This is a genomic window from Streptomyces sp. NPDC006314 (assembly GCF_040613075.1).
In the GTDB taxonomy this organism is placed as follows: Bacteria; Actinomycetota; Actinomycetes; order Streptomycetales; family Streptomycetaceae; genus Streptomyces.
The window spans coordinates 1-95,559 of the sequence record NZ_JBEXRL010000026.1 but is presented as its reverse complement, the minus strand read 5'-3'; the positions used below and the strand labels follow the sequence as shown (position 1 = coordinate 95,559).

Annotated in this window: 87 protein-coding genes, 3 pseudogenes and 1 riboswitch; of the genes and pseudogenes, 48 read left to right on the top strand and 42 right to left on the bottom strand. The window is 72.0% G+C overall.

Features of this window, described 5'->3' with window-relative positions:
* Positions 1 to 361 precede the first annotated feature (361 nt).
* Entirely contained in the window at positions 362 to 1,012 is a 651-nt protein-coding gene (locus ABZ079_RS32870) for a DNA-3-methyladenine glycosylase (protein ID WP_356943108.1), read from the bottom strand.
* A gap of 100 nt (positions 1,013 to 1,112) precedes the next feature.
* On the opposite strand from ABZ079_RS32870, the gene ABZ079_RS32865 reads away from it, so the two are divergent.
* The 3 genes from ABZ079_RS32865 (at position 1,113) to ABZ079_RS32855 (ending at position 3,154) form a co-directional block, all read left to right on the top strand.
* Positions 1,113 to 1,895 (top strand): sporulation protein, encoded by a 783-nt coding sequence (locus tag ABZ079_RS32865; protein ID WP_356943107.1) that lies wholly within the window; start codon positions 1,113 to 1,115, stop codon positions 1,893 to 1,895.
* 44 nt (positions 1,896 to 1,939) lie between these two features.
* On the top strand, positions 1,940 to 2,479 hold the full coding sequence (locus ABZ079_RS32860; protein WP_356943106.1) for a YbhB/YbcL family Raf kinase inhibitor-like protein: 540 nt from the start codon (positions 1,940 to 1,942) through the stop codon (positions 2,477 to 2,479).
* 168 nt (positions 2,480 to 2,647) lie between these two features.
* On the top strand, positions 2,648 to 3,154 hold the full coding sequence (locus tag ABZ079_RS32855) for an HNH endonuclease (RefSeq protein ID WP_356943105.1): 507 nt from the start codon (positions 2,648 to 2,650) through the stop codon (positions 3,152 to 3,154).
* A 136-nt stretch (positions 3,155 to 3,290) separates the two neighbouring features.
* Here the strand turns inward: ABZ079_RS32855 and ABZ079_RS32850 are convergent, their stop codons facing one another.
* The 3 genes from ABZ079_RS32850 to ABZ079_RS32840 all read right to left on the bottom strand — a co-directional run bounded on the left by ABZ079_RS32850 (position 3,291) and on the right by ABZ079_RS32840 (position 5,660).
* On the bottom strand, positions 3,291 to 4,250 hold the full coding sequence (locus ABZ079_RS32850) for an SPFH domain-containing protein (RefSeq protein WP_356943104.1): 960 nt from the start codon (positions 4,248 to 4,250) through the stop codon (positions 3,291 to 3,293).
* Positions 4,251 to 4,359: 109 nt separating this feature from the next.
* Positions 4,360 to 4,791 (bottom strand): NfeD family protein, encoded by a 432-nt coding sequence (locus tag ABZ079_RS32845; protein ID WP_356943103.1) that lies wholly within the window; start codon positions 4,789 to 4,791, stop codon positions 4,360 to 4,362.
* 71 nt (positions 4,792 to 4,862) lie between these two features.
* Positions 4,863 to 5,660, bottom strand: coding sequence for an ABC transporter ATP-binding protein (locus ABZ079_RS32840; RefSeq protein ID WP_356943102.1), 798 nt, complete (start codon positions 5,658 to 5,660; stop codon positions 4,863 to 4,865).
* A 150-nt stretch (positions 5,661 to 5,810) separates the two neighbouring features.
* Between ABZ079_RS32840 and ABZ079_RS32835 the strand changes: the two genes are divergently transcribed.
* Positions 5,811 to 6,599, top strand: a complete 789-nt coding sequence (locus tag ABZ079_RS32835) for a hypothetical protein (RefSeq protein WP_356943101.1) — start codon at positions 5,811 to 5,813, stop codon at positions 6,597 to 6,599.
* A 141-nt stretch (positions 6,600 to 6,740) separates the two neighbouring features.
* Here ABZ079_RS32835 and ABZ079_RS32830 read toward each other — a convergent pair whose 3' ends face one another.
* The 3 genes from ABZ079_RS32830 to ABZ079_RS32820 all read right to left on the bottom strand — a co-directional run bounded on the left by ABZ079_RS32830 (position 6,741) and on the right by ABZ079_RS32820 (position 8,964).
* Positions 6,741 to 6,986, bottom strand: a complete 246-nt coding sequence (locus ABZ079_RS32830; RefSeq protein ID WP_356943100.1) for a chaplin — start codon at positions 6,984 to 6,986, stop codon at positions 6,741 to 6,743.
* A gap of 174 nt (positions 6,987 to 7,160) precedes the next feature.
* Positions 7,161 to 7,802 carry a response regulator transcription factor gene (locus tag ABZ079_RS32825; RefSeq protein ID WP_356943099.1) on the bottom strand — a complete coding sequence of 214 codons (642 nt, stop codon included), beginning with the start codon at positions 7,800 to 7,802 and terminating at the stop codon, positions 7,161 to 7,163.
* Positions 7,795 to 8,964, bottom strand: coding sequence for a GAF domain-containing sensor histidine kinase (locus ABZ079_RS32820; protein WP_356943098.1), 1,170 nt, complete (start codon positions 8,962 to 8,964; stop codon positions 7,795 to 7,797). The genes ABZ079_RS32825 and ABZ079_RS32820 overlap by 8 nt, the downstream gene beginning before the upstream one ends.
* 229 nt (positions 8,965 to 9,193) lie before the next feature.
* Between ABZ079_RS32820 and ABZ079_RS32815 the strand changes: the two genes are divergently transcribed.
* From ABZ079_RS32815 to ABZ079_RS32805, 3 genes are all read left to right on the top strand, one after another.
* Positions 9,194 to 9,892 (top strand): SDR family oxidoreductase, encoded by a 699-nt coding sequence (locus ABZ079_RS32815; protein WP_356943097.1) that lies wholly within the window; start codon positions 9,194 to 9,196, stop codon positions 9,890 to 9,892.
* Entirely contained in the window at positions 9,889 to 10,977 is a 1,089-nt protein-coding gene (locus tag ABZ079_RS32810; protein WP_356943096.1) for an S-adenosylmethionine:tRNA ribosyltransferase-isomerase, read from the top strand. Before ABZ079_RS32815 ends, ABZ079_RS32810 begins: the two co-directional genes overlap by 4 nt.
* 299 nt (positions 10,978 to 11,276) lie before the next feature.
* Positions 11,277 to 12,041 carry a transglycosylase SLT domain-containing protein gene (locus tag ABZ079_RS32805; protein ID WP_356943095.1) on the top strand — a complete coding sequence of 255 codons (765 nt, stop codon included), beginning with the start codon at positions 11,277 to 11,279 and terminating at the stop codon, positions 12,039 to 12,041.
* Between the two features lie 74 nt (positions 12,042 to 12,115).
* Here ABZ079_RS32805 and ABZ079_RS32800 read toward each other — a convergent pair whose 3' ends face one another.
* Positions 12,116 to 14,716: an FHA domain-containing protein gene (locus tag ABZ079_RS32800; protein WP_356943111.1), complete on the bottom strand. Its 2,601-nt coding sequence runs from the start codon at positions 14,714 to 14,716 to the stop codon at positions 12,116 to 12,118.
* A 242-nt stretch (positions 14,717 to 14,958) separates the two neighbouring features.
* On the opposite strand from ABZ079_RS32800, the gene ABZ079_RS32795 reads away from it, so the two are divergent.
* The 3 genes from ABZ079_RS32795 to serB all read left to right on the top strand — a co-directional run bounded on the left by ABZ079_RS32795 (position 14,959) and on the right by serB (position 18,618).
* Positions 14,959 to 16,749: a streptophobe family protein gene (locus ABZ079_RS32795; RefSeq protein ID WP_356943094.1), complete on the top strand. Its 1,791-nt coding sequence runs from the start codon at positions 14,959 to 14,961 to the stop codon at positions 16,747 to 16,749.
* A gap of 125 nt (positions 16,750 to 16,874) precedes the next feature.
* Entirely contained in the window at positions 16,875 to 17,087 is a 213-nt protein-coding gene (locus ABZ079_RS32790) for a hypothetical protein (RefSeq protein WP_356943093.1), read from the top strand.
* 307 nt (positions 17,088 to 17,394) lie between these two features.
* Entirely contained in the window at positions 17,395 to 18,618 is a 1,224-nt protein-coding gene (gene serB, locus ABZ079_RS32785; RefSeq protein ID WP_356943092.1) for a phosphoserine phosphatase SerB, read from the top strand.
* A 133-nt stretch (positions 18,619 to 18,751) separates the two neighbouring features.
* Here serB and ABZ079_RS32780 read toward each other — a convergent pair whose 3' ends face one another.
* The 4 genes from ABZ079_RS32780 to ABZ079_RS32765 all read right to left on the bottom strand — a co-directional run bounded on the left by ABZ079_RS32780 (position 18,752) and on the right by ABZ079_RS32765 (position 21,227).
* Positions 18,752 to 19,270, bottom strand: a complete 519-nt coding sequence (locus tag ABZ079_RS32780; RefSeq protein WP_356943091.1) for a histidine phosphatase family protein — start codon at positions 19,268 to 19,270, stop codon at positions 18,752 to 18,754.
* A 79-nt stretch (positions 19,271 to 19,349) separates the two neighbouring features.
* The gene (locus ABZ079_RS32775; RefSeq protein WP_356943090.1) at positions 19,350 to 19,556 is read right to left on the bottom strand and encodes a hypothetical protein; all 207 of its coding nucleotides are present in this window, start codon (positions 19,554 to 19,556) and stop codon (positions 19,350 to 19,352) included.
* A 169-nt stretch (positions 19,557 to 19,725) separates the two neighbouring features.
* A complete protein-coding gene (locus tag ABZ079_RS32770) occupies positions 19,726 to 19,845 on the bottom strand; it encodes an SGM_5486 family transporter-associated protein (protein ID WP_356943089.1) in 120 nt (39 codons plus the stop codon).
* 50 nt (positions 19,846 to 19,895) lie between these two features.
* Positions 19,896 to 21,227, bottom strand: a complete 1,332-nt coding sequence (locus ABZ079_RS32765; protein WP_356943088.1) for a CynX/NimT family MFS transporter — start codon at positions 21,225 to 21,227, stop codon at positions 19,896 to 19,898.
* Between the two features lie 82 nt (positions 21,228 to 21,309).
* Here ABZ079_RS32765 and ABZ079_RS32760 point away from each other — a divergent pair, with 82 nt between their 5' ends.
* On the top strand, positions 21,310 to 22,002 hold the full coding sequence (locus tag ABZ079_RS32760; RefSeq protein WP_356943087.1) for an FCD domain-containing protein: 693 nt from the start codon (positions 21,310 to 21,312) through the stop codon (positions 22,000 to 22,002).
* On the opposite strand, the gene ABZ079_RS32755 is transcribed toward ABZ079_RS32760, so the two are convergent.
* From ABZ079_RS32755 to fabG, 3 genes are all read right to left on the bottom strand, one after another.
* Entirely contained in the window at positions 21,980 to 22,324 is a 345-nt protein-coding gene (locus tag ABZ079_RS32755) for a hypothetical protein (RefSeq protein WP_356943086.1), read from the bottom strand. The genes ABZ079_RS32760 and ABZ079_RS32755 overlap by 23 nt on opposite strands.
* A 224-nt stretch (positions 22,325 to 22,548) precedes the next feature.
* Positions 22,549 to 23,316 carry an enoyl-ACP reductase FabI gene (fabI, locus tag ABZ079_RS32750; RefSeq protein WP_356943085.1) on the bottom strand — a complete coding sequence of 256 codons (768 nt, stop codon included), beginning with the start codon at positions 23,314 to 23,316 and terminating at the stop codon, positions 22,549 to 22,551.
* A 5-nt stretch (positions 23,317 to 23,321) separates the two neighbouring features.
* Entirely contained in the window at positions 23,322 to 24,041 is a 720-nt protein-coding gene (gene fabG, locus ABZ079_RS32745; RefSeq protein ID WP_356943084.1) for a 3-oxoacyl-[acyl-carrier-protein] reductase, read from the bottom strand.
* 250 nt (positions 24,042 to 24,291) lie between these two features.
* Here fabG and ABZ079_RS32740 point away from each other — a divergent pair, with 250 nt between their 5' ends.
* The 3 genes from ABZ079_RS32740 to tyrS are packed head-to-tail and all read left to right on the top strand — an operon-like array spanning position 24,292 to position 28,531.
* A complete protein-coding gene (locus tag ABZ079_RS32740; protein WP_356943083.1) occupies positions 24,292 to 25,815 on the top strand; it encodes a TldD/PmbA family protein in 1,524 nt (507 codons plus the stop codon).
* Positions 25,812 to 27,206, top strand: a complete 1,395-nt coding sequence (locus ABZ079_RS32735; protein WP_356943082.1) for a metallopeptidase TldD-related protein — start codon at positions 25,812 to 25,814, stop codon at positions 27,204 to 27,206. The genes ABZ079_RS32740 and ABZ079_RS32735 overlap by 4 nt, the downstream gene beginning before the upstream one ends.
* A gap of 56 nt (positions 27,207 to 27,262) precedes the next feature.
* The gene (gene tyrS / locus ABZ079_RS32730; RefSeq protein WP_356943081.1) at positions 27,263 to 28,531 is read left to right on the top strand and encodes a tyrosine--tRNA ligase; all 1,269 of its coding nucleotides are present in this window, start codon (positions 27,263 to 27,265) and stop codon (positions 28,529 to 28,531) included.
* A gap of 59 nt (positions 28,532 to 28,590) precedes the next feature.
* Here tyrS and ABZ079_RS32725 read toward each other — a convergent pair whose 3' ends face one another.
* Positions 28,591 to 28,878 carry a GlsB/YeaQ/YmgE family stress response membrane protein gene (locus tag ABZ079_RS32725; protein ID WP_356943080.1) on the bottom strand — a complete coding sequence of 96 codons (288 nt, stop codon included), beginning with the start codon at positions 28,876 to 28,878 and terminating at the stop codon, positions 28,591 to 28,593.
* Between the two features lie 244 nt (positions 28,879 to 29,122).
* Between ABZ079_RS32725 and ABZ079_RS32720 the strand changes: the two genes are divergently transcribed.
* Entirely contained in the window at positions 29,123 to 29,518 is a 396-nt protein-coding gene (locus ABZ079_RS32720) for a DUF3099 domain-containing protein (RefSeq protein ID WP_356943079.1), read from the top strand.
* A 219-nt stretch (positions 29,519 to 29,737) separates the two neighbouring features.
* Complete coding sequence (locus tag ABZ079_RS32715; protein ID WP_356943078.1) at positions 29,738 to 29,956, top strand: hypothetical protein; 219 nt, start codon at positions 29,738 to 29,740, stop codon at positions 29,954 to 29,956.
* Here the strand turns inward: ABZ079_RS32715 and moaA are convergent.
* From moaA to ABZ079_RS32700, 3 genes are all read right to left on the bottom strand, one after another.
* On the bottom strand, positions 29,953 to 30,942 hold the full coding sequence (moaA, locus tag ABZ079_RS32710) for a GTP 3',8-cyclase MoaA (RefSeq protein WP_356943077.1): 990 nt from the start codon (positions 30,940 to 30,942) through the stop codon (positions 29,953 to 29,955). The two genes, ABZ079_RS32715 and moaA, sit on opposite strands and share 4 nt — an antisense overlap.
* A gap of 170 nt (positions 30,943 to 31,112) precedes the next feature.
* The gene (locus tag ABZ079_RS32705) at positions 31,113 to 32,738 is read right to left on the bottom strand and encodes a cation acetate symporter (RefSeq protein ID WP_356943076.1); all 1,626 of its coding nucleotides are present in this window, start codon (positions 32,736 to 32,738) and stop codon (positions 31,113 to 31,115) included.
* A complete protein-coding gene (locus ABZ079_RS32700) occupies positions 32,735 to 33,091 on the bottom strand; it encodes a DUF485 domain-containing protein (protein WP_356943075.1) in 357 nt (118 codons plus the stop codon). The genes ABZ079_RS32705 and ABZ079_RS32700 overlap by 4 nt, the downstream gene beginning before the upstream one ends.
* A gap of 282 nt (positions 33,092 to 33,373) precedes the next feature.
* Here ABZ079_RS32700 and ABZ079_RS32695 point away from each other — a divergent pair, with 282 nt between their 5' ends.
* The 4 genes from ABZ079_RS32695 to ABZ079_RS32680 all read left to right on the top strand — a co-directional run bounded on the left by ABZ079_RS32695 (position 33,374) and on the right by ABZ079_RS32680 (position 39,054).
* Positions 33,374 to 34,900, top strand: a complete 1,527-nt coding sequence (locus tag ABZ079_RS32695) for a S8 family serine peptidase (protein WP_356943074.1) — start codon at positions 33,374 to 33,376, stop codon at positions 34,898 to 34,900.
* Between the two features lie 78 nt (positions 34,901 to 34,978).
* Positions 34,979 to 36,496 carry a S8 family serine peptidase gene (locus tag ABZ079_RS32690; protein ID WP_356943073.1) on the top strand — a complete coding sequence of 506 codons (1,518 nt, stop codon included), beginning with the start codon at positions 34,979 to 34,981 and terminating at the stop codon, positions 36,494 to 36,496.
* A 58-nt stretch (positions 36,497 to 36,554) separates the two neighbouring features.
* On the top strand, positions 36,555 to 37,931 hold the full coding sequence (locus ABZ079_RS32685) for a CoA transferase (protein WP_356943072.1): 1,377 nt from the start codon (positions 36,555 to 36,557) through the stop codon (positions 37,929 to 37,931).
* A gap of 100 nt (positions 37,932 to 38,031) precedes the next feature.
* Positions 38,032 to 39,054, top strand: coding sequence for a CopD family protein (locus ABZ079_RS32680; RefSeq protein WP_356943071.1), 1,023 nt, complete (start codon positions 38,032 to 38,034; stop codon positions 39,052 to 39,054).
* A 4-nt stretch (positions 39,055 to 39,058) separates the two neighbouring features.
* Here ABZ079_RS32680 and ABZ079_RS32675 read toward each other — a convergent pair whose 3' ends face one another.
* The 3 genes and pseudogenes from ABZ079_RS32675 to ABZ079_RS32665 all read right to left on the bottom strand — a co-directional run.
* Entirely contained in the window at positions 39,059 to 40,108 is a 1,050-nt protein-coding gene (locus tag ABZ079_RS32675) for a zinc-dependent alcohol dehydrogenase family protein (protein ID WP_356943070.1), read from the bottom strand.
* 126 nt (positions 40,109 to 40,234) lie between these two features.
* Positions 40,235 to 40,945, bottom strand: coding sequence for a VIT family protein (locus ABZ079_RS32670; protein ID WP_356943110.1), 711 nt, complete (start codon positions 40,943 to 40,945; stop codon positions 40,235 to 40,237).
* 84 nt (positions 40,946 to 41,029) lie between these two features.
* Positions 41,030 to 41,309, bottom strand: a pseudogene (locus tag ABZ079_RS32665) (amidohydrolase); the annotation flags it as partial.
* Positions 41,310 to 41,561: 252 nt separating this feature from the next.
* On the opposite strand from ABZ079_RS32665, the gene ABZ079_RS32660 reads away from it, so the two are divergent.
* From ABZ079_RS32660 to ABZ079_RS32635, 6 genes and pseudogenes are all read left to right on the top strand, one after another.
* A complete protein-coding gene (locus tag ABZ079_RS32660) occupies positions 41,562 to 42,545 on the top strand; it encodes a DEDDh family exonuclease (protein ID WP_356943069.1) in 984 nt (327 codons plus the stop codon).
* Positions 42,546 to 42,692: 147 nt separating this feature from the next.
* Positions 42,693 to 42,926, top strand: a complete 234-nt coding sequence (locus tag ABZ079_RS32655) for a hypothetical protein (protein WP_356943068.1) — start codon at positions 42,693 to 42,695, stop codon at positions 42,924 to 42,926.
* A 49-nt stretch (positions 42,927 to 42,975) separates the two neighbouring features.
* Complete coding sequence (locus ABZ079_RS32650) at positions 42,976 to 43,773, top strand: SURF1 family protein (protein ID WP_356943067.1); 798 nt, start codon at positions 42,976 to 42,978, stop codon at positions 43,771 to 43,773.
* Between the two features lie 91 nt (positions 43,774 to 43,864).
* Positions 43,865 to 45,648: pseudogene (locus ABZ079_RS32645) on the top strand (glycoside hydrolase family 15 protein).
* 4 nt (positions 45,649 to 45,652) lie between these two features.
* Positions 45,653 to 46,408 (top strand): SDR family oxidoreductase, encoded by a 756-nt coding sequence (locus tag ABZ079_RS32640; RefSeq protein ID WP_356943066.1) that lies wholly within the window; start codon positions 45,653 to 45,655, stop codon positions 46,406 to 46,408.
* Positions 46,409 to 47,053: 645 nt separating this feature from the next.
* Positions 47,054 to 47,779 (top strand): nucleopolyhedrovirus P10 family protein, encoded by a 726-nt coding sequence (locus ABZ079_RS32635; RefSeq protein WP_356943065.1) that lies wholly within the window; start codon positions 47,054 to 47,056, stop codon positions 47,777 to 47,779.
* A gap of 105 nt (positions 47,780 to 47,884) precedes the next feature.
* Here ABZ079_RS32635 and ABZ079_RS32630 read toward each other — a convergent pair whose 3' ends face one another.
* From ABZ079_RS32630 to ABZ079_RS32615, 4 genes are all read right to left on the bottom strand, one after another.
* A complete protein-coding gene (locus tag ABZ079_RS32630; RefSeq protein ID WP_356943064.1) occupies positions 47,885 to 48,688 on the bottom strand; it encodes an enoyl-CoA hydratase/isomerase family protein in 804 nt (267 codons plus the stop codon).
* Positions 48,689 to 48,834: 146 nt separating this feature from the next.
* Positions 48,835 to 49,056, bottom strand: coding sequence for a helix-turn-helix domain-containing protein (locus ABZ079_RS32625; protein WP_004002281.1), 222 nt, complete (start codon positions 49,054 to 49,056; stop codon positions 48,835 to 48,837).
* Positions 49,057 to 49,392: 336 nt separating this feature from the next.
* The gene (locus ABZ079_RS32620; RefSeq protein ID WP_356943063.1) at positions 49,393 to 50,991 is read right to left on the bottom strand and encodes an ABC-F family ATP-binding cassette domain-containing protein; all 1,599 of its coding nucleotides are present in this window, start codon (positions 50,989 to 50,991) and stop codon (positions 49,393 to 49,395) included.
* Positions 50,992 to 51,083: 92 nt separating this feature from the next.
* Positions 51,084 to 51,716, bottom strand: coding sequence for a hypothetical protein (locus ABZ079_RS32615; protein ID WP_356943062.1), 633 nt, complete (start codon positions 51,714 to 51,716; stop codon positions 51,084 to 51,086).
* 444 nt (positions 51,717 to 52,160) lie between these two features.
* Between ABZ079_RS32615 and ABZ079_RS32610 the strand changes: the two genes are divergently transcribed.
* Positions 52,161 to 53,048, top strand: a complete 888-nt coding sequence (locus ABZ079_RS32610; RefSeq protein WP_356943061.1) for a neutral zinc metallopeptidase — start codon at positions 52,161 to 52,163, stop codon at positions 53,046 to 53,048.
* Between the two features lie 69 nt (positions 53,049 to 53,117).
* Positions 53,118 to 53,531 (top strand): VOC family protein, encoded by a 414-nt coding sequence (locus ABZ079_RS32605; protein ID WP_356943060.1) that lies wholly within the window; start codon positions 53,118 to 53,120, stop codon positions 53,529 to 53,531.
* Positions 53,532 to 53,571: 40 nt separating this feature from the next.
* On the opposite strand, the gene ABZ079_RS32600 is transcribed toward ABZ079_RS32605, so the two are convergent.
* The 3 genes from ABZ079_RS32600 to ABZ079_RS32590 form a co-directional block, all read right to left on the bottom strand.
* Positions 53,572 to 54,990 (bottom strand): hypothetical protein, encoded by a 1,419-nt coding sequence (locus tag ABZ079_RS32600; protein ID WP_356943059.1) that lies wholly within the window; start codon positions 54,988 to 54,990, stop codon positions 53,572 to 53,574.
* A gap of 168 nt (positions 54,991 to 55,158) precedes the next feature.
* A complete protein-coding gene (locus tag ABZ079_RS32595) occupies positions 55,159 to 56,286 on the bottom strand; it encodes an alpha/beta fold hydrolase (protein ID WP_356943058.1) in 1,128 nt (375 codons plus the stop codon).
* Between the two features lie 217 nt (positions 56,287 to 56,503).
* Positions 56,504 to 57,268, bottom strand: a complete 765-nt coding sequence (locus ABZ079_RS32590; protein ID WP_356943057.1) for a class II aldolase/adducin family protein — start codon at positions 57,266 to 57,268, stop codon at positions 56,504 to 56,506.
* Positions 57,269 to 58,214: 946 nt separating this feature from the next.
* Here ABZ079_RS32590 and ABZ079_RS32585 point away from each other — a divergent pair.
* The 9 genes from ABZ079_RS32585 (at position 58,215) to cobI (ending at position 71,072) form a co-directional block, all read left to right on the top strand.
* Positions 58,215 to 59,477 carry an inorganic phosphate transporter gene (locus ABZ079_RS32585; protein WP_356943056.1) on the top strand — a complete coding sequence of 421 codons (1,263 nt, stop codon included), beginning with the start codon at positions 58,215 to 58,217 and terminating at the stop codon, positions 59,475 to 59,477.
* A 34-nt stretch (positions 59,478 to 59,511) separates the two neighbouring features.
* Positions 59,512 to 59,739, top strand: coding sequence for a hypothetical protein (locus ABZ079_RS32580; protein WP_356943055.1), 228 nt, complete (start codon positions 59,512 to 59,514; stop codon positions 59,737 to 59,739).
* Between the two features lie 177 nt (positions 59,740 to 59,916).
* A riboswitch (cobalamin riboswitch) is annotated at positions 59,917 to 60,055 on the top strand.
* Positions 60,056 to 60,152: 97 nt separating this feature from the next.
* Positions 60,153 to 61,097: a cobalamin biosynthesis protein gene (locus ABZ079_RS32575; RefSeq protein WP_356943054.1), complete on the top strand. Its 945-nt coding sequence runs from the start codon at positions 60,153 to 60,155 to the stop codon at positions 61,095 to 61,097.
* Complete coding sequence (locus ABZ079_RS32570; RefSeq protein ID WP_356943053.1) at positions 61,094 to 62,599, top strand: cobyric acid synthase; 1,506 nt, start codon at positions 61,094 to 61,096, stop codon at positions 62,597 to 62,599. Before ABZ079_RS32575 ends, ABZ079_RS32570 begins: the two co-directional genes overlap by 4 nt.
* Positions 62,596 to 66,255, top strand: a complete 3,660-nt coding sequence (gene cobN / locus ABZ079_RS32565) for a cobaltochelatase subunit CobN (protein ID WP_356943052.1) — start codon at positions 62,596 to 62,598, stop codon at positions 66,253 to 66,255. The genes ABZ079_RS32570 and cobN overlap by 4 nt, the downstream gene beginning before the upstream one ends.
* Positions 66,252 to 68,258, top strand: a complete 2,007-nt coding sequence (locus ABZ079_RS32560) for a putative cobaltochelatase (protein WP_356943051.1) — start codon at positions 66,252 to 66,254, stop codon at positions 68,256 to 68,258. The genes cobN and ABZ079_RS32560 overlap by 4 nt, the downstream gene beginning before the upstream one ends.
* Positions 68,258 to 68,866 (top strand): cob(I)yrinic acid a,c-diamide adenosyltransferase, encoded by a 609-nt coding sequence (cobO, locus tag ABZ079_RS32555; RefSeq protein ID WP_356943050.1) that lies wholly within the window; start codon positions 68,258 to 68,260, stop codon positions 68,864 to 68,866. Before ABZ079_RS32560 ends, cobO begins: the two co-directional genes overlap by 1 nt.
* A complete protein-coding gene (locus ABZ079_RS32550) occupies positions 68,860 to 70,326 on the top strand; it encodes a cobyrinate a,c-diamide synthase (protein ID WP_356943049.1) in 1,467 nt (488 codons plus the stop codon). The genes cobO and ABZ079_RS32550 overlap by 7 nt, the downstream gene beginning before the upstream one ends.
* The gene (cobI, locus tag ABZ079_RS32545; RefSeq protein WP_356943048.1) at positions 70,323 to 71,072 is read left to right on the top strand and encodes a precorrin-2 C(20)-methyltransferase; all 750 of its coding nucleotides are present in this window, start codon (positions 70,323 to 70,325) and stop codon (positions 71,070 to 71,072) included. Before ABZ079_RS32550 ends, cobI begins: the two co-directional genes overlap by 4 nt.
* Positions 71,073 to 71,086: 14 nt before the next feature.
* Here the strand turns inward: cobI and ABZ079_RS32540 are convergent, their stop codons facing one another.
* Positions 71,087 to 71,854, bottom strand: coding sequence for a ZIP family metal transporter (locus ABZ079_RS32540; RefSeq protein ID WP_356943047.1), 768 nt, complete (start codon positions 71,852 to 71,854; stop codon positions 71,087 to 71,089).
* A gap of 117 nt (positions 71,855 to 71,971) precedes the next feature.
* On the opposite strand from ABZ079_RS32540, the gene cobM reads away from it, so the two are divergent.
* From cobM to cobC, 6 genes are read left to right on the top strand one after another with little or no spacing between them, the layout of a single operon-like run.
* Positions 71,972 to 72,790, top strand: coding sequence for a precorrin-4 C(11)-methyltransferase (gene cobM / locus ABZ079_RS32535; protein WP_356943046.1), 819 nt, complete (start codon positions 71,972 to 71,974; stop codon positions 72,788 to 72,790).
* Positions 72,787 to 74,019: a precorrin-6y C5,15-methyltransferase (decarboxylating) subunit CbiE gene (cbiE, locus tag ABZ079_RS32530; RefSeq protein ID WP_356943045.1), complete on the top strand. Its 1,233-nt coding sequence runs from the start codon at positions 72,787 to 72,789 to the stop codon at positions 74,017 to 74,019. The genes cobM and cbiE overlap by 4 nt, the downstream gene beginning before the upstream one ends.
* The gene (gene cobJ, locus ABZ079_RS32525) at positions 74,016 to 75,743 is read left to right on the top strand and encodes a precorrin-3B C(17)-methyltransferase (protein ID WP_356943044.1); all 1,728 of its coding nucleotides are present in this window, start codon (positions 74,016 to 74,018) and stop codon (positions 75,741 to 75,743) included. Before cbiE ends, cobJ begins: the two co-directional genes overlap by 4 nt.
* Before the next feature lie 5 nt (positions 75,744 to 75,748).
* Entirely contained in the window at positions 75,749 to 76,336 is a 588-nt protein-coding gene (locus ABZ079_RS32520; protein ID WP_356943109.1) for a precorrin-8X methylmutase, read from the top strand.
* Positions 76,333 to 77,265, top strand: a complete 933-nt coding sequence (locus ABZ079_RS32515) for a sirohydrochlorin chelatase (RefSeq protein ID WP_356943043.1) — start codon at positions 76,333 to 76,335, stop codon at positions 77,263 to 77,265. Before ABZ079_RS32520 ends, ABZ079_RS32515 begins: the two co-directional genes overlap by 4 nt.
* On the top strand, positions 77,255 to 78,319 hold the full coding sequence (cobC, locus tag ABZ079_RS32510; RefSeq protein WP_356943042.1) for an Rv2231c family pyridoxal phosphate-dependent protein CobC: 1,065 nt from the start codon (positions 77,255 to 77,257) through the stop codon (positions 78,317 to 78,319). The genes ABZ079_RS32515 and cobC overlap by 11 nt, the downstream gene beginning before the upstream one ends.
* A 176-nt stretch (positions 78,320 to 78,495) precedes the next feature.
* Here the strand turns inward: cobC and ABZ079_RS32505 are convergent, their stop codons facing one another.
* From ABZ079_RS32505 to ABZ079_RS32485, 5 genes are all read right to left on the bottom strand, one after another.
* Positions 78,496 to 79,404, bottom strand: coding sequence for an SCO1860 family LAETG-anchored protein (locus ABZ079_RS32505; RefSeq protein WP_356943041.1), 909 nt, complete (start codon positions 79,402 to 79,404; stop codon positions 78,496 to 78,498).
* A gap of 143 nt (positions 79,405 to 79,547) precedes the next feature.
* Positions 79,548 to 80,639, bottom strand: coding sequence for an amidohydrolase family protein (locus ABZ079_RS32500; RefSeq protein ID WP_356943040.1), 1,092 nt, complete (start codon positions 80,637 to 80,639; stop codon positions 79,548 to 79,550).
* An 18-nt stretch (positions 80,640 to 80,657) separates the two neighbouring features.
* Entirely contained in the window at positions 80,658 to 81,452 is a 795-nt protein-coding gene (locus tag ABZ079_RS32495) for an amino acid ABC transporter ATP-binding protein (RefSeq protein WP_356943039.1), read from the bottom strand.
* Positions 81,449 to 82,282 carry an amino acid ABC transporter permease gene (locus ABZ079_RS32490; protein ID WP_356943038.1) on the bottom strand — a complete coding sequence of 278 codons (834 nt, stop codon included), beginning with the start codon at positions 82,280 to 82,282 and terminating at the stop codon, positions 81,449 to 81,451. Before ABZ079_RS32490 ends, ABZ079_RS32495 begins: the two co-directional genes overlap by 4 nt.
* The gene (locus tag ABZ079_RS32485; protein ID WP_356943037.1) at positions 82,279 to 83,130 is read right to left on the bottom strand and encodes a transporter substrate-binding domain-containing protein; all 852 of its coding nucleotides are present in this window, start codon (positions 83,128 to 83,130) and stop codon (positions 82,279 to 82,281) included. The genes ABZ079_RS32490 and ABZ079_RS32485 overlap by 4 nt, the downstream gene beginning before the upstream one ends.
* 126 nt (positions 83,131 to 83,256) lie before the next feature.
* Here ABZ079_RS32485 and ABZ079_RS32480 point away from each other — a divergent pair, with 126 nt between their 5' ends.
* Positions 83,257 to 84,192 carry an aminotransferase class V-fold PLP-dependent enzyme gene (locus tag ABZ079_RS32480; RefSeq protein ID WP_356943036.1) on the top strand — a complete coding sequence of 312 codons (936 nt, stop codon included), beginning with the start codon at positions 83,257 to 83,259 and terminating at the stop codon, positions 84,190 to 84,192.
* Positions 84,193 to 84,195: 3 nt separating this feature from the next.
* Here the strand turns inward: ABZ079_RS32480 and ABZ079_RS32475 are convergent, their stop codons facing one another.
* Together ABZ079_RS32475 and ABZ079_RS32470 are read right to left on the bottom strand one after the other, a co-directional pair.
* Positions 84,196 to 87,213, bottom strand: coding sequence for a tetratricopeptide repeat protein (locus ABZ079_RS32475; protein ID WP_356943035.1), 3,018 nt, complete (start codon positions 87,211 to 87,213; stop codon positions 84,196 to 84,198).
* A gap of 110 nt (positions 87,214 to 87,323) precedes the next feature.
* The gene (locus ABZ079_RS32470; protein WP_356943034.1) at positions 87,324 to 87,800 is read right to left on the bottom strand and encodes a hypothetical protein; all 477 of its coding nucleotides are present in this window, start codon (positions 87,798 to 87,800) and stop codon (positions 87,324 to 87,326) included.
* Between the two features lie 738 nt (positions 87,801 to 88,538).
* Here ABZ079_RS32470 and ectA point away from each other — a divergent pair.
* The 4 genes from ectA to thpD all read left to right on the top strand — a co-directional run bounded on the left by ectA (position 88,539) and on the right by thpD (position 91,736).
* The gene (ectA, locus tag ABZ079_RS32465) at positions 88,539 to 89,054 is read left to right on the top strand and encodes a diaminobutyrate acetyltransferase (protein WP_356943033.1); all 516 of its coding nucleotides are present in this window, start codon (positions 88,539 to 88,541) and stop codon (positions 89,052 to 89,054) included.
* Positions 89,055 to 89,122: 68 nt separating this feature from the next.
* Complete coding sequence (ectB, locus tag ABZ079_RS32460; RefSeq protein ID WP_356943032.1) at positions 89,123 to 90,394, top strand: diaminobutyrate--2-oxoglutarate transaminase; 1,272 nt, start codon at positions 89,123 to 89,125, stop codon at positions 90,392 to 90,394.
* Positions 90,395 to 90,428: 34 nt separating this feature from the next.
* A complete protein-coding gene (locus ABZ079_RS32455; protein WP_356943031.1) occupies positions 90,429 to 90,833 on the top strand; it encodes an ectoine synthase in 405 nt (134 codons plus the stop codon).
* A 6-nt stretch (positions 90,834 to 90,839) separates the two neighbouring features.
* Positions 90,840 to 91,736 carry an ectoine hydroxylase gene (gene thpD, locus ABZ079_RS32450; RefSeq protein WP_356943030.1) on the top strand — a complete coding sequence of 299 codons (897 nt, stop codon included), beginning with the start codon at positions 90,840 to 90,842 and terminating at the stop codon, positions 91,734 to 91,736.
* Positions 91,737 to 91,799: 63 nt separating this feature from the next.
* Here the strand turns inward: thpD and ABZ079_RS32445 are convergent, their stop codons facing one another.
* The 5 genes and pseudogenes from ABZ079_RS32445 to ABZ079_RS32425 form a co-directional block, all read right to left on the bottom strand.
* On the bottom strand, positions 91,800 to 92,861 hold the full coding sequence (locus ABZ079_RS32445) for an aminotransferase class V-fold PLP-dependent enzyme (RefSeq protein ID WP_356943029.1): 1,062 nt from the start codon (positions 92,859 to 92,861) through the stop codon (positions 91,800 to 91,802).
* Between the two features lie 96 nt (positions 92,862 to 92,957).
* Positions 92,958 to 93,677 carry a DsbA family oxidoreductase gene (locus ABZ079_RS32440; protein ID WP_356943028.1) on the bottom strand — a complete coding sequence of 240 codons (720 nt, stop codon included), beginning with the start codon at positions 93,675 to 93,677 and terminating at the stop codon, positions 92,958 to 92,960.
* A 137-nt stretch (positions 93,678 to 93,814) separates the two neighbouring features.
* Complete coding sequence (locus tag ABZ079_RS32435) at positions 93,815 to 94,423, bottom strand: DUF1349 domain-containing protein (RefSeq protein WP_356943027.1); 609 nt, start codon at positions 94,421 to 94,423, stop codon at positions 93,815 to 93,817.
* A gap of 404 nt (positions 94,424 to 94,827) precedes the next feature.
* Positions 94,828 to 95,274 (bottom strand): hypothetical protein, encoded by a 447-nt coding sequence (locus tag ABZ079_RS32430; protein WP_356943026.1) that lies wholly within the window; start codon positions 95,272 to 95,274, stop codon positions 94,828 to 94,830.
* A gap of 97 nt (positions 95,275 to 95,371) precedes the next feature.
* Positions 95,372 to 95,559, bottom strand: a pseudogene (locus ABZ079_RS32425) (IS110 family transposase); the annotation flags it as partial.

The window sequence follows — 95,559 nt, the reverse complement described above, 5'->3', positions numbered from 1 at the left end:
AGTTCTCAAGGAACGGTCGCTTCCTTTGTACTCACCCTCTCGGGCTTTCCTCCGGGCGCTTCCCTTCGGTCTTGCGTTTCCGACTCTATCAGATCCTTTCGGTGTCTGATTCCCGGTCGGCGGGATTTGTCTGAGGTCTTTGGGCTCTCGCCCGCCGGCCTTTCGACATTCACTACGTTAGCCGATTTCCTCGGCGGACTCATAATCGAGCCTCGTGAGTTCGAATTCGGGCACACGAGCGCGCCAGAACCGACCCCGCCGAGGGGGTGTAGCTAGGTAGTGGGTTGGCCGCTCCGGCTGCAGGCGATCGCCGTACCCGGTTCAGCGGCTCCCGATACATTACGCACCTTCCGGGACCGCGTCAACTTCGTCGGCGCCTCGGCACATGCGCCCGGTAGGGGCTCACCGTCGGGTCGTCGGCCACCCAGAAGCGCCAGGGATGGAGGTCGCCGCTCCCGCCCTCGCCGGCGACCCCGGTGCGTGGGCCGCTGCGTACCTGGCCGGTGGGGACGGGGGTGCCGGTCAGCATCCTCAGCGGTGTGTCCCCGGAGGTGCACGCGTCCGTGCCGTCCAGCGCCCGGTCGACCTCCAGGGCCGTGGCCAGGCGGGCCGGCCCCTTGGCCAGTTCCTTGTCGTTGCGAGCTGAAAGCCGACGTCTGCGGGCCAGCTCGGCGCCCTCCACGACCTCCCCGGCGCGGAGCAGGACCGCGCTGGCCCTGCCCTCCGGACCGCAGACCAGGTTCATGCAGTGCCACATGCCGTAGGTGAAGTAGACGTACACATGTCCGGGCGGGCCGAACATCACCGCGTTGCGGGCCGTGCGGCCTCGGTAGGCATGTGAGCCGGGATCGTTCGGGCCGTCGTACGCCTCGACCTCCGTGAGGCGCAGTGCGATCGGGCCGTCGGGTGTCGTGCGGACCAGGATGCGCCCGAGGAGGTCGGGGGCGACCTCGAGGACCGGGCGGTCGAAGAAGTCTCGGGGCAGTGGCGTACGGTCCGGGGGCGCGATCATGCCGTCCGAGGGTAGTCCAGACGGGTCACCGTCCCGGCGGAACCGGCCGGGGGCGGATCGCGTTTGTACGGGTCGAGGGTCCATTCGTAAAGGGAGAGTCATGGCGTTCAAGAAGCTGCTCGCGAGCCTCGGGGCCGGTGGGGCCTCTGTCGAGACGGTGCTGACCGAGGTCAACGTCGTACCCGGTGGAGTCGTCCAGGGTGAGGTGCGGATCCAGGGCGGGTCCGTGAACCAGCACATCGAGGGTCTGTCCGTGGGTCTGCAGGCCAAGGTCGAGGTGGAGAGCGGCGACCAGGAGTACAAGCAGGACATCGAGTTCACCAAGGTGCGGCTCGGTGGTGCCTTCGAGCTGCAGGCCGGAGCGGTGCACGCGGTGCCGTTCGGGCTGGAGATCCCCTGGGAGACGCCGGTCACGATGATCGACGGGCAGGCGCTGCGCGGGATGAACATCGGTGTGACCACCGAGCTGGAGATCGCGCGGGCCGTGGACTCCGGCGACCTGGACCCGATCAACGTGCACCCGCTGCCGGCGCAGAAGGCGATCCTGGACGCCTTCATCCAGCTGGGCTTCCGCTTCAAGAACGCGGACATGGAGCGCGGCCACATCCGGGGGACGCGGCAGCGGCTGCCCTTCTACCAGGAGATCGAGTTCCTCCCGCCGTCGCAGTACCGGGGACTGAACCAAGTGGAGCTGAGCTTCGTCGCCGACGAGCACGCCATGGACGTCGTGCTGGAGATGGACAAGAAGCCGGGTCTGTTCAGCGAGGGTTCGGACACCTACCGGTCCTTCCAGGTGGGTCTGAACGACTGGCAGGGGACCGACTGGGCGGCTTACCTCAACCAGTGGTTGTCCGAGGTCGGCAGCAAGCGCAACTGGTTCTAGGCTCGGAAACCGCTGATTCCAGGCATCGATCAGGAGGTACCGAGGTGACCGACCTCAAGCGGCGGCCGCTCCCCCACGATTTCCATCCGCCCGTGCCGTCGTTCACGGTGACGAGCGAGGACGTCGAGGAGGGCGCGACGCTCAAGAGCGACCAGGTCCAGGCGGAAGGCGACACCTCGCCGCAGCTGCGGTGGGAGGGGTTCCCCGCGGAGACCAAGAGCTTCGCCGTGACCTGCTACGACCCCGACGCGCCGACCGGCAGCGGGTTCTGGCACTGGGTCCTGTTCGATATCCCGGCCTCGGTGACGGAGCTGCCGGCGGGCGCGGGCGGCGGAAAGTTCGAGGGGCTGCCCGAGGGTGCCGTGCACGCGCGGAACGACTACGGGACGAAGGACTTCGGCGGTGCCGCTCCGCCGCCCGGGGACGGCCCGCACCGGTACGTCTTCACGGTGTACGCGGTGGACCGGGAGAAGCTCGGTCCGGACGCGGACGCCTCGCCGGCCGTCGTCGGCTTCAACCTGCGGTTCCACACGATCGCGCGCGCCCAGCTCATCGGTGAGTACGAGAACCCCGCGAAGGGCTGACCGCGGCGCGCGGATTCAGCCGAGCGTTCATTGAACGTTTGTCCGCCTCTGGTCTTGGAAGTGATCAGAGGCGGGCATTTTTTATTGCGTTGTCCATCTCGGCGCGCCCGTCCAGAGTTGATCCAAGCCCGCCGGGGGGTGGGCAGGTGCACACGGGAGGTGGGCTGGATGCGTGACACGCTGGTGCTGAACGCGAGCTTCGAGCCGCTGTCGACGGTGACTCTGAACCGAGCCGTGGTCCTGGTGCTGCAGGACAAGGCCGTCGTCGAGCAGGCCCATCCCGAACTGCGTATGCGGGGTGCCGATCTGGACATACCGGCACCCCGGGTGATCAGGCTGTGCCGGTACGTACGGGTGCCGTTCCGAAGACAGGCTCCGTGGTCGAGGCGGGGGGTGCTGGTCCGGGACCGGCACCGGTGCGCGTACTGCGGGCGCAGGGCCACGACCGTGGACCATGTGCTGCCACGGTCGCAGGGTGGGCAGGACACGTGGCTGAATACGGTCGCCGCGTGCGCGGAGGACAATCACCGGAAGGCGAACCGGACTCCGGAGGAGGCCGGTATGGCGTTGCTGCGGGAGCCGTTCGAGCCGACGCCTGCCGATGCGATGCTCTTGGCCCTGGGCCAGGAGGACTTCGCCGCGCTTCCTGAGTGGCTCGCCCGGGATGCGGCCTAGGCATCCGCCCTCGGCTGTCCGTCTGCGGCTGCGGATTGTTCGTGGTGGATGGTGCCCACGCGGCGCAGCCGCACATCAATACAGCCCCGCGCCCCTTGAGGGGCGCGGCAGGGACCCGGCGTTCATGCGGGAACCCTCAGTCGATGCTCGGCTTCTCCCGGCGCTCCGAACCTCCGCCGCCCCCGTTGCCCGAGGAGCCGTTGCTGCCTGAACCGCCGCCCATCGAGCCGAAGTTGCCCATCGCTCCGGAGAGGCCCTTGAGGGCGTCGCCGATTTCGCTTGGGACGATCCAGAGCTTGTTGGCGTCGCCTTCGGCGATCTTCGGCAGCATCTGGAGGTACTGGTAGGACAGCAGCTTCTGGTCCGGGTCGCCGGCGTGGATGGCCTCGAAGACCGTGCGGACCGCCTGCGCCTCACCCTCGGCGCGCAGGGCGGCCGCCTTGGCCTCGCCCTCGGCGCGCAGGATCTGGGACTGCTTCTCGCCCTCGGCGGTGAGGATGGCCGCCTGGCGCGTGCCTTCGGCGGTGAGGATCGCGGCGCGCTTGTCACGGTCGGCGCGCATCTGCTTCTCCATCGAGTCCTGGATGGAGGTGGGCGGTTCGATGGCCTTGAGTTCGACGCGGTTGACGCGGATTCCCCACTTGCCGGTGGCCTCGTCCAGGACGCCGCGCAGGGCCGCGTTGATCTCCTCGCGGGAGGTCAGAGTGCGCTCGAGGTCCATGCCGCCGATGATGTTGCGCAGGGTGGTGACGGTGAGCTGCTCGATGGCCTGGATGTAGCTGGCGACCTCGTAGGTGGCGGCCCGCGCGTCGGTCACCTGGTAGTAGATGACGGTGTCGATGTTCACGACCAGGTTGTCCTGGGTGATCACGGGCTGGGGCGGGAACGGTACGACCTGCTCGCGCAGGTCGATGCGGTTGCGGATGGTGTCGATGAACGGGACCACGATGTTCAGGCCCGCGTTCAGCGTCCGCGTGTAGCGGCCGAAGCGCTCGACGATGGCGGCGCTGGCCTGTGGGATGACCTGGATGGTCTTGATCAGGGCGATGAAGACCAACACCACCAGAATGATCAGGACGATGATGACCGGTTCCATCGCGTTCCCCGTACCTCTCCGCCTCGGCGCCTTCGGCAGATCTCGTGGTTGTCGTAGATCTTGCTGGTCGAGTCTGACAGACCGTCGCCCAACTCGTGGGCCGGATGCCTCAGATGATGATCGCGGTGGCTCCTTCGATGTCCACGACGTCCACCTCCTGGCCCACTTCGTAGGCGCGGCCGGTGTCGAGGGCGCGGGCCGACCAGACTTCTCCGGCGAGCTTGATACGGCCGCCGGAGCCGTCGACCCGCTCCAGCACGACGGCCTGCTTGCCCTTCAACGCGTCCACACCGGTGGCCAGTTGGGGCCGGTTGTGGCCGTGCCGGGCCGCGATGGGCCGCACGACGGCGATGAGGGCGACGGAGACGACGACGAACACGAGGACCTGGACCACGGCGTCGAAGCCGAGGCCGGCGGCGACCGCCGCCGCGACGGCTCCCACCGCGAGCATGCCGAACTCCGGCATCGCGGTGACCACGAGCGGGATTCCGAGCGCCGCCGCGCCGACGAGCCACCACACCCATGCGTCGATGTCGTTCACATGGGCATGGTAGGACCGCGGCCGGGCGGCGGACAGGGCGCAAAGGGGGACGGGGCGGGCTCGTGCCTGAGTCAGGACAGGGGCAGGCCCTGCGCGGTCCAGCGGTCGCCGATCTGCTCGACGACGAGCGGGAGACCGAAGCAGAGGGAGAGGTTGCGGGAGGTCAGCTCGAGTTCGATCGGGCCCGCGGCGAGGACCTTGCCCTGGCGGATCATGAGGACATGGGTGAAGCCGGGGGCGATCTCCTCGACGTGGTGCGTGACCATGATCATCGAGGGGGCGATGGGGTCGCGGGCGAGCCGGCCGAGCCGGCGGACGAGGTCCTCGCGGCCACCGAGGTCGAGGCCGGCGGCGGGCTCGTCGAGGAGGAGCAGTTCGGGGTCGGTCATCAGGGCTCGGGCGATCAGGGTGCGCTTGCGCTCGCCCTCGGAGAGGGTGCCGAACTTGCGGTCGAGGTACTCGCTCATGCCGAGGCGGTCGAGGAAGGCGCGGGCGCGCTGCTCGTCGACGTCCTCGTACTCCTCCTGCCAGCCGGCGGTCATGCCGTAGGCGGCGGTGAGGACCGTCTGCAGGACCGTCTGGCGCTTGGGGAGCTTGTCGGCCAGGGCGATGCCGGCCATGCCGATGCGGGGACGCAGCTCGAAGACGTCGGTGCCGGGCCTGCCGAGGGTCTCGCCGAGGATGGTGGCGGTGCCCTTGCTGGGGTAGAGGTAGCTGGAGGCGACGTTCAGGAGGGTGGTCTTGCCGGCGCCGTTGGGGCCGAGGATGACCCAGCGCTCGCCCTCCTTCACCGACCAGGAGACCTGGTCCACCAGAGCCCGGCCCTCGCGGACCACGGATACGTCCTGAAGCTCCAGAACATCGCTCATGAGCGCGTTGTCTCCCCTTGCAGTGTGGCCGGTCTCGGCTGTCGCGTACGCCTGTGGCTCGGTCCGCCGCGCCGGTGGGCGCAGCCCTTATGAAATCTACGCCACGAGTGCCCCGCTCCATTCCATCGGTCCGGTCCTTAGGGTGGGGGCATGCTCTCCGAACCGCGTTCAGGACGCCTTGCCGCTTGGGGAAATGCCCTTTTGGCCGGACTTGTCTCTCCGGACGATGCCGCACTCGCCATCGTGGGCGAGGACGCGGTGCACCGGGTGGAGGCTTTGCCGGGTGAGCCGGCACCGGTCGGGCTCACGCTCGCGCTGGGCCGGCTGCGGGCGCTCGGGGTGACCGGTCTGCGGGTCGCGCTGCCGGCGCCCGGTCATCCGCTGGGGCTGAGCGGGCCGCCCGAGTTCAACGCGCGGGCGCTGGAGGCCGAGGAAGCGGTGGTCTGCTACGGCGCCGCGTTCGGACTGGTGCCACAGGTGTACGAGGCCGGGCCCGCGGGCGATGTGCATGCCGAGGTGGTCTGGCATGTGCTGCCGGTACGGGAGGCGCCGCCGGCCGATGTGCCCTCGCTGGGCGAGGCGGAGCGGGAGCTTGCGGAGGCGCTGCAGGAGGCGACCGAGGTGCTGTCGAAGCTGGATGTCGCCGGGTCGGGTCCGGTGGCGGAGGCGGCGATCGACGCGTACCGGGCGCGGGCCGAGCGGGGGCGGGAGGTGCTGGCGCCGGGGTATCCGCCGCGCGCGGTGCGGGTGTTGGAGCTGGCGCAGCGGGTGGGTCTGCTGGTGTCGCTGGCGTATGCCCGCGGGCACGGCGGCGCGGTCAGCTCCGCTGAGATGGCCGCGCGGTCCGAGGCGTTGCGGCCTGTCGAGCGGACGGCTCGACGGGCGCAGGTGGCGGCGTACAACGCCATCGTGGAGGAGCGGGAGCGGGGAGTCCGGTGAGCGCCGGCTGTCCGGTCCCGGTACTTCCCTGGGTGTACCGGGGGGCTGCCCCCTCCGGACCCCGCATCGGCCCTGGACGGGCGTCCCCCCTGGGGCGCCGGACGGGCTGTTCTGCACTCGGCCGGCGCCGCGAAGTGGACGTCAGTGGTTGAGGCCGAGGTTGCCGAAGGCCGGGTTCAGTGCGCCGATGACATTCACGCTGTTGCCGGCCGCGTTCACCGGGACGTGCAGCGGGACCTGGACGACGTTGCCGGAGGCGACACCCGGGGAGCCGTGGGCCGCGCCGCCGGCCCAGGCACCGTTCGTGGCGGAGGCCATCCCCGCACCGGCGGCCACCAGGCCACCGGCCACCATCGTCACGACCGCTGCCTTCTTCAGGTTCTTCACTTTCAGCCCCTCCTAGGTGTCCTGCACCACGGCGGTCAGCCGCAGCACGCACTGGAGAACGGCGGGGAACCGCCGGAGGATGCGCCATCCGGGTGACATTCCCACGACGGTATGAATCTCAGTCCGGAGCGGAACCCTCCGGGTTGCCGTGAGTGAATCCCTGCGGAGGGCGTTTCAGCCGGTCACACCGTGGCGTACGGCCCACAGTGCGGCCTGGGTGCGGTCGGCGAGGTCCAGTTTCATCAGAATGTTGGAGACGTGTGTCTTGACGGTCTTCTCGGACAGGACGAGGGCACGGGCTATCTCCCGGTTGGAGCGGCCGTCCGCGATCAGGCCGAGTACCTCGCGTTCCCGCTCGGTGAGCGAACCTCCCCTGCCCGGGCCGGTGTTGGTCTCCTCCTGGGAGAGCAGGGCGCCGGCCACCTCGGGCTGGAGCAGGACGTGCCCGGCATGTACGGAGCGGATCGCGCCGGCGAGGGCGTCGGGGTCCACGTCCTTGTAGACGTACCCGGCGGCGCCCGCGCGCAGTGCGGGAACGACCGTGCGCTGCTCGGTGAAGCTGGTCACGATCAGCACGCGTGCGGGGTTGCCGAGTTCGCCGAGCTTGCGCAGGGCGTCGATGCCGTCCATGCCCGGCATCTTGACGTCCATCAGGACGACGTCGGGCCGTAGTTCCTCGGCCCGGGCGACTCCCTCGACACCGTCGGCGGCCTCGCCGACTACCTCGATGTCGTCCTGCACTTCCAGAAAGGTGCGCAGACCCCGGCGGACGACCTGGTGGTCGTCGACCAGCAACACCTTGATCGCTTCACCCACCGGGGACCTCCATCTCGATCGTGGTGCCCTTGCCGGGCGCCGATTGCACGGTCAACGCGCCGCCGACCCCGCTCGACCGGTCCCGCATCGAGACGAGGCCCAGGTGGCGTCCGGCGCGGCGGACCGTTTGCGGGTCGAAGCCGCTGCCGTCGTCGGTGACGCGCAGCACGGCCCCGCAGCCGCGTCGCTCCACGCTCACGTCGACGTGTTCGGCGCCGGAGTGACGCAGGGCGTTGTGCAGGGCCTCCTGGGCGACCCGCAGCAGGGCCTCCTCCTGGGCGGCGGGCAGGGCGCGGAAACCGTTGCTGGTGAAGGTCACGCGCGCGGTGTGGGCACGGTCGAGGACCTGTGCCTGGGTGCGCAGGGTGGCGATCAGGCCGTCCTCGTCCAGGGCGGCGGGCCGCAACTCCACCACGGCGGCGCGCAGTTCGTCGGCGGCCTCGGCGGCGAGCGCGGCCACCTGGTGGAGTTCGCCCTTGGCGCGGGCGGGGTCGCGGTCGACGAGGGCGGCCGCCGCCTGGGCGGTCAGGCGCAGGGAGAACAGTTTCTGGCTGACCGCGTCGTGCAGTTCGTGGGCGAGCCGGGAGCGCTCCTCGGCGATGGTCAGCTCGCGGCTGCGCTCGTAGAGGCGGGCGTTGGTGAGGGCGATGGCGGCGTGCTGGGCGAGGATGGCGAGCAGTTCCTCGTCCTCTTCCGTGAAGCCGCAACCGCCTTCCCCCTCTGGGCACGGGGGGTGTCCCGCCGCGGGACGCAGCTTGTTCGCGAGGAACAGGGCGCCGATGACCTCGTCGCCGTCGCGGATGGGCAGCCCCAGGAAGTCGGCCAGATCGGGGTGGGCGGCCGGCCAGCCCTCGAAGCGGGGGTCCTTGCGCACGTCGGCGAGGCGCTCGGGCCGGGCGTTGTGCAGCATCGCGGCGAGGATGCCGTGCTGGCGGGGCAGCGGACCGATCGCCTTCCACTGGGCGTCGCTGACGCCGTCCACGACGAACTGGGCGAAGCCGCCGTGGTCGTCGGGGACGCCGAGGGCGGCGTACTGCGCGTCGAGCAGCTCGCGGGCGGAGGCGACGATCGTCTTGAGGACATCGCGCACCTCCAGATGCCTGCTCATGGCCAGCAGCGCGGAACTGACCGCGGCGAGGCCGGACCGGGGGCCGTGACTCATGTCCTCACGGTACCGGCGGGGTGCGACACCGCGGATCGGACCTGTGACGGCGGACCCCGGTCGCTGGGCCTAGGGCGGGCGGTGTAGGTCCCCCGTCCCGGACCGGTGGCGTACGCCCAAGGGACCTTCCGCTTTGCGCCCCCCGTCCGAGGCGGCCCGGGTGGTGCCGTTCCTACGTTGTGGTCACCCACCGTCCGGCCGGACGGTGAGCGACGAGGGGACGGTGGTCATGCCGGTAGCGATCATCACGGGGGCCTCGAAGGGGCTGGGGCGGGCACTCGCCTGGGCGCTGGCCGCGCGCGGCTGGGATCTGGTGCTCGACGCCCGGGGCCGGCAGGTCCTGAAGGAGGTCGCGGAGGCCGTCGCCGGACACGGCGGGCGGGTGCGGGCGCTGCCCGGGGACGTCACGGACGCGGGCCATCGGGCGGAACTGGTGCTGGTGGCGCGCGGGCTCGGCGGCCTGGACCTGGTGGTGAACAACGCGGGGATTCTGGGCGCCGAGCCGCTGGTCCCGCTCGCCGGCCAGCCGCTGGACGGCTTCCGGGCGGCGCTGGAGACCAACGTGGTGGCTCCGCTGGGGCTGCTCCAGGAGGCGCTGCCGTTGTTGCGCGAGGCCCCCGCGGGTGCGGTGATCAACGTGAGTTCGGACGCGGCGGTGGAGGCCTATCGGACGTGGGGCGCCTACGGCGCGACGAAGGCGGCCGTGGACCGGCTCTCCACCGTGCTGTCGGTGGAGGAGCCGGGGCTGCGCGTCTGGTGGGTGGACCCGGGCGGCATGCGGACGGACATGCTGGCCGCCGCCGAGCCCGGCGAGGACCTGTCGCGGATGCCCGCGCCCGAGGAGATCGCCCCTGCCTTCCTGCGGCTGCTGGACCGGCGGCCGGTGAGCGGCCGGTACACCGCGGTGGCCCTGCTGGAGGCGCTGTGACGGTCATGGTGCGGGTCCCCGGGGAGCCGTCCGCGCGGGTGCCGGTCGAGCAGCGGGGGCCGGGGCTCGACCGGGATGCCGTGCGGCTGCTGGTGTCGCGCGGTACGGAGGTGACGCATCACGCGTCGTTCCGGGAGCTGCCGCGGCTGCTGCGGGCCGGGGACCTGCTGGTGGTGAACACCTCGTCGACGCTGGCCGCCGCGGTGGACGGGCGGATCGGGCACGCGCATGTGGTGGTGCACTTCTCCACGCGCGGGGACGACGGGCGGTGGGTGGTCGAGCTGCGGCAACCGGACGGGCTGGGTACTACGCGCGCGCGTGCGGGTGGGCACTCGGAGACGGAGGTGACGTTGCCCGGTGGAGGCCGACTGGTGCTGGAGGAGCCGCTGAGCGCGCGTGGGGAGCGCTTGTGGTGGGCGCGGGCCGCCGGGGCGGACGTGCGGGAGGTGCTGGAGAGGCACGGGCGGCCCATTCGCTACTCCTACACGGAGCGGGACCAGCCGCTGTCGGCGTACCAGACGGTGTTCGCGCTCCCTTCTCCGGACGGGGCCGGGAGTGCGGAGATGCCGAGTGCGGCGCGGCCCTTCACCGCGCGGCTGGTGGCGGAGCTGGTGAGCCGGGGGGTGCAGTTCGCGCCGATCACGCTGCACACGGGGGTGGCGTCCGCGGAGGCGCACGAGCCGCCGTACCCGGAGCGCTTCGTGGTACCGGAGGCGTCGGCGCGGCTGATCAACGCCGTCAGGTCGGGCGACGGCCGGGTGATCGCGGTCGGGACGACGGCCGTGCGGGCCGTGGAGTCGGCGGTGGGGCCGGACGGGGCGGTGCGGGCGGCCGAGGGGTGGACGGATCTGGTGGTCACGCCCGAGCGCGGGGTACGGGTGGTGGACGGGTTGCTGACCGGGCTGCATGAGCCGGAGGCCTCGCATCTGCTGATGCTGGAGGCGGTCGCCGGGCGGGCCGCGGTCGGCCGTGCCTACGAGGAGGCGCGGAGCGGGCTCTATCTGTGGCACGAGTTCGGCGACGTCCATCTCATCCTCCCCGAGGCGAACCGTCACACCGAGCATTGCGACGGCAACTCAAGGTGAGACCGCCGCATGTCCGGTGTGAGCCCGCACATAGGGCGCACATCACGTACGAAAGGACATAGGAGAGACAGTAGCCCCACATGAACGGGACAGACGGCCCTGTCTGTCCCGTTTTGCCCTTCCCTGATCCACTATCGGGGATCGTAGGTCACACCTTTGCCTGGGCATTTTGCGCCAGCTAAGAATTGCTTCCGTCGCTCAGCGCCGTGGGTTTCGGCCCGCGGCGTTCGTGCGGGAGGAGCCGATTCCCCCGGCGGACGCAGGAGCGACCTCCGCGCTAACGAAGAGGTCCATCAGCCATGCCCAAGAACATCCTCAACCGATCTCGCAGTCGTGCCCTGACCAAGCAGCACAGGATCGCCGTCGCCGGTGCCGCCGCTCTGGGCACCGCCGCTCTCGTCCTCTCGGCCGCCCCCAGCAACGCCGAGACCGTCACCACCGGCGCCCCGGCCACGACCGCTCAGGTCGCCACCGGCACCGCCCTGAAGAACGTCAAGGGGACGGTCACCGACCAGCTCGCCACCAAGACCGTCAAGCTGGACACCCTCGCGGCGCAGAAGAAGGCCGCGGACGCGGCCGCCGCCAAGAAGGCCGCCGCGCAGAAGGCCGCCGAGGCCGCCGCGCAGAAGAAGGCCGCCGAGGCCGCCGCCGCCAAGAAGGCCGCGCAGGAGCGCGCCGCCAAGCAGGTCGCGAGCCGTTCCACGCAGCGCGTCCAGATGCAGCCGGTCGCCGCGAAGACGTACGCGAACAACCTGGACGGCTGGATCCGCGAGGCCCTGGACATCATGAAGTCCAAGGGCATCCCGGGCAGCTACAACGGCCTGCACAAGAACATCATGCGCGAGTCCTCCGGCAACCCCCAGGCCATCAACAACTGGGACATCAACGCGATCAACGGCATCCCGTCGAAGGGCCTGCTGCAGGTCATCCCGCCGACCTTCAACGCGTACCACGTCGCCGGCACCTCGTGGAACATCTACGACCCGGTCGCCAACATCACCGCCGCCGCCAACTACGCGGCCGACAGGTACGGCTCGATCGACAACGTCAACAGCGCGTACTGAGGTCGGCGCGGACCTCTGACGTAACGCGGAAGGGCGGCACCCCCCTGGGGTGCCGCCCTTCGCGTCGTACGCGGTTACTTCCGCATGACCTCCGGCTCGTGGCGGCGCAGGAAGCGGGCCACGAAGAAGCCGCAGGCCACACCGAGCGCGATCAGCGCGACCATGTCCAGACCCCAGGCCGAGGCCGCGTGGTCCCACAGCGGGTCGGTGCTGGTCGGGTCGTCGGTGTTCGGGGCGATCTTGTTGAAGTCGAGCGTGGTACCGGCCGCGGCCACCGCCCAGCGGGACGGCATGAGGTACGAGAACTCGTTCACGCCGAGCGTGCCGTGCAGGGTGAAGAGGCAGCCGGTGAAGACGACCTGGATGATCGCGAACATCACCAGCAGCGGCATGGTCTTCTCGGCGGTCTTCACCAGCGAGGAGATCACCAGGCCGAACATCATCGAGGTGAAGCCCAGCGCCATGATCGGCAGGCACAGCTCCAGCAGCGTCGAGCTGCCGAGCACGAGGCCCTGGTCGGGGATCTCGCGGCTGGCAAAGCCGATCAGGCCGACCATCAGGCCCTGCAGCACGGTGATGGTGCCGAGCACCACCACCTTGGACATCAGGTACGCCGAGCGGGACAAGCCGGTCGCCCGCTCCCGCTCGTAGATGACCCGCTCCTTGATCAGCTCACGGACGGAGTTCGCGGCACCCGCGAAGCACGCGCCGACGGCGAGGATCAGCAGGACGGTGGTGGCGGTGCCGTTCGGGACGGGCAGGCCGGTCTTGGGGCTGGCCGGGTTCACCAGCAGGCCGCGGTCGTGGTCGATCAGCAGGCTGACCGCGCCGAGGACCGCCGGCAGGATCACCGTCAGGGCCAGGAAGCCCTTGTCCGAGGCGATGACCGCCACATAGCGCCGGATCAGGGTCATCAGCTGCGAGCCCCAGCCCTGCGGCTTGGGGGGCTTGATGGCCTGCGGCGGAGGCATGTGTACGGACTGCGGGGCGACCGCGTCGATGTCCGCGGCGTACATCTGGTAGTGCTGCGAGCCCTTCCAGCGGCCCGCCCAGTCGTAGTCGCGGTAGTTCTCGAAGGCGGAGAACACGTCGGCCCAGCTGTCGTAGCCGAAGAAGTTCAGCGCCTCCTCCGGCGGGCCGAAGTAGGCGACCGCACCGCCCGGCGCCATCACCAGCAGCTTGTCGCACAGCGCCAGCTCGGCCACCGAGTGGGTGACGACCAGGACCGTACGGCCGTCGTCGGCGAGGCCGCGCAGCAGCTGCATGACGTCGCGGTCCATGCCCGGGTCGAGACCGGAGGTCGGCTCGTCCAGGAAGATCAGCGACGGCTTGGTGAGCAACTCCAGGGCCACCGAAACACGCTTGCGCTGGCCGCCGGACAAGGACGTGACCTTCTTGTCCTTGTGGATGTCCAGCTTCAGCTCGCGCAGCACCTCGTCGATGCGGGCGTTGCGCTCCTGCGCGGTGGTGTCGGCCGGGAAGCGCAGCTTGGCCGCGTACTTCAGGGCCTTCTTGACGGTCAGCTCCTTGTGCAGGATGTCGTCCTGCGGGACCAGACCGATGCGCTGGCGCAGCTCGGCGAACTGCTTGTACAGGTTCCGGTTGTCGTAGAGAACCTCGCCCTGGTTGGCGGGCCGGTAGCCGGTGAGCGCCTTGAGCAGGGTCGACTTGCCGGAGCCGGACGGGCCGATCACCGCGATCAGCGACTTCTCCGGGACACCGAAGGAGACGTCCTTCAGGATCTGCTTGCCGCCGTCGACCGTGACGGTCAGATGCCGTGCGGAGAAGGAGACCTCACCGGTGTCGACGAACTCCTCGAGGCGGTCGCCGACGATGCGGAAGGCGGAGTGGCCGACGCCGACGATGTCGCTCGGGCCCAGCAGCGCCGAGCCGCCCTTGGCGATCGGCTGGCCGTTGACGTAGGTGCCGTTGTGCGAGCCGAGGTCGCGGATCTCGAAGCGGCCGTCGGGCGTGGCGTGGAACTCGGCGTGGTGCCGGGAGACCTGCAGGTCGGAGACGACCAGCTCGTTCTCCAGGGCACGACCGATACGCATCACGCGGCCGAGCGAGAACTGGTGGAACGTGGTCGGGCTGCGGTCGCCGTGGACCGGCGGCGCCCCCGCGCCACCACCGGGCGTCTTCTGCACGTGCTGATCCGCGGGACCGGCCTGCTGCTGCGGGAACGCGGGTGCCTGCTGCGGCTGCTGCCAGCCCGGCTGCGGCGCCGGCTGGTGGACCGGCGCCTGGTGGGCGGCTGCCTGGTGCGGCACGGCCTGCTGTGGCGCGGCCTGCCGCTGGGCCCAGCCGGGCGCGCCGGCGCCCTGGGGCGCGTACGGCGCCGCCGCCTGCGGCTGCTGGTCCGGACCGCCGACCGGGGCCGCGGTCGGCGCGGACAGGTTCAGCCGCGGTCCGTCCGTCGCGTTGCCGAGGTGCAGCGACGAGCCGGGCCCGATCTCCATGTGCTGGATCCGCTGGCCCTGCACGAACGTGCCGTTGGTGCTGCCGTGGTCCTCGATGACCCAACTGCGGCCGTTGAAGCCGACCGTGGCATGCCGCCAGGAGACCCTGGCGTCGTCGAAGACTATGTCACCCTGCGGATCGCGGCCCAGGGTGTAGGGCCTGGACGGGTCGAGCGTCCAAGTCCGTCCGTTTGATTCCAGTACGAGTTCCGGCACTCCATGCCCCACTGAGTTGTCCCCCGAATTTCCCCCATCGCAGGGAGTCTAGGGATGTCGAACATCGTGGGGAACTATTTCAGGCTCGGCCCCCTGACCGAAACCCGGGCCTTGCCAAGGGCGCCGGTGCGCGCTTCAACTCGCCCCGTTGACGGGGTTGAAACCGGGCCGGAGAGTGGTAATCCCCCGCGAGGGGGGACAAGCGCGGCTGCGGTGCCGCGCCGCGGAGCGGGGGGTCTGCCATGAGCGCTGCCACGGGCGTCGGGACCACGCGCCACGGTACGAGGTTGCCCTGGACGGACATTGTGGTCTCCGCGATCGCCGCGGTGAGCTGGGCGTTGATGGGGATGGCCGGCACCGCCGCGCTCGGTCTGCACCTGTTGCAGGCCGACGCATCGGGCTCCCTGGGCCCCATGACGGCGGCCGTTGTGGCGCTCGGGGCCGGTGGTTCGGTCGTGCCGTCCGGTGATGTGTCCGCCTTCGGACTGAAAGGCGCCGAGGCTCACACCACCATCGAGATCACGCCACTCGGGGTGAGCCTGGTCGGCGCGCTGCTGCTGTCGTGGTTCTTCCTACGGTCCCTGCGGACAACCGGAGTTGTGATCCCGCCCGCCGAACTGCTCGCGCGCGCGTGCACGGTGGTCGTCCTCTTCGTGGCGATGCTGGGTGGTCTGGCGTGGGCGGGTCACGATGTCATCACCATCGACGGCGGCTCGCTCGGTCTGGACAGGCTGCCCGGTGGGGGCGGAAAGGGCGACGGCGGACTGAGCGTCCCCGGCCTCGGGGACCTCGGGGACATCGGCGGACTGCTGCCCGACCGGATCGGCGACCTGATCGACGCCAAGGCGGCGGTCGGTTTCACCGTGGACACCCCGGCCACGCTCCTCGGCGGACTCGGCTGGTGCACCGGGGTCCTGGTGATCGCGCTGTTCGCCGCCCGCCGGGCTCCCCTGCCGCCCGGCTGGGCCGTCGTTCACCGGGTGGTCCGGCCGGCCGTCTCCGCGCTCGTCACCGTGCTGCTGCTGGCCGTGCCGGCCGGCCTCGCGGCGGCGGCCTACGCGGCGATCGGCGACGACCATCCGCGGCGGATCGCCGGTGCGGCCCTGCTCGGTGCGCCGAACGGGGCCTGGCTCGGCCTCCCGCTCGGCCTGTTCGTCCCCTGGCACGGCCGGGCCACCGGCGTCCTCGGCAGGCTGCTCCCCCACCCGCTCGACCAGCTCCTCAGCGCACGGTCCGACCAGCCCGTGACGCTGGGCCGGCTGGCCGGGCTGGACGGGCGCGTGTGGCTGCTGGCGGTGGCGGCCGCGCTGACGATGCTGCTGGCCGGGGTGCTGACCGCGCTACGGATGCCGGTGCTCCGGCCTGCCGGCAGCGCCCTCGGTCTGGCCGGCCGGTGCGCGCTGCGGCTGGGGATCACGACCGCGCTCGCCCTGCCCCTGCTCGCCTGGCTGACGGACGTGTCCGTGGACGCCTCCTTGTCCGTCCTCGGCTTCGACGCCTTCGGCGCGGGCCTCGACCTGCACGGCCACCTCGGCATGGCGGTGCTCTGGGGTGCCGTGTGCGGCGCGGTAGCGGGAGCCGTGGGCGCGCTGCCGGCCTGGGCGGCCGGGGCACGGGCGGTGGGGGCGGCCCGGAATGGGGCGTGGGACGGCCTGGAGCGGGGAACAGGCGGGGCGGGAGACTCCGGGTACGCCATGGAGGCCGGGAGCGGGGGCGATGTGGTTTCGGGGTCCGGTGGTGGAAACGGGCCCTACGCGCCGGGCCGGCCCTACCGGCCGCCGAACCCCGGCACGAACCCCTACCTCCACGTGCCGGAGGAGGTGCGGGCCGCGCCGCCGTCCGCTGCCGGGGACGACGCGTACGGCGATCCGGCCCTCGCGCGGCCGCTCGGCTCGGCTCCTCCGCCACCGTGCGACCGCCCCACCCCTCGCTCGGATGATCGCCCGCCGGGGCCGGACGGCTCCGCGTGGCCGCCGCCACCTCCCCCGCCGCCTCCCCCGCCTCGGCCGCGGCATCCGAAACGCGGCGGGTGAGCGGCTGGGGCGTCGTGTGGGTGCGCCAGGAGGTGTAGCGGCTGGCCAGGGCGGCGGTGTGGCCGGCGAGGGCTTGGGGGTCAGGTGGCACGGGGCCGCACCACGGTGAGGGAAACGCCGGCATCATGGGCGAAGCCGCAGCACAGCGCCGCGGCAACTCCAACGAGTCGCAGATCAAGGACCCGAAGATCGACAAGCTCTTCGACGACGCGACCGCCACGACCGGCCCGGGCACCCGAGCGAAGCCGCTGCACGACGAGGACGTCGCAAGCACAGCGAGCGGAGGTCAGCGCGCCGGGACGGGCCGAAACACCGCCGGCGGACCCACCGGCCACTGAGGTGAGCCGGCCGTCATGCTCCGGGCACCCACCGAAGCGTCCGGGCCCGGCTCCCTCTCCGCGGACCTCCCCCGCCGCGGCATCCGGCCCTCTCCCCCGAACCTCCGCGGACCGTCACGGTCGGCCCTCGACCTGCTCACCGGGTCGTCCCGTGGCACAGTCGTGGGGGAGCCGGACAGCGGAGTGGGTGGACGCGCCGTCTCCCGTCGGCAAGAGCCCCGACACCGGCCCGACACCCATGGTTCCGTGTCCGTCAGGCGGACCTCGGCGGCGAGAGGCACTGGGTGCCGGATACGGTGGTGACACCATGAGCGCTTCGCAGACCTCCGCTTCGCAGACCTCCGAGGTCCCCACTCTCCTCGTCAAGATTTTCGGCAAGGACAGGCCGGGCATCACGGCCGGCCTCTTCGACACCCTCGCCGCCTACTTCGTCGACGTGGTCGACATCGAGCAGGTCGTCACCCGGGGCCGCCTGGTGCTGTGCGCGCTGGTCACCCAGCCGCCCGCCGGCCTCGAGGGCGACCTGAGGGCCACCGTGCACAGCTGGGCCGAGTCGATGAAGATGCAGGCGGAGATCCTCTCGGGGCACGGCGACAACCGCCCGCGCGGCCTCGGACGGTCCCTGGTGACCGTTCTCGGTCATCCGCTCACCGCCGAGTCGACGGCCGCCATCGCCGCCCGCATCGCGAAGACCGGCGGCAACATCGACCGTATCTTCCGGCTGGCCAAGTACCCGGTGACGGCGGTGGAGTTCGCCGTCTCCGGGGTGGAGACCGAGCCGTTGCGCACGGCCCTGGCCTCGGACGCGGCGGCACTGGGTGTCGATGTCGCGGTCGTCTCGGCGGGCCTGCACCGACGTGCCCAGCGGCTGGTGGTCATGGACGTGGACTCCACGCTCATCCAGGACGAGGTCATCGAGCTGTTCGCCGCGCACGCCGGCTGTGAGGACAAGGTCGCCGAGGTGACGGCGGCGGCGATGCGCGGGGAGCTGGACTTCGAGCAGTCGCTGCACGCGCGTGTGGCCCTGCTGAAGGGGCTGGACGCCTCGGTGGTGGAGAAGGTGCGCAACGAGGTCCGGCTGACCCCGGGCGCCCGCACCCTGATCCGCACCCTGAAGCGGCTCGGCTACCAGGTGGGTGTGGTCTCCGGTGGCTTCACCCAGGTCACGGACGATCTGAAGGAGCGGCTGGGGCTCGATTTCGCCCAGGCCAACACGCTGGAGATCGTCGACGGCAAGCTGACCGGCCGGGTCACCGGTGAGATCGTGGACCGGGCGGGCAAGGCGCGCCTGCTGCGCCGGTTCGCCGCGGAGGCCGGGGTGCCGCTGTCGCAGACGGTGGCGATCGGCGACGGCGCCAACGACCTGGACATGCTGAACGCGGCCGGTCTGGGCGTCGCCTTCAACGCCAAGCCGGTGGTCCGCGAGGCGGCGCACACGGCGGTGAACTTCCCCTTCCTCGACACGGTCCTGTACCTCCTCGGCATCACCCGCGAAGAGGTCGAGGCGGCCGACACCCACGACGAGGGCTGAGCGGGCCGCGGATACGTCACGGCTCGGCCCGGCCGGCCCGGGATGCGCAAAGGCCCGGCGCCCTGTGCGGTGCCGGGCCTTTCGGGCGAGCCGCGCTCATGGGTCGTAGCGCGTCCACGGTGTCACGTACCGGTCATTCGGAGGGTGCCCAGTAGTCCGTGATCGCGGCCACGCCCGGCTCCAGGCCCTTCCAGGGACCTTCGAAGGACAGCAGGGCGAACCCGGCGGTGGGGAAGCCGCGGCGGTTCATCCGCTCGCGGGCGTCTCCCTCGGACTGGCCGGCCAGGATGTCTGCCAGGCCGTGCACGCCCGGGTTGTGGCCGATCAGGATCACGTTCCGCACGTCGTCCGGGATCTCGTTCAGCACGGCGATCAGCTCGCCGGGCGAGGCCTCGTAGACCCGCTCCTCGTAGACGGTTTTCGGCCGGTGCGCCAGTTCGTGGACGGCGAGCTTCCAGGTCTCGCGGGTCCGGGTCGCGGTGGAGCACAGGGCCTGGTCGAAGGTGATGCCGGTGTCGGCCAGCTTGCGTCCGGCGACTGCGGCGTCCTTGCGGCCCCGCTCGGCGAGCGGGCGCTCATGGTCGGACACCTGGGGCCAGTCGGCTTTCGCATGCCGGAAGAGGGCGATCCTGCGGGGTTCAGCGGCGCTCATGGGACCCAGCTTCGCATGAAACAGGCCACTCGGCGCAGGGAGTTGACATGCGGATTCACCGATGTGGAGAGGCTCCGCGTCAGCGCGCGAGGAGCCGCTGGGCGCGCTCGAAGAGATGGGTGATCGCCGGGTCGCCGCTCGCCGCGTGGGCGTCCGACGGGTTCAGTATCAGCGCGAGCAGCGCGATGAACGCGAGCGCGGGCAGCGCCAGGGCCCACCAGGGCAGCCGGATGTCGACGCCGCCCGTGGTCGCCGGGTGGGGCCGGGAGGGGGTGCGGGCCGGCATGATCGCCTCCGGGGTCTTCGAGCGGGTCCGTGACCGCCTTGTGCGGTCACATCTCGAAGCTACGGACTCGGGGGCCGCCAACCCATCCGGAGGTCCACCCACATGACCCTGACCCTGACCCCCTAGGGGATGGGGGGCCAGCCCCACCATCCGCCTGCGGGGGCGGCCGTCACGGGGACGCGATGATCGCGATGATCGCGATGATCAGGAAGATGGCGAAGAACGAGCCGAAGACGAGCAGCATCTTCTTCTGGCCGTTCTGCGGGTTCGGGTCGAGCACAGGCTGCATGCGCCCAGTCTCGCACCCTTCGTCCGGAAGGCTCCGCCGGGGTCGGCCGGTCAGTGCGCGGCGGCCTCGTCCTCCACCGTGCGGTCGCGGCCCGCCAGGCAGCCCACCACGATCTGCGGCAGCGTCAGGGCCGCCATGAGGGCGATCGGCAGCCCCCAGCCGCCGCTCCGCTGGTAGAGCACGCCGACCAGCAGCGGGCCGGGAATGGAGATCAGGTAGCCGGTGCTCTGCGCGAACGCGGACAGCTGGACCACGCCGAGGCCGCTGCGGGCGCGCATCCCGACCATCGTCAGCGCCAGCGGGAAGGCGCAGTTGGAGACGCCCAGCAGCAGGGCCCAGGCCCAGGCGCCGGCGGCCGGAGCGAAGTACAGGCCGGCGTATCCCGCGAGGCCGCAGACGCCCAGCACCAGCACGATCGGCCCCTGACGGGGCAGCCGGGTGGCGACCCGCGGGATGACGAAGGCCAGCGGCACGCCCATCACCATGGTGACGGCGAGCAGGAGACCCGCGGTGCCCGCCGGGACTCCGGCGTCCCGGAAGATCTGCGGCATCCAGCCCATGGTGACGTAGGCGGAGGTGGCCTGTAGGCCGAAGAAGACGGCGAGCGCCCATGCGGTGCGGCTCCGGGTGATGCGCAGCGGGGCTTGCTGTTGCGCCGTCCCGCGCACCTGCTCCCGCTGCTGCGCGGGTGCGGTGCCGCGGTCGCGTACGAGCGGCAGCCACGGCAGGACGGCGGCCGCGGCGATGGCCGCCCAGACGGCGAGGCCGGACTGCCAGCTGCCACCCAGCGCGTCGGTCAGGGGTACGGTCACCGCGGCGGCGAGTGAGGTGCCGAGGGCGAGGGCCATGGAGTACAGGCCGGTCATGGAGCCGACCCGGCCGGGGAACCAGCGCTTGACGATGACCGGCAGCAGCACGTTGCTGACGGCGATGCCCATCAGGGCGAGCGCGCTGGCGGCCAGGAATCCGGCCGTGCCGCCGACGTACGGGCGTATCAGCAGTCCGGCGGTGATGGCGGCCATGCCGGCGCACACCACGGCGGCCGGCCCGAACCGGCGGGCCAGGCGGGGCGCGGTGACGCCGAAGACCGCGAAGCACAGCGGGGGCACGGAGGTGAGCAGGCCGGCCACGCCGCCGCTCATGCCGAGCCCGTCGCGGACCTCCTCCAGAAGGGCGCCGAGGCTCGTGATGGCCGGACGGAGGTTCAGCGCGGACAGCACGATGCCGACGACGACCAGCCGGGTCGCCCACGCACGTGCGCGGCGTGCGGCGGGGGTCGTCTCGTGTGTGATCGCTGCGGCGGCCGTACCGCGTTCGGTCGGTGACATCGCCGTACGGGTCTCCACTGTCCGGTTTTCCTCACTAGCCATGACGCTCATCATAGAATCATGGGATGATTGGTCGCCCATGAGGTTGTCCATTCCCGGAACGTCCACACCCCGGGCTGTCGTGCGAAGGTGGGCCATGCCCCTGAGCCACCCGCGCCGTTCGGCGCTGTCCGAGCAGGTCATCGCCGAACTGCGCAACCAGATCACCTCCGGCGAGTGGTCCGTCGGCTCGCGCATTCCGACCGAGCCGGAGCTGGTCGAGCAGCTCGGCGTCGCCCGCAACACCGTCCGCGAGGCGGTCCGCGCGCTCGCGCACAACGGTCTGCTGGACATCCGCCAGGGTTCCGGCACCTACGTCGTGGCGACGAGCGAACTGGCCGGTGTGATGCACCGCCGTTTCGCCGGCGCCGACCCGCGGCACATCGCCGAGCTGCGCTCAACGCTGGAGTCGGCGGCGGCGAGGCTGGCCGCCGAGCGGCGCACCGAGAAGGACCTCAAGCAGTTGGACGCGCTGCTGGCACGGCGTGAGGAGGCCTGGGAGACGAGAGAGGCGGAGGCCTTCGTGACGGCCGACGCGACCTTCCACCTGGCCGTCGTGGCCGCGTCCCACAACGAGGTCATGACGGAGATGTACGCCGACCTGGGCGAGGTGCTGCGGGACTGGCTGCGTGAAGACGTGGGCGCGGAGCTGACCCCGGAGACGCACATGGACCACACGCGGCTGGTGGACGCGATCCGCGCCGGGGACGCGGACGCGGCGGCGGCGGAGGCCGCGAGCTATCCGTTCCTGTGCCGTCCGGGCAGGTTCAGCGCCCCTTCTGGTGGCTGACCCAGACCGAGCGGACGTCCTTCCAGCACCGGCCGGTGAGCCGCACGGTCATGGCGGGCCCGACGTCCACCGGAGAGCTGTCGGTGTCGATGTCCCACCAGCGGGCGCACTCGATGTGCAGCCGGACACGATCGGTGTCGACATAGGGATTGTGGCAGTAGGCCACCACATGGGAGCCCCGGACGGTCGTGCGGCAGGCGGCGCCGAACAGGCTCGGCGCGGGCGGCTTTCCGTCAGCCGCGCGCGCGTGCGACACCGCGTGGTACGGCAGTGAGAGCGCGAGGGCCACGGTCACCGGGGCCAGGCTGCGGGACAGGCGCACAAGGGGACCTCCTCGGCCGGGCTGCGGAGGGACTCGCTGAGTGAACGCGTAATCCACGATCCGCCGTTGGCGCCGCGACGGCCCGGCCGGTGAGCCGAACGGGTGACGTCCTGGTGGGCCCGGCGTCCTGGTGGGCCCGACGCCTCCTCGGCTCCCCAACGGTTCGAGGCCCGTACCCCCGGGGGTGCGGGCCTCGGCCGTCGGTCGAGCCTCAGCGGCGGCGATCAGGCGCCGATGGCGTGCAGACCACCGTCGACGTGGATGATCTCCCCCGTGGTCTTCGGGAACCAGTCGCTCAGCAGGGCGACGACACCCTTGCCGGCCGGCTCCGGGTCCTTGAGGTCCCACTCCAGCGGGGAGCGGGTGTCCCAGACGGAGGCCAGCTCGCTGAAGCCCGGGATGGACTTGGCGGCCATGGAGCCGATCGGGCCGGCCGAGATGAGGTTGCAGCGGATGTTCTGCTTGCCCAGGTCGCGCGCCATGTAGCGGTTGGTGGCCTCCAGGGCGGCCTTGGCCGGGCCCATCCAGTCGTACTGCGGCCAGGCGTACTGGGCGTCGAAGGTGAGGCCGACGACCGAGCCGCCGTTCTGCATCAGCGGCAGGCAGGCCATGGCCAGCGACTTCAGGGAGAACGCCGAGACGTGCATGGCGGTGGCGACCGACTCGAACGGCGTGTTGAGGAAGTTGCCGCCGAGCGCGTCCTGCGGGGCGAAGCCGATGGAGTGGACGATGCCGTCGAGGCCGCCCAGCTCCTCGCCGACGATGTCGGCCAGGCGCGCGAGGTGCTCCTCGTTCGTCACGTCCAGCTCGATGACCTTGGTCGGCTTCGGCAGCTTCTTGGCGATGCGCTCGGTCAGCGTCGGCCGCGGGAACGCGGTCAGGATGATCTCGGCGCCCTGCTCCTGGGCGAGCTTGGCGACGTGGAAGGCGATGGAGGACTCCATCAGCACACCCGTGATCAGGATGCGCTTGCCCTCGAGGATTCCGCTCATGGTGATCAGTGACCCATTCCCAGTCCGCCGTCAACGGGAATGACGGCTCCAGTGATGTACGAGGCGTCGTCCGAGGCGAGGAACCGCACCGTCGCGGCGATCTCGTCCGGCTGCGCGTAACGGCCGAGCGGCACCTGCGAGACGATGTTCTGGCGCTGCTCGTCGGTGAGCGCCTTGGTCATGTCGGTGTCGACGAAGCCGGGCGCGACGACGTTGAAGGTGATGTTGCGCGAGCCCAGCTCACGGGCGAGGGAGCGCGCGAAGCCGACCAGGGCGGCCTTGGAGGCGGCGTAGTTCGCCTGGCCCGCCGAGCCGAGCAGGCCGACCACGGACGAGATCAGGACGACGCGGCCCTTCTTGGCGCGCAGCATGCCGCGGTTGGCGCGCTTGACGACGCGGAAGGTGCCGGTGAGGTTGGTGTCGATGACCGAGGTGAAGTCCTCCTCGGACATGCGCATCAGGAGCTGGTCCTTGGTGACGCCGGCGTTGGCGATGAGGACCTCGACCGGACCGTGCTGGTCCTCGATCTCCTTGTAGGCCTGCTCCACCTGCTCCGGGTCGGTGATGTCGCACCTGACGGCGAGGCAGCCCAGTTCCGTCAGGGCGGCCGGCGGCTCACCCGAGCGGTATGTGATCGCGACCTTGTCGCCGGCGTCGGCGAACGCGCGGGCGATGGCGAGGCCGATGCCCCGGTTGCCTCCGGTGACGAGAACCGAGCGGCTCAACGGATCACCCTTTCGATAGCGGTCTGATGCGGTCGGACAACCCGCCCGGACACCTGGATGGCAGGCGGCTTCATCGAAAACCTATCGGTAGCACCCCTGGCGTGGGCAATCGGGCACCGACAGTGGCTCGGGGGTGTCACTGTCGGATCCCTACAGAACGGGCCGGCCCGGCGACCGAAAGGTAGTGGTCCGCCGGACCGGTCCCGCGACATGATCGGAGCCGACAGGCCACGACAGCAGGGAGACCTCGGTGCCTCATTCCATCGACGAAGCCTTCACGGCGCTTCCCCTACGGGCCCTCGCCGACGCCGCGCTCGCCCGCGCGCGTGCGCTGGGGGCCGAGCACGCGGACTTCCGGTTCGAGCGGGTGCGCAGCGCCTCCTGGCGGCTGCGGGACGCCAAGCCCGCGGGGTCGTCGGACACGACCGACCTCGGATACGCGGTCCGGGTCGTGCACGGCGGTACATGGGGCTTCGCGTCCGGGGTCGACCTGACGATGGACGCCGCCGCGAGGGTCGCCTCGCAGGCGGTGGCGATGGCGAAGCTCTCGGCGCAGGTGATCAAGGCGGCAGGGTCGGACGAGCGCGTGGAGCTGGCCGACGAGCCGGTCCACGCCGACCGGACCTGGATCTCGTCGTACGAGATCGACCCGTTCTCGGTGCCGGACGAGGAGAAGGCCGGGCTGCTGGCGGAGTGGAGCGCGCGGCTGCTGGCCGCGAACGGCGTCCACCATGTCGACGCCTCGCTGCTCACGGTGCACGAGAACAAGTTCTACGCCGACACCTCCGGGACCGTGACGACCCAGCAGCGGGTGCGGTTGCATCCGCAGCTGACGGCCGTGTCGGTGGACGATTCCAGCGGGGAGTTCGACTCGATGCGGACCATCGCGCCGCCGGTCGGGCGCGGCTGGGAGTACCTGACCGGAACCGGCTGGGACTGGGACGCCGAGCTGGGGCGGATCCCGGAGCTGCTCGCCGAGAAGATGCGGGCGCCGAGCGTGGAGCCCGGCCTGTACGACCTGGTCGTCGACCCGTCCAACCTGTGGCTGACCATCCACGAGTCCATCGGGCACGCCACCGAGCTGGACCGCGCCCTCGGCTACGAGGCCGCCTACGCCGGCACCTCCTTCGCCACCTTCGACCAGCTGGGCAAGCTGAAGTACGGCTCCGAGCTGATGAACGTCACCGGCGACCGCACCGCCGAGCACGGCCTCGCGACCGTCGGCTACGACGACGAGGGCGTCGAGGCGCAGGCCTGGGACCTGGTGAAGGACGGCACGCTGGTGGGGTACCAGCTGGACCGGCGGATCGCCCGGCTGACCGGGTTCGAGCGGTCCAACGGGTGCGCCTACGCCGACTCGCCGGCGCATGTTCCGGTACAGCGCATGGCCAACGTGTCCCTGCAGCCGGATCCGGCCGGGTTGTCCACGGAGGGCCTGATCGGGGGTGTCGACCGGGGCATCTACGTCGTGGGCGACCGGTCCTGGTCGATCGACATGCAGCGGTACAACTTCCAGTTCACCGGTCAGCGCTTCTTCAAGATCGAGAACGGGCGGATCACCGGGCAGCTGAAGGACGTCGCCTACCAGGCCACCACCACCGACTTCTGGGGGTCCATGACGGCCGTCGGCGGCCCGCAGACCTACGTCCTCGGCGGCGCCTTCAACTGCGGCAAGGCCCAGCCTGGGCAGGTGGCCGCCGTGTCGCACGGATGCCCCTCCGCCCTCTTCAGGGGCGTCAACATTCTGAACACCACGCAGGAGGCCGGTCGATGAGCGCCCGCACCAACAAGCCGCACGAGGTCGTCGAGCAGGCCCTGGCGCTGTCCCGGGCCGACGGCTGTGTCGTCATCGCGGACGAACACTCCACCGCCAACCTGCGCTGGGCCGGCAACGCTCTCACCACGAACGGTGTGACGCGCGGCCGTACGCTCACCGTGATCGCGACCGTGGACGGCAAGGAGGGCACCGCCTCCGGTGTCGTCTCCCGGTCGGCGGTCACGGCGGACGAGCTGGAACCCCTCGTACGCGCCGCCGAGGCCGCGGCGCGCGGCGCCGGACCCGCCGAGGACGCGCAGCCCCTGGCCGGCGGTGTGCCGGAGTCCCCGGACTTCACGGACGCGCCCGCCGAGACCTCCTCCGCCGTGTTCGCCGACTTCGCCCCGGCGCTCGGCGAGGCGTTCGCACGCGCGCGTGCGGGCGGCCGGGAGCTGTACGGCTTCGCCAACCACGAGCTGGTGTCGACGTATGTGGGTACGTCGACCGGGCTGCGTCTGCGCCACGACCAGCCCACCGGCACGCTGGAGCTGAACGCCAAGTCCCCGGACCGTACGCGCTCGGCGTGGGCCGGCCGGTCCACGCGGGACTTCAAGGACGTCGACCCGGGCGCGCTGGACGCCGAGCTGGCCGTACGGCTCGGCTGGGCCGAGCGGCGGGTGGAACTGCCCGCGGGCCGGTACGAGACGCTGCTGCCGCCGACCGCGGTCGCTGACCTGCTGATCTACCAGCTGTGGTCGGCCTCGGGCCGGGACGCGGCCGAGGGGCGGACGGTGTTCTCCAAGCCCGGCGGCGGCACGCGGGTCGGCGAGAGGCTCACCGAGCTGCCGCTCACCCTGCGCAGCGACCCGAACGAGCCGGGCCTGGAGTGCCCGCCCTTCGTGGTCGCCCACTCCTCCGGCGGTGACCAGTCGGTGTTCGACAACGGGCTGCCGACGCACGCCACCGAATGGATCAGCGAGGGTGTGCTCAAGCACCTGACGACCACCCGGCACAGCGCGGCCCTGACCGGGCTGCCGGTCGCCCCGGTGCTCGGCAACCTGATCCTGGACGGCGGGGACGACCGCTCCCTGGACGAGATGGTCGCGAACACCGAGCGCGGGCTGCTGCTGACGTGCCTGTGGTACATCCGCGAGGTCGACCCGGCGACGCTGCTGCTCACCGGCCTGACCCGGGACGGTGTCTACCTCGTGGAGGACGGCGAGGTGACCGGGGAGGTGAACAACTTCCGGTTCAACGAGTCACCGGTGAACCTGCTGGGCCGGGCCGCGGAGGCCGGGCGTACCGAGAAGACGCTGCCGCGGGAGTGGAGCGACTGGTTCACCCGCGCCGCGATGCCCCCGCTGCGGATCCCCGATTTCAATATGAGCTCTGTCAGTCAGGGCGTATAACCTCGTAGTCGGCTGTCACCCGACTGCCCGGAGACCACCGAGGAGACACGAGAACCGTGACGGACATCGTCGACGAGCTGAAGTGGCGGGGGCTCATCGCCCTCTCCACGGACGAGGACGCACTGCGCAAGGCGTTCGCGGACGGCCCCGTCACGTTCTATTGCGGCTTCGACCCGACCGCGCCCAGTCTGCACCTCGGCAACCTCGTGCAGATCCTGACCATGCGCCGGATCCAGCAGGCGGGCAACCGCCCGCTGGGCCTGGTCGGCGGCGCCACGGGGCTGATCGGCGACCCGAAGCCGACCGCGGAGCGCACGCTGAACTCCCCGGAGGTCGTCGCCGGCTGGGTGGAGCGGCTGCGCGCGCAGATCGAGCCGCTGCTCGACTTCGAGGGCCCCAACGCGGCGATCATGGTCAACAACCTGGACTGGACCGAGGGCATGTCGGCCATCGAGTTCCTGCGGGACATCGGCAAGCACTTCCGGATCAACAAGATGATCGCCAAGGAGGCCGTCGCCCGGCGCCTCAACTCCGACGCGGGCATCAGCTACACCGAGTTCAGCTACCAGATCCTGCAGGGCATGGACTTCCTGGAGCTGTACCGGCGCTACGGCTGCACGTTGCAGACCGGTGGCAGCGACCAGTGGGGCAACCTCACGTCGGGAACGGACCTGATCCACAGGGTCGAGCCGGACGCCGTGGTGCACGCGCTGGGCACGCCGCTGATCACCAAGGCGGACGGGACCAAGTTCGGCAAGACGGAGTCCGGCACGGTCTGGCTCGACCCCGAGATGACCACGCCGTACGCGTTCTACCAGTTCTGGATCAACGCGGACGACCGGGACGTGTCGAAGTTCCTGCGCATCTTCAGCTTCAGGTCCCGTGAGGAGATCGAGGAGCTGGAGAAGCAGACCGAGGAGCGTCCGCAGGCCCGGGCAGCGCAGCGCGCGCTCGCCGAGGAGCTGACGACGCTGGTGCACGGCGCCGACCAGACGGCCGCGGTGATCGCCGCGTCCAAGGCGCTGTTCGGTCAGGGCGAGCTGGCGGAGCTGGACGGCGGGACGCTGGCGGCGGCGCTGTCCGAGGTGCCGCACATCCGGGTCACCGGGCTGGGACCGGTGGTCGACCTGTTCGCCGAGGTCGGTCTCGTCGCCAGCAAGTCCGCCGCGCGGCGGACGGTGAAGGAGGGCGGGGCCTACGTGAACAACGTGAAGGTCGCCTCCGAGGACGCCGTAGCGGCGAAGGAGGATCTGATCCACGGGCGGTGGCTGGTGCTGCGGCGGGGTAAGAGGAACCTCGCGGCCGTGGAGGTCGTGTCCGCGTAGCGCCGTGGGGCGCGGGTGATCAGACCCGCGCCCCTTTCGGGGCTCTTTTCAGGGCGTTCTCAGGCTCGGACCCGCTGCTGCTTCCGCCTGCCCAGCGTCGCCATGTAGAGGGCGTCGACGACGGCCACGATGATGATCGCGGCCACCAGCTGGAAGATGTGCCGGCTCCAGTCGATGCCGCGGGTCGCCTCGACGCCGACGGCGCGGGCCACGGCGTTGCCCACGATGGCGCCGAGAATGCCGCAGATGGTGGTCAGCCACAGGGGGCTGTGCTGCTTGCCCGGGATGACCGCCTTGGCTATCAGGCCCAGCACGAATCCCACGATGATCGCCCACAACCAGCCCATGGCTGCCTCCTTGTACGGCTCGACGTGAGCATTACGGCCAGTGTGGAACGGTCCACCGTGCGGCGCATGTCGGGTTCCTCCGTACGCGGCGGTGCGGAGGTGTTGCCCCGGGCGAGGGCGACCCGGTCTCGTGGCCGGGTCGGGCTCGGCGTAACGTTGAGGGTGTCCCGGCCCGGTATCCCGCCGGGCATGGAAACGACGGTGCGGGCCGGGAGAGTCCGACGCGGGCGGATGGTGACGTGTGATGCGGAAACAGCACGGCGGCAGCGGCCAGGTGTTCCGGATCACCGGCGCCCGGACGGGACTCGCCGAGGACGTGCGCGGCCGGCAGCGGCGGTACGTCATCTCGATGTCGATCCGCACCGTGTCGGTGATTCTCGCGGCCACGCTGTGGAACGTCGAACGGCACGTCGCCATCGTGGCCCTGGTGGCCGGTGCGCTCCTGCCCTACATCGCCGTGGTGATCGCGAACGCGGGCCGGGAACGGCCGCCGTCGCTTCCCTCGACGTTCGTCACCACACCGATGCGCCCCGTGATCGCGCCGCCGCGAGCCGAGGACGGACCGGCGGAACCCGCGGCGGAGGACGTGCCGACGCACCCGGCGGCCGGAGTGCGTGGTGAGCCGCCCACCCCGGCATGACCGGGGCGATGAGCGATGACCAGGGCCTGGGCGAGGGAAGCGTCAAGCTCAAGAAAAGCTCAGATCAATCATGCAGTTCCAGTGCCGGGCGACGGGTCACCCGTGACATACTGCGTACGCGCTCCGCATCCCCCGTCGGAGCGACGGACCGACGCCGGGCAGCTCCCCCCGTGGCTGCTCGGCGTCGCCTTGTTCGCACCCGTTCTGTGAGACGAACCTGTGAGTGACGAGACCCCGATCTGCTCCGCCAAGGGCTGCCGCGCCGACGCCGTATGGGTGCTGGCGTGGAACAACCCCGCCATCCACACGCCGGAGCGGCGCAAGACGTGGCTGGCATGCGAGGAGCACCGCGAGCATCTGTCGCAGTTCCTCGGGGTGCGCGGGTTCCTGAAGGACGTGGTGAGGTTCGCGGACTGGCAGGCGCCCGAAGCGTCCTAGCCGCCGATCGCGGACATCGGCCGGTCCGGCTGCACGAACGACGGGTCGTCCAGACCGGCTCCCGCCTTCTTCCCCCACATCGCCAGCTTCCAGATCCGGGCGATCTCCTCGTCAGGGGCGCCGGAGCGCAGGGCGGCGCGCAGATCGGTCTCCTCGGTGGCGAACAGGCAGGTCCGTATCTGACCGTCGGCGGTCAGACGGGTGCGGTCGCAGGCCGCGCAGAACGGGCGGGTGACCGAGGCGATCACGCCGACCCGGTGCGGGCCGCCGTCGACCAGCCAGCGCTCCGCCGGTGCCGAGCCGCGCTCGTCCGCACCCTCGGGTGTGAGGTCGAAGCGGGTACGCAGGGAGGCGAGGATGTCCCCGGCGGTGACCATGCCCTCGCGCTTCCAGCCGTGCTGGGCGTCCAGCGGCATCTGCTCGATGAACCGCAGTTCGTAGTCGTGCTCGACGGCCCAGGCCAGCAGGTCGGGGGCCTCGTCGTCGTTCAGGCCCGGCATCAGGACCGAGTTGACCTTGACCGGGGTGAGGCCGGCCTCGCGGGCGGCCTGGAGGCCGTCGAGGACGTCCTTGTGACGGTCCCGGCGGGTGAGGGTCTTGAAGACGTCCTGGCGGAGGGTGTCCAGGGAGACGTTGACCCGGTCCAGGCCGGCCGCCTTCAGGGCGGTCGCGGTGCGCTTGAGGCCGATGCCGTTGGTGGTGAGGGACATCTGGGGGCGCGGGGCGAGGGCGGCGACGCGCTCGACGATGCCGGCCAGGCCCGGGCGGAGCAGGGGCTCGCCGCCGGTGAAGCGGACCTCCTCGATGCCGAGCATGCGTACCGCGATGTCGATGAGCCGGACGATCTCGTCGTCCGTGAGCAGGTCGGGCTTGGCCAGCCACTGCAGGCCCTCCTCGGGCATGCAGTAGGTGCAGCGCAGATTGCACCTGTCGGTCAGCGAGACCCTCAGGTCGGTGGCCACTCGGCCGTAGGTGTCGATGAGCACGTGGCCCCCTCCCTCTCCCGATCACTCATTTTCCGTCACTGGTGAGTCGTCCGTCACCTGCGAGCCTACGTGACACCCATGACATCGACAGCGGCCCGATCCCACGAGGTGCGCCGCGGCCGCGTCGTAGGACCGTACAGTCCTGAACGACGCGGCCGTCCGTACGAAGCTCAGTGTGCTCCGGTGCCGGTCAGGGACCGCACCTCCAGTTCGGCGTACTTCCCGGCGTCCGGGACCTCCTTCGACAGCAGGGTGCCCACGGCGCCCAGCAGGAAGCCGACCGGGATGGAGATGATCCCGGGATTCTCCAGCGGGAACCAGTGGAAGTCGACGCCGGGGAACATGGAGGTCGGCTTGCCGGAGACCACCGGGGAGAACAGGACCAGGCCGACCGCGGTGACCAGGCCGCCGTAGATCGACCACAGGGCGCCCGAGGTGGTGAACCGCTTCCAGAACAGGCTGTAGAGGATGGTCGGCAGGTTGGCGGAGGCCGCGACGGCGAAGGCGAGGGCGACCAGGCCGGCCACGTTCAGGTCGCGGGCGAGGGCGCCGAGGACGATCGAGACCGCCCCGATGCCGACGGTCGCCCAGCGGGCCGCGCCGATCTCCTGCTTCTCGGTGGCCTGTCCCTTCCTGATGACGTTCGCGTAGATGTCGTGGGCGAAGGAGGAGGACGAGGCCAGGGTGAGGCCGGCGACGACCGCGAGGATGGTGGCGAAGGCGACCGCCGAGATGGTGGCGAGCAGGACGGCGCCCCAGTTGGAGTCCACTCCCCCGAGGTGGAGGGCGAGCAGGGGGGCCGCGGTGTTGCCCGCCTTGTTGGAGGCGATGATCTCGTCCGGTTTGATCAGTGCGGCGGCGCCGAAGCCGAGCGCGAGGGTCATCAGATAGAACGTGCCGATCAGGCCGATCGCCCAGATCACGGACTTGCGGGCGGCCTTGGCGGTGGGAACGGTGTAGAAGCGGATCAGAATGTGCGGCAGACCCGCGGTGCCGAGGACCAGGGCGATGCCGAGTGAGATGAAGTCCAGCTTGGTGGTGCCGGTGGCGCCGTACTTGAGTCCGGGCTCCAGGAACGCCGAGCCCTTGCCGCTGTTGTCGGCGGCCTTTCCGAGCAGGTCCGAGATGTTGAAGTCGAACTTGAGCAGTACCAGGAAGGTCAGCAGCAGGGCGCCGACGATCAGCAGCACCGCCTTGACCATCTGCACCCAGGTGGTGCCCTTCATGCCGCCGATGGTGACGTACACGATCATCAGGACGCCGACCAGGGCGACGATGCCGATCTTGCCGCCGTCGCTGGTGATGCCCAGCAGGAGTGAGACGAGGACGCCGGCGCCTGCCATCTGGGCCAGCAGGTAGAAGATCGAGACGACGATCGTGGAGGTGCCGGCTGCGGTACGGACGGGACGCTGGCGCATCCGGTAGGCCAGCACGTCGCCCATCGTGTAGCGGCCGGAGTTGCGCAGCGGCTCGGCGACCAGGAGCAGGGCGACCAGCCAGGCGACCAGGAAGCCGATGGAGTACAGGAAGCCGTCGTAGCCGAAGAGGGCGATGGCTCCGGCGATGCCGAGGAAGGATGCGGCGGACATGTAGTCACCGGAGACGGCGAGGCCGTTCTGGAAGCCGGTGAACTGCCGTCCGCCGGCGTAGAAGTCGGCGGCGTCCTTGGTCTGGCGGCCCGCCCAGACCGTGATGACGAGGGTCGCGACGACGAACACCGCGAACAGGGTGATGATCAGCGTCCGGTGCTCGCTCGCCTCGCCGGCGGCCAGCAGTGTGCGCGGTGCGGGGGTCATGCGCCGCCCTCCGTCCGGGACTTGATGGCCTCGGCCCTGGGGTCGAGCTTGGCGGCGGCGTGCCGCGCGTACCACCAGGCGATGAGGAACGTGGTGAGGAACTGGGCGAGGCCCAGGACGAGGGCCACGTTGATGTTGCCGGCCACCTTGGTGCCCATGAAGCCGCCCGCGTAGTTGGACAGCAGCACGTACAGCAGATACCAGGCGATGAAGGCGATCGTCAGCGGGAAGGCGAAGGAGCGGTACGCGCGGCGCAGTTCACCGAACTCCGCGCTCTGCTGCACCTCGGTGAGCTTCTCGGTGGAGGGTAGGGGTGGTTGCGATGTAGCGGGGGGCGGTGTCTCGGGGGCCACGGAGTCTCCTCGCGTTACGGACATGCGCTTCCGACGTCACTGGAACGGGATCACATGAGGGGGAGTCACGGCTCGGCTCCCTGACGTGGATCCGCGGGGGCCACGGTCCTGCTGGGCCTCCTGTTCACGGTCACGGCGCCGCGCGCGGAGCGGTTCAAGTCCGCCGGGCCCTTTCGGAGATCGGGCGCGGAAGATAGCTTCAGCCTGCACCACCCGTCATGTACCTGCCCGAGCACCACCTGTGTCTCGGGCGGTTCCGTATCCGGATGAAGTGGAGATCCCATGGTTCATCTGCGCTCCAGACGCAGGCTCGCGCTCGCCGTGCCGGTCGTGCTGTCGCTGACCGCCTCGCTCGGTTACCTGCCGACGGCGGCCTCCGCCGCGCCCACCAGGGCCACGGCGACGCGAGCGGCGGACGGCCCGAATCTCGCGTACGTGGTCAACACCAGGACGGACCGCCACACGATCGAGTCCGTGCAGCGTGAGATCACACGCAACGGCGGCACTGTCGTGGCCCGTTACGACAGGATCGGTGTGACCGTCGTCCACTCCGCGAACCCGGACTTCGGGCCGCGGATCCGCGCGGTGCGCGGGGTGGAGTCGGCGGGTGCCACGCGTACGGCGCCGCTGAGCGCGGCGGGGACGACGGACGAGGGCGCGGTGCGGGTCCTGTCCAGGGCGGAGGCCGCGAAGCTCGCCCAGGGCGCTGCGGCGGGCGAGGAGCCCCTGGAGGCGGACCAGTGGGACCTGCGGGCGATCGGCGCCGACAAGGCCGCGCGGATCGATCCGGGCAGCAGGCGCGTGACCGTCGGCGTGATCGACACGGGCGTCGACGACACGCACCCCGACATCGCCCCGAACTTCTCGGCCTCCCAGTCGGCGAACTGTGTGAGCGGCAAGGCGGACACGACGTACGGCGCGTGGCGGCCGGTGGACGCCGACCACTACCACGGCACGCATGTGGCCGGCGAGATAGCCGCGGCCCGCAACGGCATAGGCGTGGCCGGTGTGGCGCCCGGTGTGAAGGTCGCGAGCATCACGGTGGCCCAGCCGGACGCCAACTCGCTGTTCTTCCCGGAGAGCGTGGTCTGCGCCTTCGTGTTCGCCGCCGACCACGGCATCGAGATCACCAACAACAGCTACTACGTTGATCCGTGGCTGTACAACTGCGTGGACGACCCCGATCAACGTGCCATCGTCGACGCCGTCAACAGGGCCCAGCTGTACGCCCAGCGCAAGGGCACGCTCAATGTGGCCTCGGCGGGCAACTCCAACGACGACCTGGACTCGCAGGCGATCGTGGACGACTCCAGCCCGGACGACTCCACGGCCCGGACCCGGACGGTCGACCCGCACGAGTGCTTCGACATACCGACCCAGCTGCCCGGTGTGGTGACCGTGAGCGCGGTGGGCGTGAAGGGCGCCAAGTCGTACTACTCCAGCTACGGCCGGGGGGTCGTCGACGTGGCGGGGCCGGGCGGCGACAAGTACCAGATCCCGGACACCCCGTCGAAGAACGGCCGCATCCTGTCCACGCTGCCGAACAACCAGTACGGCTTCCTCCAGGGCACGTCGATGGCCTCCCCGCACGTGGCCGCGGTGGCCGCGCTGCTGAAGTCGGCCCACCCGCACGCCACCCCCGCCCAGCTGCGGGCGCTGCTGAAGGCCCAGGCCGACAACCCGGGCTGCCCGAGCGGACCCTACGACGGTGACGGCGACGGCGTCGTGGACGCGACCTGCGTCGGGGGCAGGCGCGTCAACGGCTTCTACGGCTTCGGCATCGTCAACGCGCTGCGCGCAGTCAGGTAGCAGTCAGGCGAACGGCGCCCCACGACGACTTCCCGCACGGCACGCCCGTACCGCGAACGAACTGGAGAGAACTGACCCATGACAGCGCCCAAGCCGCGCTACCGCCGCGCCCTCGCGATCCCGGCCGGGATGGCCCTGGCGACGGCACTCGCGTTCCTGCCCGACGTGACCGCCTCCGCCGCGGACAACGCCCCGGCGGCCACCGCCGACGGGCCCGCGCTCAGCTATGTCGTCAACGTCCTTCCCGGTCACGGTGTTTCGGCGCACGTGCAGAAGGCGATCGCCGAGGCCGGGGGTTCGGTGGTGGTCGCGTACGACCGGATCGGCGTGATCGTCGTCCACTCGGCCGACCCCGGCTTCGCCAAGAAGATCCGCACCGTACACGGAGTGGACTCGGCCGGGGCCACGCGCAACGCGCCGCTGCCCGCCCAGTCCACCACCGACGTGGGCACGCCGAAGGTCCTGAGCGCCGAGGAGGTCGCCGACGCCCAGGCGGCCGACGGCCAGGACCCGCTGGAGCCGCTCCAGTGGGACCTGCCGGCCATCAAGGCGGACAAGGCGCACGAGAAGACCCTGGGCAGCCGGAAGGTGACGGTCGCCGTCATCGACACGGGCGTCGACGACACCCACCCGGACATCGCGCCCAACTTCGACCGGGACGCGTCCGCCAACTGCGTGTCGGGCAGGCCGGACACGACGGACGGAGCCTGGCGGCCGAGCGCGTCGGAGAGCCCGCACGGCACCCACGTGGCGGGCGAGATCGCGGCCGCCAAGAACGGCGTGGGCGTCACGGGTGTGGCACCGGGCGTCAAGGTGGCCGGCATCAAGGTCGCCAACCCGAACGGGTACTTCTACACGGAGTCCGTGGTCTGCGGCTTCGTGTGGGCCGCCGAGCACCACGTCGACGTGACCAACAACAGCTACTACACCGATCCCTGGTACTTCAACTGCACCACCGACCCGGACCAGAAGGCGCTCGTCGACGCCATCACCCGGGCCTCGCGGTACGCGGAGAAGAAGGGCACGGTCAACGTCGCGGCGGCGGGCAACGAGAACTACGACCTCGCGTCCGACTCGATCACCGACCCGGTCTCCCCGAACGACGGCACTCCGTCGGACCGGGTGATCGACCCGCACGAGTGCTACGACATACCGACACAGCTGCCGGGCGTGGTGACGGTCTCGGCGACCGGTGCTAAGGGCCTGAAGTCGTCCTTCTCCAACTACGGCCTCGGCGTGGTCGACATCGCCGCGCCCGGCGGTGACTCCACGGCCTACCAGAAGCCGCAGCCCCCGGCGACCAGCGGCTCTATCCTGGGCCCGCTGCCGGGCGGCAAGTGGGGCTACATGGCCGGGACCTCGATGGCGACCCCGCATGTCGCCGGCGTTGCCGCATTGATCAAGTCAACCCATCCGCATGCCCCCGCGGCCCTGGTGAAGGCGCTGCTGTACGCGGAGGCCAACGCCACGCCATGCACGGACCCGTACGACATCGACGGTGACGGCAAGGTCGACGCCGTGTGCGAGGGGTCCAAGAACTACAACGGCTTCTACGGCTGGGGCACGGCGGACGCACTGGCCGCAGTGACCAGGTAGGAGGCCAGGAGGCCCCGGGCCGCGGACATTGATTCAGTCAATAATGCATAGTGCAGTAATGACTGATATCAGGTTCGTGTGGTCCGCTCTGGGCGGCGATCCCGCCCGTCTCGCACGGCTCACCACCGTTGTGCGGGAGGGCGCGCTCGAGGCGCGCCTTCCCGTACGGCAGCTCGCCCGGGCCTGCGTCGGCGCGTGTGCGCTGGCGGCCGCGGAGCTGGCGGCCCACCGGGCCGGGCTCGGCGAGGTGCCCGGCGTCCGGGTGGATGACGGCGCGGTCGCGGCCGCCTTCCACAGCGAGCGTCTCCTTCGGATCGACGGGCGGGCACCGGTCGCCTTCGCGCCGCTGTCGCGGTTCTGGCGGACGGCCGACGGCTGGGTGCGCACCCACGCCAACTACCCGCATCACCGGGCCCGGTTGCTCGGTGCGCTGAATCTGCCGGAAGACCCCTCGGTGGAGGAGGTCGCCGCGCGGTTCGCCGAACTCCCCGCCCTGGAGGCGGAGGAGTGCGTCTACGGCGGCGGCGGTCTCGCGGTGGCCCTGCGCACCCCGAACGAGTGGCGGGCACACCCACAGGCCGCCGCGGTGGCCGCCCGGCCGCTGGTCGAGCGTGAGCGGCTGGACACGGCCCGCGCGCGCGTGCTTCCGCCGCTGGACTCCGCCGCCGCTCCCCTGCTCCCCGCCGCCGGACTGCGCGTCCTCGACCTGACCCGGGTTCTGGCGGGGCCGGTCGCCACGCGCACCCTCGCCCTGCTCGGCGCGGACGTCCTGCGCGTGGACGCCCCGTGGCTGCCCGAACTGCCGGACCAGCACGCCGACACGGGCTTCGGGAAGCGGTCGGCGATTCTCGACCTGGCCACCGACCGGGGCGGATTCGAGGAGTTGCTCGGCTCGGCGGACGTCGTGGTCACCGGCTACCGGCCGGGTGCCCTCGACCGGTTCGGGCTCTCCCCGGAGGCGCTGATCGCGCGGCGGCCGGGCCTGGTTGTGGCGCAGGTCTCGGCATGGGGCGCGTACGGGCCCTGGTCCGGGCGGCGCGGCTTCGACAGCCTGGTGCAGGTCGCGACCGGTATCGCGGCGACCGAGGGCTCGGCCGGGCGGCCGGGCGCGCTGCCCGCGCAGGCCCTGGACCACGGCACCGGCTATCTGCTGGCGGCGGCCGTCCTGCGGGCGCTGACCGAGCAGACGTACGACGGGTCCGGCCGGTGCGTGCGACTGGCGCTCGCCCGGACCGCCCACTGGCTGACGGACGGGATCGCGCCGGCCCCGGCCGCGGGGACGCCGTACGAGGGCCCGGACGCCTGGCTGGCCGAGACGGCCAGCCCCCTCGGCCGGCTGCGGCACGCCCTGCCGCCCGTGTTCTTCACGGGCGGCCCGGCGGACTGGTCGCGGCCTCCGGTGCCCTGGGGTTCGGACCCGGCCGACTGGCGGTGAATGAAAGGGCGGCCGGAAACGTACGTAAGGACCCCACGCCGTTCCACCGGTTCTTTTCCCGGACTTGCCCGGTTCTGTGACGGCTGGGGAAGATCATGGGGTGACCTTGATACGACCGACCGCCGAGACGACCGACGCCAGCGGCACCGCCCGGCGGCCCGGCACGTCCCGGTGGCCCGGCACCGGCAGGATCGTGGCCGTCCTGGTCCTGGTGCCCCTGGGTGCCCTGGCACCCCTGCTCGGTCCGTCCGCGGCGCTGCACGGCACCGGGGAGGCCGCCGCTCCGGGCGTGGGCGGTATAGCCCTGCTGCGCACGGTGCTGTTCGCGGCCCTGTGCGTCCCCCTCGGCGAGCTGTTCGTGGACCGGCTCGCCCGGCGCCTGCCCGGCGCTCCGCCCGGACGGCCGCGCAGCTGGGCGGCGTTCGCGAACGCCGCCGGCTTCGTCGCCGCGCTGGCGCTGGCGTCGGTGGTGTCGACCGGCAACCTGATCCCGCACAGTCCCGGCCAGATCGACGTCGGCGGCCTGTACGACTCCCGCGACGGCAGGCTGGCCCTGCTGGAGGTCAACGCCTTCCTCCTGGCGGCAGCGCTCTCGCGGCGCCCCGCGGCCCGGGTGTGGCCAGGGGCCGCGGTGGTGGTCGCCGAGGCGCTGCGGGCGCACCCCCCGACCGAGCACAGCCCGCTGATCGGCTCGGGCCTGACGCTGGTGCACCTGACGTGCGCCGTGCTGTGGACCGGGGGTCTGCTGCACGCCCTGCGGACCCTGCGGCGCTGGCACGGCAACGCGGCCGGAGCGATGCTCCTCGGCCTCTACGCGCGCGTGGCGGCCGTTCTGCTCGCGGCCATCACGGCGACGGGCGTGTGCAGTTCGCTGCGCCGGATGCCGCCGGGCACGATCCTGGACCAGCTCACGACGACGGCTTACGGACGCACCCTGCTGGCCAAGGTGGTCCTGGTCGCCGCCGTCGCCCTGCTCGCCCTGTGGGCGCGGGTCCGGCTGGGCCGCGCGGCCGACCCGCTGACGGCGTACGTGCCCGCGCGGGCGGAGGTGATCGCCCTGGGCGCGGTGGTCGCGGTCTCGGGTCTGCTCACGGCTCTGCCGCTGCCGATTCGCTGGTCCTAGGCGGTCACCGGTCGTTGGTCACGAGCACCTTGAGGGCGGTGCGCTCGTCCATCGCCTTGTAGCCGTCCGGCACGCCCTCGATGCCGACGGTCATGTCGAACACCGGCGAGGGGTCGATGGTGCCGTCGAGGACGTCGGGCAGCAGGTCGGGGATGTAGGCGCGGACCGGGGCGACACCGCCGCGCAGGGCGATGTTCCGGTCGAACATGACGCCGAGGTCCAGGCCGGTGCCGCTGCCGTGGGGCACGCCCACGAAACCGATCGCGCCACCGTCCCGGGTGATGTCGACGGCCGTCCGCATGGACTGCTCGGTGCCGACCGCCTCGACGACGGCGTGCGCCCCCTGGCCGCGGGTGAGTTCACGGACGGCCTCCACGGCCGCGTCCCCGCGCTCGGCGACCACGTCGGTGGCGCCGAAGCGGCGCGCGATGTCGGTACGGACCTCGTGCCGGCCCAGCGCGATGATCCGCTCGGCGCCCAGCCGCCTGGCGGCCAGCACCGCGCACAGGCCCACCGCGCCGTCGCCGACCACGGCGACCGTCGCGCCGGGCCGGGCGCCCGCGCCGAGGGCGGCGTGGTGACCGGTGCCGAGGACGTCGGAGAGGGTCAGCAGGGCGGACAGCAGGTGGTCGTCCGAGGCCGCGTCCCTGGGCAGCCGGACGAGGGTGCCGTCGGCGAACGGCACGCGCACGGCCTCGCCCTGGCCGCCGTCGTAGCCGACGGCGCCCCAGAAGCCGCCGTGCTCGCAGGACGTCGTCAGGCCCTCGCGGCAGTAGTCGCAGACGCCGTCGGACCACATGAAGGGCGCGACCACCAGGTCGCCGCGCCGGACGGTGCTCACCTCGGAGCCGGTCTCCTCGACGACGCCCAGGAACTCGTGGCCGATGCGCTGTCCCGGCTGCCGGGCCGCCTCGCCTCGGTAGGCCCACAGGTCGCTGCCGCAGATGCAGGCGCGCAGCACCCGCACCACGGCGTCGGTGGGCAGTTGCACCACGGGCTCGGGAACGTCCTCCACGCGCATGTCGTACGGAGCGTGGATGGTGGTGGCGCGCATGGCGAGGGTCCTTCTCGTGCGGGGTGTCGTGCGGGTGCCCGGGGGGTGGTCGAGCGCACTTCACGGTACGCCGCGGCCGTGGCGGGCGGCGCGCCGAGGGTGCCCGCCCGTCGCGGTGCCTGCCGGTCAGATCCCCGCCGCCCCCAGCAGACTGCCCGCCGCGTACGTGACCCCCATCGCCAGCGCCCCGCCCGCCACGTTGCGCAGGACCGCCCGTTTCGGGTCCGCCGCGCCGAGGCGGGCACTGCTCCAGCCGGTGAGGACGAGGGCGGCCAGGACGGAGAGCACGGTGACGGCGAGCCGCCGGGCGGCCGGGAGCAGGACCATGGCCAGCAGGGGCAGCAGTGCGCCCACGGTGAACGCCGGAAAGCTCGCCAAGGCCGCGTGCCAGGGGTTGGTCAGCTCCTCCGGGTCGATGCCCAGCTCCACGCGCGCGTGGGCCCGTAGCGCGTCCCGCGCGGTGAGTTGCTCCGCGGCTTCGCGGGCCACCTCCCGGGACAGGCCGCGCTCCTCCAGCAGCTCGGCCAGCTCCTCCAGTTCGGCCTCCGGTTGTTCTTTCAGCTCCCGTTTCTCCACGGCCAGCGCGGCCATCTCGGAGTCACGCTGGGTGGAGACGGAGACGTACTCGCCGGCCGCCATGGACATCGACCCGGCGAGCAGGCCGGCCAGTCCGGCGGTGAGCAGGGCCGCCCGGCTCTCGGTCGCGCCGGCCACGCCGACGACGAGTCCCGCGGTGGAGACGATGCCGTCGTTCGCGCCCAGCACGGCGGCCCGCAGCCAGTTCAGCCGCGAGCCGAGCGCGCCGTTGCGGGGCTCGTCGTGGGTGGGTTGCGTCACAGCGGGGAGGATCGCACTGCCGGGGGCACCCGCGCCGCACCGACGCTCCTCGGCGGAACGGTGGGTGGTCGGCGGCGTCCCCCAGTCGGCGGCGGCCGCCCGCACGGGGTCGTAACGGCGGTCGCGGTACGGCTGCCCGCCGGCCCACATGGACGGCCCATGAGGGCGCCGAGGCCGGCCTCCCCGGCCCGGTGGAGCTCGGCGCCCACCCGCTCGATCGGTGCCGCGGACGGCAACGGGGCGGCGCCGCAGTGCCGTTCGGGGTGTTCTGAGCCGGGTGTCCTCTGAGCTTGGTGTCCTGGTCACCGGAGAGGCCGAGGCTCGCACCGAGGGGGGCGGCGGTCCGGCTGTCGCCGACGTCGGCGTGCAAAGGCCGAAGTCCCGGCCGAGACGGGACGGGAGGAGGAACTGTGGGGCGCGAGGCCGCCGGGGGCGATCCCGTAGCAAACGGCCCTCCGTGACGGCCGTGCCGACGCCGGTGCCGGCTTTGCCGTCGCCGCACCACGGAAGATGAGCGCACGCGCGTGCGACGGTCGAGCGGCAGGACGGGTCCGCGGATCCGTGGCCGGCACCTGAGGGACGGTGCTGTCAGTCGCGGCCCGTATCCTCAGTGACCATGCTCGAAGACCGTGCGACCGTAGTGTCCTCCCCCACCCAGTGGCCGACCGCGTACCCCCAGGGATACGCGGTCGTTGACGTGGAGACCACCGGCCTGGCCCGGGACGACCGGATCATCTCGGCGGCCGTCTACCGGCTCGACGCACGCGGCGAGGTCGAGGACCACTGGTACACGCTGGTCAACCCGGAGCGTGATCCGGGGCCCGTGTGGATACACGGTCTGACGAGTGAGGTGCTCGAAGGGGCGCCGCTGTTCGCGGACATCGCCGAGGAGTTCGCCGCCCGCCTGGACAGCCGGGTGCTCGTCGCGCACAACGCCGTCTTCGACTGGCAGATGATCGCACGCGAGTACGCGCGGGCGCGCCGCGAGGCCCCGGTGCGGCAGCGGCTGTGCACCATCGCCCTGTCGAAGGAGCTCGGCCTGCCGCTGCCCAACTTCAAACTGGAGTCACTCGCGGCGCACTTCGGGGTGGTACAGCAGCGGGCGCACCACGCGCTGGACGACGCGCGCGTGCTGGCGGAGGCGTTCCGGCCCAGTCTGCGCGCGGCGGCGTCGGGCGGCGTACGGCTGCCCCTGCTGGAGTGCCGGCCGTTGACGGAGTGGTCGGACCGGCCGGTGCCCCGGCAGTCGTCCGGCGGCTACGGCGGCTACCGGCCCGGCGGTTGGCGCCCCTCCCGGAAGCGACCCGCCTGCCCTCACCCCAACCCCGGGCGATACGAAGAGGGCAAACGCCTCAAGCAGGGCATGCGGGTGGCGTTCTCCGGTGACACCTCCACGGAGCGGGAGCTGCTGGAGGACCGGGCGACCGAGGCCGGACTGCACGTGGCCTCCAGCATCTCCCGGCTGACCAGCCTGCTGGTGACCAACGACCCCGACTCGGGCACGTCCAAGACGGTCAAGGCGCGGCAGTTCGGCACACCGATCGTGGACGAGGCGGCCTTCGGGCAGTTGCTCGCGGATGTGGAACCCGCTGACGGATGACCGTACGGGACCCGGCGTCAACCGGCACGCGGCGCTGATCCGGCACCCGCCGTCAAGCCGGCAGGTAATCGTACGAATGGGTGATTGGCGTACGACTCACCCGGCGGCCGCTCGCCCGTGCGCCGACGACGGCCCACCCTGTGGCGCATGGCGACATGCGAAGTTTGCGGCAATGACTACGGAATGACCTTCGAGGTCCACGCACAGGGTGCGGTGCATGTGTTCGACTGCTTCTCCTGTGCGATCCATCGTATGGCCCCGATCTGCGAGCACTGCCGGGTGCAGATCATCGGGCAGGGCGTCGAGGTGGAGGGCCACTGGTACTGCGGCGCCCACTGCGCCCGGGCGGAGGGGAGGACGGGAGTCGTGGACCGGGTGTGACCCGATACCCGCCTGATCGCACCCCACGACTCGGAGGTACCGTCGTGGGGTGCACCGCTACCGCTTCCTGTTGTCCCGCCAGTGGGTGATCCTCACGCTCGTCGCGATCGCGCTGATCCCGACGATGATCAAGCTGGGTTTCTGGCAGCAGCACCGGTACCACGAGCGCACCGCCCGCAACGACCTGGTCTCCACCGCGCTGCACGCCAAGCCGGTCCCGGTGGAGCGGCTGACCGCTCCCGGGCACACGGTGACCCGCACCGAGAAGTACCGCACGGTCACCGCCACCGGCACCTTCGACACCGCCAAGGAGGTCGTGGTCCGGCGCCGCACCAACTCCGACGGCGAGGTCGGCTTCCACGTTCTCACCCCGTTCGTCCTCACGGACGGCAAGGTGCTCCTCGTCAACCGCGGCTGGATCCCCGCGAACGGCGCGCAGACCGCCTTCCCCGAGATCCCCGCGCCGCCGGCCGGCCGCACCACCATCACCGCGCGGCTGAAGGCCGACGAGACGACCGCGGCGAGCGGCATCAAGAACGTCAAGGGGCTCCCGGACCGGCAGATCATGCTGATCAACAGCGCGCAGGAGGCGCGGCGGCTCGGCGCGCAGGTGCTCGGCGGCTATGTCGAGCAGACGGCGCCCGTGCCCAAGGGCGGCTCCCCGGAGCAGATCTCCGACCCCGGCAGTGAGGACGCGCCGCTGAACTACGCGTACATGATCCAGTGGTGGCTGTTCGCCGCGGCGGTTCCGGTCGGCTGGTGGTTCCTGGTCCGGCGCGAGATCCGCGACCGGGAGGAGGCCGCGGCGGAGGAGCAGCCGCGGGAGAGCGCACCGGCCGCCGTGTGACCGTCCCGCCGGCCACAGGCTCCCGCGAGGACCCGTCACTCCCCCGGCGCACCACCGATTGGCCCCCTGGCCCGCCGGGAAACCGGATCCCGTGAACCCTCGCATCGAGGACTACGCCCTCATCGGCGACAAACAGACCGCCGGCCTGATCGGCAGGGACGGATCGATCGACTGGCTGTGCCTGCCCCGCTTCGACTCCGGCGCCTGCTTCGCCAGACTGCTCGGCGACGAGGACCACGGTCACTGGCGGATCGCCCCCAAGGGAGCGGACACCTGCACCCGCCGCGCCTACCGGGCCGACACCCTGGTCCTGGACACCGAGTGGGAGACCGCCGAGGGCACGGTCCGCGTCACCGACCTGATGCCGCAGCGCGGGCGCGCCCCCGACGTCGTACGCATCGTCGAAGGGGTCAGCGGCCGGGTCACCGTCCGCAGTACGCTGCGCCTGCGCTTCGACTACGGCTCGATCATGCCGTGGGTGCGCCGCTCCGACGGCCACCGGGTGGCCATCGCGGGCCCGGACTCGGTGTGGCTGCGCGTCGAGCCGGCCGTACGCACCTGGGGGGAGGACTACGGCACCCACTCCGAGTTCACCGTCGCCGAGGGCGATCGGGTCGCGTTCGTGCTCACCTGGCACCCCTCGCACGAGCGGCGCCCGCCGCTCGTCGACCCGTACGAGGCGCTGAGCACAGCGTCCGCGACTGGCGGCGGTGGGCGGCACGCTGCCGGTACGACGGGCCGTACCGGGACGCCGTCGTACGGTCCCTGATCACTCTCAAGGCGCTCACATACGCCCCGACCGGCGGGATCGTCGCCGCGGCCACCACCTCGCTGCCCGAGGAGCTGGGCGGTGTGCGCAACTGGGACTACCGCTACTGCTGGCTGCGCGACTCCACCCTCACCCTCGGCGCCCTGCTGTCCGCGGGCTACCACGAGGAGGCCGGGGCCTGGCGTGACTGGCTGCTGCGCGCGGTCGCGGGCGACCCGGCGGACCTGCAGATCATGTACGGACTGGCGGGCGAGCGACGGCTGCCGGAATGGGAACTGCCCTGGCTGCCCGGCTTCGCCGACTCCGCGCCCGTACGGGTCGGCAACGGCGCCGTCGACCAGCTCCAGCTGGATGTGTACGGCGAGGTCATGGACTCGCTGTCACTGGCCCGCGCCGCCGGCCTGCCCTCCAAGCCGCACATGTGGTCGCTGCAGCGCTCGCTGATGGAGTTCCTGGAGTCGGCCTGGCGGCAGCCCGACGAGGGCCTGTGGGAGGTGCGCGGCGGCCGGCGGGCGTTCGTGCACTCGAAGGTCATGGTGTGGGTGGCCGCCGACCGGGCCGTACGGACGCTGGAGAAGTACCCGGACCTGCACGGTGATCTGGACGGCTGGCGGGCGATGCGTGACGAGGTCCACCGGGAGGTGTGCGACAAGGGCTTCGACCCCGAGCGCAACACGTTCACCCAGTACTACGGCTCGCGTGAGCTGGATGCCGCCCTGCTGCTGATTCCCCGCGTCGGCTTCCTGCCGCCCGCCGATCCGCGGGTGGTCGGCACGGTCGACGCGATCCGCGCGGACCTGGACCACGGTGGTTTCCTGCGCCGTTACGACACCGACGCGGTCGGCGTGGACGGGATGCCCGGCGGCGAGGGCGCCTTCCTGGCCTGCTCGTTCTGGCTCGCGCAGGCCCTGCATGTGACGGGCCGCACGGACGAGGCCCGGACGTTGTTCGAACGGCTGGTGGGCCTCGCCAACGACGTGGGCCTGCTGGCCGAGGAGTACGACCCGGACCTGGGCCGCCAGCTGGGCAACTACCCACAGGCCTTCAGCCACATCGCCCTGGTCAACACCGCCCTCACGCTGTTCGGGGCCGACGAGGCAGGATAGGGCCATGGATCTTGGACTGAAGGACCGGGTGTACGTCGTCACCGGAGCGACACGCGGGCTGGGCAACGCCGCCGCGCGGGAACTCGTCGCCGACGGGGCGAAGGTGGTCATCACCGGCCGGGACGAGAACCGGGTCGCCGACGCCGCCGCCGGACTGGGCCCGAACGCGGTGGGCGTGGCCGTGGACAACGCCGACCCGCAGGCGGCCGAACGGCTGATCGCGGCGGCCCGGGAGCACTTCGGCGGGTTCCACGGGGTGCTGGTGAGCGTGGGCGGGCCGCCTCCGGGGTTCGTCGCCGACAACACCGACGAGCACTGGCGGGACGCGTTCGAGTCGGTGTTCCTCGGCGCGGTACGGCTCGCTCGTGCGGCGGCGGCCGAGTTGGAGGAGGGCGGTGTCATCGGGTTCGTACTGTCGGGTTCGGTGCACGAGCCGATTCCGGGGCTGACGGTCTCCAACGGGCTGCGGCCCGGGCTCGCCGGGTTCGCCAAGTCGATCGCGGACGAACTGGGGCCGCGCGGGATCCGGGTCGTGGGGCTGCTGCCCGCCCGTATCGACACGGATCGCGTGCGCGAACTCGACGGTCTGTCCGCGGATCCGGAGGCCACGCGGGCGGCCAATGAGTCGCGGATTCCGTTGCGTCGGTACGGGACGCCGGAGGAGTTCGGGAGAGTGGCCGCCTTCCTGCTGTCGCCGGCGGCTTCCTATCTGACCGGGATCATGGTGCCTGTCGATGGGGGCATGCGGCACGGGTTCTGACCGCGGTCGCGGTGGGCTGCCCGCGCAGAGTTCCCCGCGCCCCGGGCCGGCCACCCGAACGTCGGCGGTCGACTCACCCCTTCCGCACGGTGGCTGACCGCCCGTTATCTTCTTCGCGGTCCTGCAAGAGGCCCCCCCGTCGCACCTTTGCCGGAAGTTCCGCCGGGCCCGCCGGCTCGCAGGCGTGCGCCAGGGGCTGCGTGGTGAAGTCGGCCAGGGCCGTCGCCGGGTCCCCGGCCGCGGCAGTTTCTCGGGGCGCCGCGGCGGCCCCCAGGAAGATCTGGGTGTGGGCCACGCCCACCTGCTGGGCCGCGTGCGCCGGGCCGCCTCCAGGGGGTCATCCCCCCCAGGGCGGCGGACCGCCGGCCACCACCAGCCGGCGTCCCGCCGGCGGGTGCGCTCGGCCTCGCTGAGCCGGGCCTCCGTGCGGGCCTCTTCTGCTCGAGCGTCGGCGATGCTCGTCCGGCCCCGGGCCGCCGGGTCGTCCCCGCCACTCCGGGTGGTCCCCCCGGCGCCTGCGGCTCGGGGCCGCCCTCTGGGGTCGTCGTCGTGCGGTCATCGCCGTACGTCCCTCCGGTGGGCGTCGTTCGACCACCGTGAGCAAGGCTCCTCGGATGCGCGCCGGGGATACGGCAGGCTGGAGGTATGACGGAGGACCGGTGGACACAGGCAGTGCGGCAGCACGTGGGGCTGGGCAGGCTGCTGCCGCTCGGCGGACCGCGCGACGGAGCGTGGATCGCGGAAGACGCGGCCGGGGCGGTGCTGGAGCGCGCGGTGGCGGGCGAGGTGCCGGAGGTGCGGCTGGGCGCGCTGCGGATCGCGCTCGCCGATCCGGAGGAGACCCAGGAGCCCGTCGTACCGGCTCCTCCGGGTGCGCTGCCGCCGGGTGCGCTGCGGGTGACGGTGGACTTCGCGGCGGCGGTCGCCGAGCCGCTGCCGACGGTGGCATCCCGGCTGCGGCTGACGCTGGCCACGACCGCGACGGGGCGGCTCGGTCTCACGGTGACGGCGGTGGACCTGCGGGTGACGGACCTGCTGGAGGCGGGCGGTGAGGCCACCACGGCGGTACGCGCGCCGCGGCCGGCGCCGGCCCGGGAGGTCACGGACCCGGACGAGGCGCGGGTGGCCGCGGCCGCGCTGTCCGCCCCCGGGGTGACCGGCCTGACGGGGTCGCTCGGCGGCCTCGGCCGGGCGGTGCACTTCGAGGAGCGCAGGGCGGAGGCCGCTCTGCCGCACCGGCACGTGCGCGTGGAACTGGCCACGCACGCGGACCACCGGGCCGTGGACGTGGCCCGGCGGGTCCGCGCGGCCGTACGGGACGCGCTGGAGGACCGGCCGACGGTGGCCGTGCTGGTGACGGCGGTGGGCTGACCGCCCGCCGCGGGCAGTCGGCTCACGCCCCTGGCTGTGGGCAGCCGTTCGGCAGGGTGATGGGGGGCCAGCGGCGGGCGCCGGGCGACTGCCCCGGCGCCGGGCTCATTCGCCCACGCCGGCCAGGTCCCGCAGCCGCCGGGCCTGAGCAGCCCGCTCCGCCGCACGCTGGTCGTCGTATGTACGGTCGAGGGCGCCCCGCAGCAACGCCTTGGTCTCCACGACCGCGTCCCGCGGCGCGGCGAGCAGCGCCGCCGCCAGGTCGCGCGCGGCAGCGTCGAGTTCGGCCGAGGGCACCGCGAGGTTGGCCAGCCCGCTCGTCACCGCCTCCGCCGCCCCGACGAACCGACCGGTCGCGCAGATCTCGAGCGCGCGGGCGTACCCGACGAGACCGACCAGCGGGTGCGTGCCGGTCAGGTCGGGGACGATGCCCAGGCTGGTCTCGCGCATGGCGAACTGCACGTCGTCGGCGACGACCCTGAGGTCGCAGGCGAGCGCGAGCTGGAACCCGGCTCCGATGGCATGCCCCTGCACAGCGGCGACGGACACGACGTCGTTCCGCCGCCACCAGGTGAACGCCTCCTGGAATTCGGCGATGGCCGCGTCGAGCCCGGCGTCGTCGCGGCGCGCGAGATCGGTGAAGGTCGGCTCGCCCGGGATCCCCTCAGGGGTGAACATCTGACGGTCCAGCCCGGCGGAGAAGGACTTGCCCTCGCCGCGCAGCACGACGACCCGGACGGAGCCCGGCAGCAGCCGCCCGGCCTCGGTGAGCGCCCGCCACAGGGCGGGGCTCTGCGCGTTGCGCTTGGCCGGGTTGGTCAGCGTCACCGTGGCGAGCGCGTCGTCGACGGTGAGCCGTACGCCGTCCTTGTCGAGTACAGGAGCAAGGTCCTGGTCGGGCGAAGCCATGAGGCGCCTCCGATGGGTGCGGTCAGCAACACGTGCCGTGGGCACGCTCGCGTGCGGGGGCACGCTTAAGTGACTGCACAGTAACCACCCGGCCGATCAGTCCGCCGACCGGGTGGCCACCATCGAAGCCGATGGGCCGCCCGAAGTCAGGACGATGCGGCCTTCTTGCCCCGGGTCGCTCCGCCACGCCCACGCAGCGTGACGCCCGACTCGCTGAGCATCCGGTGTACGAAGCCATACGAGCGGCCGGTCTCCTCGGCCAGCGCCCGGATGCTCGCACCGGAGTCGTACTTCTTCTTCAGGTCTGCCGCGAGCTTGTCGCGCGCGGCGCCGGTCACCCGGCTGCCCTTCTTCAGAGTCTCGGCCACCCGTGCCTCCTCATGGGAAGTGCGCTCTGGTCTCCTCATGATCACCCCTCCCGGGCGTGATGGCCACCCATTCGGCAAGGTCGGTGAGACATCGTTGTGACGACAGGAGCGCATCCCCACAAGGGGAATCAAGAATTCCGGGAAGCCGGATCCGCAGGGCCGAACGGGTGGATTCGTGAAGTACCAGGTCAGGGACGCGAAACGGCCGATCCCTTGACTGCCAAGGGATCGGCCGGGAAATCCGTGTAGGACACACCCCGATACGAGGAGATCTCACACAGATGATGGATCACGGGTGGGCCGAATGATCCATACGCAGTGGATCAGGCTCTTCGATCACGCCAGGGCGACGAGATCCGCGTAGTCGGAACCCCAGAGGTCCTCGACGCCGTCCGGCAGCAGGATGATCCGCTCCGGCTGGAGCGCCTCGACGGCGCCCTCGTCGTGGGTGACGAGGACGACCGCGCCCTTGTAGGTGCGCAGGGCGCCGAGGATCTCCTCGCGGCTCGCGGGGTCGAGGTTGTTGGTCGGCTCGTCGAGGAGGAGTACGTTCGCCGAGGAGACCACCAGGGTCGCCAGGGCGAGACGGGTCTTCTCGCCACCGGAGAGGACGCCGGCGGGCTTGTCGACGTCGTCACCGGAGAACAGGAACGAGCCCAGGACCTTGCGGACCTCGACCAGGTCCATGTCGGGGGCGGCCGAGCGCATGTTCTCCAGGACCGTGCGGTCGGCGTCCAGCGTCTCGTGCTCCTGCGCGTAGTAGCCGAGCTTGAGGCCGTGGCCCTCGATGACCCGGCCGGTGTCGGGCTTCTCCACCCCGCCCAGCAGGCGCAGCAGAGTGGTCTTGCCGGCGCCGTTGAGGCCGAGGATGACGACCCGGGAGCCCTTGTCGATGGCGAGGTCGACGTCGGTGAAGATCTCCAGGGAGCCGTACGACTTCGACAGGCCCTCGGCCATCAGCGGGGTCTTGCCGCAGGGCGAGGGCTCCGGGAAGCGGAGCTTGGCGACCTTGTCCGACTGGCGCGCCGCCTCCAGACCGGCCAGCAGCTTGTCCGCGCGGCGGGCCATGTTCTGTGCGGCCACCGTCTTGGTGGCCTTGGCGCGCATCTTGTCGGCCTGCGAGTGCAGGGCGGCGGCCTTCTTCTCGGCGTTGGCACGCTCACGCTTGCGGCGCTTCTCGTCGGCCTCGCGCTGCTGCTGGTACAGCTTCCAGCCCATGTTGTAGATGTCGATCGCGGACCGGTTCGCGTCCAGGTAGAACACCTTGTTGACGACGGTCTCGACCAGGTCGACGTCGTGGGAGATCACGATGAAGCCGCCGCGATAGGTCTTCAGGTAGTCCCGCAGCCAGATGATCGAGTCCGCGTCGAGGTGGTTGGTCGGCTCGTCGAGGAGCAGCGTGTCCGCGTCGGAGAACAGGATGCGGGCCAGCTCGATACGGCGCCGCTGTCCACCGGAGAGGGTGTGCAGGGGCTGGCCGAGCACGCGGTCGGGCAGGTTGAGCGCGGCGGCGATGGTGGCGGCCTCGGCCTCGGCGGCGTACCCGCCCTTGGTGAGGAACTCGGTCTCCTGGCGCTCGTACTGCTTGAGGGCCTTCTCGCGGGTGCCGCCCCTGCCGTTCGCGATGCGCTCCTCGTTGTCGCGCATCTTGCGGATCAGCACGTCGAGGCCGCGCGCGGAGAGGATGCGGTCGCGGGCGAGGACGTCCAGGTCACCGGTGCGGGGGTCCTGCGGGAGGTAACCGACCTCGCCGGAGCGGGTGATCGTGCCGCCGGCCGGGATGCCTTCGCCGGCCAGGCACTTGGTGAGGGTGGTCTTGCCCGCGCCGTTGCGGCCGACGAGGCCGATGCGGTCGCCCTTGGCGACACGGAAGGTGGCGTTCTCGATGAGGACGCGCGCACCGGCGCGCAGCTCGATACCGGAGGCGGAGATCAAGGACAGACTCCAGGGCGTACAGGGATTGACGGGTGGGCGGCTGAGGACGTTCCCGCCGTCTAATGCGCGAGGAGAATGGCCATGGGCCAATTCTAACGGCGCCGTGCAAGCGGTTTTTCTACGTCCACGCGTTCGGGCCGCCCCGGAAGATCATTGCCCAGGGGTGTGCGGTCGGGAGTGATCCGCCCCAGGTCGTCCAGGGCCACGAGCTGCTCCGTCCAGGCGGCGTGCGCGCACGGCTGGGCGACGAGCAGGGCCGGGCCGCGGCGCAGGGCGTGCTCGGGCCGGAACGCGCAGCCCCTCCGGGCGGGCAGCAGCCAGCGCAGATCGCCGTCGGCGGTGCGGTAGGCGGTGACGCGGCGCGGGGTGACGACCGCGAGGATGCCACGCCCGAGGGGGCGCAGGACACCGGTGCCGCCCTGGGCCGGGAGCCACTCGGCCGCGTCGGGCAGGGCGCGGTGCCAGCGCACCGTGCGGCCGTCGGTGTCGGTGATCAGTCCGTCGTCCCAGAGCGCGATCACCTCATCGCGCTCGGTCAGCACGGCAACCGGTCGGTGCCCCCCGCGCGCGTACCGCCAGCGCAGCCCGCCGGTGCGGGTGTCGTAGGCGGCCACGGCGGTGCCTCGCACGCGCGGCGTCCACGTCCCGGTGTACGGCCGGGGCTCCACGCGCGCGGAGAGGACGAGACGGTCTCCGTAGGGGGCGGGCCGCACGTGGTGGGCCATGCCGAGGAGGCAGAGCGCGAGGAGGAGGCCGGCGGCTCGGCGAACGTGCGCGAGCCGGCCCCGGGCAGCCGGTGTGGGACGGGCGCCGGTACCGGGCTCCGGTTGACGGGCGCCGGTGCCGGCGCCGGACCTCTGGAGACGGGCACCGGTGCCGGACGTCCGGTGCGGGTGCTCGGGGCCGGGGTGGGGTGGACGTGTCCCGTGTGGTGGAACGGCCACCTCTCCCCCTTCTCCGTCCACGGCCATGGATAAGACGCCGAGCCTAGTGAGATTCGGAGTGCGGGAGCGGGGTAGCCGTGGCGCGCGGGGCCGGGAAGTCGCCCGTTCGGATGTTCGTCCGGCGGTGGGGGCGGCGGGGCGGACAGGGATGCCGCCGGGCTTCGGACGGTCTTGGGCGATGAGTGCGACATGAGCGCGACGGCGCGGGGCAGAGGGCGGTGACGCGTGCAGTTCGACGACGACGCGAACCTGGACACCTCCGAGGTGCAGGATGTGCGAGGCAGCCGGATCCCGGGCGGCCGGGCGACGATCGGGGGTGGCATCGTCGGGTTGATCGCCCTGCTGCTGGGCCTGTTCCTGGGGGTGGGCCCGGACCAGCTGGGGCTGTCCTCCGGGGGCTCGGCCGAACCCACCGCCTCCTCGCTCGCGCAGGTGCAGCAGACCTGCCGTACCGGGCGGGACGCGAACACCAGGGACGACTGCCGGATCGTGGCGGTCGTCAACAGCGTGCAGGACTACTGGACACAGGAGTTCCGGCGGCGCCGCGGGACGTACACCGGCTCACCGACGGTGCTCTTCAGCGGCGGGGTCGGCACGGCGTGCGGGGCGGCGAACTCGGCGGTCGGGCCGTTCTACTGCCCGGGAGACCGGAAGGTCTATCTGGACCTCGGCTTCTTCGACGAGCTGCGGACGAAGTTCGGCTCCACCGGCGGCCCCTTCGCGCAGGCGTACGTCGTCGCGCACGAGTACGGCCATCACGTGCAGGACCTGCTGGGCGTCCTCGGCCGGTCCCAGGACGGGCTGACCGGGGCGAACAGCAACTCGGTGCGGACGGAGCTGCAGGCGGACTGCTACGCGGGCGTGTGGGCGCGTCACGCGACGACCACCCCGGACGAGTCGACCGGGCGGCCGCTGATCACGAGCCTGAGGGCCGCCGACATCCGCGACGGCCTGGACGCCGCGGCGGCCGTGGGCGACGACCGGATCCAGGAGCGGTTCCAGGGCCGGGTGACGCCGGATACGTGGACGCACGGGTCGGCGCAGCAGCGGCAGCAGTGGTTCCAGGAGGGGTACCGGACCGGCGACATGAAGCAGTGCGACACGTTCCGCTGAGGCGTTGCCGGTGGCGGCTGCGAGACTGAACGGCGGCCCACCGAACCGACGCACGAAGGAGTGATCGGCATGGCAGGCACGGGCGCGGGACGGCCGAGCATCTATCCCACGCTGCTGTACGCGGACGCGCAGGCGGCGCTCAAGCAGCTGACGGAGGCCCTGGGCTTCACCGAGCTGTCGGTGTACGAGACCGAGGACGGCAAGGTGATGCACGCCGAGCTGGTGCAGGGCAACGGCGCGGTGATGATCGGCTCCAAGGGCCGCGGCGGCCTCTTCGACGCGGCGATGAGCGACGCGGGACCGGCCGGAGTGTACGTCGTGGTGGACGACGTGGACGCCCACCACCAGCGGGCCGTGGAGCACGGGGTGGAGATCCTGATGCCCCCGACGGACCAGGACTACGGCGGGCGGGACTACATGGCCCGGGACGCCGGAGGCACCATCTGGAGTTTCGGCACGTACGCTCCCGAGATCGGTTCCTGAGCCCAGCCTCCGGGAGCACGCCGGCAGTCCCCAGGTGTGCTCATCCCCCGGTGTGCACCTGGAAGGCGGCCCGGCGCACGGCCTTGGCCAGGGCCGGGTCGGGATGCGCGGCGGCGAGGGCGACCAGGACCTGCACGGTGCGCGGGTGGCCGACGGCGCGGACCTCGTCGAGCAGTTGGGGGACGGTGGGCTGCAGCGCGGCCTCCAGATGCCGGACCAGCATCGGCGCCTCGCCGTGGTCGGCGACGGCCGCGGCGGTGTCCACCCAGAGCCAGGTGGCCTCCTCGCGGGTGAGGGCCTCGTGGGCGTCCTCCGGGTCGACGCCGTCGTGCTCGGCGAGCCACAGCAGGGCGTACGGTCTGAGCGCCGGCTCGTCCAGGACGGCCCGTACGTCGGGCTCCGCAGGGGCGCCGACGACACGCAGCGCCTCGAAGGCCAGGCCGCGCAGCAGGGCGTCCTCGCCGCGGGCGGCTTCGATCAGCTCGGTGACGGCGCTGCCGACGGGGCGGGCGGCGAGCCAGGCGCGGTACTCGGCGCGGGCGGCGTTGGGGCGGAGCTGGGCGCAGCCGCGGAGCATGTCCTCGGCAGACTGCTCGATGTTCCCGGCGGGGCTCTGCGCGGCCACGCAGATCTGCTCCAGCTTGACCCAGACCGCCCAGCTGCCCAGCGGGGTGAGCGTGGCCTGGCCATCACCGTAGGTGAGGGCGCCGACGGAGGCGAGGGCCCGCAGCGCCCAGTCGAGCAGGGGCGCGAGCGGGGCGTTTGCGGCGGGGGCGGGGGCGGCCGGGCTCGGGGATCCGGCGGTCTGCTCGGTACCGGGCTCGTAGGAGACCTCGCAGCGCTCGGTGCGCAGTTCGGTGACCCGCTGCTGGAGCAGGTCGAGCAGCTGCTCGACCGGGACGGGCCCGGCGGACAGCTGGAGGAAGGAGAGCACCTGGGGCATGGCCGAGACGACCTCGGCGACGGCGGCCGGCTCCTGCCCCGCGGGTTCGGGGTGGGCGAGCGACCAGGCGTCGAAGAGGGCGACCCAGCCGCGCAGCACGGCGCTGTCGTCGCGGTCCCAGGCGCGCAGCCGCCAGCCGGGGCGCGCGCTGTCGCCGTGCACCTCGACGAGTCCGGCGAGGCGGGCGGTGTCCCAGTCGGCGCGGATCTGAGCGGCACTCAGGCCGAGGTCGGCGGCGGCCCGTTCGGCGGTCGCGTCGGAGAGGGTGGCCTTGCCGTCGGCGGTGGCGCCGTCGCTGCCGGGGCCGAGGGCGGCGTCGGCCCAGCGGGCGACGCGGACCGGACCGGCCAGGCGGACGCGTGCCGTTCTGGCCAGTTCGGCGGGTGCGGGGGTGCCCTCCGGCGGCCGGGGTGCGGGGCGGCGGGGGCGCCGCTGGTTCACAGCTGTGGGGGCGGCGGCCAGGGGTCGCGGTCGGACGAGTCGAAGCCTGGAGTCGCGCGGGATACGGGACGTCACGGGTGCAGTCTTCCGGTTGACGGTCCGAAAACCCAAACGGAATGTCACGGCGGGCGACGGGGCTGGCCAACGCACGGCGTCGGGTGCGGGCCTGCGGGCGGGATCAGGCCAGCCGTACAGCCTTAAACGGAATGGCCGGGACCGGTCAGGCCCCGGGCCGGCCGGCCCTCACATCAGCGGGGTCAGGAAGCGGCGCAGACGCTCCTCGTACTCCTTGGGATCCGCGTTCCACATGGCCGCGTGCGGGGCACCCCGGACGGTGTGCAGCGCCACCAGGTCGGCGCGGTGCCGGGCGAGACGGCGGGAGTACTCCCACGGCGCCACCTCGTCGTCCGGGCCGTGGATGATCAGGGTGGGTACGACGAGCCGGGCGGGGTCGGTGATCTCGGCGGCCCGGTGGGCGTGCAGTCCGGCCCGGCCCTGTGCGGCCCGCACCGCGAGCGGCAGCAGCGGCTGCGGGGTGTGGCGGGCCCGGGCGAGGGCACGCAGCGTGGCCTCCCAGCTGAGCACCGGTGAGTCGAGGATCAGCCCGGCGACGCGCTCGCGCACGGCGGAGTGCTCGGCGGCGCGCAGGGCCATGGTGGCGCCGGTGGACCAGCCGAGGAGGACGACCCGGCGGGCGCCGTAGCGGACGGCGTAGCGGATCGCGGCGTCCACATCCCGCCACTCGGTCTCGCCGAGGTGGTTCAGCCCGTCCGGCGGGCGTGGGGCGCCGAGGTCGCCGCGGTAGGCGAGCGCGAGGACCGGCATGCGGCGGCCGTGCAGGAAACCCATGACGTTCATGACGTGCTCGCGGGTGGCGCCGAGGCCGTGCACGGCGATCACCCAGGTGTCCCGGTGGCCGGGCAGGAACCAGGCGGGCAGCGCACCGAGTTCGCCGGGCACGTCGACGTCGGCGTGGTCGAGGCCGAGGGCGGCGCCCGGGTTGCCGATGTAGAGGTTGGGGGTGAGCCACACCGCGTCGCCGGGGGCGAGGGTGCCGTGGGTGACGCGGTCCAGGCGGCGTACGACGGTGTCGGCCGTGTGCGGGGCCGCCTCCAGAACGGGCCCGACGACGGCGTGGGAGCCGTCGCCGGCCAGGCCGTAGGTGCCGGGGCGCAGGGAGGCCAGGTCGCGGGTGAGCGCGATCCGGCCGGCGTCCGTGCCGTGCACGGTGAGCCGCGGCTCGGTGGGCAGGGGGCGGCCGGCGGGTGCCTTCAGCGCGGCGTCACTGGCGAGCCGGCCGGCGGCCACGGAGGCCATGCCGGCGGCGAGGACGGCGGTGAGTGCGGTGGCGGTCGCTTTGACTGGGCGCACGGGTCCAGTGTCGTGGTGGTTCCGGCCACCGGCCAGCGGAGGGCCGGGGCGGGGTGGCAGCTCCGCCACCGCCTTGAGGGTGTGGGGGGACCTCCGAACCGCACGTCGTGACCGAGCGCCGTCGCGGCGGATCGAGGGGACCGGCGTGAACGAGGGGCCGCGGCCCGGGGAGAGCCGGTCGAGGAACCGTCGGAGCAGGGGACTGTGCAGCAAGGTGTCACCTCCGTTGGCCGTATCCCTTCAAGCGTGCCCCCGCTTCGGTCAGTTGTGCCTCCGTCAGCAGGGACGGCGTCAGGCCCGGCACCGAGGACGCCGTCAGCCACAGGCGGCACATCCATTCCAGCTGGGCGGTCCGGTCGTAGGCCTGGTCGAGGTCGGTGCCGTAGGTGATCGTGCCGTGGTTCCGCAACAGGCAGGCGGAGCGGCCGGCGAGCGCGCGGAGCATGTTCTCGGCCAGCTCCTCGCTGCCGTACGTCGCGTAGGGGGCGACCCGCACGGGTCCGCCGAGGGCGCCGGCCATGTAGTGGACCGGCGGGAGTTCGGGCACGAGCGTGGAGACCGCGGTCGCGTGCACGGCGTGGGTGTGGACGACCGCGCGGGCGTCGGTGGTGCGGTAGACGGCGAGGTGCATGGGCAGCTCGCTGGTCGGCACCAGGGTGCCGAGCACCTGGCGTCCGGTGAGGTCGACGCCGGTGAGGTCGTCCGGGGTGAGCCGGTGGTACGGGACGCCCGACGGGGTGACCAGCACGAGGTCCCCGAGGCGTGCGGAGACGTTGCCGGAGGTGCCGACGACCAGCCCGTCGGCGACGGTCCGGCGCGCCGTGGCGACCAGCGCCTCCCAGACCGACACCACGTCCCCGGCCCCTCCCGCCGTCCGGCCGGACACCGGCTCCCGCGCCCCGCCGGCCACCTCGCCGCGCGCCGCCTCCCCCGGTCCGTCGCCTGCCGGTTCCCCTGATGCGTCCCGTCGCTGTTCAGCCATGCGGCGATCCTGCCAGCCGGGCCGGCGCGGGGTGGGACTGGCTGGTGCGGGGCGGAACCGGAGGGCATGCCTCCGAGCGGCCGGATGCCGTAGCGGATCACCGCGAAGGGGCGCCTCTCCGGTGATCGCCGGAACTCAGTGACCTCTCCTGCCCTCCGGCGGTCCTTCGCCCGCCGACTCCGGGGCGGCGGCGCACGGCCGTGCACCCGCCTCCCCCGTCGCCGCGCCCGGTGTCCTCGCGGCGGCCACGACGGCGCTCGCGGGCACCGCGACCGCGTCCGCGGGCACTCCGGAGGCCTGACCCCCGGCGGCACTCGCGTGGTTGTCCCGGGGGACGACGGTGCGTCCACCGGAAGCGGGGTCGACCGGCCGGCCGCCCAGGCGAAGGGCGCGCGGTCCATCCACGTGAAGGCGGCCGCCGGCGGATGGCCGAACGCTGCCGCCCGCGCCGGACGTCGAGTACGACCTCTCCAGCGGGAAGCGCTACGCCACGGGCTGAGCAGGACGGCGGATGGCCCGCTGACTCCGGTCCATCGGCAGGGAGACGGAGCGCGAGACCGCCCTCCGCCCGGTGATCCGCACGACGACCGGTGGTGGAGGCTCCGCACCGGCAGCACCCGCGCGCCCTCCTCCGCGCACGCCCTGTGGATCCCCCGTCACGGCACCTCGCGGCCGGTCGCTGCCGGGCGGCTGGCGGTACCGGACGCTCCGGCGGCACCGCACCAAGCGCCGGGCCGTCGGGTGACCAACGTCTCATCGACGGGCCGGCGGCCCGGCCGCGGACCTTCGTGCGGGGCCGGTATTCAAGGGGCGTCTGGGCCGGCCGAGGCAAACGGAACCTCCCCCGCGCGTTACTGACATCCTCGCGCCCGTCCCAGTTCATCTTCCGTTCACCCAGGTTGCCTACGTTCAATCAGCCAATGACCTCGAACGATTGCCTGGGTAAATGGAAAGCTTCTCGCTGATCCTCGCGATTGTGGTAGTAACCGCACTCGCGTTCGATTTCACGAACGGTTTCCACGACACAGCGAACGCGATGGCCACCACCATCTCCACAGGCGCTCTGAAGCCCAAGATCGCGGTGACCATGTCCGCCGCCCTCAATCTTGTGGGCGCCTTCCTCTCGGTGGAGGTCGCGAACACGATCTCCAAGGGTCTCGTCGACGAGACCGGCATCCGTCCCGAGGTCATCTTCGCCGCCCTGGTCGGCGCGATCCTCTGGAACCTGCTGACCTGGCTGGTCGGACTGCCCTCCAGTTCCTCCCACGCCCTGATGGGCGGGCTGATCGGCGCCACCGTCGCCTCCGCGGGCCTGGGCGCCGTGCACGGTGACGTCCTGGTCACCAAGGTGCTGCTCCCGGCGGTCGCCGCGCCGATCGTGGCGGGCGTCGCGTCCATGCTGGCCACCCGCTTCTCCTACGGCATCGGCGGCCAGGCCGAGGGCGAGGCCACCCGCAAGGGCTACCGCGCCGGCCAGATCGCCTCCGCCGGCCTGGTCTCCCTCGCCCACGGCACCAACGACGCCCAGAAGACGATGGGCATCATCACCCTCGCGCTGATCGCGGGCGGCGCCATCGCGCCCGGCTCGAACCCTCCCTCCTGGGTGATCCTCTCCGCGGGCCTGGCGATCGCGCTCGGCACCTACATCGGCGGCTGGCGGATCATCCGCACGATGGGCAAGGGCCTGACCGACCTGGAGCCGCGCCAGGGCTTCGCCGCCCAGACCAGCGCCGCGACCGCCATCCTGGCCTCCTCTCACCTCGGCTTCTCCCTCTCCACCACGCACGTCGTCTCCGGCTCGGTGATGGGTGCGGGTCTGGGCCGCAAGGGCGGTGTGGTCCGCTGGTCCACCGCGACCCGCATGTTCCTCGCCTGGGCGCTGACCCTCCCGGCCGCCGCACTGGTCGGCGCGGGCGCCGAGTCCGTCACGGACCTGGGTGACTGGGGCACCGCCGCCGTCGCCGTCTTCCTGATCGCCGCCAGCGCCGCGATCTGGAAGATCTCCCGCCGCGAGGTCGTCGACCACACCAACGTCGTCGCCGAGAACGAGGAGCCGGCCGGCGTGGTGACCACCGCCATCGCCGCCGTGATCCCGCCCCCGGCGGGCCCGGCTCTGGACCTCTCCTTCCCGGCCCAGGCCACCGGCCCGGCTTCGGCCGCCGACCCCACCCACGCGGCTACGGCGACCCCGCCGGCCGCCACCGTCTGACCCCGGGCACCCGGTAACTGAAGGAAGCATCCCCATGAAGATCGACTGGGCGGCCCTCGGCTCCGTCTTCGGCGTCAGCCTCGTGGTCACGGTGGGCCTGGTGGCCCTGTTCACCCTCGGCATCAAGGGCCTGTCCCGGCGCGAGCAGGCGGCGGCCCAGGGCGACTCCGCCGCCCTCGCCGTCACCGGTGCCTATGTCTGCTTCGCGGCCTGCGCGGCGGCGGTGGCGTACGGCATCTACCTGATCGTGGGCAAGGCCTGACCTGGCGCCCGTGGGCCAAGGCCGGAACCGGCACCCGTCGGCCCCGGCCTGGACCGAGTACCCCGAGGCTCCTCTCCCGCTGTTGCGGAGGGGAGCCTCTGGCATGCCCCTCGCGCCCCCGCGGTGTGGGGATCGGCACACTCTCCCCCTGCAGGTCAACGGCAAGTTGACGGCCGTTCCGGGCGCGTGGTGGACTGTCCGGGCCATGTACGGCGGCAGGAGAGGAAGCCGGTGCGAATCCGGCGCGGTCCCGCCACTGTCACCGGGGAAGAACCCCCGGGAGCCAGGAACTCTCACCGCCGAATCTCGTCGAACCAGGGCGCGGACACCCTGAGTGAGGACATAGATCGCCATGCTCGGCTGCCGAAGGACCAGTACCAGGCCCGCTCCTGTACCCCCGGCCGGCTGAGCCGATGGGTGCCGATCGCTTCTACGCGTACGGTGCCGCCGCCGGCCTTCTCGGTGACCTGCTCCTCGGCGATCCACGCCGCGGGCATCCGGTCGCCGCGTTCGGGCGGGCTGCCGCGGCCGCGGAACGCGCGTTGTGGCACGACCACCGCGGCTGGGGCGCGCTGCACACCGCCGTGTGCGCCGGTGGCCCCGTCGCCCTCGGCGCGCTGGCCGCACGCGCCGTACGCCCCTCCCCCACCGCCTCCGTCGCGCTGACCGCCGCCGCCACCTGGGCGGTCGTCGGCGGCACCTCGCTCGCCCGGGAGGCCCGCGCCATCGGGCGTGCCCTGGAGGCCGGGGACATCGAGACGGCCCGCGCGCGGTTGCCTCATCTGTGCGGCCGGGACCCGCAGGCGCTGGACGCCGACGGGATCGCCCGGGCCGTGGTCGAGTCGGTCGCCGAGAACACCTCCGACGCCGTCGTGGGCGCGCTGGTGTGGGGTGCCGTGGGTGGGGTGCCGGGGCTGCTCGGGTTCCGGGCGGTCAACACCCTCGACGCGATGGTCGGTCACAAGTCGCCCCGGCTCCGGCGCTACGGCTGGGCCTCCGCCCGCCTCGACGACGTCGCCGGCTGGCCGGGGGCCCGGCTGACCGCCGTACTCGCCGCCGCGGCCGGACCCGACCCCCGCGGTGCCCTGCGCGCCTGGAGAGCCGACGCCCGCAAGCACCCGAGCCCCAACGCCGGGCCCGTCGAGGCCTCGTTCGCGGGCGCCCTCGGCGTACGGCTCGGCGGCACTCTCTCCTACGGCGGGCGCGTCGAACACCGCCCCGTACTCAACGGAAAGACCGGGCGCCCCGTCCGGGTCACCGACATCGACCGGGCCGTACGGCTCTCCCGCCGCGTCGGCCTGCTCGCGCTCGGCGCCACGCTCGCCGCGCGCCGACTCGTGAAGGGACGTGGGAAGTGAACGGGGGTCTCCTCGTCGCCGGCACCACCTCCGACGCCGGCAAGAGCGTCGTGACGGCCGGGATCTGCCGGTGGCTGGTGCGCCAGGGTGTGAAGGTCGCGCCGTTCAAGGCGCAGAACATGTCCCTCAATTCCTTCGTGACCCGGGAGGGCGCGGAGATCGGGCGTGCGCAGGCCATGCAGGCCCAGGCGTGCCGGATCGAGCCGACCGCGCTGATGAACCCGGTGCTGCTCAAGCCGGGCGGCGAGCAGAGCAGCCAGGTGGTGCTGCTGGGGAAGCCGGTGGGCGAGTTGAGCGCGCGCGGCTACCACGGTGGGCGGCAGCAGCGGCTCCTCGGCACGGTGCTGGAGTGCCTGGCCGAGTTGCGGGGCACGTATGACGCGGTGATCTGTGAGGGAGCGGGGAGCCCGGCCGAGATCAATCTGCGGCGCACCGACATCGTCAACATGGGGATCGCGCGGAACGCGCGGCTGCCCGTGCTCGTCGTCGGCGACATCGACCGCGGGGGTGTCTTCGCCTCCTTCTTCGGCACGGTCGCCCTGCTCTCACCGGAGGACCAGGAGCTGGTCGCCGGGTTTTTGGTGAACAAGTTCCGGGGCGATGTCAGCCTGCTGGAGCCCGGGTTGGACATGCTTGAGGGCCTCACCGGGCGGCCGACGTACGGCGTCCTGCCGTTCCGGCACGGGCTCGGCATCGACGAGGAGGACGGGATGGGGGTCCCCCCTGCCCGAACGGAGTCGGGAGCCGTCGCTCCCCCGGTCGGCGAGGACGTGCTGCGGGTCGCCGTCTGCGCGGTCCCGCTGATGTCCAACTTCACCGACGTGGACGCGCTCGCGGCCGAACCGGGTGTCGTGGTGCGGTTCGTGGACCGTCCGGAGGAGCTGGCGGACGCCGACCTCGTGGTGGTCCCGGGCACGCGCGGGACCGTGCGGGCGCTTCAGTGGCTGCGGGAGCGGGGGCTGGCGGACGCCCTTGCCCGGCGGGCCGCTCAGCGCAGGCCGGTCCTCGGCATCTGCGGCGGCTTCCAGATCCTCGGCGAGCGCATCGAGGACGAGGTCGAGTCGCGGGCCGGCCAGGTCCCCGGACTCGGCCTGCTTCCCGTGCGGGTGCGGTTCGCCCGCGAGAAGACCCTCACCCGGCCGGCCGGGGAGGCCCTCGGCGAGCGGGTCGAGGGGTACGAGATCCACCACGGGGTGGCCACGCTCGACGGGGGCGAGCCCTTTTTGGACGGCTGCCGGGTCGGCCAGACCTGGGGGACCCACTGGCACGGCTCGCTGGAGTCGGACGGTTTCCGGCGGGCCTTCCTGCGCGAGGTGGCCGCCGCCGCGGGCCGCCGCTTCGTGCCGGCCCCGGACACGTCCTTCGCCGCGCTGCGCGAGGAGCGGCTCGACCGGCTCGGCGACCTGATCGAACACCACGCGGACACGGACGCGCTCTGGCGGCTCATCGAGTCGGGCGCGCCACAAGGACTGCCTTTCATTCCACCGGGAGCGCCCGCATGAGCACAGTGTTGTTGTTGTCGACCGCCGACACGGATCTGCTGGCGGCCCGGGCCTCCGGCGCCGGGTACCGGATCGGCAACCCGACCCGGGTCGACGTCGCCGGGGAGCTGCCGGGCCTGATCGAGGGCGCGGACATCGCCGTCGTACGGCTGCTGGGCGGCAAGCGTGCCTGGGAGGACGGGCTGGCCGCGCTGAAGGCGTCCGGTGTGCCGACCGTGCTGCTGGGTGGCGAGGCCGTCCCCGACGCCGAGCTGATGGCCGAGTCGTCCGTGCCGGCCGGAGTCGTCGCGGAGGCGCTGAAGTACCTGGTCGAGGGCGGCCCCGCGAACCTGCTGGAGCTGTCCCGGTTCCTGTCCGACACCGTGCTGCTGACCGGTGAGGGCTTCGACGAGCCGTGCAAGATGCCGGAGTACGGCGTGCACGGCGGGTACGAGCTGCGGGACGGCCGCCCGACCGTGGGCGTGCTCTTCTACCGGGCGCACGAACTGAGCGGCAACACCGCCTTCGTGGACACGCTGTGCGAGGCGATCGAGGCGAAGGGCGCCAACGCCCTGCCCGTGTACTGCGGTTCGCTGCGCGGTGCGGACGCCGGGCTGTACGAGCTGCTGGGGAAGGCCGACGCGCTGGTCGCCACCGTGCTCGCGGCCGGCGGTACGCACGCCTCGCAGGCGTCGGCGGGCGGCGACGAGGAGGCCTGGGACATCGGCGCGCTCGCCGACCTCGACATCCCTGTGCTGCAAGGGCTCTGCCTCACCTCCTCGCGGGACGCGTGGGAGGAGTCGGACGCGGCCCTGTCCCCCATGGACGCGGCGATGCAGGTGGCGATCCCCGAGTTCGACGGCCGTCTGATCACCGTGCCGTTCTCCTTCAAGGAGCAGGCCGGCGAGAACGGCGCCGAGGTGCCGGTGTACGTCGCCGACCCGGAGCGGGCCTCCCGGGTGGCCGGTATCACCCTGCGGCACGCGCGGTTGAAGCACAAGCCGAACGCCGAGAAGAAGATCGCCCTGGTCTTCACGGCGTACCCGACCAAGCACTCCCGCGTGGGCAACGCGGTCGGTCTGGACACGCCGGCCTCGGCCGTACGCGTGCTGGACGCGCTGCGCGACGCCGGCTACTCGCTCACCGCGTACCCGGACGGGGGTGACGAGCTGATCCACCGGCTGATCGAGGCCGGTGGTCACGACGTGGAGTGGCTGACGGAGGAGCAGCTGGCGGCGGCGCCCGCGCGGGTGCCGCTGGCCGACTACCGGGCGTGGTTCGAGAAGCTGGACCCGCAGCTGCGGGACGCGATGACCGAGGCGTGGGGCGAGCCGCCGGGCTCGCTGTACGTGGACGGCGAGGACATCGTGCTGGCCTCCCTGCAGTTCGGGAACGTCGTCGTGATGATCCAGCCGCCGCGCGGCTTCGGCGAGAACCCGATCGCGATCTACCACGACCCCGACATGCCGCCCTCCCACCACTACATGGCGGCCTACCGCTGGCTGGAGAACAGTTTCGGCGCGGACGCCGTCGTGCACATGGGCAAGCACGGCACGATGGAGTGGCTGCCGGGCAAGGGTCTCGGGCTGAGCGCCGGTTGCGCCCCGGACGCCGTGCTCGGCGATCTGCCGCTGATCTACCCGTTCATCGTCAACGACCCCGGCGAGGGCACCCAGGCCAAGCGGCGCGGGCACGCCACGGTGGTCGACCACCTGGTGCCGCCGATGGCGCGCGCGGACACCTACGGCGACCTGGCCAAGCTGGAGCAGCTGCTGGACGAGTACGCGCTCGTCTCCGACCTGGACCCGGTGAAGGCCCCGGCCGTCCGCGCCCAGATCTGGACCCTGGTCAAGGCGGCCGAGCTGCACCACGACCTGCACGTGGACGAGCAGCCGGACGACGACGCGTTCGACGAGTTCGTCATGCACATCGACGGTTACCTGTGCGAGATCAAGGACGTGCAGATCCGCGACGGCCTGCACATCCTGGGCGGCGGTCCGGTCGGCGAGCCGCGGGTGAACCTCGTCCTCGCCGTGCTGCGCGCCTCGCAGGTGTGGGGTGGCCAGGCCAACGCGCTGCCCGGGCTGCGGGCCTCACTGGCCGCTCATTTCGGTCTGGACGAGAAGGAGCTGCTCGCCGAGCCGGGCGCTCCGGTGAAGGCGCCGGTGGAGCTGACGGACCTGGTGGACGGTCCGGCACGGACGGCGTCGGACGCGATCGACCTGCTGGAGCAGCTGTGCCGGCGGATCGCGCAGGGCATGGAGGACCGGGCCTGGGACGGTACGACCGTACGCGCCGTCCTGCGGGACGTGCTCGGCGGTGAATTCCCGGACGCGGTCGCGGTGCTGGAGTTCGCCTGCACCGAGGTCGTACCGCGGCTCGCCCGCACCACCGACGAGATCGGGCACATCCTGCGGGCTCTTGCCGGCGGATACGTTCCGGCCGGTCCCTCGGGCTCGCCGACCCGCGGCCTGGTCAACGTCCTGCCGACCGGCCGGAACTTCTACTCGGTCGACCCCAAGGCGATTCCCTCCCGGCTGAGCTGGGAGGTCGGGCAGTCGCTCGCCGACTCACTCGTGGCCCGCTATCTGCAGGACACGGGCGAGTACCCGAAGTCGGTGGGCCTCACGGTGTGGGGCACGTCCGCCATGCGCACGCAGGGCGACGACATCGCGGAGATCCTTGCGCTGCTGGGCTGCCGCCCGGTGTGGGACGACGCCTCCCGCCGGGTGACCGGCTTCGAGGTGATCCCGCCGGCGGAGCTGGGGCGGCCGCGCATCGACGTCACGGTCCGTATCTCCGGCTTCTTCCGGGACGCGTTCCCGCACGTGGTGGGGTTGATCGACGACGCGGTGCGGGCGGTGGCGGAGCTGGACGAGCCGGCCGAGCGGAACTTCGTCAAGGCGCACGCCGACGAGGACACCGCCGAGCACGGCGACCGGCGGCGCGCGACGGCCCGGATCTTCGGCTCGAAGCCGGGCGCGTACGGCGCCGGGCTGCTGCCGCTGATCGACGCCCGCAACTGGCGCTCCGACGCCGACCTCGCCGAGGTGTACGCGGTGTGGGGCGGCTACGCGTACGGCCGCGGGCTCGACGGACAGGCGGCGCGCGGCGACATGGAGACCGCGTTCAAGCGCATCGCGGTCGCCGCGAAGAACGTCGACACCCGCGAGCACGACCTGGTCGACGCCGACGACTACTTCCAGTACCACGGTGGCATGGTCGCCATGGTCCGGCATCTGACCGGCGCCAGCCCCGAGGCGTACGTGGGTGACAGTGCCGTACCGGACCAGGTGAAGACCCGCACGCTCGGCGAGGAGACCCACCGGGTCTTCCGCGCCCGCGTGGTCAACCCGCGCTGGATGGCGGCGATGCGCCGGCACGGCTACAAGGGTGCCTTCGAGATGGCGGCGACCGTGGACTACCTGTTCGGCTACGACGCGACGGCCGGCGTGGTCGACGACTGGATGTACGAGAAGCTCAGCGCGGAGTACGTCTTCGACCCGGAGAACCGGGACTTCATGAAGAAGTCCAACCCGTGGGCGCTGCGCGGTATCACCGAGCGCCTGCTGGAGGCCGCGGACCGCGGACTGTGGGCCGAGCCGGACGCGGAGACGCTGGAGCGGCTGCGCGCCACCTACCTGGAGCTGGAAGGCGACTTGGAGGGCGACCAGTGACCACCCCCTTCCCTTTCACGGCCGTTGTCGGCCAGGACGATCTGCGGCTCGCGCTGCTGCTGAACGCCGTCTCGCCGGCGGTCGGCGGGGTGCTGGTGCGCGGCGAGAAGGGCACCGCCAAGTCCACGGCGGTACGCGCCCTTTCGGCGCTGCTGCCCGAGGTGGCCGTCGTCCCCGGGTGCCGGTTCTCCTGTGACCCGGCGGCACCGGACCCGTCATGCCCGGACGGGCCGCACGAGCCGGGGCCGGCCACCCAGCGGCCCGCGCGGATGGTGGAACTCCCCGTCGGCGCCTCCGAGGACCGGCTGGTCGGCGCGCTCGACATCGAGCGGGCGCTCGCGGAGGGTGTGAAGGCGTTCGAGCCGGGACTGCTGGCCGACGCACACCGCGGCATCCTGTACGTGGACGAGGTCAACCTCCTCCACGACCACCTGGTCGACCTGCTGCTGGACGCGGCGGCGATGGGCGCCTCGTACGTGGAGCGCGAGGGCGTCTCCGTGCGGCACGCGGCCCGCTTCCTGCTCGTCGGCACCATGAACCCCGAAGAGGGGGAGCTGCGGCCGCAGTTGCTCGACCGGTTCGGGCTGACCGTGGAGGTCGCGGCCTCGCGGGAGCCGGACCAGCGCGTGGAGGTGGTGCGGCGCAGGCTGGCCTACGACGACGATCCCGTCGGCTTCGCCGTCCGCTGGGCCGGCGATGAGGCTGCCGTACGTCAACAGATCGTGGCCGCACGGGAGTTGCTGCCGCAGGTGCGGCTGGGCGACGGGGCGCTGCGGCAGATCGCGGCCACCTGCGCGGCCTTCGAGGTGGACGGCATGCGCGCCGACATCGTGATGGCGCGTACGGCGACCGCCCTGGCCGCGTGGGCCGGGCGGACCGACGTGCTCGCCGAGGACGTGCGGCAGGCCGCGCTGCTCGCGCTGCCGCACCGGCGCCGGCGGAACCCGTTCGACGCGCCGGGACTGGACGAGGACAAGCTCGACGACACGCTGGAGCAGTTCTCCGGGGACGACGGGGACGGCGAGGACGATCCCGATCCCGACGGACCCGGTGGCGGCGGTGGGCAGCCGGCACCCGACGACAGCGGTCCCGAGGGTGACGGCGGCGGCGCAGCGCAGCCCGAGGCCGGTGAGGGCGGCCGGCCGCAGGCGTCCGGCTCGCAGGAGCAGCCGGCCGCGCGGGCCGTCGAGCCGTTCCGCACGAAGGTGCTGAGCGTGCCCGGCATCGGGGAAGGTGCCGCGGGGCGGCGCTCGCGGGCCCGGACCGAGCACGGGCGCACGACCGGGTCCCGGCGGCCCCGGGGTGCCCTGACCAAGCTGCACCTCGCGGCCACGGTGCAGGCCGCCGCCCCGCACCAGCGGGCGCGCGGCCGGTCCGGGCCGGGGCTGGTGATCCGCCGGGACGACCTGCGGCAGGCGACCCGTGAGGGGCGCGAGGGGAATCTCGTGCTGTTCGTGGTGGACGCGTCGGGGTCGATGGCGGCGCGGCAGCGGATGAGCGCCGTGAAGGGTGCGGTGCTGTCGCTGCTGCTGGACGCCTACCAGCGGCGGGACAAGGTGGGGCTGGTGACCTTCCGGGGGTCCGGTGCCGATGTCGCACTGCCGCCGACCTCGTCCGTCGACGCGGCCGCGGTCCGGCTGGAGTCGCTGCCGACGGGCGGTCGTACGCCGCTCGCGGCCGGGCTGCTGACGGCGCACGAGGTGCTGCGCGTGGAGCGGCTGCGGGATCCGGCGCGGAGGGCGCTGGTCGTGGTGGTGACCGACGGCCGGGCCACCGGCGGTCCGGAGCCGGTCGCCCTCGCCGGGCGGGCGGCGCGGCTGTTCGCGGCCGAGGGGGTCGCCTCGGTGGTCGTGGACTGCGAGTCGGGGCCGGTGCGGCTCGGGCTCGCCGGGCAGCTCGCGGGTGAGCTGGGCGGTACGGCCGTCACGCTGGAGGAGTTGCGGGCCGACTCGATCGCCGGGCTGGTCAGGGACGTGCAGGGGACTTCGAGGAGGGCCGCGTAATGCCGCAGGGACAGCCGAGTGTCGTACCGGAGGACGGTCTGACGACCCGCCAGCGCCGGAACCGGCCGCTGGTCGTCGTGCACACCGGGGTCGGCAAGGGCAAGTCCACCGCCGCGTTCGGGCTCGCGCTGCGCGCCTGGAACCAGGGGTGGCCGATCGGGGTGTTCCAGTTCGTCAAGTCCGCGAAGTGGAAGGTCGGCGAGGAGAACGCGCTGCGGGTGCTCGGCGCCTCCGGGCAGGGCGGGACGGTCGACTGGCACAAGATGGGCGAGGGCTGGTCCTGGGTCCAGCGGGACATCCAGGGTGACAACTCGACCAACGAGGAGAAGGCCCGGGAGGGCTGGGAGCAGGTCAAGCGGGACCTGGCGGCCGAGACGTACCGGCTGTACGTGCTCGACGAGTTCGCGTACCCGATGCACTGGGGTTGGGTGGACACGGACGAGGTCGTGGACGTGCTGCGGAACCGGCCCGGTACCCAGCATGTGGTGATCACGGGGCGGAACGCGCCGCAGAAGCTGGTGGACTTCGCCGACCTCGTCACCGACATGTCCAAGGTCAAGCACCCCATGGACGTCGGCCAGAAGGGCCAGAAGGGCATCGAGTGGTGACATCGTCGGTGCCTCGGCTGGTCATCGCCGCGCCTTCTTCGGGCAGCGGCAAGACCACCGTCGCCACGGGGCTGATGGCCGCGTTCGCCGCGCGGGGACTCGCCGTGTCCCCGCACAAGGTCGGGCCGGACTACATCGACCCCGGGTACCACGCGCTCGCGACCGGGCGGGTGGGGCGCAATCTCGACGCGTATCTGTGCGGGCCGGAGCTGGTCGCTCCGCTGTTCCTGCACGGCGCCCGGGGATGTGACCTCGCCGTGGTCGAGGGCGTGATGGGGCTGTACGACGGGGCCGCGGGCGAGGGGGAACTCGCGTCCACGGCCCATGTCGCCAAGTTGTTGCGGGCGCCGGTGGTGCTCGTCGTGGACGCGTCGTCGCAGTCGCGGTCGGTGGCGGCGCTGGTGCACGGATTCGCGTCCTGGGATCCGGAGGTGCGGGTCGGGGGCGTGATCCTGAACAAGGTCGCCTCGGACCGGCATGAAGAGTTGCTCCGGGAGGCGCTGGACTCGGCGGGCGTGCCGGTGCTGGGGGTGCTGCGGCGGACCGCTCCGGTGGAGACGCCGTCGCGGCATCTGGGGCTGGTGCCGGTCGCCGAACGGCGTTCTGCCGCGGTCGAGGCGGTGGCGGCGATGGCTGAGCAGGTGTCCCACGGGTGTGACCTGGGCGCCCTGGAAGCACTTGCCACGGGCGCTGGTCCATTGCCGGGTGCCGAGTGGGATGCGTCTGACGCCCTGGCTTCGCCCGCGCCGCCCCTGCCCTCCCCGTCCTCCAGGGGCCCCGCCCCTTCGGACCCGCCAGGTGGCTCCGCCCCCTGGACCCCCGACCGGCCTGAACGGCCTCGTCCTCGAACGCCGGACGGACTGGTGATCGCCGTGGCCGGTGGAGAAGCGTTCACCTTCTCCTACGCCGAGCATGTCGAGCTGCTTGCCGCCGCCGGTGCGGACGTCGTCGCCTTCGACCCCCTTCGCGACGAGCGGCTGCCGGAAGGTACCCGGGGGTTGGTCATCGGTGGCGGGTTCCCCGAGGTGTACGCCGCCGAGTTGTCCGCCAACGAAGCCCTCCGCAAGGACGTCGCCGAACTGGCCTCGAGCGGCGCACCCGTGGCCGCCGAGTGCGCGGGACTGCTCTACCTGTGCCGGGAGTTGGACGGGCGCCCCATGTGCGGGGTGCTGGACGCGACCGCGCGGATGAGTGAACGGCTGACCCTCGGCTACCGGGACGCCGTGGCCGTCGGCGACAGTGTGCTGGCGGTGGCCGGGACGCGGATGCGGGGGCACGAGTTCCACCGCACGGTCGTCGAGCCCGGTGCCGGTGCCGCTCCCGCCTGGGGCATGCGGGCCCCCGTCCGGTGGGTCGAAGGTTTTGTACAGCAGGGCGTGCACGCGAGTTATCTGCACACGCACTGGGCGTCCGAGCCCGGCGTGGCCCGTCGGTTCGTGGAGAGGTGCCGGACGTCATGAGCAGCAGGCTGGTCGGAGTCGGGGTCGGTCCCGGTGATCCGGAGCTGGTGACCGTCAAGGGGGTCAACGCGCTGCGTTCGGCCGATGTCGTCGTGGTACCGGTGATGGCTGCACCCGATGGAAAAGACGGCGGGGAGCGGGGGCGCGCCGAGGCGACCGTGTTGCACTACGTGCCCGAGGACAAGGTGGTCCGGGTGGTGTTCGCGCTGAACGAGCGGACCGACCGGGCACGGCGTGAGGCGGCCTGGGACGCGGCCGGCGAGCGGGTCGCCGGGCTGCTGCGCCAGCGGGGGTCCGTGGCCTTCGCGACCATCGGCGACCCCAACGTGTACTCGACGTTCACGTATCTCGCGCAGACCATCGCCGGGCTGGTGCCGGGCGTCGTCGTGGAGACCGTCCCCGGGATCACCGCCATGCAGGATCTCGCGGCGCGGTCCGGTGCGGTGCTGACGGAGGGCACCGAGCCGCTGACCCTCGTCCCCGTCACGGCCGGGTCGGCGGTGCTGAAGGAGGCGCTGGCCGGGCCGGGGACCGTCGTGGCGTACAAGTTCGGGCGGCAGGCCGCCGAGGTCGCCGAGGCGCTTGAGGAGACCGGGCGGCTCGGGGGCGCCGTGTGGGGGTCGGCGCTGGGGCTGCCGGAGGAGTCGGTGCGGCCGGCCGCGGAGCTGGACGGAGAGCCTTTGCCGTACCTGTCGACGCTGATCGCGCCCCCGCGGCGGGACGGCGGGCGGGGCGGGAAGCTGTGACGCCGGACCCGCGGTCAGCCGGAGACGCCGACCACCAGCCAGATGAACGCCGCGCCCGCGACCGTGCACAGCAGGGTGGAGTGGGCGGGGTGCTCGTGGTGGGCCTCGGGGAGGATCTCGGCGGCGGCGAGGTAGAGCAGTACCCCGCCGAAGAGGCCGAGATAGCCGCCGAGCACCGGCTCCGGGATGCGGAAGAAGGCGGTCGACAGTGCGCCCAGCAGGGGTGCGCAGGCGTCGGCGACCAGCATCCCGATCGCCCGGTGGCGCGCGTTGCCGTACAGGGTCGTGAGGGTGAAGGTGTTGAAGCCGTCGGCGAAGTCGTGCGCGATCACGGCGAGCGCGACGGCCGCGCCCATGCCGCCGCCCACCTGGAAGGCCGCGCCGATCGCCACGCCGTCCATGGCGCTGTGGCCCACCATCGCGGCGGCCGCCGTCAGGCCCACCTCGGGCGCCCGGTGCCCGTGCTCGTCCCCGCCGTGGGGCGCGACGGGGGTCCCCGCGGCCGGAGTGGAGCCGGGAGCCTGGGGGCGGCCGGCGAGGAGGCGTTCCACCAGGTGGGCCAGCAGGAACCCGACCACGAACAGCAGCAGGGCGGCGGGTACGCCGAAGACCTCGCGGCCCGCGGCCCCGAGCGCCTCCGGCAGCAGGTCGAGGCCGACCACGCCCAGCATCAGCCCGCCGGCCAGGCCGAGGACGAGATGCCTGCGGTCGGTCACGCGCTGCGCCGTCCAGCCGCCGGCCAGCGTCATCAGGAACGCGCCGAGCGCGACGAAGACCGCCATAGGCACTTGCTATCCGATCGAGGCGCCTTCGCGCACATCCGGCGCCGCGCGTACTCCCGCACGCCCTGACATTTCACCCGCTTCCGAGTTGTGTTCCCGTACGAGAGGACCCTTCCCATGGCCGATGCCCCCACCGGCAAGGTGACGTTCGTCGGTGCCGGCCCCGGCGCCGCCGATCTGCTGACGTTCCGTGCCGCGCGCGCGATCGCCGAGGCGGACGTGGTGATCTGGGCGGCCAGTCTGGTCCAGGCGGAGGTCCTCGAGCACGCGCGCGAGGACGCGGAGATCCTGGACTCGGCGACCATGTCCCTGGAGGACGTCGTCGCCGTCTACCGGCGTGCCCGCACGGAGGGCCTGAAGGTCGCCCGCATCCACTCCGGTGACCCGGCGCTGTGGGGCGGCACCCAGGAGCAGCTGGACCGGTGCGCGGAGATCGGGATCGCGACGGAGGTCGTGCCCGGGGTGTCGTCGTTCTCGGCGGTGGCCGCGCTCGCCCGGCGTGAGCTGACGATCCCCGAGGTCGCGCAGTCCGTCGTGCTCACCCGGCTGGGCGGGGGCAAGACGCCGATGCCGCCCGGGGAGGAGGTCCGCGAGTTCGCCCGGCACGGTACGACCATGGCGGTCTTCCTGTCGGCGGCGCGCAGCGGGCAGCTGGTGCGGGAGCTGCTGGAGGGCGGCTATCCGACGGACACCCCGGTGGTCGTCGCCTACCAGGCGACCTGGCCGGAGGAGCTGGTCGTGAAGTGCACCATCGGCACGCTGGAGGAGACGGTGAAGGAGCACAAGCTCTGGAAGCACACGCTCTTCCTGGTCGGTCCGGCGCTCGACGCGCGCGGCACCCGTTCGCACCTGTACCACCCGGGTCACTTCCACGGGTACCGCAAGGCGGACCCGGAGGCCCGGCGGGCGCTTCGCGAGCGAGGGGCGAACAGTTGATCACGGTCGTCGGCGCGGGGACGGGGGCGCCCGTTCCCGACGACGTGCTCGCCGGGGCCGCGCTGGTGGTCGGCGGGCGCCGGCACCTGGACGCCGTACGGCTGCCGGAGGGCGCCGAGCGGGTCGTGCTCGGCCCGCTGGCGCCCGCCCTGGACACGATCGCGGAGTACCTCGGCAAGGAGCTGCCGGTGACCGTGCTGGCCTCTGGGGATCCGGGGTTCTTCGGGATCGTGCGGGCACTGGCCGGGCGATTCGGTGCCGGATCGCTGGACGTGCGACCGGGGGTGTCCTCGGTGGCCACGGCGTTCGCGCGGATCGGGCTGCCCTGGGACGACGCGGTCGTGGTCAGCGCGCACGGCCGGGATCCGCGGACGGCGGTGAACGTCTGCCGGGCGCACCCCAAGGTGGCCGTCCTCACCGGGCCGGGGGCCGGACCCGCCGAGCTGGGCGCCGCGCTGACCGGTGAGCGTGTCCTCGTCGTGGCGAGCGCGCTCGGCGATCCGGAGCGGGAGCGCGTGGAGCGGGTGACGCCCGCCGAGGCGGCGGCCCGGGACTGGGGTACGGCGGTGAGCGTGGTGCTGTGCCTGGACGAGGCACGGGTGCTGGGTGCGGTGCGTACGGTCGCCGGGGTTCCGTCCGGTCCGGCCCGCTGGGCGCTGGACGAGGCCGAGTTCGCGCACCGGGACTCCATGATCACCAAGTTCGAGGTGCGGGCCCTGGCCCTGGCCCGGCTCGGGCCGCGCCTGGGCGATCTCGTCTGGGACGTGGGCGCCGGCTCGGGCTCGGTGGCGGTGGAGTGCGCCCGGCTCGGCGCGGCCGTCGTCGCCGTCGAGAAGACCCCGGACGGAGTGGAGCGCGTCCGTGCCAACGCGCGGGCCCACGGCGTGGACGTGCGCGTGGTGCACGGCACGGCGCCCTCCGCCCTGGAGGGCCTGGCGGATCCCGACGCGGTGTTCGTCGGCGGCGGGGGGCGTGAGCTGCCCGCCATCGTCGGCGCGTGCGCGCGGCGGGCCCGGCGGACCGTGGTCGTCGCCATGGCCGCGCTGGACCGGGTACCGGCGGTGCGCGAGGCGCTCACGGCCGCCGGGTTCGGCTGCGACGGGGTACTGCTGCAGTCGTCGCGACTGGCGCCGCTGCCGGGGGACGTGACCCGGCTCGCCGCCATCAATCCTGTTTTTCTGCTCTGGGGTGCCAGAACCCCGGTGCCTAGTGAAGGAGTTGCCCAGTGATCGGCCTCATTTCCGCCACCGCGGCGGGGGCGGCGGCGCGGGACCGGCTGGCCGCGGCGTGGCCGGACCGTACCCGGGTGTACGAAGGTCCCGTCGGGCAGGCCGTACGGGCCGCGTTCGCGGAGTGCGAGCAGCTGGTGTGCTTCCTGGCGACCGGGGCGGTGGTCCGGCTGCTCGCACCGCTGCTCGGCGACAAGACGGCCGACCCGGGCGTGGTGTGCGTGGACGAGGGCGGCCGGTTCGCGGTCTCGCTGGTCGGCGGGCACGGTGGCGGGGCCAACGAACTCGCCCGTGAGGTCGGGGGGTTGCTCGGTGCCGAGCCCGTGGTGACGACCGCGACGGACTCCGTCGGACTGCCGGGCCTGGACACGCTCGGGCTGCCGTACGAGGGTTCGGTCGCCGTGGTCTCCCGCGCCCTGCTGGACGGCGAACCGGTCGCGCTGGAGGCGGAGGTGCCATGGGCGCTGCCGCCGCTGCCGACCTCGCCACAGGGCTCCTACACCATCCGGCTCACCGACCGGGCCGTGGAACCGGGCGAGCGCGAGGTGCTGTTGCGGCCGCCGTCCCTGGTGGTCGGGGTCGGCGCGTCCAAGGGCGCACCGGCCGGGGAGGTCCTCGGGCTGATCGAGGAGGCGCTGCGCGAGGGAGGGCTCTCGCCGCGGTCCGTGGCCGAAGTGGCCACCGTGGACGCCAAGGCGGAGGAGCCCGGAATCGTCGCCGCCGCCGAACGGCTCGGGGTGGCCCTGGTGACGTACTCCGCCGAGGAGCTGGCGGCCGTCGAGGTGCCCAACCCGTCCGACGCGCCCCTCGCGGCCGTCGGCACGCCGTCCGTGGCGGAGGCGGCCGCCCTTTTGGGTGGTGGTGAACTCCTCGTCCCCAAGCGCAAGTCCGTCCGGGAGGACGGGCAGCCGGCGATGGCGACCTGTGCCGTCGTACGGCGTCCGGGGCGCGGGCGGCTCGCGGTGGTCGGGCTCGGGCCCGGCGCCCGGGACCTGCTCACCCCGCGCGCGGCGGCCGAACTGCGGCGGGCCTCGGTGCTGGTCGGGCTCGACCAGTACGTGGACCAGATCCGCGATCTGCTGCGGCCCGGCACGCGGGTGCTGGAGTCCGGGCTGGGCGCGGAGGAGGAGCGGGCCCGTACGGCCGTCGCGGAGGCCCGGCGCGGGCACGCGGTGGCGTTGATCGGCAGCGGGGACGCGGGCGTGTACGCCATGGCCTCGCCGGCGCTCGCCGAGGCCTCCGACGACATCGACGTGGTCGGGGTGCCCGGGGTGACGGCCGCGCTGGCCGCCGGGGCGGTCCTGGGCGCGCCGCTGGGCCACGACCATGTGTCCATCAGCCTGTCCGACCTGCACACGCCGTGGGAGGTCATCGAGCGCCGGGTCCGGGCGGCGGCCGAGGCGGACATCGTGGTGACCTTCTACAACCCCCGTTCCCGGGGCCGTGACTGGCAGCTGCCCAAGGCGCTCGGCATCCTCGCCGAGCACCGGGAGCCGGCCACCCCGGTCGGCGTCGTCCGCAACGCCTCGCGGCCGGACGAGTCGAGCAGGGTCACCACACTCGCCGCACTGGACCCGGCGACGGTCGACATGATGACGGTCGTGACCGTGGGCAACACCGCGACCCGGAACATCGCGGGGCGCATGGTGACCCCGCGCGGCTACCGCTGGCAGGCGGCCGCACCGATGAGCGGCTCCGCCGCGGGGCAGGAGGGCGCCCAGTGAACCGTGTGACCCGTGTGGTCCATCCCATCGAGCAGGAGTCCTTCCGGCGGCTGCGTGCCCGCCTGGACACCTCGCACTTCCCGCCGCTGACCCGGGCGGTGGTGGAGCGGGTCATCCACTCCGCCGCCGACCTGGAGTACGCGACCGATCTCGTGATGGACGAGGGCGATCTGGCCGAGGCGCATGCGGCGCTGCACGCCGGTGCGCCCGTCGTCGTGGACGTGGAGATGGTCGCGGCCGGCATCACCCGGCGGGAGACGGTGTGCCGGCTGAAGGACGCCAGGTCCGGTCCGGGGCTGACCCGTTCGGCCCATGCGATCCGGCTCGCGTACGAGCAGGTCGGGCCGGGCGCCCTGTGGGTGATCGGCTGCGCGCCGACCGCCCTGGAGGAGCTGCTGACCCTGGACGCCTCCCCCGCACTCGTCATCGGCCTGCCCGTCGGCTTCGTCGGCGCGGCCGAGTCCAAGGCCGCGTTGCGCGACAGCGGGCTGCCCGCCGTGAGCAACGTGTCCGAGAAGGGCGGCTCGGCGGTCGCCGCCGCCGCGCTCAACGCCCTGCTGTACCACCCCACTTCGCCTGAGGAGACCTCGTGACCACCCCGCCCGCCCTGCTCATCGCCGGCCACGGCACCCGTGACGACGCCGGAGCCGAGGCGTTCCGCGACTTCGTACGGGAGCTGGGGCGCCACCGGCCCGGCCTGCCCGTCGCGGGCGGCTTCATCGAGCTGTCGCCGCCGCCGCTGGGCGAGGCCGTCGCCGAGCTGGTCGAGCAGGGCGTACGCCGGTTCGCGGCCGTGCCGCTGATGCTGGTGTCCGCCGGTCACGCCAAGGGCGACATCCCGGCGGCGCTGGCCCGTGAGAAGGAACGGCATCCGGGCATCTCGTACACCTACGGCCGTCCGCTCGGCCCGCATCCGGCGCTGCTGAGCGTCCTGGAGCGGCGGCTGGACGAGGCCCTCGGTTCGGCGGACCGCAGCCCCGAGGACCGGGCGGACGTCACCGTCCTGCTGGTGGGCCGGGGTTCGACGGACCCCGATGCCAACGCCGAGGTGTACAAGGCGGCGCGGCTGCTGTGGGAGGGCCGTGGGTACGCCGGTGTGGAGACGGCGTTCGTGTCCCTGGCGGCGCCGGACGTGCCGAGCGGCCTGGACCGGTGCGCGAAGCTGGGGGCGCGGCGGATCGTCGTCCTCCCCTACTTCCTGTTCACCGGAATCCTGCCGGACCGGGTGCGGCAGCAGACCGAGGGCTGGGCGGCCGCGCACCCGGAGATCGACGTGCGGTCGGCCGACGTCATCGGGCCCGAGCCGGAACTGCTGGACCTGGTGCTGGAGCGGTACGAGGAGGCCGTCAAGGGTGACCTGCGCATGAACTGCGACTCGTGCGTGTACCGGATCGCGCTGCCGGGCTTCGAGGACAAGGTGGGGCTGCCGCAGCAGCCGCACTTCCATCCGGACGACGACGGCCACCACCACGGACACGGGCACCACCAGCACGGGGGGCACTCGCACAGCCATGCTCACTGAGGACGCCGGGGGCACCGGGCACGACCTTCGTCATCACGGGGACGCCGAGGTGCGGGACGGCGGGGCCGCGCTGGCCGACCTCGCCGTCAACGTCCGTGCCGACACGCCTCCGCCGTGGCTGCGCGAGGAGATCGCCGCCTCGCTGTCGTCCCTCGCGGCCTACCCCGACGGGCGGGCGGCGCGGGCGGCGGTGGCGGCGCGGCACGGACTGCCGGTGGAGCGGGTGCTGCTGACGGCGGGGGCGGCGGAGGCGTTCGTGCTCCTCGCCCGAGCCCTGGAGGTCCGCCGGCCGGTCGTGGTGCATCCGCAGTTCACCGAGCCGGAGGCCGCACTGCGGGATGCCGGGCACCCGGTGGACCGGGTGCTGCTGCGGGAGGCTGACGGCTTCCGGCTGGATCCGGCGGCGGTACCGGAGGACGCGGACCTGGTGGTGATCGGGAATCCGACGAACCCGACGTCGGTACTGCATCCGGCCGGCGCGATCGCCGAACTCGCGCGTCCCGGGCGGGTGCTGGTGGTCGATGAGGCGTTCATGGACGCGGTGCCGGGTGAGCGGGAGGCGCTGGCCGGGCGGACCGACGTACCCGGTCTCGTCGTGCTGCGCAGCCTGACCAAGACATGGGGGCTGGCGGGGTTGCGCATCGGGTATGTGCTGGCCGGCCCCGAGATCATCGCTTCGCTGGAGCGGGCGCAGCCGTTGTGGCCGGTGTCGACGCCCGCGCTGGCCGCCGCCGCGGCGTGCGTGGCGCCGCGGGCGCTGGCGGAGGCGGGGCATGCGGCGCATCGCATCGCCGGGGACCGGGCGCATCTGGTCGCGGCGCTGTCCACGCTCGCCGACCGTGGCGTACGGGTGGTGGAGCCCGCGGAGGGGCCGTTCGTGCTGGTCCGCATGCCGGGTGCCGCCGCTGTACGACGACGGTTGCGCGACCTTGGCTACGCGGTGCGCCGCGGGGACACGTTTCCGGGGCTCGGTGAGGAGTGGGTACGGGTGGCCGTGCGGGACCGGGGGACGGTCAACGGGTTTCTGAAGGCACTGTCCGCCGCGCTTCGGTAGCCGGGGCCCCGCCCCGGTCCCCGCCAGGGTCTCCGCCTCGCCCACCCACCATCCGACTCGGCCGTCCGGAGAGGATCGCCAAGGCCGCTACGAGATCGCCCTGAGCCGCGGATGCGGACGACCAGCCGCCGCGCGGCCGGGGGCGGTAAGCCCCCCGGCCACGCGCGGATCCGGCGTCAGCCCTTCCGGCGTCGTGCCACCGTCACCGCTCCCCCGCCGGCCACCAGCAGCGCCAGCGCGCCGCCCGCGATGTACGGGGTCGCCGAGCCGCCGCCGGTCTCGGCGAGGCCGGCCCCGGCCGGGGCGCCCTGCGGACGGACGTCGGCGGCCGGGTCGTGGCGCGGCACGGGCTGCTCGGTGGGCGGGACCGCCGGGGACTCACAGGTGGCCTTGGCCAGGGTGACGGTGCCCTCGACGTCTGCCACATCGAGCTTGAGCGGATCGACCGAGACCTTGAGTTCGAGGGCGGTAGCGGCGGCCGTGCGGGTCGTGGTCCGTCGCTGGGCGAGGTCGAGACGGACCTCGCCGACGCCGGGCACCCTCACCTCGGCCTGGCCGCCGGCGGTCAGCGTGACGCGCCTGCCGAGGACCGTGACGGTGCCGAGGACGTCGGTGGAGGCGACCGGTGCCCTGCCGGCCTCGCAGGTGGCCCTGGCGGTGACCGTGTCGGCCTCGATCAGGGACAGCAGGGGCAGGCCGGGGACGTGCAGCTTGGCGTGGACCAGCCGGACCGAACCCTCGGCGCGCCGTGCGGTCACCGTGGCTCTCGACTCGGCGACGTCCGCGCCGAGCACGGTGAACGGCTTGCCACCGGCCACACCGTCGAGCCGGGCGGACAGCGCGGTCCTGTCGGCGCTCTGCGGTGCCTGGACCTCGTTGAGGGAGACCGCGAGCGGAACGTCCGCGCTCTTGTTGAGCAGGGACACGTCGAGCCCGGTGCGCAGGACGACGGCGGAGGCGCGACCGTGGTCACCGGTCGCGTGCGCGGCGCCCGCGCCCAGGACGGCGGGCGCCGCGGTGAGGGCGGTGACCGTCGCGACGGCGGCGAGACGGCGTGCGGGCATGCGGAAGTTGTTGCTGTTCAAGGTGGTGGGACCCCCCAGACGGGACAGGCTTGGGACCCGCCAACCTTTACGCACTGTGGGTGAACGGTCAGCGATCCTGGGCCACTTCACTCGAACGTGGATATCCCGCACACCTCTTCGGATCACTGGGCACAGACGTTCCCTTACTCGACCACCACCCCGTTCAGCACCACCCGGCGCGGCGCCGCCAGCACCCGTACGTCCGCGCGCGGATCGCCCTCGTAGACCACCAGGTCGGCCGGTGCGCCCTCCTCCAGGCCGGGCCGGCCCAGCCAGGCGCGGGCGCCCCAGCTCGTCGCCGACACCGCCTGAACCGGCGGGATGCCGGCGGTGACCAGTTCCGCCACCTCCGCCGCGACCAGGCCGTGGGCCAGCGAACCGCCGGCGTCGGTGCCGACGTAGACGGGGATGCCGGCGTCGTAGGCGCCGCGCACGGTGTCGTAGCGGCGCTCGTGCAGTCGTCGCATGTGGGCGGACCAGCGGGGGTACCTCGTGTCGCCGCCGGCCGCGAGGCGCGGGAAAGTGGCGATGTTGACGAGGGTCGGGACGATCGCGACGCCCCGCTCGGCGAACAGCGGGATCAGGTCCTCGGTGAGGCCCGTCGCGTGCTCGACGCAGTCGATGCCCGCCTCGACCAGGTCGCGCAGCGAGCTCTCGGCGAAGCAGTGCGCGGTGACGCGGGCGCCGAGCCGGTGGGCCTCGGCGATGGCCGCCTCGACCGCCCCGCGCGGCCAGCAGGGCGCCAGGTCGCCGAGTTCACGGTCTATCCAGTCGCCGACCAGCTTGACCCAGCCGTCACCGCGCCGGGCCTCCCGGGCGACGTAGGCGACCAGATCCTCCGGTTCGATCTCCCAGGCGTAGTTGCGGATGTAGCGGCGGGTGCGGGCGATGTGCCGGCCGGCCCGGATGATCTTCGGGAGGTCGTCGCGGTCGTCGATCCAGCGGGTGTCGGAGGGCGAGCCGGCGTCGCGGAGCAGCAGGGTGCCCGCCTCCCGGTCGGTGAGCGCCTGCTTCTCGGCGGTGTCCGCGTCGACCGGGCCCTCCGCGCCGAGACCGACATGACAGTGCGCGTCGACCAGTCCGGGCAGCGCCCAGCCCTCGACGGTGGTGAGGTCGCGGGCGCCCGCGGGGCGGTCGTAGGAGACCCGCCCCCCGACCACCCACAGCTCGTCACGGACGTCCTCGGGTCCCGCCAGGACCCGGCCCTTCACGTGCAGCACCGCGCCATCGCTCATGCACCGCACCTTAACGACCTACGGCTCGTCCTTCCCCACCTGGTCGGAGATCTCCTCCTCGACCTCGGCCATCGCCGGGTCGAGCAGGCGGGAGAGGAAGTGCCGGGTACGCTCGTGCCGCGGATTGCCGATCACCCGGTCGGGGCGGCCGTCCTCGACGATCACGCCGCCGTCCATGAAGACGACCCGGTCGGCGACCTCGCGGGCGAAGGTCATCTCGTGCGTGACGACCATCATGGTCATGCCCTCCTCCGCGAGCCTGCGCATCACCGCGAGGACATCCCCGACCAGCTCCGGGTCGAGCGCGGAGGTGGGCTCGTCGAACAGCATCACCTGGGGGCCCATGGCCAGCGCGCGGGCGATGGCCACCCGCTGCTGCTGGCCGCCGGACAGGGAGGACGGGTAGGCGTCCGCCTTCTCCGAGAGGCCGACGCGCGCGAGGTTCTCGGCTGCGGTCTTCGCCGCGGTCGCCTTGTCCCGCCCGAGGACCCGGCGCTGCGGCAGCGTGAGGTTCTCGGTGACGTTCAGGTGCGGGAAGAGGTTGAACTGCTGGAAGACCATGCCGATACGGCGGCGTACGGCATCGATGTCCACGTCCGGGTCGGTGACCTCGGTGCCGCCGACGAAGACCTGGCCCCTGGTGGGTTCCTCCAGCAGGTTCACACAGCGCAGCAGCGTCGACTTGCCGGAGCCGGAGGGGCCGATGACACAGACGACCTCGCCCTGGCCGATCTGCAGGTCGATGCCGCGCAGCACCTCGTTGTCGCCGAAGGACTTGTGCAGATCGCGTACTTCGATCTCCGGGCGGCTCACCGGATCGCCTCCTGGGCCTTGGACTCCATACGGCGGACGACGAAGCTGAGCGGGATGGTGACCAGCAGGTAGCACAGGCCCGCGACGAGGATCGGCGTGGAGTTGGCGGTCGTACTGGCCAGATCGCGGCCGAACTTGGACAGTTCCCGCTCCTCCAGGGTGACGCCGAGGAACAGCACCAGCGAGGAGTCCTTGAAGAGCAGGACCAGTTCGTTGGTGAGCGGCGGCAGGATGATCCGGAAGGCCTGCGGGATGACGATCGAGATCATGGCCTTCGCGGGCGAGAAGCCGAGCGACCGGGCCGCCTCCGTCTGCCCCTTGGGAACGGCCTGGATACCGGCGCGGATGGTCTCCGCCATGTAGGCGGCCGAGACCAGGCCGAGCGCGATGGCGACCTTGCCGTACGTCCCGCCCGGGATCTCCGTCCCCGGGAACGCGAGCGGGACGGCCACGCCGACGAAGATGAAGATCAGCAGGGCCGGCAGGCCGCGGAAGATCTCGATGTAGACGCCGGCCAGCCAGCGGTACGGTCCCACCGAGGACAGCCGCATCAGCGCGACGACCATGCCGAGCACGAGGCCGACGACGAAGCCGGACACCGTGTAGAGCACGGTGTTCTTCAGCGCCAGCGTGATGACGTCCGGGAACATCTGCTGGGCGATGCCGGCCTGGGCGAACTGGTTCTGCAGCCGGTCCCAGTCCGCCGTGACCGCGAAGGCGATCACGGCGGCGACGAAGACGGCGTACTGCACGCCACGTGACAGGGTCCGCTTCTGCCGCCGGGTCAGTCCCTTTTTCTTCGGCTGGAGTCGTGTGTCCGTATCGGTCATGAGGCGGAGGGAGAGGCGACAGCGGCGTGGTACGGGCCGATCCACTGCTCGTAGATCTTCTTGTAGGTGCCGTCGGCCTTGGCGTCCTTGAGCGCCTTGTTGACGGCGTCGAGCAGCGCCTTGTTGCCCTTCTTCACGGTGAAGCCGTACTGCTCACCGGTCTTGAGGTTGTCGACGAGCTTGAACTTGTCCGCGTTCGCCTTGTCCTTCAGCCAGCCCTGGACCACCGGGTAGTCGATGACGACGGCCTGGACCTGGCCGGTGCGCAGGCCGTTGAGGACCGCGTCGGAGGACTCGAAGGAGATCGGATCGTAGCCCTTGCCCTTGACGTAGTCCTCACCGGTGGTCTGCGCCTGGGCGCCGAGCTTCTTGCCCTTGGCCTTGACGTCGGCGAGGGAGGCGACGCCGCTGCTCTTGTCGACGAGGACGGCCTGGGTGGCCTCGAAGTAGGGGTCGGAGAAGTCGACGTTCTTCTTCCGCTCGGCCGTGATGGTCATGCCGGCGGCGGCCAGGTCGCACTGGCCGGAGTTCAGGAAGGCGCCGGTCTTGAAGTTCTCGAACGGCGTGTCGAGGATCTGCTGCTTGACGCCCAGGTTCTTGGCGACGAGGTCCACGAGGGAGACGTCGAAGCCCTGCACCTTGCCGTCGATCTCCGACTGGAACGGCGGGTACGGCAGGTGGGTGCAGGTGGTCAGCTGGCCGGCCTTGGCGAGGTGGACGCCCTTGACGGTGGTCTTGCCGCTCCCCCCGTTGTCGTCCGAGGAGCAGCCGGCGGCCACGAGCACGAGCCCGGCGGTCGCGGTGATGGCAGCCAGGAGGCGGGTCCGGCGCCCGGGGAACGTTGTCATGGGGGGAATCTCCTAGGGGGGAACTGTGGACTCCGATTATAAGGAAATGTTTGAGTCTCTCAAATCAAACCGTTGACTCCGGAGCGGTGCTGCCTAAGAAGTCGCCGGTCGGAGGGCGGGTGAGGGGTGGGCGTTACGCTCGTCTCGTACGGGCAGACCTTCGGCAACTGGCTGCGGGAAACGGGCGCGACCGTGCACGACATCTCCGTCCCCTTCCACACTGCGGTGACCGCCGAGCAGATCCGGGAGGCGTTCGCCGAGCACCCGGAGACCGACTTCGTGTCGCTGGTGCACGCGGAGGCGGCGACCGGCAACACCAACCCGGTCGCGGAGATCGGCAAGGTGGTACGGGAGCAGGGCGCACTGTTCTACCTGGACGCGGTCGCCTCGGTGGGTGCCGAGCCGGTGCTGCCGGACGCGTGGGGCGTGGATCTGTGCGTGATCGGCGCGCAGAAGGCGATGGGCGGCCCGGCGGGCGTGTCGGCGATCTCGGTGAGCGAGCGGGCGTGGGCCCGGATGGCGGCGAACCCCGGCGCGCCGCGCCGCTCCTACCTCTCTCTGCTCGACTGGAAGGAACGCTGGATCGACGCCGGCCGCAAGGCGCTGCCGCACGCTCCCGCACAGCTGGAGATGCTGGCGCTGCAGGCGTGCCTGGAGCGCATCGAGTCGGTGGGCCTGGACGCGGTGATGGACCGGCACCGGCGCGCCGCGCTGGCCTCGCGGGCCGGCGCGGTGGCGCTGGGCGGGGGCCTGGAGCCGTATGTGCACGAGGCCGCGGAGGCCGCGCCGGTGGCTACGACACTGCGGGCGCCGTCGGGGGTGGTGGCGTCGGAGCTGGTGGCCCGGGCCCTGGAGAGCGACCCGGCGCTGCCGCTGGCCGCGGGCGGGGGTGCGCTGGCCGAGGAGATGATCCGGGTCAATCACTACGGGGCCGACGCCCGCCGGGACGTGGTGGAGTCATGTCTCGTAGCCCTGGGTACGGCACTCGCGGAGTTCGGTGTGACGGTGGCTCCGGAGGAGGCTCGTCAAGCCGTCACCGCAACCTGGGAGCGGCGGCTGTAGCAGTCAGGTACCTCGCCGGGAGGCAAGGATCTCCCTGATGCGCGTCAGGGGTTGAACCGCGTCTTCAAGGCCCCTGCGCACAGCCTCGGCCAGCCAGGCCTCCGCTTCTGTCAACCGCCCGCGCCCGGCCAGCAGGGCGCCGAGGTTGAGCGCTGCCCGCGGGTGCCCGGCCTCGGCCGCCTTCCGGCACCAGAACTCCGTTTTCTCCTCGTCGTCGCGCTCCGCGAAGTAGGACGCGCAGCCGAAGGCGGTGTCCGCGTCACCATGCTCCTCGACCTGCTGCCACCAGTACTCGGCCTCGACATGGCCGCCGGGCTTGTCGAAGAGCAGCAGTCCCAGCACGAAGGCGGCTTCGGGAAGCTCACCGGCCAGGGGACGGAGCCGTTGCTCCGCTTCGCCCGTCTCCCCGGAATCGATGAGCTGTTCGACGAGCCGGAGGATCGCCTGCTGGTGTCCTTCGTCGGCGGCCTTGCGCCACCACGAGGCCGCCCCCTCGGCGTCACCGCGCCGGGAGAGCAAGGTGCCGAGGTTGTAGGCGGAGACGGCGACCGTCGGGGCGGAGCGGCGCCACCAGTGTTCCGCCTCCTCCGGCATTCCTTCCAGGTAGTAGTGCGTCCCAAGGTTGTGGGCGGCGTCGAGACGACCGGCCTCGGCGGCCCAGTGCAGGATGGTCCGGGCCACCTGCGGTCTGCCTGCCCGCCGGGTAAGTTCGACGAACGTGATGGTCTCTTCCGCGCCGTCGGGGTCATGGAGCAGTCCGAGAAGCAGCGGTTTGGCTTCTTGGACACGGCCGTCGCAGATCAGCAGGTCGATCAGGTTGAGACAGCCCTTGGCGTCATCGGCGTCCGCAGCCCGGCGCAGCACGGCCTCGGCCTCGGCAAGATCGCCTTCCATGCGGAACAGGACTCCGAGGTTGTTGAGGGCCTCGGCGCTTCCGGCTTCGCCCGCCCGCCGATACCACTCCTTGGCCCCTTCGACGTCGCCCTCGTCGGACAGCCATACGGCGAGGTTCGACATGGCCACTTGGTGACCGCCCTCGGCCGCCTTGGCGTACCAGATGGCGCCTTCCGCGCGCTCGCCGCGTCTGCTGAGGAGCACGCCGAGTTGGTTGGCAGCCTCCGTGTCCCCCGCCTCGGCGGCGAGACGCCACCACTTCTCGGCCTCGGAGAGATCGCCGCGCTCGTCGGCGACGCGGCCGAGTATCTCCGCGGCCCGGTCGTGGCCTCGTTCGGCGGCACGGCGCAGCCACAGCTCGCCCTGGCCGTCGCCGCGCAGCCGGAGCAGGTGCCCATGCGCGTACATGGCCTCGGTGTCGCCGGCCATGGCCCCCGCCTGCCACCACGGCTCCGCCTCGGCCTCGTCGCCACGCGTGTGCAGAAGTGTCGCCAGAGTGGTGATCGCCGCGGCATAGCCGCCCTCCGCGGCTCTGCGCAACCACGTCTCGGCGTTCTCCTCCTCACCCTTGTTCCGGTAGTGCGCGTAGAGGTTGAAGGAGGCGAGAACAAGTCCGGCCTGGGCCGCCATGAGCCACCACCGCTCGGCTTCCTCGTCGGCTCCCCGCATCTTCAGGACCGCGGCGAGGTTGAGCTGGGCGACCGCGCTCCCGGCCTCCGCCACCGGACGCAGCAGCGGTTCGACTTCGGACGGATCCAAACGCTGGAACAGTTGTGCGGACGTGTAGTTGATGACCGCTTCCTCGACGCCGGCCTCGGCGAGGGGGCGCCACGCCTGCTCGGCGATCGCCCACTGCTCGCTGAACGAGGCGACCTGGGCGATGAGCGGACGCGTCCCGTCGTCGGCGTGCTTCAGGGCGGCGAGCCACACCGAGTCCGGCACATCGGACGCCTCGGGGTCGCGGGCCACCGAGTCGACGAGGTAGTCGAAGGGTCTTTTGGTGCTTTCCTCCTCGCCTTCCATCAGCAGACTGGCGACGCCGTAGCGCACCTGGGACGCCCAGGCGAAGGCTTCGGTGTAAGGCTCCGGGCGCAGCGCGGCTCCTCCCAGAGCCCTGAGGTAGCCGTGGTGCACCTCCTGCAGCAGGGCCACCGGCAGGTCGCCGATCAGACCGACGCGTGCCAGATCCACGGCGGCGGCGACGAGGGCGGCGCCTCGTGGGTGGCCGCCCTTGGCGGTGGCTCGCGCCGCTCTGCGCCACTCGGCGAGGAGTTCCGGTCCGGCTGCCAGGTACTCGGCGATACCGTGGGTGCCGTGATGGGCATGGGCCTCGTTCAGGCGGCTGTCGTCGGCCTGCGCCACGCGGACCAGTTCGGCGTCGCTCCACAGCCGCCGTACGACGATGGGCTCCACCATGTTCAGGACGCGCAGACCGGTCTCTGCCGTCATGCGACTTGGGCCGCCTTCACCGGAGACCTCGTCGGCCACCTCCCGCAGGGTGTCGTAGCGCTCGTCCCGCAGGGTCGCCAACACCACCAGGCCGGCTCCGGTCAGCGACGTCAGCAGAGACGGTTCGAGGCCGGCCGGCCCGAGGTAGCGCTCCAGATCGTCGAGCCACAGGACATGCCGGTCGTAGGCGGGCTCGCCGGCTGCCCGGCCCAGCGGTCGAAGGTCGGCGTCCCGGGGCGGGGCGAGCAGCAGATGTCCAGGGAGCACGGCCCGTACCGCTTCGAGAGCGGTACGGCTCTTGCCGGCGGTCGAGTCCCCGGTGAGCAGCACGAACCCACCCGACGCAGCGGCGGCCCGCACCTCGTCCCGCACCTGACCGTCCACGTCACGCAGGACGTAGGGCGGCAGCGCCGATCCGTCACTTCCTCCGGCGCGGGCACGGTGCACACCGAGGCCGAGAAGGTCGGCGCCCGTCACGGGCTGCCAGTTCCCCAGGGCCGTCGCCTCCACCGCGCCTGTGGCGTAGTGATGATGGATACCACCGGCGACGTAGTGCGCTGCGACCCCGCCGGTGACGGCGAGGAGATGGGCCGGCCCGGCGACGTACCGGGGCAGTGGATGCGCGGGCGTGTCGCCGGGCAGGCTCAACTCCGCGGCGGGCCGGGCCGCGGAGGACATCCCGGGGCCGCGTCCGACGGACGTCCCGTCGTGCTCGGTGATGGCTGCGAGGGCCCTCGGTTCACCGGTGTCGACCGTGGGCGGGGGTGGGCTGGAGGTGGCCGGTCCGTTCAGCCCTGGGACGGATCCGGCGTCGGAGGGCGTCCGATGTGCGCGCCTCCGTGGATGACTCCCGCCGCGATCGAACCGTCCTCGGCGCGGATGTCCATGTTTCCGCCGACCGCGAGACCTCCGGGCCCGGCCGATGCCGCGCCCTGCTGGGCATGCTGAGCCAGCAGGGCGCGCAACTCCTCTGCGGCTCGCGCCCGTTGCTGATCGTCCAGGCTCTCCAGGAGAGCCTCGATGCGGGCCTGCCAGGCCGCCTCCTGACGGATACGCAGCCGCTCCGACTGGGCCGCCTCCGCGGACTGAAGCTCACCGGCGGTGCGATCCAGGCGTTCGAGTTCCGCTCGCTCGCGCTCTTTGTCACCTCGGCCGAACCAGCGCGCCACCGCATCCCGTAATCCGGTCCACACATCAGTCCCCGCCGCCTGCACCACGGCGGCGCCGCCGGCCGCAGCCAGCGCCGCCCACGCCTGTTCCAGCATGCCGGTTCACCCTTTCCAGGAGAACTGATCTCGCCAGCAAGGTAAGGCCCCGTCCCGATCCTGCGCAGCATTACGGGAAAACTGTCCGCATCGGCCCCTGCTTCTTCGGCACACCGGGGCAGCCGCCGGCATGCGCCATGGCTTTCCACCCGGCCACGCTGGAGCCGAAGTGCCCGGGGCCCCTGGACGACGGACAGACGTGGAAGGCGGCGGCGCGGCCGTCGGAGCTGCCGGGGCCGGTGCGGCCTCTCGCCGAGGTCGAGCGGAACAGGTTCCAGCGCGTGGTGGCGGGATGGACGTACCGCCACTGTTAGAAGAGGAGACGGGGTACGCCCTCGATCCGGAGCGGGACTGGACGGGGCGCCGTCCATGTGACGCGGGAAGATCTCGGGGGGCCGGGAGTCGTGTGCGAGGCGGCACTCCGGGCACAACCGACACTCCGACATTCCACGTGAACGAATCGGCAGGGCCATCAGCGCGTGAATTCAATTTAGTTTCACAATTTCCGCCAATTCCCCGGACGATAGCTTCCCGTCTTCTTCTGCCCGCTTTCTGTAACGTTAAACAGGGAAGTTTGCCGGCGCGTTTCCGCCGGTTTCCACGCTGTGACACAATCCACAGCGGAATACATTTGTGCCGATTTGCCATAGGCCAATCCGGGCATTCCGGAAAGTCCACTGTGCGGCACAGCGACAACGCCCGTGCATTTCCGAATTCGCCTCGGTAAATTCGTGCCGCATGACTGCCGCACCAGCAGACCTTCTCATCGACCGACCGGCGATGACCGACGGAGCCGCGCTCTGGCGTCTCGCCAAAGACTCGAAAACCCTCGACCTGAACTCCTCGTACAGCTATCTGCTGTGGTGCCGGGACTTCGCCGGCACCTCGGCGGTGGCGCGCGGTGCGGACGGGGAGCCGGTCGGATTCGTCACCGGCTATGTGCGGCCGGACCGCCCCGGCACCCTGCTCGTCTGGCAGGTCGCCGTGGACTCCGCCCACCGTGGCCTCGGCATCGCCGCTGCGCTGCTGGACGGGCTGACGGCACGGCTCACCGCCAAGCGCGGCATCACCGACGTGGAGACGACCATCACCCCCGGCAACACCGCCTCCGAGCGTCTGTTCACCTCCTTCGCCGACCGGCACGGAGCGCAGGTCGAGCGCGAGGTGCTGTTCCCCGCCGACCTCTTCCCGGACGGCCCGCACGACCCCGAGGTCCTGTACCGCATAGGCCCGCTGACCGCACAGACCGGCTGACCGCACAGACCCGCCGACCGCACAGGCCCGCCGACCCGACTTCACCGCCCATTGAGGAGCGATTCAACGTGACCATCACCCAGCCCGACCTCAGCGTCTTCGAGACCCTCGAGTCCGAGGTGCGCAGCTACTGCCGCGGCTGGCCCACCGTCTTCGACCGCGCGCAGGGCAGCCGGATGTACGACGAGGACGGGCACGCGTACCTCGATTTCTTCGCCGGTGCCGGCTCACTCAACTACGGCCACAACAACCCCGTTCTGAAACGGGCGTTGATCGACTATCTGTCCCGGGACGGGGTCACCCACGGCCTGGACATGTCGACCACGGCCAAGCGGTCCTTCCTGCAGACCTTCCAGGACCTGGTGCTGCGCCCGCGCGACCTGCCGTACAAGGTCATGTTCCCGGGGCCGACCGGCACCAACGCCGTCGAGTCGGCGCTGAAGCTGGCCCGGAAGGTGAAGGGCCGGGAGGCGATCGTGTCGTTCACGAACGCCTTCCACGGGATGTCCCTGGGCTCCCTCGCCGTCACCGGCAACGCCTTCAAGCGGGCCGGCGCCGGCATACCCCTGGTGCACGGCACGCCCATGCCGTTCGACAACTACTTCGACGGCAAGGTCCCGGACTTCCTGTGGTTCGAGCGGCTGCTGGAGGACCAGGGTTCCGGCCTGAACAAGCCCGCCGCCGTGATCGTGGAGACCGTGCAGGGCGAGGGCGGCATCAACGTCGCCCGGCTCGAATGGCTGCGCGCCCTCAAGGAGTTGTGCGAGCGGCAGGACATGCTGCTGATCGTCGACGACATCCAGATGGGCTGCGGTCGTACCGGCGCCTTCTTCTCCTTCGAGGAGGCCGGGATCGTGCCGGACATCGTCACGGTCTCCAAGTCCATCAGCGGCTACGGGCTGCCGATGTCGCTGTGCCTGTTCAAGCCCGAGCTGGACGTCTGGGAGCCCGGCGAGCACAACGGCACCTTCCGCGGCAACAACCCGGCCTTCGTCACGGCCACCGCGGCCCTGGAGACCTACTGGACCGACGGCTCGGCCATGGAGAAGCAGACCCGCACCCGTGGCGAGCAGGTCGAGCAGACGCTGATCTCCATCACCGAGGAGAACCTCGCCGATGTGAAGGAGTACCGCGGACGCGGGCTCGTGTGGGGCCTGGAGTTCCACGACAAGGACCGGGCCTCGCGCATCGCCCGCCGGGCCTTCGAGCTCGGGCTGCTCATCGAGACGTCCGGCCCGGAGGGCGAGGTCGTCAAGCTGCTGCCCGCGCTCACCGTCACCCCCGACGAACTGGACGAGGGCCTGAGCATCCTCGCGCGCGCCGTCCGCGAGACCGCCTGACCAGCTCCGTACACCTAGGAGGAAGAACAGCACCGTGATCGTCCGATCGTTCAAGGACATCGAAGGCACCGACCGGCACGTCAGGGCGAAGTCCGGCACCTGGGAGAGCAAGCGGATCGTCCTCGCCAAGGAGCGGGTCGGCTTCTCCCTGCACGAGACCATCCTGTACGCCGGTACCGAGACGTCGATGTGGTACGCCAACCACGTCGAGGCCGTCGTCTGCACCCAGGGCGAGGCCGAGCTGACCGACCACGAGGCCGGGAGGACGTACACGATCACCCCCGGCACCATGTACCTCCTCGACGGGCACGAGCGGCACACGCTGCGCGTCAAGGAGGACTTCCGCTGCATCTGCGTGTTCAACCCGCCCGTGACCGGTCGGGAGGACCACGACGAGAACGGCGTCTACCCGCTGCTCACCGAGCCCGAGGAGGTGTGACGACCAGTGACCACCACGACCACTGTCACCGACCTGTACCCCACCCGCGGCACGAGCGAAGTGACCGTCCCCCGCCAGGACCCGGTCATCTGGGGCTCCCCGGACACGCCGGGCCCGATCCCGACCGCCGATCTCCAGGCGTACGAGCGTGACGGCTTCCTCGCCATCGACCAACTGATCACCCCGGACGAGGTCGAGGTGTACCGGCGTGAGCTGGACCGGCTGGTCACCGACCCGGCGATCCGCGCCGACGAGCGCTCGATCGTCGAGCCGAAGTCGAAGGAGATCCGCTCGGTCTTCGAGGTGCACCGGATCAGCGAGGTGTTCGCGAACCTGGTGCGCGATCCGCGGGTGGTCGGCCGGGCCCGGCAGATCCTCGGCTCGGACGTGTACGTCCACCAGTCCCGGATCAACGTCAAGCCGGGCTTCGGCGCGAGCGGCTTCTACTGGCACTCGGACTTCGAGACCTGGCATGCCGAGGACGGCCTGCCGAACATGCGCACGGTGTCCGTCTCGATCGCGCTGACCGAGAACTTCGCCACCAACGGCGGGCTCATGATCATGCCGGGCTCGCACAAGACGTTCCTGGGCTGCGCCGGGGCGACGCCCGAGGACAACTACAAGAAGTCGCTGCAGATGCAGGACGCGGGCACGCCGTCCGACGAGGCGCTGACCGAGCTGGCGAGCGCGCACGGCATCCGGCTGTTCACCGGGAAGGCCGGCTCGGCGACCTGGTTCGACTGCAACTGCATGCACGGCTCCGGCGACAACATCACGCCGTTCCCGCGCAGCAACGTCTTCATCGTGTTCAACAGCGTGGAGAACACGGCGGTGGAGCCGTTCGCGGCGCCGGTACGCCGGCCGGAGTTCATCGGGGCACGGGACTTCACGCCGGTGAAGTAACCGTCCCCTGACCATCGGGCCGGGGCCTCCTCGTGTGGGACGGGAGGCCCCGGCCCGGTCGCGTCAGCCGGACAGTGCCTCCAGCAGGCGGTCGACGTCCGCGGCCGTGTTGTAGAGGTGGAAGGCCGCGCGCAGGTTGCCCGCGCGGTTGGAGACCTCGATGCCCGACTCGCTCAGCTCGACTTGCCGGGAGCCGAGTCCGGGCACCGAGACGATCGCCGAGCCGGGTGCGGGCACCGGCTCGTGGCCGAGGTCCGCGAGTCCCGCCCGGAACCGGTCGGCGAGGGCCACGTCGTGCGCGTGGATCGCCGCGACGCCGAGTTCCTCGACGAGGGCGAGGGAACGGCGCAGGCCCGCGAAGGTGAACAGCGCATGGGTGAGGTCGAACCGCCGCGCGGAGTGGGCGAGTTCCCCGACCGGGCCGTAACAGCTGTCCCACGGCTTCTCGGCCGCCACCCAGCCCGCGAGCACCGGCGTCAGCCCGCCGAAGTCCTCGGGAACGGTGAGGAAGGCAGCCCCGTGCGGGCCCATCAGCCACTTGAAGGAGACGGTGGCGGTGAAGTCGTAGGCGTCCGCGTCCATCGGCAGCCAGCCCGCGGACTGGGAGAAGTCGACGTAGGTGCGTGCGCCGTGTGCGTGGGCGGCCTCGCGCAGGGCGGCCAGGTCGGCGATGCGTCCGTCGGCGGACTGGGCCGCGCTGACCGCGACGAGCACGGTACCCGGGCGGACGGACTCGGCGATCCGTTCCAGCGGGACCGTGCGGACCTTGAGGTCGCCACGGACGTGGAACGGGTTGAGCACGGAGGTGAAGTCGTCCTCGGCGGTCAGCACTTCGGCGCCGGCGGGCAGCGAGGCGGCGATCACGCCGGTGTGCGCGGCGACCGACGCGCCCGCCGCGACCCGGGTGGCCGGGACACCGGCCAGCCGTGCGTACACGGCCCGGCAGGTCTCCACGTCCTCGTACAGCGGGGTCAGCGGCCGGCCCTCGGCCCGCAGCAGCGCCGCCTCGTGCAGGGCGGCGACGGTACGGGCGGGCAGCAGGCCGTTGCCGGCGGTGTTGAGGTAGGTGCTGTTCGGGGCGAACTCGGCGCGGACGAGGCTCTCGAACGTCTCCGTCATGTTCATGGGACCACTCTGCGGCCCCATGAAGAGCCCGTCCATTGCGCATGTTTACGTGGATTCGCTTAGAGATCCTTATACATCCACTCCGACCTGCGGTTTTCAGCCGTGCTGAGGGACGGCGCACCCGTCCGGGCCGCAGGCCGCCCCGTCCCCCTGGTCTACCAGCTTCAGCGGGGAGCGCTCGCTCCAGGCCTGGGCCAGTGCCCGGGTGAAGACCTCGGCGGGCTGGGCGCCGGAGAGGCCGTAGGCACGGTCGAGGACGAAGAAGGGCACTCCGTTCGCGCCGAGCCGGGCGGCCTCGTGCTCGTCGGCGCGGACCTCGTCGGCGTACGCGTCCGGGTCGGTGAGCACCGCGCGGACCCGGTCGGCGTCCAGTCCGGCCTCGGCGGCCAGCTCCACCAGGCGTTCGTCGCCCTCGGTGAAGACGGACCGCTCCTCGGCGAAGTTGGCCCGGTAGAAGATCTGGATCAGCTCGCCCTGCCTGCCGTGCTCCTTGGCGAGGTGCAGCAGGCGGTGCATGTCGAAGGTGTTGCCGTGGTCGCGGTCCCGGGTGCGGTAGTCCAGTCCCTCGGCGGCGGCCTGGGCGCCCAGGTTGTCCTCGCCGGCCTGGGCCTGCGCCTCGCTCATGCCGTACTTCCTGGTCAGCATGGTGATCACCGGCTGGACATCGCCCTTGGCGCGGCCCGGGTCCAGCTCGAAGGAGCGGTGCACCACCTCGACCTCGTCGCGGTGCGGGAAGGCGGCCAGCGCCTTCTCGAAGCGGGCCTTGCCCACGTAGCACCAGGGGCAGGCGATGTCGCTCCAGATCTCGACGCGCATTCTTCGGCTCTCTCCAGGTCGTACGGGCACGGGGCTCTCCCCGCCGCCTCGTACGTGAACATTCAATCAGTGTGTTGCATTCCCTGGTGCGGTGAGCCCGGTGCTAACCGCGGCCCTGTTCGTCCCGACCTTCGCCCTCAGCTGCCGTCTCGCAGGTCGCTCGGCCAGTCGGCCCTGAACTCGATGTGGTCGTACGTGACCACACACCCCTCCCCCAGCGGCGACTGGGTCATGAACCCGACCAGCGCGGCACCGGTCTCCTTCTCCTCACCCAGGGTGAAGAGCCGGACGAAGGTCCAGCGCGCACCGTCCCGGGAGGCGTGGAAGGCGAAGGCCCGCCCGGTCCGGCTGACCCGCAGCCACACCGAACTCCCCTCCACCGTGAAGGAGTTGGCGTCGTCGGAGTGCCCCCGGGTGACCACCGTGCAGACGGTGGGCACCGCCGGGGAGTACTCCAGGCACAGCTTGGCCCAGGCCCGCTCGCCGACATGGACGTAGAGGACACCGGCGTCGAAGGCGGCACGGAACCCGACGGTGACCCGCGCGATCAACTGGAAGTCCCCTTCGGGCGCCCCGAGCAGCCGGGGCGCGTCGGAGGCGGGTTCCAGCGCCTCACCGGTGGGCGGCACGAACCGGTCCTGCCGGGGGCCGGCCCATCCGGTCAGCACACCGTCCTCGTGGGCCCAGTGCCCGTCGGGCCCGTACGTCCGGAGGGGGAAAGGCAGTTCGGGAAGTTCCACATCCATCACCAGAGTGTCGCAGGCCGACCGGACTCACCTCAGGGGGGCGGGCTGTACCGATCCACGGCTCCGCCGCCTGCGGCGCGACCAGCCGCAAGCACCGCCGGCCGCAACCGCATCCCCCTAACGACGTTGTGCGCGATTGAGGTCGGAGCGTATTGGCGTGGCGGGTTGTCCGGTGGGTGATCGCCCAGCGGCGGTGCGGTCGGAGACCAGGGCTGCCACAGCCGAGTAGCTCTCGTCGAAGTACTCGCGGCGTCCGAAGTACCGCCCAGAGGGTGCGGTTCTGCTGGTCGGGGACGACGGTGACCCTCTCGGCGTTCTGCCGCATCTTCCCCGAGACGAACGCTCGCCGTCCTGGCCGGTTCGCCCCGGGGCGGCGCACCCGGACCTCGGTGCACGCGGGCGGCTCAGAAGGTGTCGAGCGCGCCCACGGCCGCACGGATGTGGTCCGGCCCGAGACGCGGCCGCTCTCCGGCGCACCACCAGGAGAGCTGCCCCTCAACCTCGCGCGCATGCATGCCCAGGTTGTGTTCGACGCACAGGGGCCACGCCTGCCCCAGACGCTCAGCGACGGTGTCCTGCGCGGCGTCGGCGACGATCGCCAAGGCATGAGCAAGGTCTTCGGCCACCTTTGGGTACAGGTGACCGCCGTGCCACTCGCCATTGGCCAGCGCAACGTAGACATACTCCGGCTCGCCCGCCTCGTAGGAAGGCTGGGCCACCAGTTGCAGGGGCCCCTGCTCAGGAAGAGTCACTGCCACGTCCCGGTTGAGGAGCGCAAGAGCCTCGTCCCACAAGGGGTACTCGCCCAGCGAGACGCGACGGAGCCCGGGACTATCGAAGAGAGCATGCACAGGGCCATCCTCCACTACGGACGGCCGACCCGATCGCGCACCAGGCCGTAAGGCGCTAGCTGTGTCGCCCTGTGAGACACCTCAGGGTTCTAACTCGTCAAGCGACGGCAGCGAGTTGGACAGGGAAGGCGGTTTGTTCGTCGCATAGTTTGCGGTGCTGAAGACAGTGGTAAAGCTGGCCGAGCAGGCAGTTGAAGAGGTTTCTCTGGGCGGCAGCGTGCCAGTCTCCGTGGTCGTCGCGGCGCCTTCGGTAGTGGGCCTTAGCGCCGGGTGAGGCGGTGATGG

Bases quoted from the DNA above. Each gene is read 5' to 3' on its own strand.
- ABZ079_RS32870 (WP_356943108.1), bottom strand. From the start codon at position 1,012: ATGATCGCGCCCCCGGACCGTACGCCACTGCCCCGAGACTTCTTCGAC.
- ABZ079_RS32865 (WP_356943107.1), top strand. From the start codon at position 1,113: ATGGCGTTCAAGAAGCTGCTCGCGAGCCTCGGGGCCGGTGGGGCCTCT.
- ABZ079_RS32855 (WP_356943105.1), top strand. From the start codon at position 2,648: ATGCGTGACACGCTGGTGCTGAACGCGAGCTTCGAGCCGCTGTCGACG.
- ABZ079_RS32850 (WP_356943104.1), bottom strand. From the start codon at position 4,250: ATGGAACCGGTCATCATCGTCCTGATCATTCTGGTGGTGTTGGTCTTC.
- ABZ079_RS32840 (WP_356943102.1), bottom strand. From the start codon at position 5,660: ATGAGCGATGTTCTGGAGCTTCAGGACGTATCCGTGGTCCGCGAGGGC.
- ABZ079_RS32835 (WP_356943101.1), top strand. From the start codon at position 5,811: ATGCTCTCCGAACCGCGTTCAGGACGCCTTGCCGCTTGGGGAAATGCC.
- ABZ079_RS32820 (WP_356943098.1), bottom strand. From the start codon at position 8,964: ATGAGTCACGGCCCCCGGTCCGGCCTCGCCGCGGTCAGTTCCGCGCTG.
- ABZ079_RS32815 (WP_356943097.1), top strand. From the start codon at position 9,194: ATGCCGGTAGCGATCATCACGGGGGCCTCGAAGGGGCTGGGGCGGGCA.
- ABZ079_RS32805 (WP_356943095.1), top strand. From the start codon at position 11,277: ATGCCCAAGAACATCCTCAACCGATCTCGCAGTCGTGCCCTGACCAAG.
- ABZ079_RS32795 (WP_356943094.1), top strand. From the start codon at position 14,959: ATGAGCGCTGCCACGGGCGTCGGGACCACGCGCCACGGTACGAGGTTG.
- ABZ079_RS32790 (WP_356943093.1), top strand. From the start codon at position 16,875: ATGGGCGAAGCCGCAGCACAGCGCCGCGGCAACTCCAACGAGTCGCAG.
- serB (WP_356943092.1), top strand. From the start codon at position 17,395: ATGAGCGCTTCGCAGACCTCCGCTTCGCAGACCTCCGAGGTCCCCACT.
- ABZ079_RS32780 (WP_356943091.1), bottom strand. From the start codon at position 19,270: ATGAGCGCCGCTGAACCCCGCAGGATCGCCCTCTTCCGGCATGCGAAA.
- ABZ079_RS32775 (WP_356943090.1), bottom strand. From the start codon at position 19,556: ATGCCGGCCCGCACCCCCTCCCGGCCCCACCCGGCGACCACGGGCGGC.
- ABZ079_RS32770 (WP_356943089.1), bottom strand. From the start codon at position 19,845: ATGCAGCCTGTGCTCGACCCGAACCCGCAGAACGGCCAGAAGAAGATG.
- ABZ079_RS32765 (WP_356943088.1), bottom strand. From the start codon at position 21,227: ATGATGAGCGTCATGGCTAGTGAGGAAAACCGGACAGTGGAGACCCGT.
- ABZ079_RS32760 (WP_356943087.1), top strand. From the start codon at position 21,310: ATGCCCCTGAGCCACCCGCGCCGTTCGGCGCTGTCCGAGCAGGTCATC.
- fabI (WP_356943085.1), bottom strand. From the start codon at position 23,316: ATGAGCGGAATCCTCGAGGGCAAGCGCATCCTGATCACGGGTGTGCTG.
- ABZ079_RS32735 (WP_356943082.1), top strand. From the start codon at position 25,812: ATGAGCGCCCGCACCAACAAGCCGCACGAGGTCGTCGAGCAGGCCCTG.
- ABZ079_RS32725 (WP_356943080.1), bottom strand. From the start codon at position 28,878: ATGGGCTGGTTGTGGGCGATCATCGTGGGATTCGTGCTGGGCCTGATA.
- ABZ079_RS32720 (WP_356943079.1), top strand. From the start codon at position 29,123: ATGCGGAAACAGCACGGCGGCAGCGGCCAGGTGTTCCGGATCACCGGC.
- ABZ079_RS32705 (WP_356943076.1), bottom strand. From the start codon at position 32,738: ATGACCCCCGCACCGCGCACACTGCTGGCCGCCGGCGAGGCGAGCGAG.
- ABZ079_RS32695 (WP_356943074.1), top strand. From the start codon at position 33,374: ATGGTTCATCTGCGCTCCAGACGCAGGCTCGCGCTCGCCGTGCCGGTC.
- ABZ079_RS32690 (WP_356943073.1), top strand. From the start codon at position 34,979: ATGACAGCGCCCAAGCCGCGCTACCGCCGCGCCCTCGCGATCCCGGCC.
- ABZ079_RS32685 (WP_356943072.1), top strand. From the start codon at position 36,555: ATGACTGATATCAGGTTCGTGTGGTCCGCTCTGGGCGGCGATCCCGCC.
- ABZ079_RS32675 (WP_356943070.1), bottom strand. From the start codon at position 40,108: ATGCGCGCCACCACCATCCACGCTCCGTACGACATGCGCGTGGAGGAC.
- ABZ079_RS32660 (WP_356943069.1), top strand. From the start codon at position 41,562: ATGCTCGAAGACCGTGCGACCGTAGTGTCCTCCCCCACCCAGTGGCCG.
- ABZ079_RS32655 (WP_356943068.1), top strand. From the start codon at position 42,693: ATGGCGACATGCGAAGTTTGCGGCAATGACTACGGAATGACCTTCGAG.
- ABZ079_RS32640 (WP_356943066.1), top strand. From the start codon at position 45,653: ATGGATCTTGGACTGAAGGACCGGGTGTACGTCGTCACCGGAGCGACA.
- ABZ079_RS32635 (WP_356943065.1), top strand. From the start codon at position 47,054: ATGACGGAGGACCGGTGGACACAGGCAGTGCGGCAGCACGTGGGGCTG.
- ABZ079_RS32630 (WP_356943064.1), bottom strand. From the start codon at position 48,688: ATGGCTTCGCCCGACCAGGACCTTGCTCCTGTACTCGACAAGGACGGC.
- ABZ079_RS32615 (WP_356943062.1), bottom strand. From the start codon at position 51,716: ATGGCCCACCACGTGCGGCCCGCCCCCTACGGAGACCGTCTCGTCCTC.
- ABZ079_RS32605 (WP_356943060.1), top strand. From the start codon at position 53,118: ATGGCAGGCACGGGCGCGGGACGGCCGAGCATCTATCCCACGCTGCTG.
- ABZ079_RS32590 (WP_356943057.1), bottom strand. From the start codon at position 57,268: ATGGCTGAACAGCGACGGGACGCATCAGGGGAACCGGCAGGCGACGGA.
- ABZ079_RS32585 (WP_356943056.1), top strand. From the start codon at position 58,215: ATGGAAAGCTTCTCGCTGATCCTCGCGATTGTGGTAGTAACCGCACTC.
- ABZ079_RS32580 (WP_356943055.1), top strand. From the start codon at position 59,512: ATGAAGATCGACTGGGCGGCCCTCGGCTCCGTCTTCGGCGTCAGCCTC.
- ABZ079_RS32575 (WP_356943054.1), top strand. From the start codon at position 60,153: ATGGGTGCCGATCGCTTCTACGCGTACGGTGCCGCCGCCGGCCTTCTC.
- cobN (WP_356943052.1), top strand. From the start codon at position 62,596: ATGAGCACAGTGTTGTTGTTGTCGACCGCCGACACGGATCTGCTGGCG.
- cobO (WP_356943050.1), top strand. From the start codon at position 68,258: ATGCCGCAGGGACAGCCGAGTGTCGTACCGGAGGACGGTCTGACGACC.
- cobI (WP_356943048.1), top strand. From the start codon at position 70,323: ATGAGCAGCAGGCTGGTCGGAGTCGGGGTCGGTCCCGGTGATCCGGAG.
- ABZ079_RS32540 (WP_356943047.1), bottom strand. From the start codon at position 71,854: ATGGCGGTCTTCGTCGCGCTCGGCGCGTTCCTGATGACGCTGGCCGGC.
- cobM (WP_356943046.1), top strand. From the start codon at position 71,972: ATGGCCGATGCCCCCACCGGCAAGGTGACGTTCGTCGGTGCCGGCCCC.
- cobC (WP_356943042.1), top strand. From the start codon at position 77,255: ATGCTCACTGAGGACGCCGGGGGCACCGGGCACGACCTTCGTCATCAC.
- ABZ079_RS32500 (WP_356943040.1), bottom strand. From the start codon at position 80,639: ATGAGCGATGGCGCGGTGCTGCACGTGAAGGGCCGGGTCCTGGCGGGA.
- ABZ079_RS32490 (WP_356943038.1), bottom strand. From the start codon at position 82,282: ATGACCGATACGGACACACGACTCCAGCCGAAGAAAAAGGGACTGACC.
- ABZ079_RS32485 (WP_356943037.1), bottom strand. From the start codon at position 83,130: ATGACAACGTTCCCCGGGCGCCGGACCCGCCTCCTGGCTGCCATCACC.
- ABZ079_RS32475 (WP_356943035.1), bottom strand. From the start codon at position 87,213: ATGTCCTCCGCGGCCCGGCCCGCCGCGGAGTTGAGCCTGCCCGGCGAC.
- ABZ079_RS32470 (WP_356943034.1), bottom strand. From the start codon at position 87,800: ATGCTGGAACAGGCGTGGGCGGCGCTGGCTGCGGCCGGCGGCGCCGCC.
- ectA (WP_356943033.1), top strand. From the start codon at position 88,539: ATGACTGCCGCACCAGCAGACCTTCTCATCGACCGACCGGCGATGACC.
- ABZ079_RS32445 (WP_356943029.1), bottom strand. From the start codon at position 92,861: ATGAACATGACGGAGACGTTCGAGAGCCTCGTCCGCGCCGAGTTCGCC.
- ABZ079_RS32440 (WP_356943028.1), bottom strand. From the start codon at position 93,677: ATGCGCGTCGAGATCTGGAGCGACATCGCCTGCCCCTGGTGCTACGTG.
- ABZ079_RS32435 (WP_356943027.1), bottom strand. From the start codon at position 94,423: ATGGATGTGGAACTTCCCGAACTGCCTTTCCCCCTCCGGACGTACGGG.